This is a genomic window from Saccharibacillus sp. O23 (assembly GCF_002205895.1).
In the GTDB taxonomy this organism is placed as follows: Bacteria; Bacillota; Bacilli; order Paenibacillales; family Paenibacillaceae; genus Saccharibacillus.
This window is the reverse complement of sequence record NZ_NJDE01000011.1, coordinates 1-110,353: the sequence shown is the minus strand read 5'-3', so window position 1 is coordinate 110,353 and position 110,353 is coordinate 1. Positions and strand designations below refer to the sequence as shown.

The following is a 110,353-nucleotide window of genomic DNA, read 5'->3' as shown; positions in this document are numbered from 1 at the left end:
TGGATCAAACGACCGGGCGACTCCGTCGAGCTGTACGAACCGTACTGCGAAGTAATCACGGATAAAGTCAACGGCGAGATTCCTTCGACGGAAGAAGGCGTCATGGGCGGACTGCTGGCCTCCGAAGGCCAGGAAGTGGCCGTCGGCGAGATCATCTGCCGCATCGCGGTCGCGGGCGGCAGCTGCGAAGCTTCCGCCGCGTCCGGTCCGGCGGCTCAAGCCGCGCAGCCCGCGGCCCCGGCGCCGTCCGCGCCGCAGCCGGCCGCTTCGCAAGCGGCCGGCGCGCCGCGCCTTACGGGCGATGCGCGCGCCCGCTATTCGCCGGCGGTGCAAGCGCTGGCGGCGCAGCACGGCCTCGATCCGGCCGTCATTCCCGGCAGCGGCATGGGCGGCCGGGTGACGCGCAAAGACGTGCTCCGGCATCTGGAGCACGGAGGCGCGTCCCAAGCGGCCTCGGCCGCTCCGGCGGCGCAGCCTTCGCCGCAGGCGGGCGCGGCCTCGTTCGCCGCTCCGCAGCCGCCGCAGTTCGCGGCTCAGGCCCCGTCGGCCTACAACGAAGTCCGACATTCCGGCCTGCATCTCAGCGAGAATCCGCCGCTGCCGAAGATCGAGATCGAAGACGGCGGACGCGGCAGCAACGAGACGTTTATCGACGTCACGCCGATCCGCAACACGATCGCGACGCGCATGCGCCAGAGCGTGGCCGAGATTCCGCACGGCTGGATGATGATCGAAGTCGACATGACCAATCTGGTCAAACTGCGCAACAAATACAAAGACGAGTTCAAACGCAAAGAAGGCGTCAACCTGACCTATCCGGCGTTCGTCATAAAAGCGGTCGTCAACGCGATCAAAGATTACCCGATCATGAACTCGGTCTGGGCGGTCGACAAGATCATCGTCAAACGCGATATCAACATCTCCCTGGCGGTCGGTACCGAAGATTCCGTACTGACACCGGTGATCAAGAAAGCCGATCAGAAAAACATCGCGGGCCTCGCGATGGAGATCGACGATCTGGCCCGCCGCACGCGCGAACGCACGCTGAAGCTCGACGATATGCAGGGCGGCACGTTCACGGTCAACAACACCGGTTCGTTCGGCTCGATCTTGTCGCAGCCGATCATCAACTACCCGCAGGCGGCTCAGCTCACGTTCGAATCGATCGTCAAACGCCCGGTCGTCATCAACGACATGGTCGGCGTACGCTCGATGGCGAACTTCTGCTTGTCGCTGGACCACCGGATTCTCGACGGCCTGATATGCGGACGTTTCCTGCAGCGGGTCAAAGAAAATCTGGAAGGCTATTCGCTGGACACGAAGCTGTATTGAGGATTCGCACGAGAAAAGAACCGAAAAGCGCGAAGAGATTCGATATTTTCGAAACGGAGATCCCGGGCACCGATGCCGGGATCTTTTTGTCACGATTTTTAACGTGACGGAACACAGGTCCTTTAGAGGGCTTTTTACGGGCCCGCGGTTGTTCGGCTGCCTTTTTCCAAACAAAAAAGCCGACGGAAAAAGCCGGCTTTTTGCGCGTTCGAGAAAACGGGACTCTTTTACAAAAACACTTCGACCAGCCCGAGGAATACCGAGCCGACCATGGCGATCAGCATGACCCAGATAAAGATTTTGAACCATTTTTTGTTTTGCATGAAGCCGTCGAACCTCTTTTCGTCGATAGTGGAGAAGGCCGCGCGGGAGCGCCTTCTTTGGTTTTTGCCTCGATTCCTAGTAAGATAGGAGAGAGGAACGGATCATCCGTTCATGGAATCTATTTTAGCTTATCGGGAAAGCGGAGGGAAGTTTGCATGATGGATACGCAGAGACTGGTGCACGAATTCCTCGAATTGGTGCAAATCGACAGCGAAACGAAAAACGAACGGCTGATCGCCGACGTACTGACCAGCAAGTTCAAACTGCACGGGCTGGAAGTGACGGAAGACGATTCGGCGTCGCGTTCCGGACACGGAGCGGGCAATCTGATCGCGGTGCTGCCGGCGACGGAAGGCGTGGACGCGCCGAAGCTGTTCTTTACCTGCCATATGGATACGGTCGTGCCGGGCCGCGGCATCAAGCCGGTGATCGGCGAAGACGGATGGATCAGAAGTTCCGGCGATACCATTTTGGGCGCGGACGACAAAGCGGGCCTTGCCGCGTTGTTCGAACTCATCCGCGTGCTGCGCGAACAAGAGATTCCGCACGGTCAGATTCAGTTCGTGATCACGGCGGGCGAAGAATCGGGCCTGATGGGCGCGCGCGCGATGGACGCTTCGCTGCTGGACGCGGACTTCGGCTTTGCGGTGGACTCCAACGGCGAGATCGGCGAGATTGCCGTGTCGGCTCCCGCGCAGGCCAAGATCACGATGGAGATTCACGGAAAATCGGCGCATGCCGGCGTGAATCCGGAAGACGGCATCAGCGCGATTCAAGTCGCCGGCAAAGCGATCTCGCGCATGAAGCTTGGCCGCATCGACAAAGACACCACGGCCAACATCGGCAGCTTCTCCGGCGGCGGCGCGACGAACGTCGTGACGGATTTCGCCAAGCTGGAAGCGGAAGCGCGCAGCACGGTGCAGGAGAAAGTCGAAGCGCAGATCGCGTCCATGCGAGAAGCGCTGGAATCCGCATGCGGCGAATACGGCGCCAAAGCGGTCTTCGAGAGCCGCATGGTCTATCCTTCGTTCAGCCATACGGACGACTCCGAAGTGGTGCAGCTGGCGAAAAAAGCGGCGGCGCAGCTCGGTCTCAGCGGACGCACGTTCCAATCGGGCGGCGGCAGCGACGCGAACGTGTTCAACGGCCACGGCGTGCCGACGGTCAACCTGTCGGTCGGTTACGAGAATATCCACACGACCGACGAGAAGATCAAAGTCGAAGATTTGAGCAAACTGGCCGAATTCGTGATCGAGATCGTGCGCCAATCGGTGCGCGGCTGAGCGCAAGAAGCGGCGAAAGCCGGAGTTCCTATTTTATGAAGCGAAGGGCGGAGACGACACGATGGAACCGGGAAAAGAAAAACTGTGGGAAACGACGATAGGCAGCGAGCCTATTTTTGACGGGAAAATCATCAAGGTCCAGATCGATACCGTGAAAATGTCGGACGGCGCGACGGCCAAACGAGAGATCGTCAAACATCCGGGCGCGGTAGCGGTACTGGCGATCCGAGACGATAAGCTGCTGATGGTCGAACAATTCCGTCAGCCGCTCGGACGCACGCAGATCGAGATCCCGGCAGGCAAATTGGAACGGGGCGAAGATCCGCGCGAAGCGGCGGCTCGCGAATTGGAAGAAGAGACCGGATATCGGGCTCCCGAGCTGATCCACCTGTCTTCGTTCTATACTTCGCCGGGCTTCGCGGACGAGATCATCCATTTCTACGCGGCCGAAGAACTGACGCAAGGCACGCTGCAGCCGGACGAAGACGAGTTCTTGGAAGTGATCGAGATGACGCTCGAAGAAGCGTTCGAACATATCCGCGCGGGGCGGATCGGAGACGCCAAGACGCTGATGGCCGTCTACGCTTGGCAGATCCGGAAGCTGACGGGGAATTGGCCGATCTGAAGCTTTGCGAGCGCCGGAAAGGTTTGACTTTAAACCCTGGTAACTTCTATAATAGGGAACGTGAGTTTGAGTGGAGAACGGCCGGCATGAACGGGCATGCTCCGAGGGGGAGGAGAAGCATGGAAGCGCGGATCGACAGTATCAAGCAACAATTGCAGTCCAAAGGATATAAGTTGACGCCCCAGCGGGAAGCAACCGTTCGCGTTTTGCTGGAGAACGAAGAAGACCATCTGAGCGCGGAAGACGTGTTCATGCTGGTCAAGCAGAAAGCGCCGGAGATCGGCCTTGCGACCGTGTATCGCACGCTGGAACTGCTGAGCGAGATGCACGTGGTGGAGAAGATGAATTTCGGCGACGGCGTATCCCGTTACGATCTGAGGGGCGAGTCGAACAAGCATCATCATCACCATCTGATCTGCGTGCAGTGCGGCAGCATGGACGAGATTCGGGAAGATTGGCTGCTGCCGCTCGAAGAGCGGTTGGAACAAGAGTACCGGTTTACGGTTCTGGACCATCGGCTCGATTTTCAAGGCATCTGCCATCGCTGCCGCGATAAGCAGGACGGAAATGCCTGAGCGAGAAAGCGAAGCGAAATCGGTTTGAAGTCCGGGGCGTCATCGCCGCGGCAGGTCCCGGCGGATCGATCTCGATCCGTTCGGGGCTTTTTTTTGCGGCTTGAAGGAGATTCGGCGAGGCCGTGGAATCTTAATTCAACGGGATTCGGAGCTATGCCGAACGGGAGGCGAGCGGTTTCCCGAGGAAGTTTGGAGGGGGCCAACAGTGAATACGCATTTGGACGCGTTTATTACGTATATGTCGGAGGAGAAAGGGCGCTCCGCGAGCACGCTCGAGTCGTACCGGAGAGATCTGGCGCAGTTTCTCGAGTTCGCGGACGGGCGCGGCTTGACCGCCGTGGACGAGATTCGCAAATCGCATATCGCTGCTTATCTCAACGAGATGAAGCGTTCCGGCAAGGCGTCGTCCACCGTCGTGCGCGCTTCGGTCTCTATTCGTTCGTTTTGCCATTATTTGATTCGGCAGTCGATCATCGTGCAGGACCCGTCGATGGATCTGGAGACGCCGAAGCCGGAGAAGAAGCTTCCGGTCGTGCTGTCGGTCTCCGAAGTGGAACGGCTGCTCGGCGCGCCCGATCCGTCGAACGCGCAGGGCGCGCGGGACAAAGCGATGTTGGAAGCCTTATACGCGACCGGCATCCGGGTATCGGAGCTGATCGCGCTGAATCTGGGCGACATCGATTTGCAGTTGAAGTTTCTGCGCTGCGGCGCCGCCGGCAAAGAACGCATCGTCCCGATCGGACGCATGACGGCGGAAGCGGTAGCGGCCTATCTGGGACCGATGCGCGACCAGCTTCTCAAGCACGGACAAGAAGACGCTCTTTTCCTGAATCAGCTCGGCACGCGCCTGACGCGGCAAGGATTCTGGAAGATTATCAAGAAATACGCGTCGGCGGCCGGCATCGAGACGGACATCACGCCGCATACGCTGCGCCATTCGTTTGCCGCGCATCTGCTGGAGAACGGCGCGGATCTGCGCTCGGTGCAGGAGATGCTCGGCCATTCGGACATTTCGACGACGCAGGTCTATACCCATGTGATGAAACGCAATATGAAAGAAGTCTACGAGCTGCATCATCCCCGCGCTTAAGCGCCATCGTCATGCGGGGAGAAGCGGCCGTCCCAAATCAGTTTACGGAGCGTGAAACCAGTGACCAACACCAACACGAACGCAAGCAGCATTCAAGAAGCGGCGGATTATATCCGCTCCAAGACCGATATTCGGCCGGAGATCGGACTGATCCTAGGTTCGGGTCTCGGCATCCTCGCGAACCTGATCGAAGACGCGATCTCGATTCCTTACGAAGACATTCCGCATTTCCCGGTCTCGACCGTGGAAGGGCACGAAGGCGAACTGCTGATCGGCACCATTCAAGGCCGTCCGGTCGTCATGATGAAAGGCCGTTTCCACATGTACGAAGGCTACGCGCCTTCCGTGACGGCGTTCCCGGTTCGCGTGATGAAAAATCTCGGCATCGCCAGCCTGCTCGTCACCAACGCGGCCGGCGGCGTGAACACCTCGTTCTCGCCGGGCGATCTGATGCTGCTGTCGGATCATCTCAATCTGACCGGCAACAGCCCGCTGATCGGACCGAACGACAACGAACTCGGCGTTCGTTTCCCGGACTTGTCCGAAGCATACAGCCGCAGACTGCGTCAGGTTGCCAAAGACGCGGCCGCCGAGCATGATTTTACCTTCAAAGAAGGCGTATACGCCGGACTGCTCGGACCGTCTTACGAGACGCCGGCCGAGATCCGCATGCTGCGTACGCTGGGGGCGGACGCGGTCGGCATGTCTACGGTTTCCGAGACGATCGTGGCGCGCCACGCCGGCATCGAAGTGCTCGGAATCTCCTGCATCACCAACATGGCCGCGGGTATTCTGGATCAGCCGCTGTCGCACGCCGAAGTCATGGAGACGGCCGAATTGGTCAAAGAAAAGTTCTTGAGTCTCGTGCTCGGCATCATCCCGAACATGTAAATTCGCGCGGCAGGGAGCAAAAACACAAATCTCCTGCGCATTAATCCATTCAGAGGCAATCGAAGGGTCTGCTATACTGGGTACAAATCCCGGCGCAGGCCCTTTTGCTTCATCATTAAACGGCCCGAGGTCCGGAACACATCGGAGGAATACACATGTATCTGCACGGAACGAGCAAGATCAATGCCGCAGGGCATTTGGAAATCGGAGGCTGCGACGTCGTCGAACTGAAGCAGACGTACGGCACTCCGCTGTATATTATGGACGAGACGTTGATCCGCCGCCGCGCGCGCGAATACCGCGAAGCGTTCGAAGCATCCGGCCTGACGTTCCAAGTCGCTTACGCGAGCAAAGCGTTCAGCACGGTCGCCATGTGCCGCATCGCCGACGAAGAAGGCTTGTCGCTGGACGTCGTGTCCGACGGCGAACTCTATACGGCGCTCAAAGCGGGATTCCCGGCGCACCGCATCCATTTCCACGGCAACAACAAGACGCCTGACGAGATCGAGATGGCGCTCGACGCGAAGATCGGCTGCTTCGTGGCGGACAACTTCACGGAACTTCAGATGCTCCAAGCGATCGCCGCGGACCGCAATGAGAAAGTAAGCATCCTGCTCCGCGTGACGCCGGGCGTCGAAGCGCATACGCACGAATATATCTCCACCGGTCAGACCGATTCCAAATTCGGTTTCGATATCCAGAACGGCACGGCGATCGAAGCGGTCAAGACGGCTGCCGGCCTGCCGAACCTCGAACTGCTTGGCCTGCATTCTCATATCGGTTCGCAGATCTTCGAGACGGAAGGTTTCGAGATGGCGGTCGAACGCGTGGCGGGCTTCGCGCGCGACGTGAAGGAGCAGCTCGGCATCGAATTCAAAGTCGTGAATCTGGGCGGCGGCTTCGGAATCCGTTATACGGAAGGCGATACGCCGCTGCAAGTCTCCGAATACGTCAAAGCGATCACGGACGCGGTCAAAAAAGGCTTCGCCGGCATCAACGCGCAGCTTCCGCAGATCTGGGTCGAACCGGGCCGCAGCCTCGTCGGCGACGCGGGCACGACGCTGTATACGGTCGGCACGAGCAAAGACATTCCGGGCGTGCGCAAATACGTGGCGGTAGACGGCGGCATGACCGACAACCCGCGTCCGGCGCTCTACGAATCGAAATACGAAGCGCTGCTGGCGAACCGCGCGGGCGACGCGAACGAAGAGACCGTCTCGATCGCCGGCAAATGCTGCGAGAGCGGCGATATGCTGATCTGGGACGTCGAGCTGCCGAAGCCGAACACCGGCGATCTGCTGGCCGTAGCCTGCACGGGCGCTTACAACTACGCGATGGCGAGCAACTACAACCGTATCCGCCGTCCGGCCGTCGTCTTCGTCAGAGACGGACAAAGCGATCTGGTCGTCCGCCGCGAGAGTCTGGAAGACATCGTGGGCAACGATCTGATCCCGGCTCGGATGGAGAAGCAGGGCGTGGAAGCGAAGTAAGCTTTCTAACAAGTATAATATGTAAAAAAAACCGAGTCTCATTTATTATGAGATTCGGATTTTTTAATTGCGATTCGTTTGAAAATAAAGGTTTATAATCGTGCTTCTGGAATATTCTAATAAAGGAGTTTCTGCTACATGTCTCTCTTTTTATTTGACCAAATTCCGAGGTGAATGATGTGGAAAGAGCATTTTTGCTTAATAGGTTGGTTAATGTAGAAGAAGAAAAACAAAAGCTTTATGATTTAGGTTACGATTGGATTTCAGTGAAAAATATTTTAGAAACACAATTCAGAAATCATTCTAAGAAAAATGCCTTTTACTGTGAATGTTGCGGGTCTATTGTACATATGGTTTTGTCAGAAACGTTTCGTAGTTGTCATTTCAAACATAAGTCTAAAGAAGAATGCGTTGGCTCAATGAATTATAAACATTACGAAAAATATCGAAAACTTGAAAGTGACACGCATAGAGTAGGGGTAACGATCTTACAAGAATACATATCTACTCAACTAAACTTGTATAAATGTAAAGTCCAAAGAGGGTACTTGCTTAAAAAAGAGATGGATTTCGTCCCAGATCTTTCTATTGAATTTTCTGACGGTGAGGTTTGGGTGATCGATTATATAACAGGTTCTCGTAATGATAATAAATACAGCAAGTTTCTTCAAAATAAAATAACAAGCTATAAAGCGGAAGGTTTTCGATACTTTTTTATTGTGAATGAAGATTGGCAATCTGCGCTTGAATCGAACGAATTTATTTCTTTTTTTGATTCGGAACAGCTAGTAAGCAGAATTACTGCATACGATGAAATATGGATCGAGTTTATTAGGAGGCTTTGCAGCCAATACGGAGAAGAAGCAATCTTTCGAAACCAGCATGATTTCTCACCTGATTTAAGTGCTATAAGGACTATAGTTTACTTCGATCAGAAGAAAGTTATTGCGAAAGTTATGAGGTATGTCGCGCCATTACGATACTCTAAGTTTAATAATTGGGGACGTCTTATACATCCAGTACAAAAAGTTCCGTTAGAACGCATATTTACCTTGGACAACGAATTAAAAGATTTTTTATGGGTTTCTCATAATGAAGCTGAATTGCTTAATAAGTTTTACCATTCCGTTCAAAGAAATGCCTTGATGATATCTCAAAAAAAGATAAATGATTCTAAAAATGAATATACTTCAACTTTGATAAGAAAGTTTGAGCTTAAGAGTAATACGAACATTCTCGTGCAAGCCCCTATTGAAAATGAATCGATTGTTGGTGATTATTCCTTCAAACGTAGAATTGAAGCAACTTCTGATTTGCTAGAAAAGACTAGAATTTGTTTAGAAGTTGTAGAATTATGCGAGCAATCGGAGAAAATAAAAGAATACCCTAATATGCGTAAACGAACGGGCTCAGCTAAGATTATTTGCATGTCCGCTTTTGATCGGAACTCTATAGATTACGAAGAATGGCGTAGTTTAAAATCCGAAATAGATAATTTACTTAGTTTTATTGGAGCAAGCTAGAATTTGAATTTGATTAATTTAACGGCATCGCAAGTCTTTGCTTTGTTCTCCCTTTTCGGGTACACTGGTTAAGGTTGCCGAAGACCTCGCGCGGCGAGATTCGGCCAAATTCGATCCAACCTAAGGGAGATGACCATGATGAAAAAAGGATATATCGAGCTCGAAAACGGCGGTCACGTCGAAATTGAATTCCTGCCGGAAGAAGCACCGAACACGGTAGCGAACTTCGAGAAACTGGCGAACTCCGGTTTCTACGACGGTCTGTCTTTCCACCGCGTCATTCCGGGCTTCGTCGCGCAAGGCGGCTGCCCGAACGGGACAGGCACAGGCGGCCCGGGCTGGCAGATCGACTGCGAAACGTCCACGAACGTGACTCGTCACGCCAAAGGCGTTCTGTCGATGGCTCACGCCGGCAAGAACACGGGCGGCAGCCAGTTCTTCATCTGCTACGGCCCGCAGCCGCACCTCGACGGCGTTCACACCGTATTCGGCAAAGTGACGAGCGGCATGGAATTCATCGACGGCGTGAAGCAAGGCGACAAGATGAAAGAAGTCAAAGTCGTTACGGAATAATTTCCGTCGACCGCTTCGTCAAGAACCTTCTCCGGAATTGATCCGGGGGAGGTTCTTTTTTTGTAGGTTAACCGTTTTCGAACAATCGTGTATAGTAGTAGAAAGTAGTCGCTTACATGCCTCATCATTTCATGCAAAGGAGCACTCTTATGCAACGTTTTCTTCAAATCGGCTATGCCGTCTTTTTCGTGATCGGCCTGCTTATGCTGCTTGTCCTGCCTTGGCCCAACGGCACCGCGATGTACCCGTTCATGGTCATGATCATCTGCGCTTGGGGATTCTGGTATGCCGGGAAAAAACATAAACGCAGCACCCCGAGTCCTTCAGCGAACATGAAGAACCGGACGAACACAAGAAACCAAACCAATACGAGAACTCAGAAGAAAAGCAAAAAAAAGTGAAAAAGGCTTAAAGAATAGAGCAGGTACCGCGATCGGCAGCCGTTTCGGACAAGCGATTCGGCCGTTCATCGGTCCGTCATTGCATTTCCTTGTCTACCGTGCTACCATCATAACCAATACCGTACTCCGGGCATTACCGGGTACTCATACACTCTTTCGGGGCGGGGCGCAATTCCCCACCGGCGGTGACGGCGTCGATCTTCGCGGATCGCAGCGCCGAAGTCCGTGACCCGGATCGCTTCTTAAGCGAAGCTTTTCGGCTGACCCGGTGCAATTCCGGGACCGACAGTTATAGTCTGGATGGGAGAAAGAGAAAAGGAACCGTCGTATTTGCTTGGCTTGCGAACGATCGGCTTTGCTGCCGCGTCGTTGCAAGGATAGGCTCTGGCGAAGAGGCATAGCGTCGAAAAAAGCGGAATGATCCTGAAATTTTCGTTTTCGGTCATTCGTCCGTTTTTTCACAATCTATGCTTGGTCTTCGACTGCGGCCGATCGGCAGATGCAAACGGCAGGACGTGTCTATTCGGCATACCTGTTTATTTGCGTACCGATTTTTCGGCAAATACGCGAATTCGACTTTTCAATCCCAGGCCCCGCCTTCGAACATGACGTTCGAGAGCGGGGCCTTTTGCGCGCGGCGAAGCTGCCGCACGCGCCCAATAGAGCATACGGAGACGGTATGGCCGCGTATCGGCGGACAAGAACAAGAGAGGAGGAAACTTATGTTTACCGGTCTGATCGAAGAAGTAGGCAGCCTGCGGCGCGCCGAGCGGCGCGGAGAAGCGATGGTGCTGACGCTGGGCGCGAAAAAGGTGCTGGAGCATGTGGCGATCGGAGACAGCATCGCCGTGAACGGCGTGTGCCTGACCGTGACGAGTTACGAACGGGATCAATTTACGGTCGACGTCATGCCGCAGACTTACCGCAGCAGCAATCTGAGTACGCTCGGCAGCGGAAGTCCGGTCAATCTGGAACGGGCGCTCGCGGCGAACGGACGGTTCGGCGGACATATCGTGCAGGGGCATGTGGACGGCACGGCGCAGATCGTGTCGGTCGAACGCGACCAGAACGCCGTCGTATTCACGTTAAAGGCGGACGATCCGCACATGATGCGCTACGTCATCGGCAAAGGGTCGATCGCGATCGACGGGATCAGCTTGACGGTGACGCATGCGGAGAACGGCCATTTCGGCGTATCGATTATCCCGCATACGCTCGGCGAGACGGCCCTTCAGCATAAAAAGGCGGGCAGTTCCGTCAACGTCGAATGCGATATTTTGGGCAAATACGTCGAGCATCTGCTCGGTTTCGGGAAGAAGGACAACGCGCAGGCGAAGACGTTCTCCGCGATCGACGAGAGTTTCTTGTCGCGGCACGGATACGCTTAAGAGCACGGATGCGCCGAAGAGATAGAGGAGGAACAACGATGGACGAACGATTTGCTTTCGACAGCATCGACGACGCGATCGCCGATCTCAAAGCCGGCCGCATCATTCTGGTCGTCGATGACGAAGACCGCGAGAACGAAGGGGATTTCGTGGCGCTGGCCGACCGGATTACCCCGGAGAACCTGAACTTCATGATCACCGAAGGACGCGGGTTGGTCTGCCTGCCGATCACGCGCCAGCGGGCCGAACTGCTGGAACTGGAGCCGATGACGGCGCGCAACACGGATTTTCACGGAACGGCTTTTACCGTATCGGTCGATCATGTCCAGACGACGACGGGGATCTCCGCGCACGAGCGGGCGCTAACGGCGCAGGCGATCACGCGGCTCGAGACGACGGCCGACGATTTCCGAAGACCGGGCCATATGTTCCCGCTGATCGCCAAAGACGGCGGCGTTCTGCGGCGGGCCGGCCATACGGAGGCGGCGGTCGATCTGGCGCGCCTCAGCGGAGCGGAACCGGCCGGCGTGATCTGCGAAGTGATCAAAGAAGACGGCAGCATGGCCCGTCTGCCGGATCTGATCGAACTGGCGAAGAGACGGGACATGAAGCTGATCAGCATCAAAGACTTGATCCAATACCGCAGCGAACGCGAGCAGTTGGTAAGCCGCGAAGTCGAAGTGCGGCTGCCGACGGATTTCGGCGAATTCCGCGCCGTCGCGTACAGCAACAAGATCGACGACAAAGAGCATGTGGCGCTGGTCAAAGGCGAGATCGATCCGGATAAGCCGGTGCTGGTGCGGGTCCATTCCGAATGCCTCACCGGAGACGTGTTCCATTCCCATCGCTGCGATTGCGGGCCGCAGTTGGAAGCCGCTCTGCGGCAGATCGAAGCGGAAGGCGCCGGAGTGCTGCTCTACATGCGCCAAGAAGGACGCGGCATCGGCCTGATCAACAAACTGAAAGCTTACAAGCTTCAGGAAGAAGGCATGGATACCGTCGAAGCGAACATGGCGCTCGGTTTCGCCGCCGATCTGCGCGAGTACGGGATCGGGGCGCAGATTCTGAGCGATCTCGGCGTGCGGAAGATCCGGCTGCTGACCAATAATCCGCGCAAGATCAAAGGATTGCAAGGACACGGCCTGGAGATCGCGGATCGGGTGCCGATCCAGATGCCGGAGAACGCCGACAATTCGGGTTATCTGCATACCAAACAGTCGAAGCTCGGGCATCTGCTGAATTTCGGGGCAAGAGAAGGAACGATCGCGGAAGAATCGAAGGAAACGCTTCAACCGCTGGAACAGAACGAAGCGCCGGCCGCGCCGGAGAACGACGCGAAGCCGTAGGCAGCCGGAAGATCAAGAAATTTGTAAAACCGAGGCTACAAAACGGTCAATCTAGTATACAATAGACAAAGGATGGTTGATGACAAATGGCAAACGTATTCGAAGGACACTTGGTCTCGCAGGGATATAAATTCGGAATCGTCGTAGGACGGTTCAACGAATTCATCACGTCGAAGCTGCTGACGGGCGCGCTCGACGCGCTGAAGCGCCACGGCGCGGAAGACGGCGACGTGGACGTGGCATGGGTACCGGGCGCGTTCGAGATTCCGCTGATCGCGCAGAAGATGGCCGAGAGCGGGAAGTACGACGCGGTAATCACGCTCGGGACCGTTATCCGCGGTTCGACGACGCATTACGATTATGTCTGCAACGAAGTGGCGAAAGGCGTGTCCGCGATCAATTTGAAAACGGGCGTTCCGACGATCTTCGGCCTCGTCACCACCGAAAATATCGAACAGGCGATCGAGCGTGCGGGAACCAAAGCCGGCAACAAAGGCTGGGATTCGGCGCTTGCGGCGCTTGAAATGGCCAGCCTGACCCGTCAATTCGAAGGCTGACCGTTCGCAATACGGGCGGAGGGGAAAACGGCTTGACTGTACTATACAAACTGGAAACGTTCGAAGGGCCGCTCGACCTGCTGCTGCACCTGATCGACAAAGCGGAGATCGATATTCAGCAGATCCCCGTCAGCGAGATCACGGAACAGTATATGGCATACCTGCGAAGCATGCAGGAGCTCGAGTTGGAAGTCACGAGCGAATTTCTGGTCATGGCGGCGACGCTGCTCTCGATCAAGAGCAAACTGCTTCTGCCTAAACCTCCGGTCCTGGATATGGAAGAGTACGATTTCTACGAAGAGGAAGAACCCGATCCGCGGGAGGACCTGATTCGCAGACTGACCGAATATCGGAAGTATAAGAGCATCGCCGGCCTGCTGCACGAGAAAGAGTACGAGCGCGGCCGCATTTATATCCGGGAACCGGACGATCTGGCGACGTTTCTGCCGGAAGAAGATTCCAACCCGGTCGAAGGGCTGCATGTCGGCGATCTCGTCTCCGCGCTTCAGCGCGCGCTGCTTCGGGCCGACCGCAAACCGGTCGTCGCCCGGATCCGCCGGGACGAGATCTCGGTCAAAGACCGGATGCGGGATCTGGAAAGCGCGCTTCGCGGCGCGGGCCCGGGAGGGCGAATATTGTTCTCGAGCGTGTTGCACGAACGGATGTACAGACAGGAGATCGTCGTGACCTTCCTCGCCGTACTCGAACTGATGAAGATGAAGCAGGTGAGCTGCTATCAGGATCGGCTGTTCGACGATATCGTAATGGAGTGGAGAGGGGAAACGGCGTCAAATGGATTTGCAGACGTTGAAGTCGATTATTGAAGGTCTCCTGTTTCTGGCGGGAGACGAAGGATTGAATATCAGGCAGGTCGCCGAGATTACCGAATGCAAACCGGGCGAAGCGCAGAAAGCGGTCGAAAGCTTGCAGCGCGATCTGCGCAAGTCGGGAAGAGGGCTGCGGGTCACGAAGTTGGCCGGCGCTTATCATCTGACCACGCTGCCGGAACATTCCGAATATTTCGAGCGTTTGGCGTATTCGCCGGCGCGCGCGACGCTGTCGCAGGCCGCTCTGGAGACGCTCGCGATCGTGGCGTACCGCCAGCCGATCACGCGCATCGAGATCGAAGAAATTCGCGGCGTGAAGTCCGAACGGGCGATTCATACGCTGACGAACAAGAATTTGATCGTCGAGACCGGACGCGCCGACGCGATCGGACGTCCGATCTTGTACGGAACGACCAAAGCGTTTCTGGATTATTTCGGTCTCGGGGGTCTGGAAGAGCTTCCCGACGCTTCCGCGTTCGAAGCGATGGTGGCTTCCGAAGAAGAAGAACGTCTTCTTTTCGGCGGCGCCTCCGATCTGCCCGGCGAGTCCGGCGGAGAAGATCTGCCGGAAGAGGCATATCGCGAAGAAGAGACGCAGGAGAACTCCGGCGAATAAAAACGACGGGATTTGCGGATGAGGCCTTACCCCGGCAGGGGAACGGGCCTCATTTTGCATGTCCGGGCAGACGGGAACGACAGGTTCGCGGGCTTCCCGTTTTTCCGGCTCGAAAAGATGGCGAAACCGTGAAAACGGCGCTCGCCGATGCTTGTGATTTTACGCCTGTATAGGTATGATGGAATATGAGGTGACTGGATGACTATGGAACGATTACAGAAAATTTTAGCCCAAGCCGGCGTGGCTTCGAGACGGAAATGCGAGGAGCTTATTCAGGCGGGCAAGGTCGAGGTGAACGGCGAGGTCGTGACCGAGCTGGGAACCAAAGCCGATCCGGACACGGACGAGATCAGCGTCAGCGGGCGGCCGATCAAAGCGCAGCAGAAGCTGTACCTGATGCTCAACAAGCCGAAAGGCGTAATCACGAGCGCAACGGACCCGGAAGGCCGCAAGGTCGTAACCGATTACATTAAAGGAATCAAAGAGCGCGTTTATCCGGTAGGACGTCTGGATTACGATTCGGAAGGACTGCTGCTGCTCACGAACGACGGCGAACTGGCCCAGAAGCTGACCCATCCGAGCCATCACGTGCCCAAGACTTATCTGGCGACGGTGGAAGGAATCCCTCACGGGGACTCCCTCGACAAGCTGAGACGGGGGATTCAGCTGGAAGACGGCATGACGGCCCCGGCCGAGCTTGATTATTACGACGTCGATCAAGAGAAGAAGCAGGCGACGATCCGCATCACGATCTACGAAGGCAAGAATCGTCAGGTCCGGCGGATGTTCGACGCGATTTCGCATCCGGTCAAGCGTCTCAAACGGATCGCGATGGGAAATCTGTATTTGCAGAATCTGAAACGCGGCTTATATCGTCATCTGACCAAAAGCGAAGTGAACGAGCTGAAGCAGCTTTTAGAGAAAAAGAATTCTTAGAACTTGATCGGGAATCTCACGGGACCGGAGCAAGAGCGGTCCTTCATCCGCGGCATCCCGTAGACGAAAGGATTGTGGCATCGTGGCTGATCAAAAAGAGCGTATTCTCGTAGTGGACGACGAAGAAAGAATCCGGCGTCTGCTTCGCATGTATCTGGAAAAAGAAGGCTATGAAATCGAAGAAGCGGAGGACGGCGAGACCGCTCTGCAAAAAGCGACCGACGGCGATTACACGCTGGTCATTCTGGACGTCATGCTGCCCGGCATCGACGGCGTGGAAGTCTGCGCGCGCCTGCGTCAAGTCAAATCGACGCCGGTATTGATGCTCACGGCCAAAGGCGAAGAAGTGAACCGCGTGCAAGGGTTCGAAGTCGGTGCCGACGATTACGTCGTCAAACCGTTCAGCCCGCGCGAAGTCATCTATCGGGTAAAAGCGATCCTGCGCCGTTCTTCGGCGACCGCTTATCTGACCAAAGAAAGCGGAACGAGCAACAATATCGTATTCCCGCATCTGACGATCGAACACGACGCGCACCGCGTGCTGGCCGGTGGTCACGAAGTCAGCCTGACGCCGAAAGAATACGAGCTGCTTCATTATTTGGCCGTGTCTCCGGACAAAGTCTTCTCCCGGGAAGAACTGCTCAAAGACGTCTGGAATTACGAATTTTTCGGCGACCTGCGCACGGTGGACACTCACGTCAAGCGGTTGCGTGAAAAGTTGAACAAGGTTTCGCCCGACTCCGCTTCCATGATCACTACGGTATGGGGCGTCGGCTACAAACTGGAGGTTCCGAAGTAAGATGGGCGGGTGGGCTGAAAGGATCGGCACGCTGTGGCGGACGTTGGTCGGCAAGCTGTGGTTAACGATCATTGCGCTTGTCGCCTGCGTCCTGCTGACTCTGGGCTTTTTCCTGCTGCCTTACGTCGATATCGCGTTCGCGAATTCCGCGGCCGTCAAACGAATGCTCATTTACGTAGGAATCGTGGGCTTTTCGATGACGACCGTCTTTGCGTTGTTCCTGCTCAAAAAAATCACCCAGCCGATGCGGCAATTGATCGACGCGGCGGATTCCGTTCGTCAGGGCGATTACGGAACGCGGGTGCATGTGCAGGCGCATGACGAAATCGGCGAGCTGGCGAGCACCTTTAACCTGATGGCCGTAAGGCTCGAAGAAAATATCCGCGACCTGAACATCGAAAAAGAACAGTTGGCCGGCGTGCTGCGAAGCATGAGCGACGCCATGATCACGTTCGATCGCGAAGGCCGCGTGCAGCTCACCAATCCGGGAGGCGACCGCCTGCTTCAGGATTGGAAAAAAATCAGTTGGGAAGACGAATCGGTTCCGGATGCCGCTTCTTCGCAGGCCACGATTCCCGAACCGCTGTTTCCGCTGTTCGAGCAGGTCACGACGACGCTCGAAGACCGCAGCGCCAACGTGCTCGTTCGTCAGAGCGTATGGGCCGTCAATATGGCGCCGCTTTTTCAAGACAACGAAGTGCGGGGAGCGGTGGCCGTGCTTCGCGACGTGACCGAAGCCGTGAACATGGAGAAGATGCGCAAAGATTTCGTGGCGAACGTCTCGCACGAGATCCGTACGCCGCTGTCCATGATGCAAGGTTACAGCGAAGCGCTGCTCGACGGATTCGCCGATTCGCCGGAAGAACGGGAAGAGCTGCTGCACGTCATTCATGACGAGTCGCTGCGAATGGGCCGGTTGGTCAAAGACCTGCTCGATCTGGCGAGAATGGAAGCCGGTCATACGGATATTGTCCGCAACCGGGTCGATATCGGCGAATTGGTCGAACGGGTCTATCGCAAATTCGCCGTTCGGGCGAAAGACGGCGAATTGAACTTCCGGCTCGAACGCGCGGAAGGCGAATTGGTTCTGGATCAGGCGGACGAAGATCGCTTGGAACAGGTCGTGACCAATCTGCTCGACAACGCTTTTCGTCATACGCCTCCGGGGCGCGGCGTGACGATCGCGGTCAAACCGGCGCTGAGCGAAGGCGAGGCGCTGACGATCTTCGTGGCCGACGAAGGCCGAGGGATTCCTGCCGAAGACGTGCCTTATATCTTCGAACGGTTCTACAAAGCCGACAAAGCCAGAACGCGGGCCGCTTCGAGCGGTACCGGGTTGGGACTGGCCATCGTCAAAAATATCGTGGATGCTCACGGCGGACGCATTCAGGTCGAAAGCGTGGTCGACGAGGGCACGAAGTTCCGCGTACTGCTGCCCAAGCACGGCAAAAGCCTTTGACGATACACGTCGGACGGCGTAAGCGGCGGATCGGTCGGAAAGGTTGAAACGCGAACATGCCGGAGCATTTCCGGCATGTTTTTTTGTCGAGCGCTTTTCGTGATAAAATAGGGAAACGTTCTTTTTACGCAAAGCGCGAAACCGAATCGGATTCGGATATTCGGGGGTTGGACGACTATAGACAGGCGACGGAAAGGAAGGATTGGCATGAACGGCACGTTTATTTTGGCGCTGGATCAAGGAACCACCAGTTCCCGGGCGATTCTCTTCGACGGAGAGGCAAGACCGGTTGCCGTGGGACAGCGGACTTTTTCGCAGCATTTTCCTTCTCCGGGGCAGGTAGAACACGATCCGGAAGAGATCTGGAACAGCCAGTTGGAAGCGGCGCGGGAAGCGATCTCGATTTCGGGAGCGCAGCCCGAACGGATTGCGGCGATCGGGATCACGAATCAGCGCGAGACGACCTTGGTCTGGGAACGGGAGACCGGCAAGCCGATCGGACCGGCGATCGTCTGGCAGGATCGGCGTACGGCCCCGTTATGCGAAGAGTTGAAAAAACGAGGACTGGAAAGCTACATACACGAGACGACGGGACTCGTGGTCGACGCGTATTTCTCGGCCACCAAGATCGCTTGGATGCTGGAGCATATTCCCGGCGCGAGAGCGCGCGCCGAAGCGGGCGAATTGTTGGCCGGAACGGTGGATACGTGGCTGATCTGGAAACTGACGGGCGGACGGTCGCACGTAACGGACGTAACCAATGCTTCGCGGACCATGCTGTTCGATATCGGACGGCTGGCTTGGGACGAACGCCTGCTGCGCGAGTTGAATATTCCGGCTTCCATGCTGCCGGAAGTCTTGATGTCCGGCGCGGATTTCGGAACGACGCTGCCGGAATGGTTCGGCGGCGCGGAGATCCGAATCGCTTCGGTGCTCGGCGATCAGCAGGCCGCTTTGTTCGGGCATGCCTGCGTGGAAGCGGGCCATGCGAAAAATACGTACGGTACGGGCTGCTTCATTCTGCTGAATACCGGCAGCGAACGGGTGAACTCGACGCACGGCCTGCTGTCGACCATCGCTTGGGGCTGGCAGGACGAGCTGCATTACGCGCTCGAAGGCAGCGTGTTCGTGGCCGGCGCCGCCGTGGAATGGCTCAAAGACGGACTGAATCTGATCGCCGACCCGAGCGAATCGGAAGCTCTTGCCGCGAGCGTCGAAGATTCCGGCGGCGTCGTGATCGTTCCCGCTTTCACGGGGCTGGGCGCTCCGTACTGGGACATGTACGCCAGAGGCGCCGTATTCGGCTTGACGCGCGGCACGCAGCCGGGCCATATCGCCCGCGCGACGCTGGAATCGCTGGCGCTTCAGACCCGCGACGTCACGAACGCCATGGAGAAAGATTCGGGCATTCCGCTACGCGAGCTGCGGGTGGACGGCGGCGCGGTACGCAACGGGATCTTGATGCAGTTCCAGGCGGATATTCTCGGTCTGGATGTCGTGCGTACCGAACAGACCGAGACCACCGCGCTCGGTGCCGCCATGCTGGCCGGGCTGCAGTGCGGATTATGGGAGCGGGATCAGTTCCGCTCGTTCAATCGTCCGGACGCGTTCTTCCGGCCGGAGATGGAAGCTTCGCTGCGGGAGAAGACGTATCGCCGCTGGCAGAACGCCGTCGAGCGCACGCGCGGCTGGGAAGAGCCGGAGGAATGAGGAGGGGACTGCGGGTTTCGGTTTTGTTTCGTTAGGGTCCGACCGAAACCCGTACGGTTCGGCGCTTGAGCAGAACGAGATCTCTTTTCGCGAGAAAAAAGCTGTACGCGGCGTAAACCGCGTACAGCTTTTTTTGATCCGAACGACTTCGGGAAATCCGGTCGTTCCTCTCGATCGAACAGTTGAATATCCGATCGAAGATCGGGACATTCAACCTTACAGCGTGATTTCCTGCGCCGAGTTGATCGCCGGCAGGGCGACCAGCTCCGCGATCACGTTCTTCGGCACTTCTTTGTCGACGCTCAGCAGCATGACCGCTTCGCCGCCTACGACTTTACGGCCGACCTGCATCGTCGCGATATTGACGTCGTTGCGGCCGAGCAGGGTGCCCATGCTGCCGATGATGCCCGGTTGGTCATTGTGCGAGATGAGCAGCAGATGGTTGTCCGGAGCCGAGTCGATCGGGAAGTCGTTGACCTGCACGATCCGTTCGCCGTAACCGTACAGGAGCGTTCCCGCTACCGAACGTTCGGTGTTGTCTTGCTCGACCAGCGTGACCGTGATCAGGTTGGTAAAGCCTTTGGTTGCCGACGAGCTGCTGACCTGCACGTTCAAGTCGCGGACTTTGGCGAGATGCAGCGCGTTGACGATATTGACGTCGCCGTCCAGATGGCGGGTCAGAATGCCTTTGACGATATAACGGGTCAGCGGCTGCGTATCGACTTCCGACAGATCGCCGGCATAATCGATGCGGATCGCTTTGACCGCGGCGTTCGTCGTTTGCGAAGCGAAACGTCCGAGCTTCTCGCCGATCGAGAAGTAAGGCTGAAGCTTGTTCATGACGCTGCTGGCGACCGGCGGCATGTTGACGGCGTTCTTGAACGGCTCGTCGCGCAGAATGTGCAGCACTTGTTCCGATACGTCGATCGCTACGTTTTCTTGGGCTTCGACGGTCGAAGCGCCCAAGTGCGGAGTCACGATGATTTTCGGATTGTTCAGGAACGGGTGGTCGGGAGCCGGCGGTTCTTGTTCGAATACGTCGAACGCTGCGCCTGCCACGATGCCCTGTTCGATCGCTTCGACCAGCGCCGCTTCGTCTACCACGCCGCCGCGGGCACAGTTGATGATCCGCATGCCTTTTTTCATTACGGCGAATTGGGCGGTCGAGATCATATGTTTCGTTTCCGGCGTGAGCGGGGTATGAACGGTCATGAAATCGGCGTTCTTGACGATGTCGTCGACGCTCGACAGTTTAACGCCCAATTTCTCCGCGCGTTCTTCGGTCAAGAACGGATCGTAGCCCAGAATGTCCATGCCGAACGCTTTGGCGCGTTTCGCCACTTCGCTGCCGATGCGGCCCATGCCGAGCACGCCGAGCTTCTTGTTGCGCAGTTCCACGCCGAGGAATTTGCGGTCCCATTGTCCGCCGACGGTCTTGGCGTAAGCCTGAGGAATATGCCGGGCGAGCGCCATCATCATGGCGAAGGCGTGTTCGCAGGTCGTGATCGTGTTGCCGTCCGGCGCGTTGATGACGATGATGCCGCGGCCGGTTGCCGCGGGAAGATCGATATTGTCGACGCCGACGCCCGCGCGTCCGACGACTTTGAGGCGGGAACCCGCGTTCATGATCGCTTCGGTGACTTTCGTTTGGCTGCGCACGAGCAGCGCGTCGTATTCGCCGATGATTTCGATCAATTCGGCTTCGGAAAGTCCTGTCTTTTTGTCCACTTGCACATCTGCCGCTTCTACCAACTGTTGAATGCCCAGATCGCTGATCGGATCCGATACCAATACTTTAAACATCGTCTTGTTTCCTCCCTTATTCGTTACGCTGTAGGCTTCGACTTCCTATTGTTCCAAGAACGTCTTCCGCGGCTGCGGGACGTCCGAAAAACCGGTGCTGCGAATCGAGAAAATGACATAAATGCGTTATTGCAATAACGGAAAGACGCGTTGATCGAGCAGAGGACAGACCTGAGCCGAAACATCGGGTTCGCAAGATGCCCGCAAAAAAGACTCCCGTCCTCATACCGCTGGCGCGGTAAAGGGACGAGAGTCTCGCGGTGCCACCCTAATTCGCCGGGTCCTTGCGGACGTCGGCCTTAGCGGGTCGAAAGTTTCGACCCTTCACGGTAACGGCGTGACACCGGCTGCGCCTACGCCGCATGGCTGCGGGTCGGGCAGACGCTCGGGAGCGCTCGGGACGAAGACGCATTACCGGTTCGCACCGACCACCGGTTCTCTGCATATGCGCGTTTCGTTCGTTCTCCTTCAAAGCGTTTCGCTCAGGTTGAATTTTTTCATACTTTAACATAAGGTTACATCGGGTGTCAACGGGTAAAATAAATTCGGGATTTACGAACGATGGTCAAAAATATAAGCGTTTTGTTTTTGATAAAAGTGAAAATTCCGATCATTGTATTTAAAAAGGTGGATCGGCGTACGTATTTTCCGGACAAAAATCCCGGGCCGCCGGACACGGTCCGAAAGGGCCAAATCCGCTTTCGAAAAAGGTCCGAACTTGATTAAGCGTTCCGATTTCGTTATCATTTTAATAGGTTTTACGCTATCTAAATTGTAGCTACTGAGGAACGAAACCATGACGAACAAGAACGAGAACGAACGCCGGCGCGGTCCCGTCCAAATGACGGATCGTCTGCTGCTGGCGAATCTGTACCTCACCCAGGGGCTTACGTTGCTGGTCGGGACGGTCTGGATCTTGCTGCAGGGCCGTAATCCGCTGCGATTGCTGGAGTTTCCGTCAGGATGGAACTTTCTTTACTGGGGTGCCGGATTGGCCGTCGTCATGTTTTTCGTCGACTTTTTGATGACGGTCTGGGGCCGCGAAGAAGACATGGACGACGGCGGAATCAACGCGATGTTGTTTCGCGATCGTCCGCTATGGCATATTTTCGCGATTGCCGCGATCGTGTCCATATGCGAAGAACTTTTGTTTCGAGGAGCTTTGCAGTATCACCTCGGCCCGTATTGGACAAGCATTTTGTTTGCGGTTATCCATATCCGTTACCTTCGGCATTGGCTGCCGACGGCTTGGGTATTCGCGAGCAGTTACGGGCTTGGCTGGATCTATGTGCAGTCGGGCACGTTGTGGGCGCCGATCGTCTGCCATTTCCTGATCGATTTCATCTCGGGCATCATGATTAAACGGAGGGAACAGAAGGAACGATGAGCGAACGTTTAAGCCGCATGGATCGGCATCCAAGTACCAAAAAAAAGCGCCGCAAGCGTCAGACATTCAAGCAGGAATGGCAGGAGAACCAGCGGAGGCTGTCGGATACGACGGTTCTTCGGCTGTCGGTTCCGGAGAACCGCTCGGTTCTGTCCGAACCGGAGCTTTCGCCGCCGACCGTTTCCGAGAGCGTCTCTGCGGGTTATCGCACCGAACCCCGCAGGGAAGCCCCTCTCCGAACGGTCTCCGCGACGGAAGCCGAGCAAGAACAAGAGGAAGGCGAAGAGCTGCCGCCGCGCAGCGTTCTGTATCCTTCGGGACGGATTCGGCTGACCAAGTGGTTCTACGAAACGTTGATCCTGCTGTTCTTGATCCTGCTCGGGACGCTGCTGTGGTGGGGGACCCAGACGACAGGAGTGAAGTGGCCATGGCAATAAAATTCGGTTGGAAACAAGCGCTCGCCGCCGCGGCGGGCGTTGCCGCGGGCGTGGGCGTACATATGGTGAAAGAAGCGATGGCGTTCCGCGTCGAGCATGAAGACGTGCATATTCCGGGACTGCCGCCCGAGTTCGACGGTTACCGCGTCTATTTCATCGCGGATATCCATCGCAGGGCGCTTCCCGAAGCGGAAATCGCCGCGCTGCTGGGCAAAGTCGATATCGTCTGGATCGCGGGCGATCTGACCGATCGCGGCGTGCCGGAAGAACGGACCCGGGCGAATATGCGCATGCTGCGCAAGCTCGGACCGGCTTATGCCGTATACGGCAATCACGATTACGAAGCGTATATGCCGAATATGGAGAAGCTCGATCGCCTGCTCGAAGAATGCGCGGTCAAGCCGCTGGGCAGCAAGAACGTGCCGCTTCATCGCAACGGAAGCACCATCTGGCTGGCGGGCATCGACGATCTGGGACCGGCGGGAATGTGGCGCGGCGATCCGCGCATCCGCCGCGAAGACTGCGTGCTCGTGCTGATGCACGATCCCAAATGGGTGGTGGCGCTGCGGCGCATCTCCGCCAATTACGCGTTCGCGGGCCATACGCACGGGGGACAGATCAGCCTGCCGCTGGTCGGCCCGGCAGCCTCCAAGCCGTTCTACAAGACTTATCTGGACGGCACGCATTTCATCGATTCCGAAGACGGCGGGATGACGGGGCTGCGTATCACGCGCGGCATCGGCACGAGCCATTTCCCGCTGCGTCTCGGTTCGCCGGCGGAGACGCATCTGCTTACGCTGCGCAGCGCGCCGAAGATGGAAGGAACGCGCTGAAGAGTCGAACCGAAGCGCGGGCTGCCGCGAACGATAGGCGTTCGCGCGGCGGTCGACCCGGCACGCCAAAAGCCAAAAAAGAGCCGTCCCGGCCGGGACGGCTCTTTTTTGCGTATTAACAGGGCTGAAGTTCGAAGCGCCGCCTTGCGATCCGCGCGGATCGATCTAAGGCTGCTTGGTCGTATCGATGCTTCGCGGATCGACGAAGCCGTAGCCTTTGGCTTCGAGCTTGGTCAGCAGGTCGTCGAGCGCTTCGACGGTCCAAGGCAGTTCGTGCATGAGAATGTTGCTGCCCGAATGAAGTTGGTCGAACACGTTGTCCACGACCGCTTTCGGATCGTTTTTGTTCACCCAATCGAGCGAGCCGACCGACCACGTCATGTACAGCAGACCGTTTTCTTTGGCGATCTGATGCGCGTAGTCGTTGCCTGCCGCATTCGGCGGGCGGAAGAACTTCGGCGTCTCGCCGATCGTTTGCTCGACGATTTTCTGAACGTCTTCGATCTGCTGCTTGATTTTCTCGTTGCTTTGTTTGTTCAAATAAATGTGATCGTAACTGTGGTTGCCCACGATGCCGCCGCGTTCTTGAATCAGTTTCAGCAGCTCGGGATGTTCTTTGACCCGATAGCCGTTGACGAAGAAGATCGCTTTGGCGTTGTGTTTGTCGAGGGTATCGAACAGCCCGTTGATCATCTCGGCTTCTTTGGGGCCGTCGTCGAACGTGAGCAGGACGACTTTTTTCGGAGCCGTGCTGCCTTCGTTCGGCACGATGTCGTAATTGCCGTTCATATGATATTCGACCGGAACCTGAGCGGCGTTCGCCGCGGACTGATCTTTGCCGGAAGCGTCGGTTTCTTCCGTCGTTCCCGCTTGCGTCGAATCCGCGCTTTTGTCGGGAGCGGACGCATCGGTTTCGGTATCCGTCGTCGCTGCCGGATCGGCCGCGGTTTCTTCTCCCGCCGCAGGTTGTTCCTCGTTCGCCGAATCGTCGGCTTTCGCTTCGCCCGCTGCCGGAGCTTTGTCCGCAGTTTTCGTATCCGAAGCGGTTTGCCCGGTTTCCGGCGTTTTCGCCGTTTCGGCTTCGTTCCCGCAAGCGCCGAGCACGAGGCCCGCAGCCAGCCAGAACATGGCCGTCTTTTTCCACATCTTCCATCCATCTCGCTTTCTGTCTTATCGTTTGTCGTGCCGCTTGCTTGGCGAGGAATTTCTTTAAACCGCTTATGTAACGTTTCAAAGTTTAGCACAATTTACCTTGCATTTGCGGCACATAACGGGATTGTAACCTTTTCATATTATCCTGAAACCTTTCAGGTAAGCGAATCCGGACGTGCATTTGCGGAAAAGAAGTGATAACATAAATATGTGGTTATATAATATAAAACGCGCCACTTAGGATGACCTTTCCAAAAAACGACTCCAAAAGGAGGGTCCTGTCGTGAAAATTGAACGATTAAGTCAGGATAAGATTCGTATCTTCCTCACATCCGATGATCTCAATGAACGAGGCATCCAACGGGAGGATATGTGGCAGGAAATTCCGAGAGTCCACGATCTGTTTACCGAAATGATGGATCAGGCCTATACCGAACTCGGTTTCGACGCGACCGGCCCTCTTGCCGTCGAAGTATTTGCGCTTCCCGCTCAGGGGATGGTGGTCGTCGTGACCAAAGGCAAATACGATCCGCTCCATTCGGATACGGGAGACGAAGAAATGCCGGATGAAGTCTATGAAATGGAAGTGACTATGGAGGCAAGCGACACGATCGTTTACTCCTTCCACGATATCGAACCGTTGATCGAAGCCGCGCATGTCCTGCGCGATCGAGCCGCCGACCAAGGTTCGCTGTACCATTATAAAAATGCTTGGTTCCTGCATTTTTCCGCGGAGGATCTCGACGATTCGCTGCACGATTCCCTGATCGCGGTGCTTGCCGAGTTCGGCAGCTCGTCGCCGGTTACCTTAGCGGTGCTTCAAGAGTACGGCAAGGTCGTCATGGCGGAACGGGCCGTGGCTCAGATCTGCACGCATTTCGAACGCAGGGCGTGACGCCTGCCTGCGAGAAACAACGCCGTCCCGAGCGTTCGGGACGGCCGTTTCCGTTTATTCGGCGGCAGCAATCCATTCATTTCGCCGTAATCGGGCGGGAAAGGGGGACGCTTTGCTTGTTTTGACGGTTCTCGTCGCGGCCATTACGCCGGGCGTGGCATTGCTTTTCTATTTTTATCTCAAAGACAAATACGATGCCGAACCTTTACATATGGTGGTTCGGATGTTTCTGCTCGGCGTTCTGGTCGTGTTTCCGATCATGATCGTCCAGCAGGGGCTGATCAGAGGAATCGGAGACAATCCTTACGTGTTCGCGTTCGGCATTTCGTCGGGCGTCGAAGAAGCGTTCAAATGGTTCGTGTTGTATCATTTCATTTATCATCATACCGAATTCGACGAACCTTACGACGGCATCTTGTACGCGGTAGCCGTATCGCTCGGATTCGCGACGCTCGAAAATATCATTTACGCGTTCACGCTGAAAGCTTCTTTTGCTTCCATGCTGCTGCGCGGACTGCTGCCGGTCTCCGGCCATGCGATGTTCGGCGTGGTGATGGGCTACTACATGGGACGGGCCAAATTCGCTTCCCTGTCTTCGCAGAGGAAAAAATTTTTGGCGCTTTCGCTCGTCATGCCGCTGATTTGGCACGGAATCTACGATGTCATCCTCAACACGTCCGGCCATTACTGGCTGTGGTACATCGTTCCGTTCATGGTGCTGATGTGGTACGGAGGCATGGACAAGGTGGTCAAAGCGAACAATCGCTCTCCGTTTCGTTTTTTGAAAAAGGAAGAGCCGCCCGCGCGAGCCAGGAACGAATCGGCGTCGTCCGTCTTGTCGAACAAAAAAGAAGCTTGAACAAAACGCGCGACGGCCGCGGAAAAACGAAAACGGATCGAACAGGAAGCTGGGGACGACCTTCGTCCTAAGCTTCCTTGTTTGATTTTTGGGCGATTCGGCTCACAAGGCTATTTTCGCATGGTATACTGATGAGGCCGGACGGAAGCAAGAAGCGCAAGGCCGCACGGTAGTTCACGCACAACGAAGGCGGGCGATCAAAAAGATGTATCCAAAAACCAACGACATGCTGTTTATGCAGCCCGTATCGATGGAAGCCAATTCCGAAAACGAACATCGTTCCCGGATTTCGGAGATCGAAGAAAATGCGCTGCTTATCGAACTCCCGATCCGTGCCGGTCGAATGACGCGCATGCGTCTCGGCGAGGAACTTTCCGTCTATCACGTGACGGAAGACGGGGTCAAATATTATTTCACTTCCCACGTGCTCGGGTATCAAGACGACGCGATCCCGCTTATGCGAATCAGCAAGCCGCTTCCTGAAGAAATTTCGAAAGTGCAAAGACGGCATTATTTGCGCGTTCCGGCCCAGGTCGAAATCGCGGTCAAGTCGCCCGAATTCCATTTCACCGCGTTGACCTCGGATCTGAGCGGCGGAGGATTGTCTTTCGTGACGGGGGCGAACGAACGCATCGAAGAAAAAATGCAGGTGAACGGCTGGATTCTGCTGACTTACAAAAGCGGAAGCATCGACCACGTGCCTTTCGACGGCGAAGTTCTGCGGGTCAAAGAACCGGGCACCGGGCGCAACACGGTCAGCGTGCATTTTACCCGGATCGTCGATACGGAACGTCAGAAAGTCATTCGGTACTGCTTCGAACGACAATTGGATTTCCGCAATCGCTGAATTCGGCCGTTTTCGGATCCGCTGTCATTCGGCCGCAGGCCTGTTTTCGCGCTCATTCGCGTACGTTTTGCAAATTGGCTTTTCTTGTGCTATAATTTTATTGTCGCAGGCCCAGCCTGCTTTTTTATTGATTGAGAAGCTTACCCGCTGGGTAGGCCGTTTTGAGGAGGAATGCCCCCTTGTCCAGTTCTAACGGGGAACGGGAGTTCAGAATCAACATCGCGATCGACGGACCTGCCGGCGCGGGCAAAAGCACGGTTGCTCGCAAAGTCGCGTCCAAGCTTTCTTACGTCTATGTGGACACCGGGGCGATGTACCGGGCGGCGACATGGGACATGTTGCGGCAAGGGATCGAAGCCGAAGACGAGAGCGCGGTACTGAAGCGGCTGGAAAACATCGACATCGAACTGGTGCCGGGGGAAGAAGGCCAGCGAGTACGCTTGTCCGGAGAAGACGTGACGAACGAGATTCGTTCGCTCGCCGTCAGCCGGACGGTTTCCCGATATGCGCAAATCGAGGGGCTGCGTGCGAAGTTATCCGGCGCACAGCGGCAAATGGCTTTGCGTAAAGGCGTCGTCATGGACGGACGCGACATCGGAACCACCGTCTTGCCGGACGCGGAAGTCAAGATTTTCATGACGGCTACCGCGGAAGAACGGGCGCGGCGCAGATTTCGGGAATTGCCGGAATCCGGCGAAGCCATTACGCTCGAACAGCTTGAACGCGAGATCGAACAACGGGACGAACTCGACCGCAATCGCGAAGTGTCTCCGCTCGTATGCGCGGACGACGCGACGGTGCTCGATACCACGAGCATGACGATCGACGAGGTAGCGGAGGCGATCGTGCTCCGGGCCGAACGCGAACTTTCTCTTTTGAAGTGAACGCAGGCCGAAGCAGCAAGTGTTTTGAACCCTGCGTACAGCGGGTTTAAATATGAGGGTTTTGAATCGAGGAGGGTATTGACCATGTCGGAAGAGACAAGAAATGAAGAAGTGGTAAACCAAGAAGTGAACGAAGAAACAGCAACGCAAGATCAACTGGAGCAAGTTGTCAGCGTAAGCAAAGGCAGCACGGTTACCGGTACGATCGTAAAATTGGACGATGACCAAGCTTATGTCAGCATTGGTTACAAATACGACGGCGTAATCTCGACGCGAGAGCTCGAAGAAGGCGCTAAAGTCGGCGACGAAGTCGTAGCCAAAGTTGTCAGCCTGAACGACAACAAAGAGCAAATGGTTCTGTCCAAACGCGAAATGCTCGGAGCGAAAGCTTGGGAGCAGCTCGAAGAAAAATTGGCGAACAAAGAGATCTTCGAAGTTACGATCACGGACGTTGTCAAAGGCGGAATCGTGACGGACGTCGGCGTACGCGCCTTCATCCCGGCTTCGATGGTCGAGCGTCATTTCGTTGAAGATTTCAGCGATTACAAAGGCCGCACGATCCGCGTTCGCGTCAAAGAACTGGACCGCGAAAACAACAAAGTGATCCTGTCCGCCAAAGACGTTCTCGAAGAAGAGTTCGAAGCCAACAAGCAAAAAGTAATGGCTGAACTTCAAGAAGGTCAAGTGATCGAAGGTAAAGTACAACGTCTGACTCAATTCGGCGCATTCGTCGATGTCGGCGGCGTAGACGGCCTGGTTCACGTTTCCGAAATGGCTTGGCACCACGTCGACAAACCGTCCGACGCGGTATCCGAAGGCGAATCGGTTAAAGTGAAAGTCCTGAAAGTCGATCCGGAAAAAGGCAAAATCAGCCTGAGCATCAAAGCGGCGACTCCGGGTCCTTGGGAAACGGCTTCCGAGAAATTCAACCAAGGCGACATCATCAGCGGCGAAGTTAAACGTCTCGTGCCTTTCGGTGCGTTCGTTGAAATCGCTCCTGGCGTAGAAGGTCTGGTTCACATCTCGCAGATCTCGCACAAACACATCGGCACGCCTCAGGAAGTTCTGCAAGAAGGACAAACGGTCCAAGTGAAAGTACTGGACGTTAACCCTTCGGAAAAACGCATCAGCCTGAGCATCAAAGAAACCGAAGAAGCTCCTGCCGGCGAAGAGCGTTCGGAAAGACCGGCAAGATCCGACCGTCCGGAAAGATCCGATCGTCCTTCCAAAGGCAACCGCGACAAAGGACCTCGCGTCGAAAAAATCGACAACCCTAACGTTTCTTTGAGCAATCAAAGCATGAACGTTTCGCTGGGCGAGCGTTTCGATCTGGCGGCACTGAAAGAAAAACTGGGCCAATCCGAGGAATAAGGGAAGCCTTAGTATAGCTACAAGCAAACGGCGGACCCGCTGCGGGTTCGCCGTTTGTGCCATATGAATGAAACCGCTGTTCGTACAGGCGGCGGAATGCTCTTTCGATAGAGCGACAGGAAACGGGGGCCGATCCAAACGGAAAGGTTTGGCCGTTTCTTGTCATGTAATCGGGAATGATCGGCTCAAGCCGACAAGGAGGAATAATCAAATGGCAAGATCGGTAGTAGCGATCGTCGGCAGGCCGAACGTAGGCAAATCGACGATCTTCAATCGGATCATCGGCGACCGGATGTCGATCGTCGAAGACAAGCCGGGCGTCACTCGCGACCGGATTTACGGCGTGGGCGAATGGAACGGCAGATCGTTCAGCATCATCGATACCGGCGGGATCGAATTGAACGACGAACAAATTCTCAAATCGATCAAAGCTCAAGCGGAACTGGCGATCGAAGAAGCGGACGTTATCATCTTCATGTGCGACGCCAAAGCCGGACTGACGCAATCGGACTCGGAAGTGGCGGAAATGCTGTACCGGTCTCAAAAGCCGATCGTTCTGGCGGTCAACAAGGTCGATAACATGAGCCGGATGGACGACACGTACGAATTTTACAATCTGGGACTCGGCGATCCGATCGGCGTCTCCGGCGCTCACGGCAGCGGCGTAGGCGATCTGCTGGACGCGGTTGTAGAAAACCTGCCGCCCGAAAGCGCGGACGAGCAGTACGACGAAGACGTCATCCGCGTCGCGCTGATCGGCCGGCCGAACGTCGGCAAATCTTCGCTCGTTAACGCGCTGCTCGGCGAGCAGCGGGTCATCGTCAGCGACGTGGCGGGCACGACGCGCGACGCGATCGATACCGAGTTCGAACGCGACGGGCAGCGTTATGTCCTGATCGATACGGCGGGCATGCGCAAACGCGGCAAAGTCTACGAGAACTTGGAGAAATACAGCGTCATGCGCGCGATGCGCGCGATCGAACGCGCCGACGTGGTGGCCGTGGTCATCAACGGCGAAGAAGGCATCATCGAACAGGACAAGCATATCGCGGGTTACGCGCTCGAAGCCGGCAAAGCTTCCGTGTTCGTGGTCAATAAATGGGATGCCGTCGAGAAAGACGACAAGACCATGCATCAATTCGAACAGAAGATCCGCGAACATTTCTTGTTCATGACCTATGCGCCGGTCGTCTTCTTGTCGGCGCTTACGGGACAGCGCGTCCAAAAATTGCTGCCGGTCGTCAATCGCGCGGCAGAACAGCATTCCCGCCGGATTCCGACCGGTCTGCTGAACGACGTGATCTCCGATGCCGTGGCGATCAATTCGCCTCCGACGGACAAAGGACGCCGCATGCGGATCAACTATGCAACGCAGGTAGCCGTCAAGCCGCCGACCATCGTTATTTTCGTCAATGCGCCTGAACTGATGCACTTCTCTTACGAGCGTTATCTGGAGAATAAAATCCGGGCAGCTTTCGACTTCGAAGGAACGCCGATCCGTATCTTCACCAGACGCAAGACCGAAGAAAAAGAAGGTTAAACGAACCTTCCGGCAGTTCGGAAGAGAAGAAAAGTTCTGTTGCGCGAAGGGGAGCGAACCATGTTATTATCGGGAATTGCGATCGTAGTCGCCTATCTGCTCGGCTCGGTCAGCTTCAGCGTATTATTCGCAAGATTGTTTAAAGGCATCGATATTCGCAATCACGGCAGCGGCAACGCCGGAGCGACCAATACGCTGCGCGTGCTCGGCAAAGGGCCGGCGATTCTGGTGCTGGTGCTGGACATCTGCAAAGGCATATTGGCCGTATGGTTGGGCCGCTGGCTCGCGCCGGATTACGATTGGACGCCGGCGCTTGCCGGATTGGCCGCGGTAATCGGACACAACTGGCCGCTGTATTTCCATTTCAAAGGCGGCAAAGGCATCGCCACGACCATCGGGATGCTGGCGACGCTCTGTTTCTTCCCGGCTCTGTGGGCCGGCATCATCGGTATCTTGTCGATCGTGCTGACGCGTTACGTCTCGCTCGGCTCGCTGCTGTTCGTGACGTTGACGCCGGTGTTCCTGATCGTCTACGATCTGGCCGGTTGGCATGATTTCGGCGCTGCGGTACTGGTCGTCAGCATCGTGATCTGGGCATTGGCCGTATGGCGGCATCGCGGCAACTTGGTCAAACTGAAGAACGGAACGGAGAACAAGCTGGGCTCGAAGTCCGGCGGGAAGGAGCGCAGCCTTGGCTAAAAAAGTATGCGTATTGGTAGCCGGCAGTTGGGGAACGGCGTTGGCCATGGTATTGGCCGATAACGGTCACGACGTTCGACTGTGGGCGCGCAGCGAACAACAGGTGACGGAAATCAATGAACGGCGCGAAAATTCGCGCTTCCTGCCCGGCGTTCGCCTGCCGGAAGGACTGCATGCTACGACCGATATGGAAGAAGCCGTCAAAGACGCCGAAGCGGTGATTCTGGCGTCTCCTTCGAAAGCGATGCGCGAAGTCGCCCATGCGCTTCGGGCGTATTGGCATCCGGAGATGCTCTGCATCCATGCGACCAAAGGGATGGAGATCGATACGCTGAAGCGGATGTCGACGGTGATCGCCGAAGAATTGGGCTGCGACGAGACGAAGATCGGCGTCATCTGCGGGCCCAGCCATGCGGAGGAAGTCGCGCGGCGTCGCCCCACGACGATCGTGGTCGCTTCCGCCAACGAGGAAGAAGCGCAGCGCGCGCAGAATCTGCTGATGAACGCTTATTTCCGCGTCTACACGAACCGCGACGTGCTCGGCGCGGAATTGGCCGGCGCGTTCAAGAACATCATCGCGCTCGGCGCAGGGATGTCGGACGGTCTGGAGTACGGCGATAACGCGAAAGCGGCGCTGTTGACCCGCGGATTGGCCGAAATCACGCGCGTCGGAACCGAAATGGGCGCGAACCCGCTGACGTTCTCCGGCCTTGCCGGAGTCGGAGACCTGGTCGTGACGGCGACCAGCAAGCACAGCCGGAACTGGAGAGCGGGATACATGCTCGGCCAAGGCAAGCCTTTGCAAGAAGTGCTCGATTCGATGGGCATGGTCGTGGAAGGCATTCGCACGACGGATGCCGCGCATCGAATTTCGCAGAAACACAACGTGCAGATGCCGATCGCGGAGCAGTTGTACCACGTACTGTTCGAAGGACTCGATCCTAAGACGGCTGTCGAAGCGCTGATGGGACGCGGCCCGAAAACGGAAATGGAATTGATTTCGCAAGAAACGTGGGAACAATGGCATACCTGAGTTTCGAGCGGCGAAGCGGAGGAGGACGCGGTGATGCCGGCAGACAAGCATGAAGTGTCGTTCCTGCCGCACGGCAAGAAGATCGAAGTCCGATCGGGCACCACGCTGCTTGCGGCGGCCCGCGCGGCCGGCGTGTCCATTCCGGTCCGCTGCGAAGGCAAAATGGGCTGCTTGATGTGCAAAGTTACGGTGGACCCTTCGGAAAACGGCGTTCTGCCTCCTTCCGAAGGAGAACGCCGCAAGCTCGGCGGAAGTCTTGACGAAGGAGTCCGGCTTGCCTGTCAGGCCAAAGTCTGCGGAACCGTCGCGGCGGTCGTTCCGGAAGACCGTTTGAAACGCGCGATCCGACTGCAATTGGAGCGGCAGAACCAAGAAGACGAAGACTTTCGGCTTTCATGAAACGCTTGAAATTATAAGGCTGGTGTATTACTATAGGTGTGTTGCCTCAAGGCTTGTTTCAAGTGTTAAGCCTTTTCGGCGGGCCCTCGGAAGAGTGCCAGGTATGATTGTAACGGGAGGTGAAACGCATGAACAAATCTGACCTGATCAGCCAGGTAGCAGAGGCATCGGAGCTTGGAAAAAAGGAAGCAACCAAAGCGGTTGAAGCTGTTTTCGAAGCAATTTCCGCAGCTCTGCAAAACGGCGAGAAAGTACAACTCGTCGGATTCGGTAACTTCGAGATTCGCGAACGTTCCGCCCGCAAAGGACGCAACCCGCAAACCGGCGAAGAGATCGAAATCCCGGCAAGCAAGATTCCTGCTTTTAAACCAGGCAAAGCCCTGAAAGACGGAATTAAATAAAATCTACATAATCCTTCGGGATTGAAGATTTTCAAGAGCGCGAACATGCGCGCGAGAGCCGTGAATAATATATTCACGGCCTTTTTCTTGTCCGCGTAAGGCGACGGGAGCGGCGGTTGACAACCCATTCTCCATTTGCCATCATTAATAGACTGTATTTTCGATTGATCGGGATCGAACGGGAAGAGAAGTAATCTCGTTCGACCAGGATCGAACGAGGCACAAAGATAAGGGAGGAACGATAGTGGAAAATTCGGAAAAAGCCGATTATGTCGTGATCAAGGCGCACGAAAACGGCGTCCATGTCATCGGGCTGACGAGAGGCCAAGATACGCGTTTTCATCATACGGAGAAGCTGGATAAAGGAGAAGTATTGATCGCGCAGTTCACGGATCATACCTCCGCCATCAAGGTGCGCGGCAAAGCGACGGTCTTCACCAAACACGGCAATATCGAGACCGAAAGCTGAACGTTTGCGTTAGTTGTTTGAAGAAGCGTATGCTATAATAGAAAAGATTGTGACAAAAATAGCGTTCAAAGTTGGAAAAGTCGGAGGCCTATAGATGAAACCCTACTGCGTACCGGAGAAAACCGAAAAATATACCGGCTATGACATGATCCGGAAGCATACGGACATTCCGGCGCTTCCGGATGCTCGCCTGCGGCTGCTGCATGCTTTTCTGGAAGCTTCCGATTCGGCCGACGGCAGCGAAGTCTTCGGCACGGTGACCGCGCTGCTTCAGACCGGGCTCGATATTCATGACCGGGTCGAGCCGGGCGACGACAGCGAAGAAGAGCAGGCTATGCGTTCGCGTCAGCTCAAAGTGTTGGCCGGCGATTATTACAGCAGCCGTTTCTACGAGCTGCTGGCCGCCGCGGGAGAAATCGACATGATCGCGGAGCTAAGCCGGGCCATCGCGGACGTCAATCGCGGCAAGATGGAATTGTATCAGCGCATGCAGGGCGCGAACGCGCCTGAGCTGACGCGCTATCTGAGCGACTTGGCGGACATCAAGGTGCGGTTGTTCCGCAGTTTCGACCGTCGGATCGGAAGCGAACGGCTTCCGCATTGGCGGGAACTGCTCCGGCTGGTCGGACTGTGCGAAGCGGCGGCGGAAGAATTGGCTGCCGTAAGCGGGGGAGCCGACTACTCGGGCACGACCTTCCGCGACACGGAGCCGCTTAGCGAAGACGGCTCTTCGGGACGCGAACTGATCGGGCTGCTGCGCGATTGGGCGCAGCAGCTTCAAGCGGCAATCGAAGCGCTGCCCGCCGGGATCGACCGGAGCGGGCTTCGTCCGCTGGCCGCAGGCTTCGCCGCCGCGGCCGAAGCGAAAGGCGAGGTGATGGGATAATGGCGGATTCGTCGAAACCGAAAGAAGAATACGTTCATGACGTCTTTCAGCAGATTGCGCCGAAATATGATCGGATGAACAATATTATCAGCTTTAACCGGCACAAAGCGTGGCGCAAGTTCGCGATGCGCAAGATGGCCGTTTCGCCGGGAGACAGCGCGATCGACTTGTGCTGCGGCACCTGCGATTGGACCATCAGCCTGGCGGAAGCGAGCCGAGGCGGAGCCGTCACGGGACTCGATTTCAGCCAAGCGATGCTGGATGTCGGCCGGCAGAAATTGAAAGTCGCGCCTTACGGAGATCGGATCACGTTGGTTCAGGGCAACGCGATGGAACTGCCGTATGCCGATAACTCGTTCGATTACGCGACCATCGGTTTCGGGCTTCGCAACGTGCCGGATCTGGTTCAAGTGCTTAACGAAATGCGCCGCGTGGTCAAACCGGGCGGCATGGTGGTCTGCCTCGAAGTATCCAAACCGACGACCCAGCCGTTCAAAGGGTTGTATTATTTTTATTTCGACCGCATCCTGCCGCTGTTCGGCAAGCTTTTCGCGAAGAGCTACGAACAGTACAAATGGCTGCCGGAATCGCTCAAGCCGTTTCCGGGCCGCAAAGAATTGGCCGATATTTTCCGTCAGGTCGGCCTGCAGCAGGTCGAAGATTATCCGCTGACCGGCGGAGTCGCCGCGCTGCATATCGGAATTAAGGAGAAATAGCATGTTCGGGAAAATCCGCGTCTTTTTGGAAATGATCAAGATTGAACACACTTTATTCGCGCTTCCTTTCGCTTTTATGGGAATGCTGCTCGGCTCCGTGGTCATTAACGGACACCTGCCTTCCTGGGCGCAGGCCGGCTGGATCCTGCTCGCCATGATCGGGGCGCGAAGCGCGGCCATGGGCATGAACCGCCTGATCGACCGTTACATCGACGCGAAGAATCCCCGTACGGAAAAACGCGCTATACCGGCCGGCCTGCTCAAAACGAGCGAGGTGGTCGTGTTCGTCGTCGTCTTCTTCGGTTTGTTCTTGTGGGCGACGCTCGAACTGTCCCGTTTCGCGCTTCAGCTGTTCCCGATCGCGGCGATTCTGATCGTTGCTTATTCGTATACGAAGCGCTTCACTTGGCTGTGCCACGTCGTGCTGGGCGCCACGATCGCGCTCGCGCCGCTGGGCGGTTGGGCGGCCGTGACGGACAGTTTCAGCTGGTCGTCGCTCGTTTTCTATATCGCGATCGTGTTCTGGACTTCGGGCTTCGACGTGATCTATGCCTGCGACGACATCGATTTCGATCGCCGGGAAGGCATTTACTCTATTCCGAGCCGTTTCGGGCTTGAAAAAGCGCTGAAGATCGCCCAAGGTTTCCACGTCGTGACGGCGATCGGCCTGATCGCGCTGGCGTTCATTACGCCGCTCGGCTGGTGGTACGCGGCGGGCGTCGTGATTGCCTGCTCGATCTTGTTCTACCAGCACCGCATCGTCAAACCGAGCGACCTCAGCCGCGTGCAGACCGCGTTCTTCACGATGAACAGCTGGCTCAGCGGCATCGTCTTCGTATTCACTTTGATCGATTTGGCGGTGAAATATTGATGAGCGAACTTGCGGGAGCCGGCAGGCACTGGGTCGTAGGCATCACCGGCGCCAGCGGCAGCATTTACGGCGTCCGGCTGGCGGAAGAACTGCTGGATGCAGGGTTCACGGTGCATCTGGTCGTCTCCAACGCGGGTTGGCGGGTGCTCAAAGAAGAGCTGGATTTCGACGCTTCGAGCCGGGAAGCCATGCTGGACAACCGGTTCGGCGGCCGCGCGGGCCGTCTGGTATACCATCCGGTAGCGGATATCGGGGCTTCGATCGCCAGCGGTTCTTTCCGGGCCGAAGGCATGATCGTGATCCCCTGTTCGATGGGGACGTTGTCCGCGATCGCTCACGGTTCTTCGGACAACCTGATGACCCGGGCGGCCGACGTCATGCTCAAAGAAAGCCGTCCGTTAGTGCTGGTTCCGAGAGAAACCCCGCTGCATGCGATCCATTTGGAAAATATGCTGAAGCTGTCGCGGCTCGGGGTAAAAATGGTACCGGCGATGCCGGCTTTTTACCATCGACCTCGCACTTTAGAAGAAATCGTCGATTTTTTGGTCGGCAAAGTGTTGGACAGTGTTGGAATCGAACATCGTTTGTTTAAAAGATGGGGGGAGGAAACGTGAGTGGGAGCGAGCATCTGCGACTCGGACGCATCCTCTATACCAACGTTTGGCCGGTATACCATTATTTCGATCCGTCTTCGCTGAGCTTTCCGGCGACGACGCGCACCGAAGTTCCGGCCGTATTGAACCGCATGCTGCTGCAAGGGGAACTGGATATGAGTCCGGTCTCTTCTTTTGCGTATGGCATGGCTTCGTCCGACTTTTTGCTGCTGCCGGATCTGTCGGTCAGCGCCGACGGCGCGGTGAAGTCGATTCTGTGTTTCTCCCGCAAGCCGTTCGCGGAAGCGGTAAAAGGCAAGATCGCGCTGACCAACACGTCGGCTACCTCGGTCAATCTGATGAAGATCATCGCGGAGAAAGCTTACGGAGCGCGGCCGGAATATATCAGCTGCGAACCGGATCTGGAAGAGATGCTGAAGCATGCCGACGCGGCGTTGTTGATCGGCGATCACGCGATCCGCGCCGATTGGGCGAATACGGAATACGCGGTAACCGATCTGGGCGAAGAATGGAAAAAGTGGACGGGACACAGCATGACCTTTGCCGTGTGGACCGTCTCGAAAAAAGCGGCCGAGCGTCATCCGGCTTGGATCGGCGAATTGGCCGCCGCGCTTGCCGCGAGCAAACGCCGAAGCTTGGAAGATTTGACGCCGGTAGCGCAGGAAGCGACGGAAAAGCTCGGGGGCGAGCTCGCGTACTGGCAGGACTATTTCGCCAATCTGCGACATGACTTGACCCCGGAACGTTTGGAAGGACTGCGTCTTTATTTCCGCCATGCTTGGGAAATGGGCCTGCTGCCGAAGCAGGCGGAAATCGGAATTTGGACCAACAATACGGAGATACGGGTGAACGAATGAAACGAATGGAGATCTTCGGAACGTTAAAAAAAGATATGGACGCCGTCGAACGCTCGTTATATGCCTGCATCGAAAGCGAAAGCGCGTCGCTCGGCGAAGCCGCCATGCACCTGCTCAAAGCAGGGGGCAAACGTCTTCGTCCGGCTTTCGTGCTGCTGGGCGGGAAGTTCGGCACTTACGAACTGGAACGTTTGCAGAAAGTCGCCGTTCCGCTCGAATTGATCCATATGGCTTCGCTCGTTCATGACGACGTGATCGACAACGCGCAGACGCGCCGCGGACAATTGACGGTCAAAGCCAAATGGGACAACCGGATCGCGATGTACACCGGCGATTATATCTATGCCAAAGCGCTGGAGATGGTCGCGGGCTTGGAAGATCCGCGCATTCACCGGATCTTGGCCAAAGCGATGGTCGAGATGTCGATCGGCGAGATGGAGCAGATCCGCGACTTTTTCAACACGGGTCAGAGCATTCGCCGGTATTTGCTTCGGATTCGCCGCAAAACGGCGCTGCTGATCGCGGTGAGCTGCCAGTTGGGCGCGCTTGCGGCCGGAGCTTCCGTCGAAGTCGCCCGCGAACTGTACAATTACGGGTACAACGTCGGCATGGCTTTCCAGATCCGCGACGATCTGCTCGATCTGTGCGGAACGGAGAAACAAATCGGCAAGCCGCCGGGCAGCGATATCCGTCAAGGAAACATCACGATTCCGGTGCTGTATGCTTTGCAGGAAGAAAATTTGCGCGATTCGCTCTTGAGCGAAATCGGACGTATCCACGAAGCCAACGGCCGCACGGAAGTGCGGGCCGCCGTATCGATGATCACCGGCAGTCCGGGCGTCGCGCGCGCGGAAGAACTGGCCGACCGGTATACGCAGAAAGCGTTGGCCGCGTTGGACCGTCTTCCCGATATCCGGGCGCGCCGCCATCTGCGGGATATCGCGCTGTTCGTATCGCGCCGCACGTATTGAAAACGAGGAGGATTCCGAGGAATCCTCCTTTTTTTCTGCAAAAACATGCAGGATTATGACAGCTTCGCGTATAACCTATAAAAAGCAGTCGACTCAGCCGATAAAAATCATATGCCGAAAGTGGGAGATTGACGATGGAACGTACTTTTTTGATGGTTAAACCCGACGGAGTACAACGCGGATTGATCGGACGGATTATCAGCCGTTTTGAAGATAAAGGCTTCAAGCTGGTTGCGGGCAAATTCATGCAAATTTCCGAAGAGCAGGCGAAACGCCATTATGCCGAGCACGAAGGCAAACCGTTCTTCGGGGAACTGGTGGAGTTCATCACGTCCGGTCCGGTATTCGCGATGGTCTGGGAAGGCGACGACGTGATCGCGCTTTCGCGGACGGTCATGGGCAAGACCAAAGTCACCGAAGCGCTGCCCGGCACGATCCGGGGAGATTTTGCGGCTCACACGCCGTTCAACCTCATTCACGGATCGGACGGGCCGGAGAGCGCGGCACGGGAAATCGCCAATTTCTTCACGGAAGCGGAACAGCTTGATTACGATAAGGCGGTGGCGCGATGGATCTGACCAGAAGCGGTACGGGACGCGACGAAGTATCGGTCCCGGGAAGCGACCCGGACTACACGGGATTTATTAAAAGCGTAAATGCGAGCACGGGAATCGATTTGTCCCAATACAAGGAAGCCCAGATGAAACGTCGTTTGACGACGCTGCGCGGCAAACACGGTTACAGCACGTTCGCCCAGTTCTTCGAAGCGATGAAAAAGGATAAAAACCTGTTCTACGAATTCTTGGATCGGATGACCATCAACGTCTCCGAATTCTGGCGCAACCCGAACCGTTGGGAAGTCCTGCGCGATACGATCATTCCGGAACTGCGCGCGGGCGGCAAAAAAGGCTTGAAAGTATGGAGCGCGGCCTGTTCGACCGGCGAAGAACCGTATACGATCGCTATGGTTCTCGACGGTCACGGAATTCTGGGCGATTCGAAGTTGGTCGCGGCGGATCTCGACGAAGGCGCATTGGCCAAAGCCAAACAAGGCCAGTATCTGGAGCGTTCGCTCAAAGACGTGCCGCCGAAAGTGGCGGAGAAGTATTTCAAAGCGGACGGCCTCATGTACAAAGTAGACGACAAGCTCAAACGTGCCGTCAACTTCCAGAAGATGAACCTGCTGACCGACAAGTTCGACGACGGTTACGATCTGATCGTATGCCGCAACGTCATGATCTATTTTACGGAAGAAGCCAAATCGGCTCTCTACCATAAATTCGCGTCCAGCCTGCGCAAAGGCGGCGTCTTGTTCGTCGGCAGCACGGAGCAGATCTTCTCGCCGGGACAATACGGCTTGGAGCCGTGCGATACGTTCTTCTACAGAAAAGTCTAAAGGCTTCGACTCGGTCGAAGTCCGGTTTCGGAAGCCGTCGAGGCCCGCGTCATGCGGGTTTCGGCGGCTTTTTGCGCGGCGTCGCAGCCAGGAAGAAATCAGAAAACCGAGGCAACGCTGACGCAAAATGTAAAGGTGCTTGGACAAGAAGCAGGCAGATGGTATAATGGGCGAAGACATTTACGGATTTTAGCCGTTTACAGTTTAAAAGTTTAAAGGGGGAACGCATCATGAGTTTACGTTACTTGACCGCCGGGGAGACCCACGGCCCGCAGTTGACCGCGATCGTCGAAGGGATGCCGAGCAATCTGCGAATCGATTTCGAGGCGTTGAATTTCCAACTGCTGCGCAGACAAAAGGGATACGGTCGAGGCCGTCGCATGCAGATCGAGCGGGATACCGCCGATATCGTGGGCGGCGTTCGCCACGGGCAAACGACGGGCGCTCCGATCGCCCTGATCGTCGCCAACAACGACTGGAAACACTGGACCAAGATCATGAACGTCGAGCCGATCGAAGGCACCGACGAAGAGAAACGCCGCGTGCATCGCCCGCGTCCGGGTCATGCCGACCTGAACGGCGGACTCAAATACGATCTGAAAGACCTTCGCAACGTGCTGGAACGTTCCAGCGCCCGCGAAACGGCGGTTCGCGTCGCCGTCGGCGCTCTGGCGCGCCAACTGCTCGCCAACTTCGGCATCAAGATCGGCGGACAAGTGCTGCGCATCGGCGAGATCGAAGCGCCGGCGAACAATCTGCCGCTCGAAGAGCTGATCGAACGTACGGAAGCTTCTTCGGTGCGCGTCGTGGACGAAGAAACCGAGAAGAAGATGGAAGCTTATATCGATTTGATCAAAAAAGAAGGCGATTCGGTCGGCGGGGTCGTCGAATGCATCGTTGAAGGCGTGCCGATCGGACTCGGCAGCCACGTGCAGTACGACCGCAAGCTCGACGCGCGCATCGCGCAGGCCGTCGTCTCGATCAACGCGTTCAAAGGCGTGGAGATCGGCATCGGCTTCGAAGCCGGACAGCTTCGCGGTTCGCAGGTGCACGACGAGATTCTCTACAGCGAAGAAACGGGCTACACGCGCGCATCGAACCGCCTCGGCGGCTTCGAAGGCGGCATGACCAACGGCATGCCGATCGTCGTGCGCGGCGTGATGAAGCCGATCCCGACGCTGTACAAACCGCTGCGCAGCGTGGATATCGACACGAAGGAACCGTTCAACGCCCAAGTGGAACGTTCCGATGCCTGCGCCGTTCCGGCGGCCAGCGTCGTGCTGGAAAGCGTCGTGGCTTGGGAAGTCGCCAAAGCCTTCTTGGAAAAGTTCGGCGGAGACTCCATGGAGGAGATCAAAGCGAACTACGAAAACTACAAGCGCCAATTGGAGAATTACTAAGATGGGCGCGACGATACGAACGCTGACGGTCGAACTGGGCGAACGGTCGTATCCGATCGTGATCGGCGGAGGCCTGCTGGATCGGGCGGCCGAGTATTTGCGGGAAGCCGGAGTGCCGGACAAAAGCCCGCTGATGATCGTTACCGACGATAACGTGGCGCCGCTCTATCTCGGCAAGTTGGAATCGGCGCTGACCGCCGGAGGGTACCGCGTCGTCAGCGCGGTCGTTCCGGCCGGCGAACCGTCCAAATCGCTGACGGTCTACAACGATCTGATCACGCAGGCGATCGAAGCCGGATTGGACCGGTCCTCCTCGATTCTGGCGCTCGGCGGCGGCGTGGTCGGCGATCTGGCCGGTTATGTCGCCGGCACGTACATGCGCGGAATCCGTTTCGTGCAGGTGCCGACGACCATTCTCGCGCATGACAGCAGCGTAGGCGGCAAGGTGGCGGTCAACCACCCGCTCGCCAAAAACATGATCGGCGTATTCCATCAGCCGGAACTCGTGCTCTACGACGTGGACACGCTGTCCACGCTTCCGCCGCGCGAAGTGCGCGCGGGGCTCGCGGAGATGGTCAAGCACGGTTTGATCTGGGACCGCGGGTTCGCCGAATGGTGCGAAGATCATGCGGAGAATCTGCTTGCGCTCGAACATGAAGCTTTGATCTACGGTTTGGAGCGGGGGTGCGCGATCAAAGCGCAGATCGTCTCGCGCGACGAACGGGAGAACGATCTGCGGGCGATCTTGAATCTCGGGCATACCCTCGGTCATGCGATCGAAGCGGTGGCGGGGTACGGACGCTTCCTGCACGGAGAAGCGATCGCCGTCGGAATGGCCGCCGCGGCGCTGCTGGGCGAAGAACGAGGCGGCGAGACCGGACTGTACGGCCAGACGATGCTGATGCTGCGGGCGCTGGAACTGCCCGTGACGCTTCCGGAGGATATCGATACGGAAGCGTTGATGGCCGCCATGCAGCGCGACAAGAAGTTCCGGGAAGGCAAGATGGTCTATATCGTGCCGACGGAGCTGGGCCGCGTGGAGATCGCAAACGACGTGGAAGCGGACGACGTTCGCGATATCATCGAACGGCTGAAAGAAAAGGGGGAATCATCTTGATCTACAACCGAGGCATTCGCGGAGCGACGACCGTCGAACAGAACGATCGGGAAGAGATTTATGCCGCGACCGAAGAATTGGTCGCGGAGATGATCGAACGCAACGGCATCGATCCGGAAACGGTCAGCAACGTCTGGATCACGGTCACGCACGATCTGAACGCCGCTTTTCCGGCAGTCGCCGTAAGGAAGCGCCAAGGCTGGGATTTCGTGCCGCTGATGTGCGCGCTGGAAGTGCCGGTCGAAGGCAGCCTGCCGCGCTGCATCCGGTTGATGATTCAAGTCAATACGGAGAAAAGCCAACGCGAGATCGAGCACGTCTATCAGCGCGGCGCGACCGTGCTTCGTCCGGATCTGGCCCGCCGGCCGAGCTCGATTTAAGCCATTCGATTGGAACGGGCGCTTGCTATCCGCCCGGCGATCGGGTATAGTAGGGAACAAAGTTAAGGATTCGCGCTTCCGCGCCGGGAACAGGAGTGTTGCCGGGCGGCTGCGGAGAATCGTGGGGTCCGTAGGGACCGATGCGGCGCAGGCCGCAAGACAGAGCAGAGTCAGGCTGAGCAGAGTTAACGTATAAGCGGTAAATTCACGGAAGACCGTCCGCGGATTTATTCGGGTTATACATCGACGAATGCGATCCTTCGGAATCCGGATTCGGTCATTGCGCGATCAAGCGACGACCGTTTCGGCCAAAGACCTCTGCTGCGAAGCGGAGGTTTTTTTTATACCTTTCGCCGCGGCGGAATTCCGGCAGGCAGCCTCGGGCGCTCGAACATCATTCGACCTCGAAGGAGAGATTATCCATGCAAGCATTCGAACAAACTTTTGAACATCAAGGCTCCGCGGGGCGCCCTCAAGCCGCGCTTCATGTCAAAGAAGCCCTGGCGCTGGCTTCCGAAGGCGTATCGCTAACGCGCGAACAAGCGAGAAGCGCGATGGAAAGCATCATGAGCGGCGAAGCGACGGCCGCGCAGATCGGCGGTTTCCTGCTGGCGCTGCGCATGAAAGGCGAAACGGTCGAAGAGATTACCGGATTCGCCGAAGCGATGCGCAGCTTCTCCGGCCGCGTCGGCACTTCCCGCGAACGTCTGCTGGACACCTGCGGCACGGGCGGCTCGGGCATCCATAAATTCAATATCTCGACGGCGTCCGCTCTGATCGCGTCTTCCGCTTCGGTCCGCGTCGCCAAACACGGCAACCGCTCGGCCAGCGGCCGCGCGGGAAGCGCCGACGTGCTGGAAGCGCTCGGCGTCAATATCGGCTTGACGGGCAATCAAGCGGCGGAATGCTTGGACCGGATCGGCATCTGCTTCCTGTTCGCGCAGACGTATCACCCGTCGATGAAGCACGCGGCGGGGCCGCGCCGCGAATTGGGCGTCCGCACGGTGTTCAACCTGCTGGGCCCGCTGACCAACCCGGCCGGCGCCGACCGTCAGGTTCTCGGTCTCTACGACGCCGGCCGCACCGAGCAGATCGCCTCGGTGCTCGGCAATCTGGGCGCGAAGCGCGCGATGGTCGTCGCGGGACTCGACGGCCTCGACGAGATCAGCGTCTCCGGACCGACGCGGATCTCGGAACTGCGAGGCGGCATCGTGCGGACGTACGACATCGCGCCGGAAGAACTCGGGCTTCAGCGGCATCCGATCGAAGCCATTCTCGGCGGAGACGCGGCCGACAACGCGCGCATCGTGCAGAGCGTGCTGTCGGGCGAGCGCGGCGCTCGCCGCGACATCGTGCTGGCGAACGCGGGCGCCTGCATCTACACGGCGGGAACGGCCGCCGACTTGGCCGAAGGCGTGCGGATCGCGGCGGATATCGTCGACTCGGGCTTGGCCCTGAATAAACTCGAACAATTGGTGCGGGTAACGGAGGAGTGCGGATATGTATCTTGATCGAATCGTAGAGACGAAGAAAAAAGAAGTTCAAACGCTTAAAGAAACGCTGAATCTTGCGGAAGCCGAATCCCGCATCGCGGCCATGCCGCCTACGCTCGGTTTCGAAGCGGCGCTGCGCCGTCCGAAACGGCCCGGTATGGCGTTGATCGCCGAAGTCAAAAAGGCTTCGCCGTCCAAAGGGCTCATTCGGGAAGATTTCCATCCCGTGCAGTTGGCCCGCGCTTACGAAGAGGCGGGCGCGGACTGCTTGTCCGTGCTGACCGACCGGGATTATTTCCAAGGCAGCCCGGATTATCTGACGGATATCCGCGCGGCGGTCGGACTTCCGCTGCTGCGCAAAGATTTCGTCATCGACGAAACGCAGATCTACGAAGCGCGCTTGATCGGCGCGGACGCGGTTCTGCTGATCGCGGCCATCCTGCCGGCGCAGCGGCTGCGGGAGCTGAAGCAGGTCGCGGAATCGCTCGGGCTGGATACGTTGATCGAAGTGCATAACGCCGAAGAACTGGACAACGTGCTGCAGGTGACGGACCGGGGATTGATCGGCGTCAACAATCGGAACCTGCATACGTTCGAGACGGATCTGGCGACGACGGTCGAATTGGCGAAGCGCGTGCCGGCGCAGGCGCTGCTGATCAGCGAAAGCGCCATCCGCACGGCGGAAGACATCGCGTACGTGGCTTCGGGAGGCGCGCGCGGCGTGCTGATCGGCGAGACGTTCATGCGCCGGCCGGTCATCGGCGAAGCGGTAGCGGAAGTCATGGGGCCGCTGCCGGCGGAAGCCGGAGCTTCCCGCGCGGAGGAATCGCGATGACGCAGGCCAAGATCTGCGGCATCACGACGCCCGAAGCGCTGCGCCGGGCGGCGGAACTTCGGGTCGATTATATCGGCCTGGTGTTCGCGCCCAGCAAACGCCGCGTAGAACCGGAGGAGGCGGGAGCTTTGATCGCCGAGCTTCGCGGCTTACGGGCTGCGGCTTCGGAACCCGAAACGGCCGACGGCGGCTCCGCGCCGCAAAGGTCGTCGGCAAAGCCGCAGGTCGTCGGCGTGTTCGTCGATCCGACGATGGACGAACTGGACCGCGCCCTTGCGGCCGCCCCGCTGGACGTCGTGCAGCTGCACGGCCAAGAAAGCCCGGAATTCTGCCGGGCGGTCCGCGAACGTTTCGGGGTGCGGGTGTTCAAAGCGTCTTCGATCCGCGAAGACGGTTCCGGCCTTGACGCCGACAGCGGCGGCGATCTTCAAGCGAATCATGCGGAGCGCGCGGAGGCGATCGCGGAGGCTTACGCCGGAGCGGCCGACGCGCTGCTGATCGACACGCATGATCCGCTTTACGGCGGCGGTTCCGGCCGCACGTTCAACTGGGAGATCATCCCGCTCTACCGGGATGCGGCCCGCGCCCGCGGCTTGAAGCTGTTCGTGGCGGGCGGACTTACTCCGGACAATGCCGGGGAATTGATTCGACAATACGCGCCGGACGGCGTCGACGTCTCGAGCGGCGTCGAAACGGACGGACTCAAAGACCTTCATAAAATGACTTTATTCGCGGAAAGGGTGGCTTTATCATGATTCAACAAGTACCGGACGCAAAAGGACGCTACGGCGATTTCGGAGGACGCTTCGTTCCCGAGACGCTGATGAACGCTTTGATCGAACTCGAACAATCGTATCTGCATTATTCGGCGGACGAAGCTTTTAACGCGGAACTGAACGATCTGCTCAAGCAGTATTCCGGCCGCGAGACGCCGTTGTATTACGCCAAACGTCTGACCGAACATTTCGGCGGAGCGAAGATCTACCTGAAGCGCGAAGACTTGAACCATACCGGCGCGCACAAGATCAACAACGCGCTGGGTCAAGGCCTGCTGGCCGTTCGCATGGGCAAAAAGAAAGTCATCGCGGAAACCGGAGCCGGCCAGCACGGCGTGGCGACGGCGACCGTGGCGGCGCTGCTCGGTCTGGAATGCAAAGTATTCATGGGCGAAGAAGACATGCACCGCCAGCAGTTGAACGTATTTCGGATGAAAATGCTCGGCGCGGAAGTCGTGCCGGTCATTTCCGGAACCAAGACACTGAAGGACGCGGGCAATGAAGCGCTGCGCTACTGGGTCAGCAACGTGCAGGACACGTTCTACATCCTCGGTTCGGCGGTCGGTCCGCATCCGTATCCGCTGATGGTCCGCAACTTCCAGCGCGTGATCGGCGACGAGACGCGGCGCCAGATTCTGGAGAGCGAAGGGCGCCTGCCGGACACGATCGTGGCGGCGGTCGGCGGGGGCAGCAACGCGATCGGCATGTTTTACCCGTTCGTGCAGGATCAAGACGTGAAGTTCGTCGGCGTCGAAGCGGCAGGCAAAGGCATCGATACGCCGCTGCACGCGGCCACGATGACGCTCGGCACCAAAGGCGTATTCCAAGGATCGATGAGCTATCTGCTGCAGGACGAATACGGTCAGGTTCAGCCGGCCCATTCGATCTCGGCGGGACTCGATTATCCGGGCGTAGGTCCGGAGCATTCGTATCTCAAAGACATCAAAAGAGCGGAATACCGGCCGATCACGGACGAAGAAGCGCTGGATGCGCTGAAGCTGCTCTGCCGCACCGAAGGGATCATTCCGGCGTTGGAATCGGCGCACGCGCTGGCCGAAGCGGGCAAGATCGCGCCGACGCTCGGCGCGGACAAGCTGCTTGTCGTCTGCTTGTCCGGACGCGGCGACAAAGACGTGGAATCGATCATGGCTTACGAAAACGAAGGAGGGAACGCGCAATGAGCACACGGCAGAACCTGATCGGGCGCATCGCCTTGAATCCGACGGCGGAAGGCGGTTTGTCGGCCGGCGCTTCCCAGACCAACGCGATCGAAGAGACGTTCCGCCGGATCGGCGAACAAGGCGGCACCGCGCTTATCCCGTTCCTGACGGTAGGCGATCCCGATATCGAAACGACGCTCGAGATCATCGAGCAGCTCGAAGCGGCCGGCGCGGACGTATTGGAACTGGGCGTGCCGTATTCCGATCCGCTCGCCGACGGACCGGTGATCCAACGGGCTTCCGCGCGCGCGCTTCAGCAGCTTATCAGCGTGCGCACTTGTCTCGGCGTTGCGAAGCAGGCGAGAGAACGCGGCGTGAAGATGCCGTTCGTGCTGTTCACCTACTACAATCCGGTACTGCAAACGGGGCTGGACACGTTCTTCGCCGAAGCGGCACAGCACGGGATCAGCGGCTTGATCATTCCCGATCTTCCGCACGAAGAAGCGGCGGACGTGCTCGAACGCGCCGATCGCGAGAACCTCGCGCTGATTCCGCTCGTCGCGCCGACGTCCAGCGAGCGGATCGAGAAAATTTTGAACAACGGACGCGGCTTCGTGTACTGCGTCTCGTCGCTCGGCGTGACCGGCGAACGCGCTTCGTTCCATGAAGGCGTCGATGCTTTTATCCGCGACGTGCGCTCCCGTACGGATCTGCCGGTAGCGGTCGGATTCGGCATCTCCAGCCGCGAGCAGGTGGAGCGTTTCGCCGAGATTTGCGACGGTGTCGTCGTAGGCAGCGCGATCGTCCGCAAGATCGAATCGCTGATCCCCGATTTGATGAACGCCGACAAACGCGAAGATGCGCTCTTGCAAATTCGCGAATTTGTGGCAGAATTAAAGGTATAACGATTTTGCCCGGTGAACGAACGGGCAAAGACGAATCGCCTGTCCGGCGGTCCGTCTTTGCCCGCCCGGTTCGTCTCCCGCGCGAGTCTATACTTTTAGCGTCGTTGCGTCCCGACACTGTCGTACTGCAACACGCCAAATCAGGAAAGTAGGGGAATATTCATGCAGCCTAAAGCGCATATCGTCGACCTTCCGGTCTACCAACCCGGTAAACCGATCGAAGAAGTCCAAAAAGAATACGGTCTCAGCGAAGTGGTGAAGTTGGCTTCGAACGAAAATCCGTACGGCTTTTCCCCTCGCGTCAAAGCGGCGATCGAAGAGGAACTGACCAAATTCAACTTGTATCCGGACGGCGGAGCGGTCGAATTGACGGCTGCGGTAGCGGAGTATCTGTCCGTAAATCCCGATCAGGTCATCTTCGGCTGCGGATCGGACGAAGTCATCGCCTTGATCGCGCGCGCGTTCCTGTCGGAAGGCGATGAGAACATCATGGCGGACGCCACGTTCTCCGTCTATAAGAGCAATGCCGATATCGAAAAAGCGACGAGCATCGAAGTGCCGCTTCAAGCCGGCAAACACGATCTCGAAGCGATGCTGGCGGCGGTAACGGACCGGACGAAGATCGTCTGGATCTGCAACCCGAACAACCCGACCGGCACGATCGTCAGCGAAACCGAATTGAGAAGTTTCCTCGACCGCGTTCCGTCTTCGGTAATGGTCGTGCTCGACGAAGCTTATTTCGAATACGTGACCGACGAAGAATATCCGGACGGCACGAAGCTGCTGTCGCAGTATCCGAACGTCGTCGTTCTGCGCACGTTCTCCAAGATCTACGGCCTTGCCGCGCTGCGTATCGGTTACGGCGTCGGGCAAGCTTCGGTGATCCGTTCGATCAACCAAGTGCGCGAACCGTTCAATACGACCCGGATCGCGCAGGCCGCGGCCAAAGCGGCATTGGCGGATCAGGAGTTCGTGCAATCGTGCCGGACGAAGAACGCCGAAGGCCTTCTGTTCTTGCAAAAAGAATTCGACCGGTTGGGCTTGTCCCATCTGCCGGCGAACGGCAACTTCATCATGGTCGACACGAAGCAGCCTGCCATGGAACTGTTCCAGCGTATGCTGCAAAAAGGGGTCATCGCGCGTGCGGGATTCAAGCTGTATCCGACGTATCTGCGTGTGACGGTCGGTTCTCCGAGAGAGAACGAGATCTTCATCCGGACGTTCGAAGAAGCATTGAACGAACAGGGAGCGACCGTCTAAAGACGGAAGCTTTCCCTGCAACCCTTAACGAAGCGAGGCTGACCTCTTATGAAAATTGCCGTGATCGGCGTCGGGCTGATCGGCGGCTCGCTCGCCTTGTGCTTTCGCGGAAAGCCGGGCGTCGAGCTGGTCGGTTTCTCCCACCGGCAGGACCTCGCCGATCTGTGCGTGGAACGCGGAGTCGTCGACTCCGCGACCTTGTCGCTGGAAGAAGCGGCAGACGATGCCGACTTTATTTTTCTTTCCACGCCCGTCGGGCTGCTGGAAGACTATTTGGAACGAGTCCATGCTTTGCCGCTGAAAAAAGGCTGTATCGTCACCGACGTGGGCAGCACCAAAGCTTCGATCGCCGCGCGGGCGAGAGAGTTGGACTGGGGCGACGCCTGCTTTATCGGCGGCCATCCGATGGCCGGTTCGGAACGTTCGGGCGTGCAGGCGGCGACGTCGCTGCTGTTCGAGAACGCGTATTACGTACTGACGCCGGAGCCGGACACCGATCCGCAGGCGACCGAAGCGTTAAGCCGGCTGCTGTCGTTCACCCGGGCCAAAGTCATCTGCATGGAACCGGGCCAGCATGACGAGATCGTCGGCGCGATCAGCCATCTGCCGCATATCATCGCGGTGGCGCTCGTCAACCAGATCAGCGGTTACCACGAAAGCAATCCGCTGTATCGGACGCTCGCCGCAGGCGGTTTCCGCGATATCACCCGGATCGCGTCCAGCGACCCCGTCGTCTGGCGAGACATTCTGCTGAACAACCGCTTCAACCTTTTAAAGCTTCTACGCGACTGGAATGCGCAGGTAGAAGGCTTTATCGACCAGTTGGAGCGCGAAGACGGAGAAGGGATCTCGGCGCGTTTCCAAGAAGCCGGCGATTTCCGCAACGAACTGCCGGAGCGCCGCAAAGGCGTGATCGCCAAGACCTATGACCTGTATCTCGACGTGCCCGACCATCCGGGCATCATCGGCCGCATCACGACCGAGCTCGGCTCGCGCGGCATCAACCTCAGCAATCTCCAGATCATCGAGAGCCGGGAAGACGTGCCGGGTCTTATGCGTTTGTCGTTCCGCGACGAAGTGCAGATGGAGCGGGCGAGGGAAGCGCTGGGAAGTCTGGAATTCGACGTCTACGTATGAAGAAACGTCCGTAAGCTTTTTCGAGTTAAGCGCAAAAAGACCGCCGTCCGGAACGGCGGTCTTTTTGCGTCATTCTAACTTTTCGACAAAAAAGGAAAAGAAAGCGTTGACAATTTGGAAGCGTATACATATAATAAAACTACAGTATGGTTTCTCTCCACTCCTATTCTATAAGCGCACTTGGATAGTGCGCGGGCCGCTCACAGTGAGCGGCCTTTTTTTGTGCGGCGATTCGCGCGAACGCGAAACGGCTGCACGGACGCTGTTCAAATTCGAAGCCCTTCTGTCGCCGCTGCCCGGAATTTGCTGTCTTGCCGTTCTGAACGCGATCGTTAAGGGTAAAATCATAACGAGGACGCTGCCGGCCGCGCAACGCGGAAGCAGGACGTCCGTTCAGTCGAAAGGTCAGGGAGGAATAAGCATGGTTAAGCCGGAGCTGCAACCGCTGCGCGTGCCCGGCGGTTGGAGAGTAGACGTGAACGCGCTGCAAGAATTGGACCCTTCGCCGGAAACGATCGATTGGTTTTACGGTTCGATTCTGTTCAGCGCGATTCATCGTCGTTTGGGACTCGAGCTGCATGTCCATTGGGAAGCCGAAGGAGATCCGGCCGGAAGTTACGTGCTTCAACGTTATCGTCTGCAATTCGAGAAAAACGGGGATCGCGCGATCGCCGGTTACTTGATCGACGAGCAGCGGATCGCCGAACGCCGGCGTCTGGTCGAGCGGATGGAAGCATATATGAAGTCGTCGGAATGGTCTTGACGTTTTCGATCGAACGCAGCTGCGGAAGTTTCGGCTTGAAGCCGAAGCTTCCGTTTTTGGTTTTGTCCGAAGAACGGTATACTGTAAAGATACGCATTAGAAAAGGGGGGAAAATCATGATCTACATAACGGGAGACGTGCACGGCGCGCCGCGAATCGGCCGGCGGCTCAACATGCGGAATTTTCCCCGGCAAAAAGGCTTGACGAAAAACGATTACGTCATCGTGGTCGGCGACTTCGGGTTGATCTGGAATCTCGACGCCGAAGATCGTTTCTGGTTGAAATGGCTGGACCGCACGAAATCGTTCACGACGCTTTTTATCGACGGCAACCACGAGAATTTCGATCTGCTGGAACGCTTTCCGGAAGAGGAGTGGAACGGCGGCAAAGCGCGGCGCATCAACGACAGCGTGCTGCATTTGACGCGTGGACAAGTCTTCGAACTTGAAGGATTGACGTTGTTCGCGTTCGGAGGAGCGGCTTCGCACGACCGGGAGTTCCGCAAAGAAGGCGTATCTTGGTGGGCGAGGGAGATGCCGTCGGAAACCGAGTATGCGGAAGGTCTGCGAAACTTGGAGCGCCACGATTGGAAAGTCGATATCGTGCTCACGCATACGTGTTCGCGTTCGGCGCTGGAATCGATCGGGCAGCGGATCGGCACCGAAGTCGAACCGGACGGGATGCACGATTATTTTCAACGGATCGAAGATCGGCTGTCGTTCGGGAGCTGGTGGTTCGGTCATTACCACGCGGATTTGGAGCTGCCGGGCGGACGAAGATTGATCTACGAAAATATCGTCGAATTCGGCGGGAAGGCGTCGGGCGGCGCGGAATCGGCGATTTCGACTTGAACTGGACGCAGGCGCATAGGATACTGTAAGGGAAGCAATCATGGAGAACGAGAAGATTCTGTAAAGGGGCCGAAACATGACGAATTGGTCGGAAATCGCCAGAACCAAAAATGTACATGCCGTCCGCACCGCGGCAGGCGAGCTGGACGTGAACGAGCGGGACGAGCGGGGGCGCACGCCGCTGATGTTGTTTATGACGTACAAGCTGCCGACGGAAGCCGTGGAGATCCTGTTGGAAAGAGGAGCGGAGCTTGAAGTGACGGATAAGCTCGGGGAAACGGCGCTGCTCAAAGCGATCAAGTTCCATCAAGAAGGCGCGGTAAAGCTGCTGCTGAAATACGGAGCGCAGATCGACTCGCCGCGCGGAATCCGCGATACGCCGTGGAATGCCGCGGCGTCGAGAGGCGATCGCGCCTTGGCGGATCTGCTGCTCGATACCCGAGGAGCGGTACGGCTGACGCTGACATCGGAAGAACAGGCGCAACTGGACGCGCTGCTGGATTACGAAGATCAAGAAGCGCAGATCGAAGCGGTTCGCGCGCTGGATTCCGTGGTGCTGCTGCACGCGTTCGTGAGCGGCTATAACTGGGACGACGGAGCGGAGCCGATGTTCGCCGTGCTGGAGAATCCCGCTTGCGCCGAGATTACGCTGCTCGAGATGTACGATCTGGCCGACGGGGATTATTGGCTGCAGCTGCGCGAAGACGAAGTCGAAGGCAACGAAGAACGGAGCCGTTTCCGCAAGTTGGCGGAGAAACTGCGCGCCAAACTGCAAGCTGCGATGCCGGAAGAGTTCCGATGAGCGGCGACGGCGAACTTTCGGTCGAACAAAGTTGGCATCGGGCCGTGGAACGCGGACGCGTCCGCGGCTACGAAGAAACGAAGCCTTGCGCGGATTGTTCGGGCGGAGAAGAGTGGAGGCAGTATGCGATCCGCAAAAAAGACGGACGTTACCAGACCTATTTCTTCGCCGTGGACGCGGGGCGAATGGAGATCATGGAAGATTGCGCGCAGGAAGAACGGTCGGAGTTCGCGAATCGGGAAGACGCGCTGGCGCATCTTCGCTTGAAAGGAGCGGATCCGTCGCGGTTCGCCCCGTTCAAAGGCCAAAAACCGTTCTGAACGCAACGGTACAGCAAGGAGGAACAACGAATGCGGATCTTGAAGATCGAGCCGGAACCGGCGGATCGCGTTCCGTACCGCTCGGCGCTGACGGGAGGCGGAAGCGCGATCGCCGATCTGCCCGTTTACGCGGGCTTGATCGAAGGGCTGCCGCCCGGACTCGACGCGCTTGTCGTCGCGTCCGATCTTCAAGGCGTCTGCGAAGCGCCCGGTTCCGGGCCGAGGCTGCTCGGCGAGGAGCTGGCGGAGCGGTTGGCGCTGCTGTTGGAATACGAATTTCCGCGGCTGGAACCGCGGCGGACGCTGGCGCTGCTGTGCGGCGATCTGTATGCCGATCCCGAAGTCCGGGGTTCGAGCGGCGATCCGCTGCCGGTCTGGCGGGCATTCGCGCGAGCGTTCGGCGCGGCCTGCGGCGTAGCCGGCAATCACGATCTTCTGCCGCCCGGCGGCGAAGCGGAATTGGACGCATGCGGCAATGCCGAATTCTTCGGCTCGCCCGGCGTACGGGATGTATCGGGCATCGCGCTGGCCGGACTCGGCGGCATCGTCGGCCGCGAAGGGCGTCCCAACCGGATGCCGGAAGAACGATTTCTGCGCGAAGTCGATCGGCTGCTGGCGCGACGCCCGGACGTACTGCTGCTGCATCAAGGACCGAGCGGACAAGGCGGCGACCGGCGCGGCCACGAAGAGCTTCGGCGGCGTCTCGAAGCCGGGCCGCCGCTGTTGGTCTGCTGCGGTCATATCCATTGGAAGCGGCCGCTGGCGGAACTCGGGCAGGCGCAGGTCTTGAACGCCGACGGCCGGGCTTTCGTATTTACGCGGGCTTGAAGCCGATCCGGCGAGCGGCACGGCGATTTCAGCCAACCGAAGGAGGCGCGGAAAGTGAGCCAAAGATTCGTCGACGAGCCGGGCGAACCGTATTCATTTTATTACGTGCTTCGCTCCGGCGGGCAGGTATATGTCGCTTGTCCCGCGTGCGGAGAAGCGGCGGAGATCTTGATGAAGGCAGAAGCGGAAGACTGCGGGAAAGGACTTCTTCGCTGCCTGTCCTGCGCGTATCGGGCGATCGAACCGGACAAAGGGCTGCGGTACGCGGCAAGCGGCGTCTGCGACGCCTGCGGCCTGTGGTTCAACGAAGCGGTTGCGGATGCCGGACGGATTACCCACAAAAACGCGCATGTCGCCTGTCCGAACTGCGGCGCGGATCAACAGGTCCCGCTGCGCAAGCTGCCCGGCGGCCGGGTATTCGGATCGGTAAGCGCCGAAGGAACGGATCCGATGTTCGGCTTGCCGCTTTATTTCCGGGACCGTTATAAAGGCACGCCGATCTGGGCGCTGAACCGCCGGCATTTGAATTATCTGATCGACTATATATCGGCCGACCTGCGCGTCAAACCGAACGGGCCTACGCTGCGGGCCGCTTCTTATCGGCTGCCCAAAGAACTGAAGCTGGCGAAGAACCGTTCGGGCGTGCTGAAAGTGCTGATGCGTTTAAAGCAAAGGAGCAATCGGACATGAATAGAGAAGAAGCCGTAGAGCTGTTGAAAAAGCACGCTTACGTGCATGAGGATTTGGAAGACGAGAGGCTGACGAGAGGATTTCTCGGCATGCTCAGACCTTTCGACGGCACGCTGATCGAAGCCAATTTTCACGAGCTGATGGAAATCTTGGACGTGCTGGCCGACGAATTCGAGCAAGATACGCTGGATCGTTCCGTCATCTCCTGCTTGTGGAGCATCTGCCAATACGCGAGAGCCTGGGCGCTCGAACCGGACGGCATGCTGCGGCGCAACGAATTGATCGACGACGGACAGCTTCGGCAGATGGCGGAGTGGGTCGATATCGTTTCTTACGCGGTGGCGACGCTGCTGGAAGGCGCAGGCCGGGAAGAGGCGTTCTGGGACTACCATGAACACGTCAAAGAGCAGGAACGCATCCGCGGCGCGAAGTAATTCGGACACGGGATTCGCCGGGACGAAACAAGAAACTTGAAACGGGGAGGCGACGACCGAATGTTGATCACGAAAGCCAAAGAAATCGGCGGAAGAGTATTTTCGCTCAAATGCGAGGAAGCGCTGGACAAGCAGGGGGAATTTCTGCTGAATCTGTTTCGCGATACGGAAGAACGGGCCGGGCGTCTCGAAGACGGCATGAAGATTCAAGTCGGATGGAGCATCCTGTTCGTGCACGAGCCGGAAAACGGCCGGGTCGAAATTCTCGCGCCCGATTACGCAAGCAATCCGTTCGCGCGCACGACCGACGATCTGTCGGCGACCCTGTCGGTGCAACTGGCTCAGAACCATATTCTCAAGCTGACCGGCGCGGACGGAGAAACGTCGTTGTTCCAAGACACGCTGATCGCTTCGGAGCGTGCGTTCGAGTCGGAGCGCATCTATCTGGAAAGAACCGAAGGGCGAGGAGACGGCATATCCGGTTGGTATTTGGGGCCGGCCGAAGGACAGGTCGAACAAGAAGAACTTCGCAAATATTACGTGTTTCAGCTGCTGACGCTGCGTCCCGGCGTGCTCAAAGTATTGGCCCTGCCGAAAGGGTATGTGGCGGTGCTTCAAGGCGACGAGATCGAAGCGGTGCTCGATGCGGAAGATCGTCGGGTCTGGCCTGTGAATTCGTAGCGAAAAACGGGTAAAAACAAAAAAAGAGAGAAAATTCGCCGCATGCTGCAACTTAATCGAGCTCCCGTACGTCTATGAGTCGAGTGTAAGGGTTTTTTGCAAAATATCGACGATATGATAAAATGGGCTGTAGATTTTTTGCGGCAAGCGAGGGAGGGGCGCGTTTTCGATGGAAGATTCCCAGTTGATTCGGGAAATTAAAGCGGGGAATGTCGAACTTTACTCGGTTCTCATGCGGCGCTATCAGCGCAAAATTCTGGCGTTTACTTACTATATGTTAAAAGGCGCGGGCCTCGGTCATCTTGCCGAAGATGTCAGTTCCGAAACTTTCTATAAAGCATTCAAAAGCTTGCAGTCTTTCCGCGAGGTGGAAGCTTCCTTCTCGACTTGGCTGTATACGATCGCGCGCAACACGGCGCTGAGCGAACTTCGCCGCCACCGCGCGGCCAGCGTACCGCTCGAAGACGGCGAATTCGTCGCCGACGCTTCGACCGACGCGGTACCGGAGCAGGCGCTGCTTCGCAACGAACAGGTCGGGATGGTGCGTTCCGCGATCGACAATCTGCCCGAGAAGCAGCGCGCCGCGCTGATTTTGCGGGAATACGATCAGATGGACTATCAAGAGATCGCCCGGATTCTGGGACAGAGTATCAGCTCGGTCAAGTCTTTGCTGTTCCGGGCGCGCCTCAGTATCAAAAATCAGCTTGAACCCTACTATTACGGACCGGTCTACGAAGAAGAGTTTTACAAGGGGATGAGACCGAATGAAGGGTAGAGAAGAAGACGGACATCGGGCCGGCATGCGCTGGAATCCCCATTCCCGGCGATCGGACCTTCCCAAGAACGAGACGGACGGACCGGGAGAACGGCCCGAAACGTCTTTCGATTCGGAAGAGTTTCCCGATTTGGACGAGCTGCTTCAAGAAGCGTCCTTCGAACTGCCGAGCATGGATGCCGAGCGGATGAACCGGGGCGTCATGGACCGGATCTACGAAGAGTCTCCGTGGCTGCTGCCGGGCGAAACCAAAACCTACGCTTCGCAGCACCGGTTTCGCAGCCGGGCGGCGATCTGGATCGGCGCGCTGCTCGCCGTCTTTCTCGTCAGCTTCGTCTACTTGGCCGGTTGGGGAGTTCCGGAACGGCCGCAGAGCGCGAGTCAGAACGTACCGGCCGGAGTAATCGTGCAGCCGCTGACGGTGGATGCGGGCGTGTCGGATTCCGGCGATTCGGACAAGGACGAAGGGCAATATTCGGATCGGGGAATCGTCGAGCCGCTGTTCGCGCAGATCGGCCCGACTCATCCGCAGTATTGGATGTTCTTGTCGCTGACGGGGATGGGACTTGCGCTGCTGGCGCTTACCCGGCTGGCCACGATGCGCAAATAAGTTCCGCCTAGGCGGAAATCATAGAAACGAAGGGGCGGAAGACGTCGATGTTAATCGGACTGATCAGACACGGGCTTACGGATTGGAACGCGGCCGGCCGGATTCAGGGGCGCAGCGACATTCCGCTCAATGAGGAAGGACGCCGTCAAGCGGCGCGTTTGGCGCAGCGTCTGGCCGAAGAAGAGTATCGTTGGGATTTCGTGGTTTCGAGCGGATTGAAACGGGCGCGGGAAACGGCGGAAATCATCGCGAACAAGCTCGGACTTCCGCTGCTCGACGCGGACGAGCGTCTGACCGAACGCGGATTCGGACAGATCGAAGGCATGACTTTGACGGAGCGCGAAGAACGTTACGGCGCCGGCTGGAACGACTTGGAATTAGGCCAAGAGAAAGTCGAAGCGCTGCAAGAACGCGCGCTTGCGTTCATGGCCGATCTCGAAGTCAAATATCCGGATCGCAATATTCTGGTCGTTACCCACGGAGGGCTTCTGTCGCGCTTGTACGCGGCTCTCTACACGGACCGCCAAGCGGAACGGATCGGCAATCTGTCGTTGTCCGTATTGGAGAAGCGCGACGATCTGTGGGAACCGTTGGTGTATAACTGTACGCGGCATCTGCTTGCCGAACCCGAAACCTCGGGCGAACATCGCAGCTGAAAAAGTCGTCGGCCGCTTCGGCCGAACCGCTCGAATCAAGCCTCTCGCCGCAGCGAAGGCTTTTTTTATTGAGTCCGATTCGTTCGGAGGCGATTAATCTCTTCAAAATTTCCGTGCTTTTTTTCCGTTTTCTGGTGCAAAGTTTTCGATAATGGTTAAAAGCAAAGAAAGGAGGCGGCTTGTTTTTGCTTTCTCCTTCCGATACCGTCGAAAATGATGACGCTCACAATTTCTCTAGACGCAAACAGGCATATAGGATGAGGTCACGCAGGTTCGCGGGGGATTCCCGAACCGGCCGAAAGTTGTCGAAGCATGATTAGCTTCCGCTGATGACACCATAACTCGGGAGGTGCGTCCTTTGGACAAGATGAAAGCTGCTTACGAAGTGATGTTGGGTCTGGCTGCCGAGATGATCTGGGACGAGGCGCTTCGCAGACGCCGCTGCGAAACGCTGCAGCAAGAGATCGACGCGGCTCTCGCTAACGGGGACGAATTGGCTTTTCTGGCTCTGACCAGCGAACTGAAAAGTTTGGAACGAGATAAGGAAACGACCGAATCCTCGAGCTTGCCAACTTGACGAAACGACAGTTAAAATAGAAACGGGTCCATAAAAAGCCTGACCGCCGACGCGGTCAGGCTTTTTATGGAGGTACGGCTTGCCGATAAGCGGCAAGCGCGCTTAGATACATATCGTCCATTCGGGAGGAAAATAACCACATGTCGTTCTCAATGTTATGGGGCCGAGCCCTGCTGACCGATCGCCGGATTCTCTGGCTGCTTTTTGTCAGCAATCTGATCGGTACCGTCTACGGTTATTACTGGTACGGAGGCCAGTTGGCCGACGTCTGGGCGAATCGTCCGGCTTGGCAGATCGTATTCGTGCCGGACAGCCCGACGGGAAGCCTCTTTTTCACCCTTGCGCTGCTCGGTTTGCTGTTCCCTCCGTCTTCGCGCTTCATGGGCGGCCTTGTTCGCTTGATCGAAGCGTTAGCGGTCGTGACTTCGGTCAAATACGGCGTATGGGCGATCTCGATCATCGTCTGGGACGCGGCGCTCGGCAATCCGATTCAGCCGTTAAGCTGGATGCTGATCGCTTCGCACGGGATCATGGCGATCGAAGCGCTGCTGTATGTCCGCTTTTTCAGTCTGGGCACTTTGTGGCTGATTCCGGCCGCGATCTGGACGTTCGCGAACGATACGGCCGATTATACGCTGGGCATCTTCCCTTATCTGTCGCCCGAACATCTGGATCGGCTCGACCAAGTCCGCAACTTCACTTTCGCTTTGACCGCCGTCAGCGTGCTGCTCGGTTGGCTGGCGATCCGAGCGGCCGGCCGCGGCGCCCGCTCGGCGGACTTTCCTTCTTATTCTCGGAAACCTTAACCTGGCGGGTGAAGGAAGCTTCGACGTCACATTAACCCGTCTTATTCTCGGAAACCTTCACCTGGCGGGTGAAGGAAGCTTCAACGTCACATTAACCCGTCTTATTCTCGGAAACCTTCACCCTGAACGTCATGCACGTCGTTCACGATGATGAACGCCCGCGGATCGACGGACTTCACGATCAGTTGGAGCTGTCGGATCTCTTGGCGGGAGATGACGCAGTACGCGATATGTTTGGCATGTTTGGAATAAGCGCCGAAAGCCGGAATCAGCGTGACGCCTCGATCCATCTCGGCCATGATCCGGTCGGCGATCGGCTCGGCTTCGTTGCTGATGATCATGAACGCTCTCGCGGCATAAGCGCCTTCCTGCACGAAGTCGATGACTTTGGACGCGATGAAGACGGCGACGAGCGTGTACAAGACTTTTTCTTCCGCGATAAAAAAGAGCGACAAGCCGATGATCATGACGTCGATCGCGAGGATGACCCGTCCCATGCTCCAGCCTTTTTTGCGGTTGAGAATGCGGGCGATGATGTCCGAACCTCCCGTCGTGCCGCCGAAGCGGAACACGATGCCGAGTCCCAGACCGAGGACGATGCCCGCGTACAAAGCGGCAAGAATCGGATCGTGCGCGTGCTGCACGAGGATTCCGCGGTCGAACAAGACCTGAAACAACCATAGAAACAAAGAAAGCGAAGCGATGCCGACGGCCGTGTACACGATCTGGCCCAGACCGAGGATTCGCCAGCCGAGGATCACGAGCGGCACGTTCAAGACGAGCGTCGACAAAGCGGTAGGAATGCCGAGTCCGTAGTTGAGCAGCACCGTGATGCCCGTGACGCCGCCTTCGGTGAATTTGTTGGGAATAATGAAGTAAAGCAGGCCGAACGCGTAAAGCGCCGTTCCGAGCAGAATAGCCGCTACCGTGCGGATTTTGGCGGCAGTCGAGTCCATGTTCATGAGAAGTTCCTCCGTATCGTCGAATCGAGTACGCTGACCGAATTCAATATGAGAGTTGCGTGCCGGCGGAGCATGCTTCGCATCATGATCGACCCAAGCACCGGCAGGGCGCGAGCGGACCGCGGAATCCACCGTCGCGCCTTTCGCCTTTTCAGTATACTATACCGGCTCGATTATGGTCCGCGCGCGGATCGGTTCAGGCGATAAGCGCTCCCGCGCGTCGCGAAAATGGTTTGTGTTCAAAATGCCTTTGCGATAACATAAGGAAGAGTGCAACAGAGCTTGGATCGCGAAAGGGGGCGAATGCCGTCATGGAAAAGAGTCTGGCGGAAATGCAGCGCGAAGTGGACCGTTATATCTCGCAGTTCAAAGAAGGATATTTCAGTCCGCTGTCGATGCTCGCCCGAATGACCGAAGAGGTCGGCGAGCTGGCGCGCGAAGTCAATCACAGCTTCGGCGAGAAGCCGAAAAAAAGCGGAGAAGAAGACAATTCCATCGAATTGGAGCTGGGGGACATTCTGTTCATCACGTTGTGCTTCGCCAATTCGCTGAATATCGACTTGACCGAAGCGCATGACAAAGTCATGCATAAATTCAATACTCGCGACAAGGATCGTTGGACGAGAATCGACGCCGACCCGCAGCAGGAGGAGGAACAACAATGAGCGAAAAAATCAAAGTGGCCGTCGCCGGCGCTAGCGGACGGATGGGACGGGAAGTCGTGAAGATGGTGCTGGCGGACGAACATCTCGAGTTGGTCGCGGCTGTCGACCGCTCCGGCGCGGGCAGCGACGCGGGCGAACTCGTCGGCGTCAAACCTTGCGGAATCATCGCGGTCGGCGATCTGGACGCGGCGCTGGGCGCTGCCAAGCCGGACGTGCTCGTCGACTTCACGGTACCTTCCGTCGTCTACGGCAACACGCTGACGGCGATCAAGCACGGGGTGCGTCCGGTCGTCGGCGCTACGGGCTTTACGCCGGAACAGATTCAAGAGCTGGACGGTCTGTGCCGCGAAGCGAACATCGGCGGACTGATCGCTCCGAACTTCTCGATCGGCGCGATTCTCATGATGCAGTTCGCGGCCAAAGCCGCCGAATACCTGCCGCATGTCGAGATCATCGAATATCACGGCGACCAGAAGCTGGACGCGCCGTCGGGGACTTCGATCAAAACGGCCGAATTGATCGCGGAGACGCGCAAGAAATTCAAGCAGGGCAATCCGAACGAAGAAGAAATCCTGCCGGGCGCGCGGGGCGGCGAATACGACGGGTTCCGTATTCACAGCGTGCGTTTGCCGGGCGTATTCGCGCAGCAGGAAGTCGTATTCGGCGGGTACGGGCAGAGTCTCAAGATTCGCCACGATTCCTACGAACGCGCGGGCTATATGCCGGGAGTCAAGATCGGAGTCGAGAAAGTCATGACTTATACGGGCATGGTGTACGGTTTCGAACACGTGATGTAATGGATTATCGGAGTTAAGGAACGATTTTATCGATGACGGAAAGAGGGATCTTGATGAAGATCGCATTTATCGCGCACGACCGCAAAAAAGACGAGATGGTCAATTTCGTGACGGCTTACGAACAGGCTTTCGAAGGCTGCGAGCTGTATTCGACAGGAACGACGGGACAGCGGATCATGGACGTGACCGATCTGCAGATCCACCGCTTCAGATCCGGCCCGCTCGGCGGCGATCAGCAGATCGGCGCGCTGGTAGCCGAGAACGAACTGGACCTGATCATTTTCCTGCGCGACCCGCTGATGGCCCAGCCGCACGAACCGGATATCACGGCGCTGCTTCGCATCTGCGACGTGCAAGGCATTCCGGTAGCGACGAACGTGGCGACGGCGGAAATTCTCGTGAAGGCGCTCATGCGCGGCGACTTCGCTTGGCGGGAGCTGGTACATAAGTACAAGCCGGGACTCGAGACCAATGAGTGAGCCGCTCGATATTCTGATCTTCGGGGCGCATGCCGACGATGCCGAGATCGGCATGGCGGGCACGATCGTCAAACATACGCGCGCGGGCTACCGCGTCGGCATCTGCGATCTGACTTTTGCGGAAATGTCGTCGAACGGCACGGTAGAGCTGCGCAAACAAGAAGCCGAGTCGGCCGCCGCCGTACTCGGCCTCGCCGTGCGGAGCAATCTCGGACTGGCGGATCGCGGACTTTTCCGCACGGAAGAACATATCCGCCGGATCACGGCCGAGATTCGCAAGCATGCGCCGCGGATCGTGTTCGCTCCTTATTGGGAAGACCGGCATCCCGACCATATCGCGTGCAGCGGGCTGGTGGAAGAAGCCGTGTTCAACGCGAAGCTGCGCCGCTACATGCCTGAGCTTCCTCCGGTCCAAGCGGAACAGCTTTATTTTTATTTCATCAACGATCCCGGACCTACCGATCTGATGGTGGACGTTACGGACGTCTATGCGGTCAAGGAAGAAGCGCTGCGCTGCTACGAATCGCAGTTCGCCGCTCCGGGCCGAGGCAACGATAACGTCGCGACTCCGCTTACCGCGCAGTACGTGGAACGGGTGCGGGCGCGCGATTCCCTGCTTGCGCAGAAACAGGGATTGGGGTACGCGGAAGGCTTTGCGTCCAAGCTTCCGCACAAGGTTAATCTGTTCTGAATCCAAAAATTAAGGCTCGAGCGTTTACGGACAGCGGCGAGAAGGGAGTTCCGGCTTCAATGAAAGACACACTCAAAATCGGCATCACCTGCTACCCCTCGCTTGGCGGTTCGGGAGTGGTGGCAACGGAACTGGGCAAGCTGCTGGCGGAGAAAGGACACGAAGTCCATTTCATCACGCACAGCATTCCTTTCCGTCTGGGAGCCTTCCATAAAAATATTCATTACCACGAAGTTCAAGTCAGCGATTATTACGTGTTCCGTTATCCGCCTTACGATCTGTCGCTCGCGTCCAAGATGGCCGAAGTGGTCAAAAGGGAACAGCTCGATATTCTGCATGTCCATTACGCGGTGCCGCATGCGGTATGCGCGTATCTGGCGAAGCAGATGGTCGGGGACGATCTGAAGATCGTGACCACGCTGCACGGGACCGACATCACGGTGCTCGGGCAGGACGTCACGCTCAAAGACCTGATTGCGCTGGCGATCAACAAAAGCGACGCGGTGACGGCCGTTTCGGCGGACCTGATCCGTCAGACGCGCGAAGCGCTGGACATCACGCGGGAGATCGACTTGACGTACAACTTTATCGATAAAAGGGTCTATTATCCGCGCGAAGTCTCGAAGCTGCGCGGCGAATTCGCGGCGCCGGACGAGAAGATCCTGATGCATATCTCGAACTTCCGCCCCGTCAAGCGGGTGCCGGACGTGATCGACGTGTTCGATCGGGTGAACAAAGCGATGCCGTCGAAGCTGCTGCTGGTCGGCGAAGGACCGGACATGCCGAAGGTGCAGAGCAAGATTCGGGAACTGGGCATCGAAGACCGCGTTCATTTTCTCGGCAAGCAGGACGAGATCGCGCAGGTCATCTCTCTCGCCGACGTCTTGCTGCTGCCTTCGGAAAAAGAAAGCTTCGGTCTGGTGGCGCTGGAAGCGATGGCCTGCGGCGTGCCGACGGTCGGCTCGGAAGCGGGCGGCATTCCGGAACTGGTGCTTCACGGGCTGACCGGTTATCTGGCTCCGATCGGCGACGCCGCGGCGATGGCCGAATACGCGCTGACGCTGCTTAGCGATCCGGTCAAACGGGACGCGATGCGGGCGGCCTGCTTGGAACGCGCGCATACGCAGTTCTGCGATCAGAAGATCATGCGCGAGTACGAGGAGATCTATTACCGCGTGTTGGGACGCAAGCTGCCGGACATGGCCGTTCAAGGCTGCTGACGGCCGGCAAGCGGGCGTTCGGCCGGGAAAAGAACGGAAACGGAGTTGAACGATGTGACGGAATGGAAACATGCGGAAGCGATGCAGGTCCGGTTGAGCGCCGACATTCTGCGTACGCTGGAAAAAGCGGGGCATGTCGCCTGCTGGGTAGGCGGCTGCGTCCGCGACGAGCTGATCGGACGTCCCGTCAACGATATGGATATCGCGACATCGGCGCGGCCGGAAGAAGTGGCCGCGCTGTTCGCGCGCACCGTGCCGACCGGCATCGAACACGGCACGGTCACGGTCGTGATGGAGAAGATGCCGTTCGAAGTCACCACGTTTCGGACGGAATCGGCTTACAAAGATTTCCGGCGTCCGGAAGAAGTGACGTTCGTGCGATCGCTGGACGAAGACCTGCGGCGGCGCGACTTTACGATGAACGCGATCGCGCGGAAACCGGACGGGACCTATATCGACCCGTACGGCGGCCGGGAAGATCTCTCGCGCGGCGTGATCCGCTGCGTGGGCGACGCCCGCGAGCGGTTCCGGGAAGACGCGCTGCGGATGGTGCGCGGCGTGCGTTTCGCTTCGGTGTTCGGTTTCGAAATGGAACCGGACACTTGGGAAGCGCTGCTTGAATTGCGCGGGAACATGCGCCATATCGCCGCGGAGCGGATTCGGGCCGAGCTGGAGAAGATGCTCGGCGGCGACCGGCCGGCCGAAGGCGTCCGGCTGCTGGCGCGCAGCGGGCTGCTCGAGGAGGCGAAGATCCGACTCGAGCCGCAGGCGCTGGAAGCCGCGCGTCCGGAGCGCTTGGACGGGCTGCCGGCGAAGCCGGGCGAGCTGCGCTGGACGGCGCTGCTTCAAGGGCTCGGCGTGTCCGGCGAAGAAGCGGAAGACCTGCTGAAGAGCTGGACGTTCTCCGGCGGATTCGCCAAATCAGCCTCGGCGCTGCTGCGCATCGACGCGCGGATGGGCGCGGCTTACGCGGCGGAAGAAGCGAGTCGGGCGGCGGACGCCGGCGAAGCGGCGGGAAGCGGGGCCGGTGCGCCGGAAAGCGGCGTCCGGGGCGCGGCGGCCGCGGGCGGAGAGCGACCGGACGAAGCGGCCTCGCAGAGCGGAGCCGGGCAGGCGTCCGCTTCGCGGGGCGAAGAAGAGCTGCGGCTCGCCTTCGCCCGCTGCGTGCTGGATTTCGGCCGGAGCGCGGCCGAAAATTGGCTGGCGTACCGCTCCGGGTTGTACGGAGCGGACGGGGAAGAAGCCGCGCGGCTGGAACGCGCGGCGCGCTGGCTGGCGGCGATCCCGGCGGAATCGCCGCGCGAGCTCGCGCTCGGCGGCGGCGAGATCGCCGAGCATCTGGACCGTGCGCCCGGCCCTTGGCTCGGGCTGCTGATCCGGCGGCTGCTGGAAGCCGCCGCCACGGGCCGCGTCGCCAACGAACGGGCGGCGCTGCTGGAAGAGATCGCCCGGCTCGATAGCCGGCCGGACGCGAAGGAGGCGAAGCCGTCGTGACGCGAGATCCGCTGCTCGACATGTTCGAAGCCGCCGGAGGCGAATATCTCTCCGGCGAAGAGATCAGCCGCCGGCTCGGCGTCAGCCGCACGGCCGTCTGGAAAAAAATCCGCCGGCTCAAAGACGCCGGCTACGAATTCGACGCTTCGCCCAAGCTCGGCTACCGTTTGTCGGGCTCCGTTTCCGCTCTGGACGCCGAACGTATCGGAAGTCTGCTGGCCACGGACCGGTTCGGCCGCGGCTTGACCCTTCTGACGAAGACCGACTCCACGCAGACGGAGGCGGAGAAATTGGCCCGCGAAGGCGCGCCCGAAGGAACGCTGGTCGTCGCCGAAGAACAAACTTCGGGCCGCGGCCGGCAGGGCCGCGTCTGGCATTCTCCGCCGGGCCGCGGCGTCTGGATGAGCGCCGTGCTGCGCCCGGAAGGGCCGCTTACGGCCGTGCCGCAGCTCACGCTGCTGACGGCCGTAGCCGTCTGCCGCGCGATCCGCTCGGTCAGCGGCGTGGGAGCCGGAATCAAATGGCCGAACGATCTGCTCGCGGACGGCCGCAAGCTGTGCGGCATCCTGTTGGAAGCCGTCGTCGAAGACGGCCGGGTGCTGCACTGCATCATGGGCATCGGGATCGACGCCAATCTGTCGGAAGACGATTACCCGGAAGAACTGCGCGAACGCGTGACGTCGCTGCGCCGCGAATCCGGCGTGCCGGTCGATCGCTCGGCGCTGATCGCCGCCGTCATGAACGAATTCGAAGCGCTGTACGGGCTGTATGCCGAACGCGGATTCGAACCGATCCGGCTGCTCTGGGAATCGCTCAGCGTTACGCTGGGCCGGGAGATCGCCGTCCGCGATGCGCGCGGCGAACGCCGCGGCATCGCCCACGGATTGGGCGAGCACGGCGAACTGCTGATGCGGACGGAAGACGGGCAGATATCGCCTGTTTATTCGGGAGACATCGAGCTGTATCCGGGGCCCGCGGCAGCGGAAGAACGATAAATCCGCGTCGAACGTTCGACGGATAAGATCGGGCTCGGAAGATGCCTGCTTATTCTCGGATACCTGATCGTTTTGCCGTTAATCGCTTGCGACGGTCTGGGTTAAAGCCGACTTTCTCCATTCGAGAGAGGTCGGCTTTTCGCGCTGCGATCCGGCTGCTCGCTTGTTTCGAGACGATGCGTTCGATTCTGCTGACAAGCCTTTCGAAAAATTGAAAATGGCCTTTGCGCTTTTCTGAAACAATCCGGATGATTTCTCGCGCCGGATTTGGTATACTGTCGATGCGGAGGCGGTATCGGAAAAAGATCCGAACGGCACTTCGACCTTTTTGAAGCAGAGAACCAAGCAGAAGGCAAGCGTTGAAGACGACCGAATGTCCGCGCCGGAATTCGACCTGCATGCAGGCGGAAGATCGGGCAGAGCGTTTGGCGAAGCCGGCCGCAAGGCGGCGGAGATCTTGACGTTTCGACCGGAAGCCGCAAGAACCGAGATTAACCGGATGCTCGCAGTCCGGGCAGCACGGCTGCACCCTGCAATTCTGCTCTGAGCCTTACAAGGACCGAGACAGAAGGGAGAAGCGAATCGTCGTCCCCGTTTCTTCTTTACCTTTCGGCCCTTTTGGTGACAGCAAAAGGCTATTTGTGCTGGACGAAATCGCGTATCCGGCATGAAGGCCCACCCTATCCACAAAAGGAGCCTGATGACATGGCAGCGAAAAGACCGTTGAACGTAGTGAAAATCAGCAAAATGAAACAGCAGAAAGATCGCCTGACGATGATTACGGCGTACGATTACCCGTCCGCGAAACTGGCGGAGGAAGCCGGAATCGATATCATTCTGGTCGGGGATTCGCTCGGCAACGTCGTGTTGGGATACAATTCGACGATTCCCGTGACGCTCGACGATATGGTCTACCACACCCGGGCAACGGCGCGCGGAGCGGAAAATACGTTCATCGTCGCCGATATGCCGTTTATGACGTATCACGGAAGTCTGGACGAGACACTCAAAGGGGTGCGCCGCCTGATGCAAGAAGGCCATGCGCACGCCGTTAAAATGGAAGGCGGCATCGAGATCGCGCCGGCGGTCAAAGCGATCGTGCAGTCCGGCGTGCCGGTACTGGGCCATATCGGTTTGACGCCGCAGTCGGTCAACACGATCGGCGGCTACCGCGTGCAGGGCAAAGACGCCGCGGACGCGAAGCGTCTGATGGACGAAGCCAAAGCGCTGGAAGCCGCCGGCGCGTTCGCCGTCGTGCTGGAGCTGGTCGCGGAAGAAACGGCGGCCGCCATTACGCGCGAACTGTCGATCCCGACGATCGGCATCGGCGCGGGCCGCGAATGCGACGGCCAAGTGCTGGTGTTCCACGACGTGGTCAAATACGCCTCTCCTTATATGGAAAAACGCTTCGTGAAGACGTTCGCCGATGTAGGCGCGCAGATTCGCGAAGGGATCGAAGCTTATGTGAACGAAGTGAAAAACGGAGCGTTCCCGGCCGAAAATCATGTCTTCAAAGCCGACGAAGGCGTGAGCGAATCGCTCGATTCGCTCTACGGCGGAAGCAAAGCCGGACAAGAAAATCTCCAAAAGCAAGAAACGGCCTCCGATAAAGAAAAGGTGGGCGCGCAAGGATGAGAATCGCGACAACGATCCAAGAAGTTCGCGCCTTTATCGCGGAACTGCGTTCCGAACGTCAAAGTTCGGAAGCCGGCAATCTGGTCGGGTTCGTTCCGACGATGGGCTATCTGCACGAAGGCCATGCCAGCCTGCTGCGCCGCGCGCGCCGGGAATGCGGCATCGTCGCGCTGAGCATCTTCGTCAACCCGATCCAGTTCGGGCCGAACGAAGACCTCGACCGTTATCCGCGCAGCGAAGCGGCGGATCTCGAACTGGCCGAGCGCGAAGGCGTCGACGTGGTGTTCCTGCCTTCCGTGGAAGAAATGTATCCGCGGGAGCGCAAGACGACCGTTACGGTGACGGGACTGACCGACGTGCTGTGCGGAGCTTCGCGGCCGGGGCATTTCGACGGCGTGGCGACGGTCGTCTCCAAACTGTTCAACATCGTGAAGCCGGACCGCGCTTTCTTCGGCGCCAAAGACGCTCAGCAGGTCGCCGTACTGCAAAAGATGGTGTCCGATCTGAATATGGACATCGAGATCGTGCCCTGCCCGATCGTTCGCGAAGAAGACGGTCTGGCGCTCAGTTCGCGCAACGTCTATCTGAGCGCGGAGCAGCGGAGCGAAGCGTTGGTGCTGTCGCGTTCGCTGCGCGAAGCTTCCGCACGCATCGAATCCTCTTCGCCCGCGACGCCGGAGCAGATCGTCGAAGACGTCAAGCGCGCGATCGAAGCTTCGCCGCTGGCGGAGATCGATTACGTGCAGATGCTGAGTTTCCCCGACCTGTCGCCGCTGGATCAGAAGCGCGATCTGTCGGAACTCCGTAAGTCCGGCGGTTCCGTGATTCTGGCTCTGGCCGTCAAGTTCGGTTCGACCCGCCTGATCGACAACGCCATTATTTCGTTTAAATGAAGCCCGAGGAGGCCTTTTCGCATGTATAGAACGATGATGAAATCCAAGATTCACCGCGCGACCGTCACGGAAGCGAACTTGAACTACGTAGGCAGCATTACCATCGACGAAGACCTGATGGACGCGGCCGATCTGCTGGAAAACGAGAAAGTCCAGATCGTCGACAACAACAACGGCGAGCGTCTGGAAACGTACGTCATTCCGGGCGAGCGGGGCAGCGGCGTGATCTGTTTGAACGGAGCGGCGGCGCGGCGCGTGCAGCCGGGAGACACCGTGATCATCATCTCCTATGCTTCGATGTCGACCGAAGAAGCGCGCGTGCATAAACCGACCGTCGTGTTCGTGGACGCGGGCAACCGCGCCGTCGAGACGTCGGCCAAAGAAGTTCACGCGACGATCCGTTAAAAAAACGCTTCGACGCAAGCAACAGCGATGTGCCTTCCGCCGTGGGATGCGGCCGGAAGGCCTCGCTTTTTTTACGCTTGATCGGGTGGTGAAGAGTTTCCCAAACTGCTCTTTGTCTGTTATGCTGGTAAGGAAAACCGATTGAAAGGATTTATCGACACCATGAAATTTGCCGTGCTGGATTTTGAAACGACGGGCACTCAGGCATCGGATGCCATCATTCAGATCGGACTGAGCGTCATCGACCACGATCTGCGGATTACGGAAACTTATCAGTCTCTGGTGAATCCGGGCGTCCCGCTCCCTCCGTTCATTGCCGAACTGACGGGAATCCGCGAAGAACAGCTCGGCGAAGCTCCGGGACTGGACGAAGCGATCATCGGAATGATTCCGCTTTTGGACGACGCCGTCCTGATCGGACATAACGTGGCGTTCGATTTCGGATTTTTGCAGCGCGCGCTCGATCAGACCGGATATCTGCCGTTTACCGGCCGTATTCTGGACACGATCGATCTGCTTCGCATTTTGTATCCTTCGATCGCCAGTTATCAGCTCGGCGCGGTAGCGTCTCAATTCGGCGTTCCCCACGAGCGTCCGCATCAAGCCGACAGCGACGCGCTGGCGACGGCGCATGTTTTTTTGGAGTGCTTGGAAGAAGCCCGTTCGCTGCCGCTGATTACGCTTCAGCGGATATCGGAACTGCTTGCGGGCGACAGCGATTTGGGTTGGTTTTTCCAGACGTTGGTCGAAGAGAAAGAACTCGAAGCGCTGCCGGACGGCGGAGAATTCAAGTTCTACCGCCAATTCGCGCTCAAAGTCGGCGAATGGGGCGAAGTGCCGCCGGCTCGGGAGATCCGAGACGGTAACCCGCTGGAAAACGTATCGTTCGAGGAGTTTCTGGAACAGGTACAGGACAATCTGCGCGCCGAGCTTCCGGGTTACGAAGAACGCGAATCGCAGAATCTGATGTTCGGCAAAGTGCAGGAGGCGTTCGCAAGCGACAAGCATCTGCTGATCGAGGCGGGAACGGGAACGGGCAAATCGCTCGGTTATCTGATTCCGTCCATTTACGAGAGCGTAAAAAACGACCGGAAGGTCATGGTCAGCACCCATACGATCAATCTTCAAGAGCAGCTTCGCGAACGCGACGTTCCGCTGCTCAGCAAAGTCGTGCCGTTCGAATTCCGCGCTTCGGTGTTCAAAGGCCGCCAGCATTATCTGTGCATGCGCAAGCTGGAGCAGAAGATCGATCGCCGCGAATTCGTTCATCCGGCGGATGACGCCATGACGGCCGCGCAGTTGACGGTCTGGCTCACGCGCACGGAGAAAGGCGACGACGAAGAACTGAATCTCGGCATCGGCCGCGGACAGGACTTCTGGGATACGGTCGCGAGCGAGACGGATTCCTGCCTCGGCCGCGCCTGCCCGTGGTTCCGCAGCTGCTATTATTACCGGGCGAAACACGAAGCCTCGATGGCCGACGTCGTCGTCACGAACCATTCGAAGCTGTTCTCGGACGTCAAAGCCGACGATCAGCTTCTGCCCGCTTACGAGCGGCTCGTGATCGACGAAGCGCATCATCTCGAAGACGTGGCCGGCAAACATCTGGGGCTGCATCTGAAATATTTCTCGTTCGTGCATGCCATGACCCGCTTGTACAAAGATTCGAAAAACGGTCAGCTTCCGGCGCTGCGTCAACTGCTGGGCCGGCTCGACCATCAGAAAGCGAGCGATTGGGCGCGGACGGCGGACGAGATGATTCCCGAGCTGATCGACGCCAAAGAAAGCTGGGACAAACTGACGGAGCTGCTGTATACGCTGCTGCCCGACCGTGCGGACCCGTCCGCGCCGGAAGCGGGACAGCATACGCTGCGCTTGACGGCGGGCGAATATCCCAAAGGTTGGGACGTGCTGTCCAATCTCGAAGATCAGATCTACGTCGGTCTCGGCGAAGTCATCCGGCAGGGGGAACGCATGGCGTCTTCCGTCAAAGAAGACAGCGGCGATTATACGGCCGAAGGGTTGGCGACCGACATCTCGGGCTTGTTGAAAGACTTGTCCGAGGCGAGAGAGTCGCTGCGCTTCTTCATGCGGCTGGACGACGGAGGCACGGTCTATTGGCTGGAAGGCAGTTCGCAGTTCAAGAGCAAGTCGCTGCAAATGTACGCGGTGCCGATCGATGTCAGCTCCCAACTGCAGCAGTACTTTTTCGATAAGAAAAAAAGCATCGTCTTGACTTCGGCCACGCTGGCCGTGGATAAGAAGTTCGATTATATGATCGACCAACTCGGCCTGCGGGAAGCCGCGGGACACAAACGGCTGTTAACGGAAGTGCTGCCTTCTCCGTTCAATTATCGGGAGCAGGCGCTGCTGATCGTGCCGAGGGATTTCCCGAGCGTAAGAGGGCAAACGGCGGATGCCGGATTCCTCGTCGCGTTGACCGATTCGTTGGCGCGTACCGCGGAGGCGACGAACGGACGCATGCTCGTGTTGTTCACTTCGTACCGCATGCTGCGTCAGGTCTACGACCCGCTCAAAGAGATGTTGGCGGCGTCCGGCATCTCGCTGATCGGGCAGGGCGTGGACAGCGGCAGCCGAAGCCGTTTGACCCGGCGTTTTCAGGACAGCCCGCGATCGGTATTGCTCGGAACGAGCAGCTTCTGGGAAGGCGTGGATATTCCGGGGGACGCGCTGACGTGCCTCGCGATCGTGCGTCTGCCGTTCCAGCCGCCGAGCCATCCGCTGCTGGAAGCCAAAAGCGAGCTCTTGAAGCGCCAGAATCTCAACCCGTTCATGAAACTGTCCGTGCCGCAGGCGGTCATCCGCTTCAAGCAGGGATTCGGCAGACTGATACGGACCCGCCGCGACCGCGGCATCGTCATCGTGTACGACACGCGCGTGATCGAATCGTATTACGGCAAACAATTTTTATATTCGCTTCCCGGTCCGAAAATGGAGCATATGGCTCTCGACCAGATCGTGCCGAGAGTCGCCGAATGGCTGGAGCCGGAAGCGAAGGCGGATTAATTTTTTTCCCTGGGAGGGACCTTGAATGAAAGCGGAAAAAATCTCGGAAGCCGTCGTTCGCAGACTTCCCGTTTACCTGCGTCACTTGACCGAATTGCATAAACGCGAAGTGATGACCGTGTCGTCGCAGGAACTCGGACAGAAGCTGGACCTGAATCCGGCGCAAATTCGGAAAGATCTTGCGTACTTCGGCGATTTCGGTCGCAAAGGCATCGGCTACGACGTGTCTTACCTGATCGAGAAAATTCGCCATATCCTCAAACTGGACCGCCAGATCAACGTCGCCCTGATCGGCGCCGGCAATCTGGGACACGCGCTGTCCAATTATAATATGTATCTGAAAGAAAGCATGAAGATCGTCGCCGTGTTCGATTCGTACGAACCGAAGATCGGCACGCATATCAACATGCTGACCGTGCAGCCGATCGAAGAGCTCAAAGAGACCGTCGCCGAGAAAAACATTCGCGTCGGCATCATCACGGTTCCGGATTCCGAAGCGCAGCGGGTCGCCGATCAACTGGTCGAATCGGGCGTCGAAGCGATCTTGAATTTCGCGCCGACGGTGCTCAAAGTGCCGTCCGAAGTGCGCATTCATGCCGCCGACTTCACGACCGATCTGTTGAGTCTGGCTTATTACCTCGATAGCGGAAAGGAAACGGAAGTCCATGACAACGACAAACAACCCGAAAAAGTGGATCGTTAGAAACGGCGTTTTCGTTACCGGGCATGCCGTCGTCGAAGGCTGCATGGTAATCGAAGACGGTCTGATCGCTTATATCGGAGCCGAAGAACCGGAAGGCGCGGACGAACTGCCTTCCGTCGACGGCAAAGGTCTGTTGTTCATGCCGGGTCTCGTCAACAGCCACGGCCATACAGGCATGTCGCTGCTGCGCGGGTACGGCGACGATATGGTCCTGCAAGCTTGGCTGCAAAAAAAGATGTGGCCGATGGAAGCCAAGTTCACGTCGGACGACGTGTATTGGGGCAGCTCGCTGGCGATCATGGAGATGCTCAAAAGCGGCACGACGACGTTCCTCGATATGTACAACCATATGGACCGCGTCGCGCAGGTCGCGGAAAAGTCCGGCATTCGCGCGGTTCTGACGCGCGGGGTTATCGGTCTGTGCTCGCCGGAAGAGCAGCAGAGCAAACTGGCGGATTCGATCGCGTTCGCGAAAAACTGGCACGGAGGAGCGGACGGCCGCATCACGGCGATGATGTCGCCGCACGCGCCGTATACTTGCCCGCCTGCTTTTATCGAGCGTTTCGTGCAAGCGGCGCATGATCTGGATCTGCCTTTGCATACGCATATGTCGGAAACGGCGGCGGAAGTGCAGCAGAACGTGAACGATTACGGACTGCGTCCGGTCGCGCATCTGGAGAAGCTCGGTTTCTTCTCCCGTTCTTCGCTGGTGGCGCACGCCGTGCATCTGACGGACGAAGAGATCGAAGTCCTCGCGGCCAACAAAGTCGCCGTATCCCATAATCCGGGCAGCAATCTCAAATTGGCGAGCGGCGTAGCCAAAGTGCCGCAGATGCTCGAAGCGGGCGTCGTCGTCTCGCTCGGCACCGACAGCGCGGCCAGCAATAACAACCTCGACCTGTTCGAAGAAATGCGTTTGGCCGCGCTGATTCACAAAGGCGTCTCCGGCGATCCGACGGCGGTACCGGCGCTCGAAGCGCTGCGCATGGCTACGCTGTACGGCGCGCAGTCGCTCTATATCGACAACCTCGGCACGCTGGAAGCCGGCATGAAAGCGGACTTCGCGGCGCTTGACGTCGATCAGGCCCATTTCCTGCCGCGCACGGATTATCTCTCGCACGTCGTCTATTCCGCGGCCGGACAGGATGTTCGCCACGTTTGGGTCGACGGCCGCCAGGTCGTGAAGAATCGGGAATGCCTGCTGCTCGACGAAGAGAAAATCCGTTTCGAGGCTCAAGCCTCTTTCGAAGGGCTGCTGGCCCGTTAATCCGGATACCAGGAGGAAGCAAAAGTGAGCAAGCGCACCAAAGTTATTCTGCTGTCCGTGCTCATCGTGTTGATTCTGCTGTCGGGCGCTTATCTGTATTACATGGTCTCGATGCAGGGACGGACGAGCGAACGCGACGCGGCAATCGCCAGAGCGCGGGAACAAGCGAATCTGACCGAAGTCTCCCGAACGGACAAATGGGTTTGGGGAGACAACTCGATCTTCTGGGTGGTTCAAGGCACAACGGCCGCCGGTCAAGAAGAATATGTATGGTTGAAATACAAAGACGACGGAACGCCTGTCGAAGGCCAAAATTCCGTGCTGGTCCTGCCGCTTGCCGGTACGGTCAGCCGGGACGATATGATCGCCCGTTTCGAAGCCGAGCTTCCCGACGCCAAGTTGATTCGCATCCTGCCGGGGATCTACGGCAATCAATACGTCTGGCAGATCTTCTACAAGCAGGGCGATATGAGATACTATCGGTTCTACGGATTGAAAGACGGCGCCGCGACGGGCAAAACGATGGAGCTTCCGGACTGGCAGTAGCCGGACGTTCGGTGATCGGTCGAGCCGCGTCGGCCTAGGAAAATAGGATGTGCCGATTCAAGGTTCAAAAGCTGCAAAAAGCCTCTTCGCGATCAGCGAAGAGGCTTTTTTGGATTTTATTCGGTCAATCCGCTCGCAAGCTTGCTTTTGAACGTTTGATAGGAAGAGGGCGGATTCGTTCAAGGAGGCTTTTCCCGGTCCGAACCGTGCCGAGCAAGCAGGGACGCGGCACGACGCGAATTAGAAAATGGGAAAACGGTGTGATATACTTATCTTCACGGAAGAGGTAAATTTGGATAAAAGAAAGATTTCGGCAGGTTCGTCGGCCGAAAGACGCAACTTTCGGCAAACGCCAAAAGCACATAGCCGAGCATCGCAAGAAAACGCGGTTGCCGTCCATGTGTTCGATAATTGATGGATGTCATGCTCTTGCCCCGTGTTCCGACAACAGCAAGAAGAGGAGAAATGCCCATTGAAAATCCGTATCTTACCCGTTGCCCTTACTGCCGCACTGTCTTTGATCGTTCTGCTCGGCGGATGGTTTCTGTATCGCCAGAACGCGCTCGAGCGTCCCGTCGAGAAAATGTTGAGTCAATACCCGGGCGTTACCAGCGCCCAAGTCACTATTACCCAAAACAAAGCCTTACTGAAACTCGATCTTCAATCGAATGTCGATCTTCGCGCGATGATCGCGCAGCTGCGCAAAGAAGAAGGTTCGCTGCTCGGCGATCGTTCGATCGCTCTCGATATCGCGGATCATTCGACGCCCGAAATCGACGATTTATGGAAACAAGCTTCCTTTTCCGTTGCCGAAGCGATGGCCAACAAACGTTATACGATGATTCCGGATACGCTGTCCAAAATCCAGAACGGACACGGCGGATATACGATCTCGAGCGGCATGGACGAACAATACGTCTACGTCTCCTTGAGTTCCTCGTCCGACAAAAATGCCAATAAATACATCATTCTGCCGCTGACCGCGGCGACCGGAACGGGAGGAACCCATAATGCCTAGATGGACAACTGAGATACTCGTCGGTTTTGCGGTCGCGCTGATTCTTTTTCTGGGCGTGATCGGGGTCAATATTATTCCTGTCGCGTTGTTGGCTCTGATCGGCGTCGGCGTGTTCGCCGTTCTGCAAATGCGCGGAGGATTGGCCGTAGGAGCCGCTCAGAACCGCAATCGCAAAAAGCTGAAGCCCGAGAAGTTCACTTTCGAACAGATCGGCGGACAGGATAACTCCAAGCAGGAACTGCGCGAAGCGCTCGATTTCCTGATCAAACACGAAGAAATCAAGAAACTGGGCATTCGCCCGTTGAAAGGCATCCTGCTGACGGGGCCTCCGGGAACCGGCAAAACGCTGATGGCGAAAGCCGCCGCGCATTATACCGATTCGGTATTCGTGGCTGCCGCGGGCAGCGACTTCGTCGAGATGTACGTCGGCGTCGGCGCCGGACGGATTCGCGATTTGTTCAAGGATGCGAGAGCGCGCGCGGCGCAGGAGAAAAAGCAAAGCGCGATCATCTTCATCGACGAGATCGACGTGATCGGCGGCAAACGCGAAGGCGGCCAACAGCGCGAATACGATCAGACGCTGAACCAACTGCTGACCGAGATGGACGGCATCTATAATAACGACGAGCCGCGCATTCTCGTGATCGCGGCGACCAACCGCAAAGAAATGCTGGACGGCGCGCTGCTGCGTCCGGGCCGCTTCGACCGTCATATTCAAGTCGATCTGCCGGACAAAAAAGGCCGCAAGCATATCCTCGAACTGCATGCCAAAAGCCGCCCGGTGTCTGCCGAAGCGGACCTCGACCGCATTGCCGAAGAAGCGTACAACTTTTCCGGCGCGCAGCTCGAAAGCGTCATGAACGAAGCCGCGATCTACGCGATGCGCGATCAGAAAGCCGAGATCGACCAACAGCATCTATCGCGCGCGATCGACAAAGTGATGCTCGGCGAGCGCACGGACCGCGAATCCAGCGCCGAAGAGAAGCGCCGCGTCGCGATTCACGAATTGGGCCATGCCATCATGGCCGAAGTGCTGCGTCCGGGCAGCGTGAGCCAAGTCGCGCTGAGTCCTCGCGGACAAGCGCTCGGCTACGTGCGCCACAATCCGCAGAAGGAACAGTATTTGTACACCAAAGAATTCCTCGAAGAACAAATTATGATCGCGTTGGCCGGATCGGCAGCGGAAGAACTGTATTACGGAGGCCGCAGCACGGGTTCCCGCGGCGACTTCGAGCAGGCGCTCGATCTGGTCGAGAACATGATCGTGTCCGGTCTGACCGATCTCGGAATCGTCAGCCTGAAGATGCTGACCCAAGAAGAATTGATGAAGCATAACGATAAGATCCTGCGGGCTCTGACCGAAGATACGCGCAAGCGGTTGGAGCGCTATCGCACGGTATTCGAAGGTTCGCTCGATATCCTCATGCACGAAGAAGTGCTCTCGGGCGAACAATTCCGGGCGCAGTTCCGCAAGCTGTCGCAGCTTCCGGCTTGATTCGCGGCAGGAAATCGTCAGATTAAACAAAAAGTCTCCGAAAACTTCGCCCGAAAGCGAAGATTTCGGAGGCTTTTTTCGGCCTGTCCGAGCGATCGCCGAGTTTGTTCGGAAACCCGGCCGATCAAGTCGAAACGACGAGATCCGCCGGACCGATCATCAAGCGTCGGAACTTTCTTTTTTCAATATCTCCAGCGCGGACGCGGCGCGCGGCCAACCGGCGTAGAAAGCCAAATGCGAGCAGAGCGCGGCGATCTCTTCGTCGTCGATGCCGTGCTCCCGGGCCAACTCGATATGGTAAGGAAGCTGTTCGAGAGCGCCGTTCGTTACGAGCGAAGACAGCGTAATCAAGCTGCGTTCCCGCGGCGGCAGCGCCGGATCGCTCCATGCTTCGCCGAACAATACGCGCCGCGTATGGTCGGCGAAAACCGGCGCGATCTCGGCATAAGCTCGGCCGGCAGCGTCTTTGACGGAGCCGAGCGCAGGAAGGACCGAGGCTCCGGACGTTTCGTTCGGCCGATCGGCAAGCGTTCGGAGCGGATCTTCCTGCCGGACTCCCGAAGCTGCCGGTTCTTCGATCCACCCGGGCGGCGAATCGATCATTTGCGCTTGTCCGAGCCCAAACGACCAATTCGCGGGGGCGGTTTCGACCAGAATAATCATCACGTCTTCTAGCCGCACCTCGCAGCGTTCGGCGATCCGCTTCGCGGCGTCTTCGTAGAAGCGGCGTTTGCGTTCAAGGCTGCGTCCCGGCCCCAGAACGATCTCGATCATCAGCAGTTCGTCGCTTCGGTCAACGTTCAGGTAATCGGAACTGTAGAAGAAGCCGTCAGGTTCGATCGCGTGGAAAACATGAAAAAAATCATCGGGGGGCACGCGGAAATGTTCGATCAGACTTTCCATAAGGCTGTTCGCGCAGACGTTCAGCCGTTCGGGTTCGTGACGGTCTTTGCGGTAACTGGTACGGATAAAAGGCATATAAGACACTCCTTCGCGTTCGGATGTTTTTATCGTAAACTGAAAAAGAAAATTCGGATAATCGAAAATTTCCGATAAATAATTCGGAAACGCGAATGGAGAGAATTGGATGGATCTCAAAGAACTGCTGGCGTTCCGTGCCGTGATCGAACAAGGAACGTTCGCCAAAGCCGCGGAAAAACTGCATTACGCCCAGTCGACGGTAACCGCTCAGATTCAACGTTTGGAAAAAGAATTGGGGTTTCGCTTGTTCGAACGGGGATGGGAAGCCAAGCTTACCGAAGCCGGAAGGCTGTACGCGGCGGAAGCGGACGGCTTGATCTCGCATTGGAAGCATGTACGCGATAAAGGGCTTGCGCTCGGCCGCGAAGAAAGCGGGGTGTTGTCGTTTGGCGTGATCGAACCGATCGCGGAGAACGGTCTGGCCCGTCTGCTCGCGGAATTTCGCCGGCAAAAGCCGGGCATCGAATGCCGCGTGGTCGTCGACTCTACCGAAGGTTTGGCGCGCGCTCTGGGCGCCGGAGAGATCGCGCTGGCGATCTGCGGGCAGCCGCCCGGATTAAAAAGGTTCTTTTTCGAAACGCTTTATATGGAAGAAATCGTATTCGCCGCGGCGCGGACGCATCCGGCCGCCCGCGAACGTTTGACTTTGGAACAGTTGTATCGCTATCCGCTCGTGGCCGGCGGCGAAAACTGCTTATACCATCTGCGGTTGGAGCAGGAATTCGCCGCGTATCCCGTCAAACCGTTCGCTTATACGGTCAGCCGCCTCGCGTCGGTGCCCGCCGCGGCTCGCGAATTGGGCGGAATCGCCGCCGTGCTGGCTTCGACGCCTCTGCCGGAAGACATGAAGCGTGTTGCTTACGAACCGCAAGATCCGTATATCGAAGTCGGACTGCTGCAAAATGCCGAAAGCCGATACCGCAGCCCGGGAACGGAAGTCTTGATCGCACTGATCCGCAGCGCTCACAAAATATCCGCAAGTCGGCGGCCAAATCTTTCTTCGGAGAGGGTATGATAGAAGTATATGTCCTCCTCCGGCAGACCGAATATTTTTAAAACGCAAATTCTTTTTTACATTTCGGATATGCTAAGATATGATTAGATGTTGGGAATGCAAGACGCTCATGTCGGCTGTAGGAGTGGACAATCTTGCAGGAGAGACCAGAAAGGATGAAACTAGAGATGAATTTCAAAAAAATAGGCGTCGTCGGCGGCGGGGTCATGGGACAGGGGATCGCGGAGATGCTCGCGGCCCGCGGCCTTGACGTGCTGCTCGTAGAGAAGAACAACGAGAAGCTGGACCACGCGTACAGCATGATCGAAACAAGCCTGGACAAAAAGCTGGAGAAATGGGGCATTACCCCCGCAGAGAAAAAGCTGACGCTGTCCAGAATCTCGAAAGTGACTCACTTTGCCGAACTGGGTTCTTGCGACTTGGTCATCGAAACGATCTCCGAAGATCTGGAAGCGAAAAAAGCGGTCTTCGCGCAGCTCGACCAAGTATGCCCGAGCCACATCACGCTCGCCAGCAATACTTCCGCGCTCAGCTTGACCGAAATCGGCAGCTCCACGATGCATCCGGAGCGCGTCATCGGCATGCACTTCATCTATCCGGTCGCTTCGATCAATCTGGTCGAATTGATCCGCGGACTCAAAACGTCGGACGCGGTCGTGGAAGCGGCCAAGTACTTCGTGGAAGAGACGCTCGACAAAAAAGGCATCATGGTCTACGAGTCTCCGGGCTTCGTCAGCACCCGTCTGATCTGCACGTTGATCAACGAAGCGCTGCACGTGCTTGAAGAAGGCGTGGCTTCGGCCCAAGACATCGACGACGCGATGAGAATCGGATACCAATTCAACCGCGGACCGCTCGAAATGTGCGACCGTTTCGGTCTGGATTCCGTTCTGGCGGCGCTCGAAGGCATGTTCCGCGAATACGGCGACATCAAGTACCGTCCGGCATTCATCCTGAAAAAGATGGTGCGCGCGGGACAACTCGGCACGAAAACGGGCGAAGGTTTCTTCAAGTACGACAAGGACGGTGACAAGCTGTGAAAGTACTCGTAATCAACTCGGGAAGCTCTTCCCTCAAATACCAACTGTACGATATGACCGACGAATCGGTATTGGCCAAAGGTCTGGTCGAACGGATCGGCATGGATTCGTCCATCCTGACCCACAAGCCGACCGGCAAAGAAGAAGTGACGGAAGTCAGCGAAATTCTCGAACACAATACGGCGATCCGCAAAGTCATCGAGAAGCTGACCGACAAAACGCACGGCGTGCTGGCTAGCGTCGACGAGATCAACGCGGTCGGACACCGCGTCGTGCACGGCGGCGAGTTCTTCAGCGAATCGGCTCTGGTCGACGCGCAGGCGAAGAAAAACATCCGCGCGCTGATCGATCTGGCTCCGCTGCACAACCCGGCGGCGATCATGGGGATCGAAGCGTCCGAGATCAACATGCCGGGCGTTCCGCAGGTCGTCGTATTCGATACGGCGTTCCACCAGACGATGCCGGAAAAATCGTACCTGTACGCGATTCCGCGCGTGCTGTACAACAAATACAAAGTGCGTCGTTACGGATTCCACGGCACGTCGCATTACTACGTCAGCCTCGCGGCGGCCGAATTCCTCGGCAAACCGATCGAAGACCTGAAGATCATCACGGCGCATATCGGCAACGGCGGCAGCTTGACGGCGATTCAAGGCGGCGTGTCGGTCGATACTTCGATGGGCATGACTCCGCTCGAAGGCCTGATGATGGGTACGCGTTCCGGCGACCTCGATCCGGCGATCGTGCCTTACGTGATGAACAAAGAAGAGCTGAGCGTCAGCGAAATGAACTCCATGCTGAACAAACATAGCGGCCTGCTCGCGATCTCCGGTTTCAGCAGCGATATGCGCGATATTACGGACGGCTGGGAAAAAGGCGAACCGAACTCGACGATGGCGTTCGAAATGTACGAATACCGTCTGCGCAAATACATCGGTTCGTACGCGGCCGCCATGAACGGCGTCGACGTGCTGATCTTCACGGCGGGCGTCGGCGAGAACTCCGCGATCGTGCGCAAAGCCGTCTGCGAGAACCTGTCGTATCTGGGCATCGAGATCGACGAAGAATTGAACAAAATTCGTTCCGGCGATCCGCGCCGCATCTCCACGCCGAATTCCAAAGTGGAAGTGCTGGTCGTACCGACGAACGAAGAGCTGGTCATTGCCCGCGATACGTACCGCATCGTGGAAGGGACTCAAGCTTAACCTACAGGGAGAGGATTGACTGTCATGTCTATCAAAACAGATATTCGCGGCGTCGGCGCGCATGTCGGCGAGACCGTTCGTATCGGCTGCTGGGTGAACAACAAACGTTCGAGCGGCAAAATCCAATTTTTGCAGCTGCGCGACGGCACGGGATACATTCAAGGCGTCGTCGTAAAAAATGAAGTTTCCGAAGAGATCTGGAACGCGGCCAAAAGCCTGACGCAAGAAAGCTCGCTTTACGTTACGGGAATCGTTCGCGAAGAGCCTCGCAGCAAATCGGGCTTCGAGATGACGGTTACGGACGTCGAAGTTCTGCATATTACCGAAGATTATCCGATCACGCCCAAAGAGCACGGCGTAGACTTCCTGATGGATCATCGCCATCTGTGGCTGCGTTCGACGAAGCAGCGCGCGGTCATGATCGTGCGCGCGCAGATCGTTCGCGCCGTTCGCGAGTTCTTCGATACGAGAGGCTTCACGCTGATGGATCCTCCGATCCTGACGCCGTCTTCGGCCGAAGGAACGACCGAACTGTTCCATATCAAATATTTCGACGAAGACGCTTATCTGACGCAGAGCGGACAGCTGTACATGGAAGCCGCCGCGATGGCGCTCGGCAAAGTGTATTCGTTCGGTCCGACGTTCCGCGCCGAAAAATCCAAGACTCGCCGTCACTTGATCGAGTTCTGGATGATCGAACCGGAAATGGCGTTCGTGGAATTGGAAGAAAGCTTGGAAATTCAAGAGCAATTCGTCAGCCACGTCGTGCAATCGGTTCTGACGAACTGCAAAGCCGAACTGGAAACGTTGGAACGCGACGTGACCAAGCTGGAACAGGTCGTCGGATCGTTCCCGCGTATCACGTACGACGACGCGATCAAGTTCTTGAACGAGAACGGCTTCGACGTGCCGTGGGGCGAAGATTTCGGTGCTCCGCACGAAACGGCGATCGCCAACCATTACGACAAACCGGTCTTCATCACGCACTACCCGGCGGAGATCAAGGCTTTCTATATGAAACCCGACCCGAATCGTCCGGAAGTCGTGCTGTGCGCCGACATGATCGCGCCGGAAGGCTACGGCGAGATCATCGGCGGTTCGCAGCGGATCGACGATCCGAAACTGATGGAAGAACGGTTCGAACAGCATAACCTGACGTCCGATTCGTACAAATGGTACATGGATCTGCGCAAATACGGTTCCGTTCCGCATTCCGGTTTCGGTCTGGGTCTGGAACGCACCGTAGCTTGGATCTGCGGCCTCGACCACGTCCGCGAGACGATTCCGTTCCCGCGCATGCTGTATCGTCTGTATCCGTAAGGCGCTTTACGCATGCTGCGAAAAGTGGATACCGCAGGCGGAAGGAGGAACAAGCGGGTGAACGACGAAGCTTGGAAGACTTGGGCAATGGGAGTCTCCTATGCCATGGAATCGCCGCAGGTTCATATTCCTCACGCGCTGCTGCGTTTTTATCGCAAAATGGGACTCAGTCTGGAGGAGACGATGCTGCTGATTCAGCTCATCGGTTTCCGCCAGGCGGAGCTGAACGACTTCCCGACGCTCGAAGAACTGCAAGAGCGGACCGGGCTGGAACCGGCGGAACTCGCCGGCAAACTGCAGCGGCTGATCAAAGACGGATTCCTCGCCATCCATGAAGACGAGGATACGCCGTCCGGCATCCGTTACGAACGGTATCATCTGGCCGGATTGTACGAACGCCTCGCCGGCTGCTTGGCCGAAGAGCGGCGCAACCAACGCCGCGCCGAACGCCCGGCCGTTCCCGAAGAAGAAGCCGAGACCGTAGATAACCTGTTCCGTATTTTCGAACAAGAATTCGCCCGTCCGCTTTCTCCGATGGAATGCGAGACGATCTCCGTCTGGATCGATCAGGACCGTTATCCCGAAGAACTGATCCTGCTTGCTTTGAAGGAAGCCGTATTCGCCGGCAAACTTCATTTCCGGTATATCGACCGGATCCTGCTCGAATGGAGCCGTAACCGCGTCCGTACCCCGGAAGACGTGCGAGCTTATTCTCAGAAATTTAGAGGTCAAAGGTGATTTTTCGTATTCGAGCCAACAAGCGAGAATAGAAAAAACACCGGGCAAAAAGGTGATTTTTCGTGTTCAAGCCGATAAGCGAGAACAAGAAAAAACACCGGGCAAAAAGGTGATTTTTCGCGTTCGAGCCAACAAGCGAGAACAAGAAAAATACCGAACGAAAAAGCGGTTCTCGCTGGTTGGCGAGAATCCTGCTTTTTCTTTATCTCATAAGAAAGAAGAGCGCCCTCCGCATATGGAGGGCGCTCTTCTTTTATAATTTCGATCCGAAGCGATAAGCGGAGGGAGAAATTCAGCGATAGACGCCTTTGAACCCGGAAAAATTCAAATCAAAACTTCAATCCATTTTCCGGGTGAGACAGCGAATTGAGCGAATTTCTCCCGGAGCCCCTAAGCTTCTTTAACGAATAGGAATTTTTTAAAAAAGATGCGTCCCTCACCCACCTCAAAAGCTATTCTTTCACCGCCCCCACCACGATCCCCGTCACGAAATACTTCTGAAGGAACGGATAGACCATCAAGATCGGCAGCGCGCTGATAAAGATCTGCGACGCGCGGATCGTCCGCTGCGAAAGACTCGCGACCGCGGCCGGATCGAGCTTCGACATATCCGCCTGCACGATGATCGTCTGCATGAAGCTCGCCAGCGGAAGCTTTTCCGAATCGCGGATGTAGATGATCCCGTCGAAATACGAATTCCAATGGCCGACCATCATGAACAGCGAGACGGTAGCGAGAACCGGCATGGACAATGGCAGGTAAACGCTGAAGAACGTGCGCAGATGTCCGGCTCCGTCGATAAACGAGGCTTCTTCCAGATCTTTCGGAATGCCGCGGAAGAAGTTGAGCAGCAGAATGATATTGAACACCGCGACCAATCCCGGCAGAATGAGCGCCCACAGCGAGTTCATCAGACCCAATTTCAGAATCAGGATGTAACCCGGAATCAAGCCTCCGCTGAACAGCATGGTCACGACGAAATACCAGAGGTAGATATTCCGAGCGCCGAACACCCGCGTTTCTTTGGACAGCGAATAAGCGGCCATCGTGTTCACGATCAGCGCAAGCCCCGTACCGATCACCGTTCGCTGAACCGATACCCAGAGCGAAGAAAGGAAGTTGGCGTTGTCGAACGTTTTGGCATAAGCTTCGAAAGTAAAGCCGATCGGCCAGAAGGTGACCAGTCCCGCGTTGGCGGGAGCGGTCGAACTGAGCGAGACCATCAGCAAATGCAGGAGCGGAAGCAGGCAGACGATCGAGACGACGGTCAAGAATACATTGTTGAAAACGGAGAAAACGCGATAGGATAACGTTTTGTGGTACATCAGACTGCCTCCTTTCTAGAAGATGCGGTATCCGGCGAACCGGTAAGCCAAGCGGTACGAGACGGCGATCAAGATCAAGCTGATAAACGATTTGAACAAATTGACGGCCGTAGCGAAACTGAATTGCCCACTGAGCAGGCCTTCCCGGTAGACGAACGTGTCAATAATATCGCCCTGCTGGTAGATCAGCGGGCTGTACAAGTTGAAGATCTGGTCGAAGTTGGCGTTCAGCACGTTGCCGAGCGCAAGCGTGGCGATGACGATCGTGATCGGCAGCAGCGAAGGAATCGTCAGATGGATCGTCTGCTTCCAGCGCGTCGCGCCGTCGACTTCCGCCGCTTCGTAGAGTGCCGGATTAATGCCGGACAACGCCGCGAGGAAGATGATCGTATTGAAGCCGAATTCTTTCCACACGTCGCTGAAGATGATCGTGAAACGGAACCAGCCGCCGTCGCCGAGGAAGAAGATCGGTTTGATGCCGAACAAGAAGACAAGGAACTGATTGATCAATCCGGTCTGCGCCAGCATGTCGATCAGGATGCCGGACAGCGTCACCCAAGACAAGAAGTGCGGCAGATAGACCAGCGTCTGGATCGAACGCTTCAGCGCCATGAGCCTTACTTCGTTCAGCAGCAGCGCGAAGACGAACGGCACGATCAAGTTCATGACGATCTTCGTGCAGGCGAAGAATAAGGTGTTGCCCGTAATCTTGAGGAAATAATCGTTCTGCCACATGTATTCGAAATGTTTCAGTCCGACCCACGGCGATTCGGCGAACCCGAGCGCCGGCTTGTAATCTTGGAACGCCATGATAATTCCGCTCATCGGAATGTACGAGAAAATAAAGACCAGTACCGCTGCCGGAAGCACCATGAGATGCAGGATCAGAGGTTGTTTGCCGCCTCTTTTTCTGCGGCCGCGTTCCGCCGTTTTCTCTGCTCTCCGTTCGCTTATATTCGCTTCCATAACGCTCCCCCGTTCCGAATGTGTGTGGTGTCTCTCTAACTTCTCTGTTATATATAAATAGTATCAAGGCCCGTTCGGGGCCGATATATAACAATCTTAGGATCGATAGGTTTTTCTTAGGGCTTGTAAGCGCTCTAGGCCGCGATCCGGAGGAGGACGCGCATGCGGATGCAGCCGACAGTCGAAACGGCCGGAATACAGGGGAAGACCCGGGGCCGGTTCAGTTTGTTTACGAAGATGAACAGTTTGATCGCGATCTTGTTTCTGCCGATCGTGCTGGCGTATACGTATTCCAACGACGTGACTTTTCATGTGGTCAGCCGCGAACTTCAGACGTCGAGCGCGCGCCAATTGGCGTTCTTGTCCGGGCAGATCGATTCGCGAATCAGTCAGATGATGGATTTCAGCTTGGCGTTCTCCCGCGATCCGAACGTGCAGGACTTTAACGGACTCAATCTGTGGGGAGACCGGTACGACCGCATGCAGATCCGCTACGCGGTACGGGAGAAAATGATCCTGCAATCCGGCGTGACCGACATTTGGCCCGCGCGTTACGCGCTTCATTCTCAGCAGAACCGCGAAGTGATCGCCAATTATCCGCGCGCCAGCGAATACGACGAAGCTTATCTGAAACGGAACATGACCGGCAAATGGAATTACGGCGACGGGAGCGTCGGAGACGAGGAGAACGGCGAACCTTCGTCGTTCTATTGGTTCTACACCGATTCGCTGGGTCGTCCCGGGATGCTCACGGGCAGCAGCGCGGTGATCGAAGCGAGCTTCAGTTCGGACAATATCCGCAATATGCTGGATACTTACAAGGCGGGCGGTCAAGGCGATCCGTTCTATTACCATAAGGGCGACAAACCGATCCTGAACCGAAGCGCGGACCCGGCTTTGACGGAGGCGTTAGTGCGCGATTTGGACGAACATCCGCTCGAACGCACGGGTCAGCGGGTCGTCGAGCTTCAAGGGCAAGATTATCTGGTCAGCTCGGTCGGTTCTTCTTATCTCGACGGCCAACTGATCGACGTGGTGCCGCTCGGCAAAGTATTAGGACCGATCGCGTTCAGCCGCAATTTGTTTTATCTGTCGATCGCGCTGCTCTTCGTGCTCGGCGTCTCGGCTTCGCTGCTGCTGTACCGCAACGTGCAGCGCCCGATCCGCAAACTGATGAACGGGCTGCTGCGCATGCAGAGCGGCGATTATTCCGTACGTCTGCACAGCCGAAGCCGCAACGAATTTTCGTTCGTGTTCGAACGTTTCAACGAGATGTCGCAGCGGATTCAGGAATTGATCGAAAATGTGTTCAACGAGAAGATCCGGGCCCGGGAAGCGACGCTCAAGCAGCTTCAAGCGCAGATCAATCCGCATTTCCTGTATAACTGCCTCGGCTACATCATCAATATGGCCCAGATGAAAGAAGAAGAAGCCGTTGTCTCGATGGCCTTCAATCTGAGCGCGTATTACCGGTATACGACGCGCATGGAGAAAGAAATCGCTCCGCTGCGCGAAGAAGTCAAATTGCTCGTCAATTATCTGGATATCCAGAAGCTGCGCAACGGCCGGATTCATTACCGGATCGATATTCCGGAAGAGATGCTGACGCGCGAGATTCCGCGGTTGATGCTTCAGCCGATCGTCGAGAACGCGGTGATTCACGGCGTCGCCAAATCGTATGCGGCGGGCGAGATCGCGATCGTCGGAGAAACGAAAGAAGGCTCATGCCTCATCGTGATCGACGACGACGGACCGGGCCTTGCGCCGGAGCAGTACGAGGCGCTCAATCTGAAAATGACCGAGGAACTGCAAGAAGAAATGGGCTGCGGGCTGTGGAATACGCATCAGCGCATCGCCCACCAATTCGGCAGCCGTTCGGGACTGCGGTTCGGTCCGTCTCCGTCCGGAGGATTCCGCACGGAGATCTTCTGGGAGATCGAAGCCGAGCCGGAAAGCGATTCGCGACCCGTCATATCGACGATGAAGCCGGCGACGAATTGACGAAGCGACAATCAAGAAGGAGAGAATGACCATGCAGCTTCTGATCGTGGACGACGAGATCCACTGGGTTGACAATCTGTCGATGAACAAACCGTGGCATACGCTCGGGATCGAACAAGTACACAAAGCCTATTCCGCGCGCGAAGCGCTGGAACTGATCGACAACCATCCGATCGATATCGTGATCTCCGATATTCTGATGCCCGAGATGAGCGGAATCGAATTGATCGAGAAGATTCGCGCCAAAGACCGCAAGATCAAATGCGTGATGCTGTCCGGGCATTCGGACTTCGAATATGCCAAGCAGGCGATTCGCCACAGCGCGGTCGATTATCTGCTCAAGCCGCCGACCGACGAAGAGCTTCTGGGCGCGGTCGGTTCGGCGATCGAACAGTTGAACGCGGAGTGGGCGATGGTCGGTTCGTTGGAACGGACCAATTACACGCTGCGGGAAAATCTGCCGCTGTTAAGAGGCCGCCTGCTGCTCGACGCGCTGGACGGGCAGCGGATGTCCGCCGAAGAATGGACGCGCCGCCTCGATAATTACGGCCTGCCTTTCGAAGTGGGAACCTGCGCGTTGATGCTCGTCCGGATGGAAGAAGAATTCGGGCGTTACCGCAATAACGGACAGCCGTTGATCGAATACGCGATCATCAACATGGCCGAAGAAGTCATGGGCGAATTCATGGAAGTCTGGGGCGTTAAGGAAGAACACGGCTATCTGGCTTTTCTGCTGCAATTCAAGATTCATGCGCCGTCGAACCGCGAGATTCTGCTGGAGAAACTGGCGATTCAGCTTCAAGCCAAGGTCAAGCAGTTCCTCAAAGGCTCGCTGTCGATCGTGATGACCGAACCGTTCCGGTTTCCGGAAGAACTGCCCGACGTATTCCGCAGAGGCATCGCGTATTTCCGGCAGATCGTAGGCGACGAGCGGGAGTTCGTGATGCGTCTGAGCGATTCGGCGGAACCGGCCCGGCAAGGAGCGCTGCGTTCGCTGTATCTCTCGCCCGCGCTGGGCACGCTGCTCGAAGCCGGACGTTGGGAAGAAGCGGAGGAGAAGCTGAACGCCGTCTGCGACGAATTGGACGAACATTGGTCGGGATCTTGGGAACACTGCATGGAAGCCGGGTTCGCGATCGCCGCGGCGTATACCAATCTGGCGCATCGGGGCGGGCATACGTTGGCAAGCCTGCTCGGCGACGGCATCGAACCGCTTCAGCGCGGCGAAGCTTTTGCTTCGATCGCGAAGCTTCGGCATTGGTCGATCGAAGCGCTGCGTCGGCTGCGGGAAGGCACGTCGAACGAGGTGCGCGATACGCGTTCGTCGTACGTGCGCAAAGTGCAGGCTTTCGCCGACAAAAATCTGCATCTGGACGTCTCGCTGCGCGCGTTGGCCGATCACGTCAATCTGCATCCGACCCATCTGTCCAAGATCTACAAGATCGAGACGGGCGAAGGCATCAGCGATTACGTATCCAATCTGCGGATGGAGAGAGCCTGCCAGAAGCTCAAATCGACGGACAAAAAAGTGTACGAAGTCGGCTTGGAGATCGGCTATATGGACCCGGCGTATTTTATCAAAGTGTTCAAAAGGCACTTCGGCATGACGCCGCAGGAATATCGGGACGGGAACAAATAACCTGACAAAGTCCTATCTCGCCTAACAAACTCATATAGATGCCCTCCGAAGAATGTTGGTACAGTAACGGTGTAAGAAAGAGGTCACACAGTCAACGGAGGGGGTCAAGCCATGAAAAAGTTCCGTAACGCTTGGAAGATTCTTGCGGCAGCCAGTTTGATTACCGTTACCGCCTGCGGAGGAGGTTCGGGAGACAAAGGGGACGGCGCGAAAAGCGCGGAGGTCGGATCGTCCGCGGCCGAAGCGGCGTTCGCCGCCGGCAAATACGATCCGCCGATCGAATTCAGCACCGTGCTGATGCCGAAGAAATACGTTCAGGGCGATACCAAAGAAAACAACGTCCATGACCGCTGGATGCTGGAAACGCTGGGCATGAAACATAAGGATACATGGTACCCGGCGAACGACGATCAGTACAAACAGAAACTTCAATTGGCCGTCGCTTCGGGGGAAAAGCTGCCCGATTTCGTTCCGGTGCCGACCAACCCCGTATTGACGAACCAATTGATCGAATCCGGACAGTTTATGCCGATCGACGAGCTGTTCGACAAATACGCCAATCAGATTCTCAAAGATCACGCGGCCGAACATCCGGAACTCTGGTACCCGTTCACGAAAGACGGCAAAAAGTACAATATGCCGATCCTCGAATATACGGATAACGACGATACGCTGCTGTGGCTGCGCGAAGATTGGATGGAGAAACTGAATCTCGAAGCGCCGAAAACGATCGCCGATCTGGAAAATATCATGGACAAGTTCAAAAACCAGAACCCGGACGGCTTGTCGCCGGATAAAGTGTTCCCGCTGGCGATCTCGCTCAAAAACAACACCAATACGTGGATGGGTTCGCTCGATTGGCTGTTCGGCGCGTACGGCACGATCGAAGAGCAGTGGAACAAAGACGCGGACGGCAATCTGGAGTACGGTTCGATCAATCCGGGCGCGAAGCAGGCGCTCGCCAAGCTTCAAGAATGGATGGACAAAGGCTACATTCACGCCGACTCCGCGCTGTGGGACGAGTCCAAATCGGCGGAGAGCTGGACCAAAGGGACCGCGGGCATCCTGCCGGGCGCGAACTGGGTACCGGATTGGCCGGCTCCCGACCTGCTCAAAGCCGTACCGGGCTCGAAGTACAAAGCGTATCCGGTACCGGCCGGACCGGACGGCAAGATCGGAACCAAATGGCAAAATTCCGGTGTCAACGCCAGCATCATGATCAACAAAGACGCCGCGCATCCGGAAGCCATTTTCCTGTACTATAACTATCTGCTGGACAATCTGGCGAATCCCAAAGCGGGCAGCCCGTACGAATACGGCTTCGCCAAAGGGTACGACTGGGATATCGTCGACGGCAAACCGACCAGCGACAAAGACAAGATTCCGAATTTCTCCAACGAATTCCCGTTCCTGACCGGTCCGGCGCGTATTCCGGATCTGTACATGAAGACGCTGGTCAAACTGGCGGACGGAGAAAAGCCGAGCACGCCTTACGAAAATCAGATGGCCGAGTTCCGCAAGCCGGAAAACTGGTACGCGGCTAAAGTCGTCATGTCTCAGCACGATATTCGTAAACAGAACTACTTTACGGGCGCCGCGACGCCGGCAATGGTCTCGAAATGGAACCTGCTCCGTCAATCGGAAATGGAGACGTTCAACAAGATCATCTACGGCCAGCTGCCGATCGACGCGTTCGACGAATTCGTCGCCAGTTGGAAAGCCAACGGCGGGGATCAAGTGACGAAAGAAGTCAACGATTGGTACAAATCGGTATCCGGCAAATAAGATCGTCAAGGTTGTCCGATGCCTCGCAAGACCGAAGATCGCAGATGCGGTTTTCGGTCTTTTTTGCGTCTTTCGCGATTTGCGGCGGTCGGTTTGTGTACAATGAAGGCGGCGGAATCCGCGTTTGATTATTTTTTTCGGCAAAGCTGCAGGGGTCAATCGAAAAGAGGCGTCTATACGGACGGGAAAGGGGGGGAGCAAGATTGACGAACAGGAATTGATCAGACGCATTTTGCGCGGCGAACGCGACGCTTTTCGCGAACTCGTCGATGCGTACAGGCAGCATGTATTCCGGATTGCCTTCTCGGTACTGCGCAGCGAGAAGGATGCCGAAGACGCCGCGCAGGAAGTGTTTATCCAGCTTCATAAATCGCTCCCCGATTACCGTTCCCAAGGTTTCAAGACGTGGATCTCGCGGATCGCGCTCAACAAAGCGATCGATTTCAAACGCAAGCAGAACCGGCGTCGCGAAGATCTGTACGATTCGGAGCCCGCGCTGCTCAAAGTCGCTTCGGGCGACGAAGCGCCGCTGGCCCGAATGCTGCGCGAAGAACAGTCGGACGAGATCAAAAGGCGGATGGCGGAGATGCCGCAGGGGCATCGCGACGTGATCGAAGCTTTTTATTTTCAAGGCAAAAACTACGAAGAAATCTCGGCGGAAATGCACGTTACGGTCAAGACCGTCGAATCGAAATTGTACCGGGCCCGAATGTGGATTCGGCAGCACTGGCGCGAGGAGGAGTGGCGATGAGCGACATCGAACGGATCGGACCGAAAGAATGGACGGATTACGTCCGGGGCACGCTTCCCGAGCCGGCGAGGCAAAGATTGGAGCGTCTGCTGGGCGAAGGCGACGAGCTGGCGTTCGATTATTACATGGCCGCGCTCGGCAACGTGGGCGGGGATCTGCCGGCGTTAACCGATGCGGACGGCTTCAGCGAGCGGGTGATGGCCGCGCTTCCGGACGAACCTTCGGCCAAGAGCGGACGGTTAGGCCGCAAATGGACCGAACCGATCGTTTTGTATGCGGTAGCCGCCGCCGCCGCGCTGCTGCTGACCTTCTCGGGCACGTTCGACCGGCTCGGCGAACAAGCGCAGCGCGCCGCGGACGAAGCGGGCAAAGTTTCGTACAGCCAGAAGCTGGCGGAAGGTGCGTCGTCCTGGTTCGGCGGGGTTAAGGCGAAAGGAGAAAACGAACATGAATCGACAACGAAGTAAATTTGCGGCGCTGCTGCTGAACGTGGTGCCCGGCCTGGGCCATTTGTATTGGGGAAGAAGAGTGCGCAGTTTCCTTTATTTTCTGTCGGCGAGCGGAATTTTCGGAATCGGTCTTCTGGTGGCGATCGATTCCTACGATAACGAGTCGATCCTGATCTGCTCGGGCTTGGCGTTCTTCATCTGGTGCGTCAGCATGTTCGATCTGGTCGGCGCGGTCATGCGCGGCCCGACCAAACAAGAAGAGCAGCAGATGCGGGAAGCGTATTACGCGCAGAGCCGCCGTATGCGCGAAACTCAAGCACAAGGTTATTACGATTACGCGGGCGGTCCTTCGCCGCGCAGCGCCGAAAGCATGGGAATCGGAGAAGACCTGCCGCCGCATATGGAATTCGGCGCCGACGATCTGTCGGGCTACCCGCCGTATCCGCCGCCGATCGGTCAAGGACATATGCTGCGCGAACCGGAATATTTCTCGGACTCGCAGCGCTTTTTCACCATCCTGCTCAGTTTCGTACCGGGCCTCGGCCATCTGTATATGGGATTGATGCTTCGGGGCATCTCGTTCTTGGCCGCGTTCTTCGGCTTGGCTACGGTGCTGTTGTTCATCACCGGATTCACGGGAGAAGAAACGTTCCTGCTATTCCTCGGCGTGCTTCCGGTCATCTGGATCTACGGGATGTTCGACGCGGTGCTGCTGGCGGAACGCAAACGCCGCGGCGAGCCTCTGCGCGATTTCTCGCTGATCGAGAAATGGGACATCGGACGCGAAGGCAGCGGGAAAAGCCGGACGATGGGGCTGCTGCTGGCGATCGTACCGGGCGCTTCCCATATGTATCTGGGCTTGATGAAGCGCGGATCGCAATTCATGATTTTCTTTTTCGGCAGTATTTACGTGCTTGACGTGCTCGGTATGTCACTGTTCTTGTTCTTGGTTCCTCTGATCTGGTTCTATTCGTTCTTCGATGCGCTTCAACAGGTCGGGCGCTACGGAAGCGAAGCTTTGCAGGATAGGCCGCTGATCGCAAACTTCGAAGCGAATCGGACGTGGGTAGGAGTCGTACTCGTTTTGTTGGGCCTGTATTACGTGTTCAATACGATAGTCATGCCCGGAACGAGAATAGGATCTTGGAGCATATGGGTAGAGATCAAACCGTATACGCGCAACGCGATTGTCGCGCTGCTGCTGATCGGCGGAGGCTTCAAGCTGCTGAAAGATTCGAAAGCATCAAAAATCGAATAGGTCGTCCGAGAAAGGCTGCGGGTAGCGAATACATGAAAACGGGATAAGGAAGCCGCCGCAGCCGTTGCACAAAAAAACCGTCTTTGCTGAAGCTGTTCGCTTCAGGCAAAGACGGTTTTTGCGTTTGCGACTCGGGTCGTCGGAATCGCGCTCCGCGAGACCGGTTCGAAATACGATCAAGCTTGGCCGGATTTCGGCAGCTTGTCTTCGAGTTCGCGTCCCATTTCGGCGGAACGTTCGGAGCAGCGCTGCGCGGCGCGGACGACCGCGCCGTAGAAATCGCTCTCGTCCAGCTTCTCGATCGCGGCTTGCGTCGCTCCGTTCGGCGAAGTGACTTTGCGCCGCAGTTCGGCCGGTTCTTCGCCGGTCTCTCGCACCATCTGAGCGGCGCCGAGCACGGTCTGAATCGTCATCTCGCGAGCCTGCTCGTCGGTCAAACCGCCGATCTTCGCCGCTTCCATCAGCGCTTCCATCATGTAATAGACATACGCGGGCCCGCTGCCGGAGATGCCCGTCAGGTTATCGATCTTGTGTTCGTCCGTTTCGACGACGAGGCCGACCGCCTCGAACAAGACGCGAGCGGTGCGGCGCTGTTCGTCGGACAATCCTTCCGAATAGCTGATGCCGGTCACGCCCAGACCGATCGAACTCGACGTGTTGGGCATCGTGCGCACGACGGGTTGTTCGGCACGGCCGAGCAGGCTGCGCAGCGTGGCGATCGACAAGCCGGCGATCATGGACACGACCATCGTATCGGGGCCGATCAGCGCGCCCAATTGATTCAGCGCTTCGGCGGCGTCTTTGGGTTTCATCGCCAGAATGACGATCGGCGAAGTGCGAAGCGCTTCTTCTTTCTCGTCGGCTTCATTGGTGCCGACCGTGCCGTAACGTTCGGTCAAGGCTTCGAGCCTCGCCTTGTCGCTGCGGTTCAGGAAGGTAATGCGGTTCGGCGCGATCACGGCGCGGGCGATCAAGCCCCGGGCGACGGCTTCGGCCATCGAACCGGCGCCGAAGAAGCAGATTCGATCTTCGATCAACATACGGGTTTGGGTCATTCGGATGATCATCCTCTCGAAGAAAATAAGGCCGAGGCGGCAAGCCGTTTCCCGGCCGGGTCGATGCGGTTCGTTTGCGAAGCGATCAGCCTCGGATCTGGCCGCTGCCGTAAACGCGGTACTTGGTCGAAGTCAGCGCAGGCAGTCCCATCGGACCGCGCGCATGAAGTTTCTGCGTGCTGATGCCGATCTCCGCGCCGAAGCCGAATTCGAAGCCGTCCGTGAAACGCGTCGAAGCGTTATGATAGACGGCGGCCGCGTCGACTTCGTTCAGGAAGCGGACGGCGTTGATCTCGTCTTCGGTGACGATGCACTCCGAATGTTTGGTACCGAACTTCGCGATATGCGCGGCCGCTTCGTCCAAGCCGTCCACGATCTTGATATTGAGAATATAGTCGTTATATTCGGTGCCGTAATCTTCTTCGGTCGCGAGTTTCGCTTCCGCGACGAGCGCGCGGGCGCGTTCGTCGCCGCGAAGCTCGACGCCGCTTGCCAGCAGGGCGTCCGCCAGCGCACGCAGTCCGCGCTTCGCGAAGGCCTCGTGCAGAATAAGCGTCTCCATCGAGTTGCAGACGGAAGGCCGCTGAACTTTCGCGTTCAGCGCGATCGCTTCCGCCATCGCCGCGTCGGCGGAAGCGTCGACGTACGTATGGCACACGCCCGCGCCGGTCTCGATCACCGGCACGGTCGCGTTGCGAACGACGTTGTCGATCAGCGAGCGGCCGCCGCGCGGAATGATCACGTCGAGCAGGCCGTTCAGCTTCAGCATCTCGTCGACGGAAGAACGGGAAGCGTCTTCGATCACCTGCAAAGCGTCGGGCGGAAGCGCCGTTCCGGCCAACGCGCCGCGCAGCACTTCGGCGATGCGCTTGTTGGTGGACAGCGCCGCCGATCCGCCGCGCAGCACGACGGCGTTGCCGGTCTTGAGGCAGAGCGCCGCCGCATCGACGGTCACGTTCGGACGGGCTTCGTAGACGATCCCGATAACGCCGAGCGGAACGCTGACTTTCTCGATGCGAAGTCCGTTAGGGCGTTCGATCGTCTCGACGACTTCGCCTGTCGGGTCCGGCAGATCCGCCACCAGACGCAGCGCGTCCGCGATCGAAGCGATCCGCTCGGGATTCAGCATCAGACGGTCGAGCAGCGATTCGCTCGTGCCGTTGGCGCGTCCGCGTTCCAGATCTTCCCGGTTCGCTTCGATCAGCGAAGCGGATTCCGCGTTCAGCGCGTCCGCCATCGCCAACAGCGCGGCATTTTTCTCTTCGGTCGTGCTCGAAGCCATACCGCGGGCGGCCTGTCCGGCCAGCACGGCTTTGGCGCGCACTTCGCTCGGCGCCGCGTCGGCCGTTTCGATTCGATCATTCAACCGTGTTTCGCTCATTGTATAGTCCTCCTTCGGAAATCTGTTTATCAGGCGATCGGGCATCGGAAAGCGAAAGCGGTCTTCTTATCGCAGCGAGATCCATTCGTCGCGATGGATCGCTTCCAGACGATGCAGGCCGTTCAGCTTCTCGAGCACCTGCGGTCCCGGAAGACCGCACACCTTCTGCAAATCTTCCATATCGTAATTCACGACGCCCCGGCCGACGATATCGCCGCCGGGACCGCGGACTTCCACCACGTCGCCGGCATGGAACTGGCCTTCCACGCCGGTGATGCCGACCGGCAGCAGGCTGCGCCCGTTTTCGGCGAGCGCGCGCTGCGCGCCTGCATCCACGATAAGCGCGCCGAACGGCCGCGACAGGTAGCCGAGCCACTGCTTCTTGACCGGCATGGACGAGAGACGGGTCGTGAAACGCGTTCCCCGTCCGCCGCCTTCCGCGGCCGCGACGAGATCGCCGATCTTGCTGGCCCGTCCGATGAAGACGGGAACCCCGCCGCGCGTGGCGATGCGGGCAGCGTCGAGCTTCGAGCGCATGCCGCCCGTGCCGACGCCGCTGCCGGCGCCTCCGGCCATCCGATAGATCTTCTCGTCGATCTCGTCGATCTTCTCGTAACGGACGGCGTTCGGATCATGCCGGGGATCGGCGCTGTACAATCCGTCCATATCCGTCAGAATGATCAGGCGGTCGGCTTTGACCAGATTGGCGACCAGCGCCGACAGCGTGTCGTTGTCGCCGAATTTCAATTCGTCGACCGATACCGTATCGTTTTCGTTGAAGATCGGAAGGATGCTGCGTTCGAGCAGCTCTTCGAGCGTCATGACCGCGTTGCCGATCCGCTGGCGGCTGTGGAAGTCCGTGCGCGTCAGCAGGATCTGCCCGGCTACCCGTCCGTGTTCGGCCAGCGCTTCTTGATAAGCCCGCATGAGCAGCGCCTGCCCGACGGCGGCGGAAGCCTGTTTCTCGTGCAGCTTCTTCGGCCGCTCGGCATAACCGATCGCGCTGAAGCCGGCGGCGACGGCTCCCGAGGTCACCAACAACGGATGATACCCCCGTTTGTACAATTCCGCGAGTTCGCCGGCGAAGTAAGCGACCGCTTCTCGGTTCAGCCCGCCCCGGCTTCCGGTCAGCGAACTGCTGCCGATTTTGACTACGATCCGTTTTTGCATGAAATTCTCCTTCTTTCTGTCCGCGCAGATCAAAAAGCTTCCGTCCAGGCACAGCATGGGCTGTGCGAAGGACGAAAGCTCGATTTGCGCTTCCGCGGTACCACCTTGATTGACGGCATAGGCCGTCCGACTCGGACCCCGCTAACGGAGGGGAACCGTCCGGGTTTGCGGCCCGGAGCGCTCGGAGGTAGGATTCGGAGAAGGTCGGCCGTGAACTTTTTCAGCCCGCAGTTTGCGTATGAGACACCGAAGGTGCTGCGCAAACTGCCGCAGTTTGCGTATGAGACACCGAAGGTGCTGCGCAAACGGCAATGAAGTTCACTCTCTGGAAGGCGCTCTGTCTCTTACTGGCCCCGTCATTGCGGCGTAACGTTTGGTTTTTCCTAGAATAGCACGGAGCACCGGGTTTGTAAAAGGGCGATTTTGCTCGGCCGGTTTACGGGCGCGCCAATCCTTGCATCGTGCCGCGCAGCGTCTCGATAAACGCTTCCGCCGCCCGGGACAAAGCGCGTCCTTTGCGGTAAGCGATAATGAGCGTGCGGTACGGAACCGGTTCGGCGAGCGGCAGGTAGACCGGCAGCAGCTCGCTGCGTTTGGAACGGGCGACGAAACGGGGGACGAGCGTGACGCCCATTCCGGCCGCCACGAGCGATTGAAGCGTCTCCATGTTGCTGCTTTCGAACACGACTTGCGGTTCGAATCCCGCTTGGCGGCAGAGATCCAGCACGATCTTCCGAAATCCTTGTCCTTGTTTGAGAATAATGAACGGTTCGTTCTCCAGTTCTTTCATATCGATGCCTTCCGGCGGGGAAGAGGCGAACCGAAGCGCGAGGCGATGGCCCGGCGGCACGGCGAGATCGATCGGTTCGTCGGCGATCGGCTCGTAATCGAGCGTGGGTTCGCTCAGCGGGAGCGACAGCAGGCTGATATCCGTTTTGCCGCTGGCGGTCAGACGTTCCAGATTATGCGACGTGTCTTCGACCAGCGTCACGTCGATGCCGGAATAACCCGCGCGGAAAGCGGGCAGCACGTGCGGCAGCAGATGGGAACCGGTGATCGGCATGCTGCCGACGGTGATGCGGCCTTTGCGAAGCTGCGAGATGTCTTCCATCTCTACGCGCAGAATCTCCATCTCGTCGACGATGCGCTGGGCGCGCTTCATGAATTCGCGGCCCGCGTGGGTCAATTCCACGGTGCTCGTGTTGCGCTGGAACAGCAGCACGCCGAGTTCTTTCTCGAGCTTAGAGAGCTGCTGGCTCAGCGAAGGTTGAGCGATATGCAGCTTCTCGGCGGCCCGGGAAAAATTGCGTTCGGCCGCGATCATCAGCGCGTATTGAAGCTGTCTCAGTTCCATAAGAGGCGTTCTCCTTCGTCAGCTTGGTCGTATGCTTGTACGGCTCTCATTGTAGCGGGTCTTTCGCGGATCTGTCTATAGGTAAAACCTATCGAGATTATAGTTATCATATCTTGGAACAATGAGACATCGTCATGTTATATTTAACCCAATAACAAAACCGGCGCGAACGACATGCGGAGTACGGCCGGTTCGAATCCAGCAGCGGGGTGAACAAGATGAGCAAAAAGACCATGTACGAGAAGATTTGGGACAATCACGTCATTCATCAAGAAGAAGGCAAGCCGGCCATCATCTATATCGATTTGCATCTGGTGCACGAAGTCACGTCTCCTCAAGCGTTCGAAGGACTGCGCCTCAGCGGACGCCAAGTGCGCCGCCCGGACCGCACGTTCGCCACGATGGACCATAACGTGCCGACGACGGACCGCTTCAATATCAAAGACCCGATTTCGAAACAGCAGATCGATACGCTGTCGCAGAACTGCAAAGACTTCGGCGTCAAGCTGTTCGACCTCGATACGATCGATCAAGGCGTGGTTCACGTCATGGGACCGGAGCTGGGCCTGACCCATCCGGGCAAAACGATCGTCTGCGGCGACAGCCATACGTCCACGCACGGCGCGTTCGGCGCGCTGTCGTTCGGCATCGGCACGAGCGAAGTGGAACACGTGTTGGCGACCCAGTGTCTCCAGCAGGCCAAATCCAAAACGATGGAAGTGCGTTTCGTCGGCACTCGTAAACCGGGCGTGACCGCGAAAGACATGATTCTCGGCGTTATCGCCAAATACGGCACGGACTTCGCGACCGGATACGTATTGGAATATACGGGCGAAGCGATTCGCAGCCTGACGATGGAAGAACGCATGACCGTCTGCAACATGTCGATCGAAGGCGGAGCGAGAGCGGGCCTGATCGCGCCGGACGAAACGACGTTCGAACATATCCGGGGCCGTCAGTACGCGCCGCAAGGCGAAGCGTTCGAAGCGGCGGTAGCCGATTGGAAACAGCTCGTTACGGACGAAGGCGCGGAGTACGACCGCGTCGTCGAATTCGACGTCGATACGCTGATCCCTCAAGTGACTTGGGGCACCAGCCCGGGCATGGGTACGGATATCGACTCGGTCGTGCCGAATCCGGCCGATTTCGAGACGGAGAACGAACGCCGCGCCGCCGAAAAAGCGCTGGAATACATGGATCTGGTACCGGGCACCAAAATGTCCGATATTCCGGTCGACTACGTGTTCATCGGTTCCTGCACGAACGGCCGGATCGAAGATCTGCGCGCCGCCGCAGCGATCGCCAAAGGCTACAAAGTGGCGGAAACCGTGACCGCGATCGTGGTTCCGGGTTCGGGACGCGTCAAGCTGCAAGCCGAGCAGGAAGGGCTGGACGTCGTTTTCCGCGAAGCGGGCTTCGAATGGCGCGAAGCGGGATGCAGCATGTGCCTCGCGATGAATCCGGACGTGCTGCAGCCGGGACAACGCTGCGCCTCCACGTCCAACCGGAACTTCGAAGGCCGTCAAGGCCGCGGAGGACGGACGCATCTGGTATCGCCGGCGATGGCCGCGGCAGCCGCGATCGAAGGGCATTTCACGGACGTGCGCGACTGGACATTCAAGACGGAAGCCGTAATCTGACCAATCTCCGGAAAGAAGGGACTCACATATGGAAGCATTCAAACAATTAAACGGGCTCGTCGCCCCGGTGGATCGGGTCAATGTCGATACGGACGCCATCATTCCCAAACAATTCTTGAAACGCATCGAGCGGACCGGTTTCGGCCAGTTCCTGTTCTTCGAGTGGCGCTTCGACGAAGCGGGCGAAGTCAATCCTTCGTTCGAGATGAACAAGCCGCGCTACCAAGGCGCCGAAGTGCTGATTTCCCGCGCGAATTTCGGCTGCGGTTCGTCCCGCGAACACGCGCCGTGGGCGATCATGGACTACGGATTCCGCTGCGTCATCGCGCCGTCGTTCGCCGATATTTTCTACAACAACTGCTTCAAGAACGGCATCCTGCCGATCAAGCTGTCGGAAGAGCAAGTTCAAGATCTGTTCGACCGCACCGCGCAGCATGAAGGGTACCGCCTGAACGTCAATCTCGAAGAGAAGACGCTCACGGACGATTACGGTCTCAAGATCGACTTCGATCTGGACGAGCACCGCCGCCAGTTCCTGCTGCAAGGCCTCGACGATATCGGCTTGACGCTTCAGCACGAAGACGAGATCTCCGCGTACGAAGCCAAGCGCGCCGAGCGGGCCTACGTGTAACGTTCCGCCGCCGGCTTTCCTTTTTACGATTCCATGCAGCGCCGCTTGTCCGTCGATCGGATAAGCGGCGTTTTTGCGATAATCGGGAAGACCATTCAAAAAAAGTCCGGTTTCGATTATGCTAAAGAGAGGCTGCGAAGGAGGGGATCATCAGCGAAAATGGCGGCATTGGAAAACTTGAAAGTCTTGAAGAAAGATATGGAAAGAAGAAAAACGGACATCGACTCTTTTTTGTTTACATACGAAAAGTTCGAGTATATCGTGCTGGTCCGGCTGTACGAACGCGACGAACCCAAGCCGGACTTCGCTCTGCTGAAGTTGGAGTTCGTCAAGACTTGGGCAGGCCGCGAACGGCTGCGCGTACCGGCGAACGCTTCTTCTTTGATCGTCGAAGCGGGCATGTTCCGGCACTACTTCGGAATTCCGTACGGAGCGAAGTTGGGCGAAGCGTTTCGGCAGTTTTACGGGATGTTGGGCGAATTCGTGCCGACGCGTGTCGTACCGGACAAATCGGACGCGGAACGAAAAGAGATTCGGAAACAGAAGGAAGACGCAAAAAAATCCGGAGTTTTTTCGCCCCAGACCTAAGTTTTGACTGCCGAATCTGCCGATAGTAAAAGAAGAGAAGCCGCGAAGTTGGAAGTCTTGAGACAAGAAATGGTAACAAATTTGCAATAACTGCCGCAACTTTCGAAAAAAGTTCGCGTCTAAGCTAACGTGAGCAGCCGTTGGGATGACAATAGTTCGGAAACGCTTCGGCGGACGTTTGGGAGCAAGCGTCGACGGAGCGAAGTCCGACGAAAAAAGCGAAGATTTAGAGGTGGATAATGAGAAAGTATGTATTAACGACAGTGATGGCGGTCCTGATGCTGATGTTCTTGCTCCCGCATACGGGACAAGCGGCTTCCTCGGGAACCAAGGTAATGTTGGACAACCAGGAGCTTGCTAATGCGGATGTGCTGACCGTTAATCAGACGACGATGGTACCGATTCGGGTGGTGTCCGAAGGGTTGGGTTACAAGGTCGACTGGAGCCAGTCGGCTCAACAGGTATCGATCGTAAACGGCCCGGATACCGTCGTACTCACCATTAACCAAGGAACGGCCGCGATAAACGGGGCGCTCGTTCCGCTGAATCAACCGGCCATGGCGCAAAAAGGAACCACGTACGTTCCGCTGCGGTTCGTCAGCTCGCAGCTCGGTTTGCAGGTCAAATGGAACAACGGCGACAAAACGGTCTCGCTGTTCACGTCGGGCAACCCGGCCGGCGGCCAGATCGGCACGACCGTTCCCGGAACGTCGGGCAACGCGGGCGGTACGGTAACGCCGACTCCGACGCCCGGCGCGAACGCGGCGGTGCTGCAGGCGATCAGCTTCAGCGACAACCGGCTGATGGTCACGACGGATAAGACGGTCTCGGTCAAAGATTCCGTATTGGCCGGCCCGGATCGCATTCTGCTCGAGTTGTCGAATACCGGTTTCGGACCGGCGATCGGCAGCGGAATGGCCGTCGGCGACGTCGGAACGATCTCGGCCGCCAACGCCGACAACGTCTCGCAGATTCGGTATTTCGTTCCGAAAAGCAATCCGAATACCGTTCAGGTCGTGATCGATCTGAAAAGCGCGAACACGTACAAGCTGTCGACCGAAGGCACTTCGATATTCGTAGCGCTGGACAAAGCGAGCGCGCCGAATACGAACGTGGGCGGCAACGGCAAAAAAGTGATCGTGATCGACGCCGGACACGGCGACCATGATCCGGGCGCGGTAGGCAACAGCATCCGCGAGAAAGACATCAACTTGGGGATCGCGCTCAAAGTCGAAGCCATGTTGAAAAAAAATCCGAAAGTGGACGTCGTGATGACGCGCAGCGACGATACGTTCTTGGAATTGAAAGAACGCGTGCGCGTGGCTCAGAACGTCAATGCGGACGTATTCGTCTCGATTCATAACAACAGCGGCTCCGCGGCCGCTACGGGAACCGAGTCGTATTATCAGCGGGCCAACAGCAAATCGCTGGCGACCGTGCTGCATAAGTATCTGCTGGCCGCTACCGGCCTCGCGGACCGCAAAGTCCAATACGGCAACTTCCACGTCATTCGCGAGACGACGATGCCGGCCGCGCTGCTCGAAGTCGGCTTTGTCAGCAACTCGGGAGACGCCGCGAAATTGAAAGACGACGCGTTCCAACAGCGCGTGGCCGAAGCGATCGCGAAAGGCTTGTTCGAATATTTGGGCGTGTAAATCAAGGTAAGCCAAGCTGAACCCAAATCAAAAAAGTTACGATTCTTTCATACATTCGCCGCCGGCAGGAGTAGACAACGCCAGCGGCGAATTGTTATGTTTGATGCTGAATCACGGGCACAAGAGTGAAAGGGGAAAAGATCATGCAGCAGTTCAAATCCAACCGTCGTCCGAACGGCAAATCGGGCAAAGTCAGCAAAGTGGTTCCGGCCGTACTGGCCGTGGTCATGGGGGCAAGCGGAGGCGGATTCGCTTTGGCTGCGGAAACAGGCGCGACGTCCGCGGCTCCGACGGTGAAAACGGCGGCCGCCCCGGCCGGTTTCAGCGACGTAAAATCCGGCTATTGGGCCGAAAAACATATTTATAAGCTGGCGGCGCAGGGCATCGTCTTGGGACAGAACGGACAGTTCAAACCGGGCGATAACATCACCCGTCAGGAAGCCGTTACGATGGCGATCCGTTTCGTCGGCGCGGACAAAGAATTAGGCTCGATCGATTCGGCCGTGCTTCCGACAGGATTGACCGCCGGCAACTATTTCAAGCCTTATATCGATCTGGCGCTGGACAAAGGACTGTTGAAGTCCGGCGAAGAATCGGATAAAGACGGCAAAGCGTGGGGCACGCAGCCGGCAAGCCGCGAATGGGTGACCAAGATCCTCGTGCGCGCGATCGGCAAAGAAGCGGATGCGCTGGCGTCGTCGGCTTCGACTTCGTTCGCGGACAACTCGGATATCGCTTCCGGCAATCTCGGGTATGTCAGCACGGCCGTCAAGCTCGGGATCGCCCAAGGGGTGGAGAACAACAAATTCAACCCGGCCGGTTCCGTGACGCGCGCGCAGATGGCGACGTTCTTCAGCCGCGCCGAAAGCTATATCACGCCTACATATGCGGGAACGACTACCGGAATCGTGACGGGCTTGACCGCCAACTCGTTGACGCTGTTCGCGAACGGAACGAGCACGACGTATGCGCTCGGAGCCGGAACGGTGTATTACACCGCCGATTCCGATACGAAGTCCCAGGCTTCGGCGCTGAAACTCTATACGAAAGTCATGGCGTCCGGAGCCGGCCAGCAGGCCGCTTACGTGGAGACGGTAGACGCCAAAGCCCAAGTGGAGACGATCACGGGCGAATTCGACCGGATTACCGGTTCCGATACGTTGTGGCTCAAGACGGAGAACGATTATCCGAAATATCAATACGACGCGGCGACGGTGTTCCTCGATCAGAACGGCAGCAAGATCGATCCGAAAACGATCAGTTCGGGCAGCCGGGTATCGCTGCTGCGCGAAACGTACTCCGGCAGCGGCGCAATCCTGACCGTGCAGATCACGTCGGGCAACGTCAGCAAGACCGATACGGGCACGATCTCGGCGGTCGATACGGCAAACGGCACAGTCACGTTCGTTTCGTCGACGGGCCTGAGCGAGCAGTATAGACTGGATTCCGGTTCGATTATCCGCTATCAGAACGAGATCTTAGGTTCGGCCGACCTCAAGCCGGGCAGCAAAGTGCGTTATACGATCGAAAATAACGCCGTTCGCAGCATCGAAGTAACCGAAAGCGTGGAACGCACGATCACGGCGTCGCTGTACCAGACGGCCGCCGACGGTTCGACGCTGACTTACAAAACGGCATCGGGAGCGCTCGAAGTCAAACTGATCGCAAACGGCGCGATCGTGATGATCGACGGCAAAACGGCGTCGTTCAAAGACCTGATCGCCGACAAGACGCAGGGCGACCAAGTGGAATTGACGCTGAACGGTAACGGCGAAGTGACCCGCATTACCGTGAAACAACGGGAAGCGACCCAATTGGCGAACGCGACGATCAGTTCTTACGATCCGACGATCAAGCTGTTGGCGGGAACGGATTCTTCGGGCAAGCCTTTTGCTTTCATTTTGGATGCCAATACGAAATTGACGTACAATTCGGCCGCTCCGAGTCTCAAAGAACTCGAAACGCTGTTGGTAAAAAGCCAAGGCCGCGGCGTCAACCTGACGGCCGTAGGCAGCCGCCTGCTGTCGCTCGATTTGGTCTACAAATACGAAGGCACGGTCGAGCAGGTGAACGGTGCTTCGATGCTGCTGAGCCTGAAGCTCGATAACGGAACGAGCGTCAAACTGCCTTACGGCACGACCGGAACGGTCGTCCAAGTCTACGGCGTGACCAACGCGACGCTGAACAACGTCAAAGTCGGCGATCGCGTCGTCGCTTCGCTGTATGCCGATCGCGTAGCGCTGCAATCCGTGGCCGTGCAGACGACCCAGCAGTTCCGCGTGACGGGAACGACGCCTTCCGCGAACCGCTTGAGTCTCGATCAGAACGGAACGGCAAGCGCGCCTTACGTGGACAACGCGAATATCGTCAACGCGCAAGGCCAGCAGATCGGGTTCTCCGGCCTGACGGTCGGCAGCATGGTCGACGTGACGTTCAACGGCTCCGACGTGGCGAAAGTACGGTTGTCCGACAGCGTGATGGGCACGATCCAGAGCGTCGATCCGGTCTCCCGCTCGGTGACCGTCTTGACGTCCGCAGGCGTTACGCGCACCTACTCCGGAGCGACTCAGCCGCTGACGATCAATCAGAACGGCACGATCGTCTCGGGTCTGTCGACGCTGTCCGCCGGACAGCACGTGCAGGCGGTCGTTCAGCCGAACGGAAGCACGACGTTCACGGTATTCCAAGCGCTCAACAAAACGTTCTGGAAATACGACGCGTTCACGCAGACCGTATACGTCAAGATCACGCCGGGATCGTCGGAAGCGAACACGTTCAAATTGTCGCCGGACGCTTGGGTTCATCAAGGAACGGCGAATATCAGCGTGCAATCGCTCGCCGGAGATGATAAGATCGTATTGTATCTGAATAATAACGTCGTGTACGAGCTTGCGAAGCAATAGATTTCAGCCCGGCGGACGCCGGGGACAGCCGGTTCGGTGCGAACGTCAACGTTCGTACCGGCCGGTTTGTCTTTGACGCCGAACTTTGCTTCCGTGCCGAAAAAGCGCGGCGAGGAAAAAGGGTTGAGCCATGACGAACGCGAAGGTCAGACATATTCTCGATACGATTGCCGGCATGTATCCCGACGCCCGCTGCGAGCTGGATTACAGCAACGCGTTCGAGCTGACGATCGCGGTGCTGCTGTCGGCGCAGTGCACGGACGTAACGGTCAATAAAGTCACGAAGGATCTGTTCCAGAAATACCGCTCGCCTGCCGACTATCTGGCCGTTTCGCGCGAAGAGTTGGAACAGGATATCCGCCGGATCGGATTGTATCGCAATAAAGCGAAGCATATTCAGAATCTCTGCCTGCTGTTGATCGACCAATACGGGGGCGAGATTCCGAGCGCGCACGACGAGCTGGTCAAGCTGCCCGGCGTGGGACGCAAGACGGCCAATGTCGTGGTGTCCAATGCGTTCGACGTTCCGGCGATCGCGGTCGATACCCATGTCGAACGCGTATCGAAGCGGCTGGGGCTCGCGGCGGAAGAAGATTCGGTACTGGAAGTCGAAAAGAAGTTGATGAAAAAAGTGCCGAAAGACGAATGGACGCTTACGCATCATCGCCTGATTTTCTTCGGTCGTTACCACTGCAAAGCGCAGTCGCCGAATTGTCAGGTCTGTCCGCTGCTGGACGTCTGCAAGGAAGGCAAAAAACGCATGAAAACGTCGACCGTTCGCCGCGCTCGGAAATCGGGTTGAGGCTTGCGCTCGTACGAAACGTCATGAAAATTACACGAAAAAGAGGATGGACAGAATGGAAAACATGAAATGCGTGACCGTCTACACCAACGAATTTGAAAAGTTTTCGGACATTTTCGAGCAGGTACTCGAAAGCGACATCCCGGAAAACGAAGATACCGAAGTCGAAGGCGTGACCGTCGGGTTGGTCACCGATATTCCGGAAGAATATATCGAACAGATGCGCGTTAAGCCGGAAGTGGTCGTCATGCGCGACAAGAAACGCAACATCACGATTTTGCAGCACGGCAAAATTTTCGAAATTTTCATCCCGTCCGTTTAAGTTTCGTTAACCGGAACATCAAACGGCGCTGAACCTGGAGGAGCATATGGCGGACACGACAATGAAATCCGGGGATCTGCACAAGACATTAGAGCGGCTGCGTGCCGCTCTAATTTCATATGAAGATCCCGAAACGGCGGCCAAGATCGGCCAACTGCAACGCAAGTGGGACAAGCGCGAGCTGACGCTCGCTTTTCTGGGCCATTTCTCGGCCGGCAAATCCAGCCTGATCAATGCGCTGTGCGGAGAGCCTCTGCTTCCGTCCGGCCCGCTTCCGACGACGGCGAACGCCGCGATCATTCGCAGCGGGGAGCGCCGGGCCGAGATCACGCTGCATCCGGCAAGCGGAGCGGATCGCATCGCGGAGTCCGAATCGGCCGACGACGTGCAGGAGCGCAAACTGACCCTGCCGCCTGAGCAAATGGAAGAAGCGCTCGCCCGCTATTGCAAAGACGGCGAGGCTTACGCGACGGTCGAGATCTGGGGCGATATTCCGCTGCTGCAAGGCGGAGGCGCGTTCCTCGATACGCCGGGCGTCGATTCGACCGACGCGGCGCATGCTTCGGCGACCGATGCGGCGCTGCACTTGGCGGACGTGGTCTTCTACGTGATGGACTACAATCATGTACAGTCGGAGACCAATCTGGCGTTCGCCAAAAGCTTGTCGGACCTCGGCAAGCCGCTGTATCTGATCGTCAATCAGGTGGATAAGCACCGCGAAACGGAGCTGCCGTTCTCCGGTTACCGGGAGACGGTAGAGCGCACTTTCTCCGATTGGCAGATCGAATCCGCGGGCATCTTGTATCTGTCGGTCAAACATCCGGCTCATCCGCTCAGCGGATGGCATACGCTCGTGTCGTTGATCGAACGCCTGCTTGCCGAGCGCGAAGGCGTATTGGAACGCGGCGTAAGGCTTGCCGCGCAGGATCTGATCGATCGCCATCTGAGCCGCGAACGCGAAGTTCGTCCTTCCGAAGCGGCATTCATGGACGAGCGGGAAGAAGAAACGGAAGGCACGGCCGAATCAAGCTTGCAAGCGCTTCAGCAGGAGCGCGGCGAATTGGCGGGCGAGAATTCGATCGTGCGCGACCGGCTGATGAACGATATCGGCCGCATTCTGGACAACGCGCCGATCATGCCCGCGTCGCTGCGCGATCTGGTCGCGGCGTATCTGGAAGCTTCGGCGTCCGGTTTCCGGGCAGGCGGGCTGTTCGGCTCGAAGAAGAAGACCGAACAGGAGCGGGAGCGGCGGCTCGAAGCCGCGGCCGCCGACTTCGCCGAGCGGGTGGAAGCCGGATTGGACGTGCACGTGCGCGAACGGCTGCGCGCGTTCGGGCGGGAACTCGGCATCTGGGACGCCGAATGGGAAGCGAAGCTCGAATCGGCCCTGCCGCGCGTCGAGCGCGGCTGGATGTCCGGGCGGCTGAATCCCGACGCCCGGCTGTCGCCGGAATACGTCATGAATTTCACCGGCGACCTGCGCTCCGACGCGCTCGGCCGCTTCCGCAGGGCGGCTCTCGAATTCGCCGACCGGCTGCTCGAGAGCCGGGGACCTCGGAACGCGGAACGGCTGGCCGAACTGGACGGCCGGCTGGCCGCGGCTTCCGCGCTCGCGGACAAAGCGCGCCGCCGCCGCGAAGTGCGCGAAGCGCTGGATCTGCGCGAAGCGAAGCTCGCGGAACTGCTCGGCGAAGCCGGAGACCTGCCGGCGGCCGAGCTGCCGGCCGTCGAGGCGCAGCCGAGCGCGCCGGACGTTCTCGGCGCGG

110 protein-coding genes and 1 riboswitch are annotated in these 110,353 nt (G+C 57.6%); of the genes, 99 read left to right on the top strand and 11 right to left on the bottom strand.

Going from position 1 to position 110,353, the window contains the following annotated elements:
• Window positions 1-1,332: dihydrolipoamide acetyltransferase family protein (locus CDO73_RS16325; protein WP_088489591.1), on the top strand; the 1,332-nt coding region annotated here is incomplete at its 5' end.
• 227 nt (window positions 1,333-1,559) lie between these two features.
• Here CDO73_RS16325 and prli42 read toward each other — a convergent pair.
• Window positions 1,560-1,655 carry a stressosome-associated protein Prli42 gene (prli42, locus tag CDO73_RS16320; RefSeq protein WP_088489590.1) on the bottom strand — a complete coding sequence of 32 codons (96 nt, stop codon included), beginning with the start codon at window positions 1,653-1,655 and terminating at the stop codon, window positions 1,560-1,562.
• A 156-nt stretch (window positions 1,656-1,811) separates the two neighbouring features.
• On the opposite strand from prli42, the gene CDO73_RS16315 reads away from it, so the two are divergent.
• From CDO73_RS16315 to glpK, 18 genes are all read left to right on the top strand, one after another.
• Window positions 1,812-2,939, top strand: coding sequence for a M20/M25/M40 family metallo-hydrolase (locus CDO73_RS16315; RefSeq protein ID WP_088489589.1), 1,128 nt, complete (start codon window positions 1,812-1,814; stop codon window positions 2,937-2,939).
• A gap of 61 nt (window positions 2,940-3,000) precedes the next feature.
• On the top strand, window positions 3,001-3,564 hold the full coding sequence (locus CDO73_RS16310) for an NUDIX domain-containing protein (RefSeq protein WP_088489588.1): 564 nt from the start codon (window positions 3,001-3,003) through the stop codon (window positions 3,562-3,564).
• Window positions 3,565-3,683: 119 nt separating this feature from the next.
• Window positions 3,684-4,139 (top strand): ferric iron uptake transcriptional regulator, encoded by a 456-nt coding sequence (fur, locus tag CDO73_RS16305; protein WP_088489587.1) that lies wholly within the window; start codon window positions 3,684-3,686, stop codon window positions 4,137-4,139.
• Between the two features lie 205 nt (window positions 4,140-4,344).
• Entirely contained in the window at window positions 4,345-5,229 is an 885-nt protein-coding gene (xerD, locus tag CDO73_RS16300; RefSeq protein WP_088489586.1) for a site-specific tyrosine recombinase XerD, read from the top strand.
• 60 nt (window positions 5,230-5,289) lie between these two features.
• Window positions 5,290-6,120, top strand: a complete 831-nt coding sequence (locus CDO73_RS16295) for a purine-nucleoside phosphorylase (protein WP_088489585.1) — start codon at window positions 5,290-5,292, stop codon at window positions 6,118-6,120.
• Between the two features lie 155 nt (window positions 6,121-6,275).
• Window positions 6,276-7,610 (top strand): diaminopimelate decarboxylase, encoded by a 1,335-nt coding sequence (gene lysA / locus CDO73_RS16290; RefSeq protein ID WP_088489584.1) that lies wholly within the window; start codon window positions 6,276-6,278, stop codon window positions 7,608-7,610.
• 179 nt (window positions 7,611-7,789) lie between these two features.
• Window positions 7,790-9,133: a competence protein CoiA family protein gene (locus CDO73_RS16285; RefSeq protein ID WP_143536140.1), complete on the top strand. Its 1,344-nt coding sequence runs from the start codon at window positions 7,790-7,792 to the stop codon at window positions 9,131-9,133.
• 138 nt (window positions 9,134-9,271) lie between these two features.
• Complete coding sequence (locus CDO73_RS16280) at window positions 9,272-9,706, top strand: peptidylprolyl isomerase (RefSeq protein ID WP_087797023.1); 435 nt, start codon at window positions 9,272-9,274, stop codon at window positions 9,704-9,706.
• Between the two features lie 149 nt (window positions 9,707-9,855).
• On the top strand, window positions 9,856-10,107 hold the full coding sequence (locus tag CDO73_RS16275; protein ID WP_088489582.1) for a hypothetical protein: 252 nt from the start codon (window positions 9,856-9,858) through the stop codon (window positions 10,105-10,107).
• 148 nt (window positions 10,108-10,255) lie between these two features.
• Window positions 10,256-10,423, top strand: a riboswitch (FMN riboswitch).
• A gap of 406 nt (window positions 10,424-10,829) precedes the next feature.
• Window positions 10,830-11,495, top strand: a complete 666-nt coding sequence (ribE, locus tag CDO73_RS16270; RefSeq protein WP_088489581.1) for a riboflavin synthase — start codon at window positions 10,830-10,832, stop codon at window positions 11,493-11,495.
• A gap of 38 nt (window positions 11,496-11,533) precedes the next feature.
• Window positions 11,534-12,841 (top strand): bifunctional 3,4-dihydroxy-2-butanone-4-phosphate synthase/GTP cyclohydrolase II, encoded by a 1,308-nt coding sequence (locus CDO73_RS16265; RefSeq protein ID WP_088489580.1) that lies wholly within the window; start codon window positions 11,534-11,536, stop codon window positions 12,839-12,841.
• 86 nt (window positions 12,842-12,927) lie between these two features.
• On the top strand, window positions 12,928-13,398 hold the full coding sequence (ribH, locus tag CDO73_RS16260) for a 6,7-dimethyl-8-ribityllumazine synthase (protein WP_088489579.1): 471 nt from the start codon (window positions 12,928-12,930) through the stop codon (window positions 13,396-13,398).
• Between the two features lie 32 nt (window positions 13,399-13,430).
• Entirely contained in the window at window positions 13,431-14,222 is a 792-nt protein-coding gene (locus tag CDO73_RS16255; protein ID WP_088489578.1) for a segregation and condensation protein A, read from the top strand.
• Window positions 14,191-14,841 (top strand): SMC-Scp complex subunit ScpB, encoded by a 651-nt coding sequence (gene scpB / locus CDO73_RS16250; RefSeq protein ID WP_256972721.1) that lies wholly within the window; start codon window positions 14,191-14,193, stop codon window positions 14,839-14,841. Before CDO73_RS16255 ends, scpB begins: the two co-directional genes overlap by 32 nt.
• 204 nt (window positions 14,842-15,045) lie before the next feature.
• The gene (locus tag CDO73_RS16245; protein WP_088489577.1) at window positions 15,046-15,777 is read left to right on the top strand and encodes a pseudouridine synthase; all 732 of its coding nucleotides are present in this window, start codon (window positions 15,046-15,048) and stop codon (window positions 15,775-15,777) included.
• Between the two features lie 82 nt (window positions 15,778-15,859).
• Window positions 15,860-16,576 carry a response regulator transcription factor gene (locus CDO73_RS16240; RefSeq protein WP_088489576.1) on the top strand — a complete coding sequence of 239 codons (717 nt, stop codon included), beginning with the start codon at window positions 15,860-15,862 and terminating at the stop codon, window positions 16,574-16,576.
• A 1-nt stretch (window position 16,577) separates the two neighbouring features.
• Window positions 16,578-18,035 carry a HAMP domain-containing sensor histidine kinase gene (locus CDO73_RS16235; protein WP_088489575.1) on the top strand — a complete coding sequence of 486 codons (1,458 nt, stop codon included), beginning with the start codon at window positions 16,578-16,580 and terminating at the stop codon, window positions 18,033-18,035.
• A gap of 207 nt (window positions 18,036-18,242) precedes the next feature.
• On the top strand, window positions 18,243-19,745 hold the full coding sequence (glpK, locus tag CDO73_RS16230; RefSeq protein WP_088489574.1) for a glycerol kinase GlpK: 1,503 nt from the start codon (window positions 18,243-18,245) through the stop codon (window positions 19,743-19,745).
• Window positions 19,746-19,961: 216 nt separating this feature from the next.
• On the opposite strand, the gene serA is transcribed toward glpK, so the two are convergent.
• On the bottom strand, window positions 19,962-21,548 hold the full coding sequence (gene serA, locus CDO73_RS16220) for a phosphoglycerate dehydrogenase (RefSeq protein ID WP_088489572.1): 1,587 nt from the start codon (window positions 21,546-21,548) through the stop codon (window positions 19,962-19,964).
• Window positions 21,549-22,344: 796 nt separating this feature from the next.
• Between serA and CDO73_RS16215 the strand changes: the two genes are divergently transcribed.
• The 3 genes from CDO73_RS16215 to CDO73_RS16210 are packed head-to-tail and all read left to right on the top strand — an operon-like array spanning window position 22,345 to window position 24,205.
• Window positions 22,345-22,935 carry a type II CAAX endopeptidase family protein gene (locus CDO73_RS16215; RefSeq protein ID WP_088489571.1) on the top strand — a complete coding sequence of 197 codons (591 nt, stop codon included), beginning with the start codon at window positions 22,345-22,347 and terminating at the stop codon, window positions 22,933-22,935.
• Window positions 22,932-23,372 (top strand): hypothetical protein, encoded by a 441-nt coding sequence (locus CDO73_RS26800; protein WP_179218723.1) that lies wholly within the window; start codon window positions 22,932-22,934, stop codon window positions 23,370-23,372. The genes CDO73_RS16215 and CDO73_RS26800 overlap by 4 nt, the downstream gene beginning before the upstream one ends.
• On the top strand, window positions 23,363-24,205 hold the full coding sequence (locus tag CDO73_RS16210) for a metallophosphoesterase (RefSeq protein ID WP_179218722.1): 843 nt from the start codon (window positions 23,363-23,365) through the stop codon (window positions 24,203-24,205). The genes CDO73_RS26800 and CDO73_RS16210 overlap by 10 nt, the downstream gene beginning before the upstream one ends.
• Before the next feature lie 165 nt (window positions 24,206-24,370).
• On the opposite strand, the gene CDO73_RS16205 is transcribed toward CDO73_RS16210, so the two are convergent.
• On the bottom strand, window positions 24,371-25,351 hold the full coding sequence (locus CDO73_RS16205; protein ID WP_088489569.1) for a polysaccharide deacetylase family protein: 981 nt from the start codon (window positions 25,349-25,351) through the stop codon (window positions 24,371-24,373).
• A 289-nt stretch (window positions 25,352-25,640) separates the two neighbouring features.
• On the opposite strand from CDO73_RS16205, the gene CDO73_RS16200 reads away from it, so the two are divergent.
• The 42 genes from CDO73_RS16200 (at window position 25,641) to CDO73_RS15995 (ending at window position 60,321) form a co-directional block, all read left to right on the top strand.
• Window positions 25,641-26,252, top strand: a complete 612-nt coding sequence (locus CDO73_RS16200; RefSeq protein WP_088489568.1) for a genetic competence negative regulator — start codon at window positions 25,641-25,643, stop codon at window positions 26,250-26,252.
• 112 nt (window positions 26,253-26,364) lie between these two features.
• Complete coding sequence (gene prsW, locus CDO73_RS16195) at window positions 26,365-27,111, top strand: glutamic-type intramembrane protease PrsW (protein WP_088489567.1); 747 nt, start codon at window positions 26,365-26,367, stop codon at window positions 27,109-27,111.
• 205 nt (window positions 27,112-27,316) lie between these two features.
• On the top strand, window positions 27,317-27,958 hold the full coding sequence (locus CDO73_RS16190) for a flagellar brake protein (protein ID WP_088489566.1): 642 nt from the start codon (window positions 27,317-27,319) through the stop codon (window positions 27,956-27,958).
• A gap of 179 nt (window positions 27,959-28,137) precedes the next feature.
• Window positions 28,138-28,842: a (d)CMP kinase gene (gene cmk / locus CDO73_RS16185; protein ID WP_088489565.1), complete on the top strand. Its 705-nt coding sequence runs from the start codon at window positions 28,138-28,140 to the stop codon at window positions 28,840-28,842.
• Between the two features lie 84 nt (window positions 28,843-28,926).
• A complete protein-coding gene (rpsA, locus tag CDO73_RS16180; RefSeq protein WP_088489564.1) occupies window positions 28,927-30,213 on the top strand; it encodes a 30S ribosomal protein S1 in 1,287 nt (428 codons plus the stop codon).
• Between the two features lie 211 nt (window positions 30,214-30,424).
• Window positions 30,425-31,753 carry a ribosome biogenesis GTPase Der gene (der, locus tag CDO73_RS16175; protein ID WP_088489563.1) on the top strand — a complete coding sequence of 443 codons (1,329 nt, stop codon included), beginning with the start codon at window positions 30,425-30,427 and terminating at the stop codon, window positions 31,751-31,753.
• Window positions 31,754-31,813: 60 nt separating this feature from the next.
• Window positions 31,814-32,452 carry a glycerol-3-phosphate 1-O-acyltransferase PlsY gene (plsY, locus tag CDO73_RS16170; RefSeq protein WP_088489562.1) on the top strand — a complete coding sequence of 213 codons (639 nt, stop codon included), beginning with the start codon at window positions 31,814-31,816 and terminating at the stop codon, window positions 32,450-32,452.
• Window positions 32,445-33,485, top strand: a complete 1,041-nt coding sequence (locus CDO73_RS16165) for an NAD(P)H-dependent glycerol-3-phosphate dehydrogenase (protein ID WP_088489561.1) — start codon at window positions 32,445-32,447, stop codon at window positions 33,483-33,485. Before plsY ends, CDO73_RS16165 begins: the two co-directional genes overlap by 8 nt.
• A 33-nt stretch (window positions 33,486-33,518) precedes the next feature.
• A complete protein-coding gene (locus tag CDO73_RS16160; RefSeq protein ID WP_088489560.1) occupies window positions 33,519-33,884 on the top strand; it encodes a 2Fe-2S iron-sulfur cluster-binding protein in 366 nt (121 codons plus the stop codon).
• Window positions 33,885-34,012: 128 nt separating this feature from the next.
• Window positions 34,013-34,285: an HU family DNA-binding protein gene (locus CDO73_RS16155; protein WP_087797046.1), complete on the top strand. Its 273-nt coding sequence runs from the start codon at window positions 34,013-34,015 to the stop codon at window positions 34,283-34,285.
• Between the two features lie 244 nt (window positions 34,286-34,529).
• The gene (gene mtrB / locus CDO73_RS16150) at window positions 34,530-34,754 is read left to right on the top strand and encodes a trp RNA-binding attenuation protein MtrB (RefSeq protein WP_088489559.1); all 225 of its coding nucleotides are present in this window, start codon (window positions 34,530-34,532) and stop codon (window positions 34,752-34,754) included.
• 94 nt (window positions 34,755-34,848) lie between these two features.
• Complete coding sequence (locus tag CDO73_RS16145) at window positions 34,849-35,640, top strand: heptaprenyl diphosphate synthase component 1 (RefSeq protein WP_088489558.1); 792 nt, start codon at window positions 34,849-34,851, stop codon at window positions 35,638-35,640.
• The gene (locus CDO73_RS16140) at window positions 35,640-36,356 is read left to right on the top strand and encodes a demethylmenaquinone methyltransferase (protein WP_088489557.1); all 717 of its coding nucleotides are present in this window, start codon (window positions 35,640-35,642) and stop codon (window positions 36,354-36,356) included. The genes CDO73_RS16145 and CDO73_RS16140 overlap by 1 nt, the downstream gene beginning before the upstream one ends.
• Before the next feature lies 1 nt (window position 36,357).
• The gene (locus CDO73_RS16135; RefSeq protein WP_088489556.1) at window positions 36,358-37,227 is read left to right on the top strand and encodes a UbiA-like polyprenyltransferase; all 870 of its coding nucleotides are present in this window, start codon (window positions 36,358-36,360) and stop codon (window positions 37,225-37,227) included.
• A complete protein-coding gene (locus tag CDO73_RS16130; protein ID WP_088489555.1) occupies window positions 37,227-37,841 on the top strand; it encodes a UbiX family flavin prenyltransferase in 615 nt (204 codons plus the stop codon). Before CDO73_RS16135 ends, CDO73_RS16130 begins: the two co-directional genes overlap by 1 nt.
• Window positions 37,838-38,698: a menaquinone biosynthetic enzyme MqnA/MqnD family protein gene (locus CDO73_RS16125; protein ID WP_256972720.1), complete on the top strand. Its 861-nt coding sequence runs from the start codon at window positions 37,838-37,840 to the stop codon at window positions 38,696-38,698. The genes CDO73_RS16130 and CDO73_RS16125 overlap by 4 nt, the downstream gene beginning before the upstream one ends.
• Complete coding sequence (locus CDO73_RS16120) at window positions 38,695-39,669, top strand: polyprenyl synthetase family protein (protein ID WP_088489553.1); 975 nt, start codon at window positions 38,695-38,697, stop codon at window positions 39,667-39,669. Before CDO73_RS16125 ends, CDO73_RS16120 begins: the two co-directional genes overlap by 4 nt.
• A gap of 134 nt (window positions 39,670-39,803) precedes the next feature.
• Window positions 39,804-40,247 (top strand): nucleoside-diphosphate kinase, encoded by a 444-nt coding sequence (gene ndk / locus CDO73_RS16115; protein ID WP_088489552.1) that lies wholly within the window; start codon window positions 39,804-39,806, stop codon window positions 40,245-40,247.
• A complete protein-coding gene (locus CDO73_RS16110) occupies window positions 40,238-41,065 on the top strand; it encodes a CheR family methyltransferase (RefSeq protein ID WP_088489551.1) in 828 nt (275 codons plus the stop codon). Before ndk ends, CDO73_RS16110 begins: the two co-directional genes overlap by 10 nt.
• Window positions 41,066-41,295: 230 nt before the next feature.
• On the top strand, window positions 41,296-42,465 hold the full coding sequence (gene aroC / locus CDO73_RS16105) for a chorismate synthase (RefSeq protein ID WP_088489550.1): 1,170 nt from the start codon (window positions 41,296-41,298) through the stop codon (window positions 42,463-42,465).
• Window positions 42,466-42,478: 13 nt separating this feature from the next.
• The gene (gene aroB / locus CDO73_RS16100) at window positions 42,479-43,582 is read left to right on the top strand and encodes a 3-dehydroquinate synthase (RefSeq protein ID WP_088489601.1); all 1,104 of its coding nucleotides are present in this window, start codon (window positions 42,479-42,481) and stop codon (window positions 43,580-43,582) included.
• Entirely contained in the window at window positions 43,582-43,962 is a 381-nt protein-coding gene (gene aroH, locus CDO73_RS16095; RefSeq protein WP_088489600.1) for a chorismate mutase, read from the top strand. Before aroB ends, aroH begins: the two co-directional genes overlap by 1 nt.
• A 422-nt stretch (window positions 43,963-44,384) precedes the next feature.
• Window positions 44,385-45,473, top strand: coding sequence for an anthranilate phosphoribosyltransferase (trpD, locus tag CDO73_RS16090; RefSeq protein ID WP_088489549.1), 1,089 nt, complete (start codon window positions 44,385-44,387; stop codon window positions 45,471-45,473).
• The gene (trpC, locus tag CDO73_RS16085; RefSeq protein ID WP_088489548.1) at window positions 45,463-46,290 is read left to right on the top strand and encodes an indole-3-glycerol phosphate synthase TrpC; all 828 of its coding nucleotides are present in this window, start codon (window positions 45,463-45,465) and stop codon (window positions 46,288-46,290) included. The genes trpD and trpC overlap by 11 nt, the downstream gene beginning before the upstream one ends.
• A complete protein-coding gene (locus tag CDO73_RS16080; protein ID WP_088489547.1) occupies window positions 46,287-47,045 on the top strand; it encodes a phosphoribosylanthranilate isomerase in 759 nt (252 codons plus the stop codon). Before trpC ends, CDO73_RS16080 begins: the two co-directional genes overlap by 4 nt.
• Window positions 47,045-48,247: a tryptophan synthase subunit beta gene (gene trpB, locus CDO73_RS16075; RefSeq protein WP_088489599.1), complete on the top strand. Its 1,203-nt coding sequence runs from the start codon at window positions 47,045-47,047 to the stop codon at window positions 48,245-48,247. Before CDO73_RS16080 ends, trpB begins: the two co-directional genes overlap by 1 nt.
• The gene (trpA, locus tag CDO73_RS16070) at window positions 48,244-49,131 is read left to right on the top strand and encodes a tryptophan synthase subunit alpha (RefSeq protein ID WP_088489546.1); all 888 of its coding nucleotides are present in this window, start codon (window positions 48,244-48,246) and stop codon (window positions 49,129-49,131) included. Before trpB ends, trpA begins: the two co-directional genes overlap by 4 nt.
• Before the next feature lie 162 nt (window positions 49,132-49,293).
• Window positions 49,294-50,391: a histidinol-phosphate transaminase gene (hisC, locus tag CDO73_RS16065; protein ID WP_088489545.1), complete on the top strand. Its 1,098-nt coding sequence runs from the start codon at window positions 49,294-49,296 to the stop codon at window positions 50,389-50,391.
• 48 nt (window positions 50,392-50,439) lie between these two features.
• On the top strand, window positions 50,440-51,528 hold the full coding sequence (locus CDO73_RS16060; RefSeq protein WP_088489544.1) for a prephenate dehydrogenase: 1,089 nt from the start codon (window positions 50,440-50,442) through the stop codon (window positions 51,526-51,528).
• Window positions 51,529-51,949: 421 nt separating this feature from the next.
• A complete protein-coding gene (locus CDO73_RS26505; RefSeq protein ID WP_143536139.1) occupies window positions 51,950-52,291 on the top strand; it encodes a hypothetical protein in 342 nt (113 codons plus the stop codon).
• Between the two features lie 116 nt (window positions 52,292-52,407).
• Window positions 52,408-53,142: a metallophosphoesterase family protein gene (locus CDO73_RS16050; protein ID WP_088489598.1), complete on the top strand. Its 735-nt coding sequence runs from the start codon at window positions 52,408-52,410 to the stop codon at window positions 53,140-53,142.
• A 76-nt stretch (window positions 53,143-53,218) separates the two neighbouring features.
• Complete coding sequence (locus tag CDO73_RS16045) at window positions 53,219-53,944, top strand: DUF4274 domain-containing protein (RefSeq protein ID WP_088489542.1); 726 nt, start codon at window positions 53,219-53,221, stop codon at window positions 53,942-53,944.
• Entirely contained in the window at window positions 53,941-54,264 is a 324-nt protein-coding gene (locus tag CDO73_RS16040; RefSeq protein WP_088489541.1) for a hypothetical protein, read from the top strand. Before CDO73_RS16045 ends, CDO73_RS16040 begins: the two co-directional genes overlap by 4 nt.
• Window positions 54,265-54,294: 30 nt before the next feature.
• Entirely contained in the window at window positions 54,295-55,092 is a 798-nt protein-coding gene (locus tag CDO73_RS16035) for a metallophosphoesterase family protein (protein WP_088489540.1), read from the top strand.
• A 54-nt stretch (window positions 55,093-55,146) separates the two neighbouring features.
• Entirely contained in the window at window positions 55,147-55,782 is a 636-nt protein-coding gene (locus CDO73_RS16030) for a hypothetical protein (RefSeq protein WP_088489539.1), read from the top strand.
• Window positions 55,779-56,216 (top strand): hypothetical protein, encoded by a 438-nt coding sequence (locus tag CDO73_RS16025; RefSeq protein WP_088489538.1) that lies wholly within the window; start codon window positions 55,779-55,781, stop codon window positions 56,214-56,216. Before CDO73_RS16030 ends, CDO73_RS16025 begins: the two co-directional genes overlap by 4 nt.
• Before the next feature lie 60 nt (window positions 56,217-56,276).
• Window positions 56,277-56,897, top strand: coding sequence for an immunity protein Imm33 domain-containing protein (locus CDO73_RS16020; protein ID WP_088489537.1), 621 nt, complete (start codon window positions 56,277-56,279; stop codon window positions 56,895-56,897).
• A gap of 169 nt (window positions 56,898-57,066) precedes the next feature.
• The gene (locus tag CDO73_RS16015) at window positions 57,067-57,672 is read left to right on the top strand and encodes an RNA polymerase sigma factor (RefSeq protein WP_088489536.1); all 606 of its coding nucleotides are present in this window, start codon (window positions 57,067-57,069) and stop codon (window positions 57,670-57,672) included.
• Entirely contained in the window at window positions 57,662-58,282 is a 621-nt protein-coding gene (locus tag CDO73_RS16010) for a hypothetical protein (protein WP_088489535.1), read from the top strand. The genes CDO73_RS16015 and CDO73_RS16010 overlap by 11 nt, the downstream gene beginning before the upstream one ends.
• Window positions 58,283-58,329: 47 nt before the next feature.
• The gene (locus CDO73_RS16005; protein WP_088489534.1) at window positions 58,330-58,938 is read left to right on the top strand and encodes a histidine phosphatase family protein; all 609 of its coding nucleotides are present in this window, start codon (window positions 58,330-58,332) and stop codon (window positions 58,936-58,938) included.
• Window positions 58,939-59,296: 358 nt separating this feature from the next.
• The gene (locus CDO73_RS16000; RefSeq protein WP_088489533.1) at window positions 59,297-59,515 is read left to right on the top strand and encodes an IDEAL domain-containing protein; all 219 of its coding nucleotides are present in this window, start codon (window positions 59,297-59,299) and stop codon (window positions 59,513-59,515) included.
• Between the two features lie 140 nt (window positions 59,516-59,655).
• Complete coding sequence (locus tag CDO73_RS15995) at window positions 59,656-60,321, top strand: DUF1405 domain-containing protein (RefSeq protein ID WP_088489532.1); 666 nt, start codon at window positions 59,656-59,658, stop codon at window positions 60,319-60,321.
• Between the two features lie 101 nt (window positions 60,322-60,422).
• Here CDO73_RS15995 and CDO73_RS15990 read toward each other — a convergent pair whose 3' ends face one another.
• A complete protein-coding gene (locus CDO73_RS15990) occupies window positions 60,423-61,283 on the bottom strand; it encodes a YitT family protein (RefSeq protein ID WP_088489531.1) in 861 nt (286 codons plus the stop codon).
• Between the two features lie 311 nt (window positions 61,284-61,594).
• On the opposite strand from CDO73_RS15990, the gene CDO73_RS15985 reads away from it, so the two are divergent.
• The 16 genes from CDO73_RS15985 (at window position 61,595) to CDO73_RS15910 (ending at window position 78,613) form a co-directional block, all read left to right on the top strand.
• Complete coding sequence (locus tag CDO73_RS15985; protein WP_088489530.1) at window positions 61,595-61,948, top strand: nucleotide pyrophosphohydrolase; 354 nt, start codon at window positions 61,595-61,597, stop codon at window positions 61,946-61,948.
• On the top strand, window positions 61,945-62,745 hold the full coding sequence (dapB, locus tag CDO73_RS15980; protein ID WP_088489529.1) for a 4-hydroxy-tetrahydrodipicolinate reductase: 801 nt from the start codon (window positions 61,945-61,947) through the stop codon (window positions 62,743-62,745). Before CDO73_RS15985 ends, dapB begins: the two co-directional genes overlap by 4 nt.
• 50 nt (window positions 62,746-62,795) lie before the next feature.
• Window positions 62,796-63,224: a methylglyoxal synthase gene (gene mgsA, locus CDO73_RS15975; protein ID WP_088489597.1), complete on the top strand. Its 429-nt coding sequence runs from the start codon at window positions 62,796-62,798 to the stop codon at window positions 63,222-63,224.
• Window positions 63,217-63,915, top strand: a complete 699-nt coding sequence (bshB1, locus tag CDO73_RS15970; protein ID WP_088489528.1) for a bacillithiol biosynthesis deacetylase BshB1 — start codon at window positions 63,217-63,219, stop codon at window positions 63,913-63,915. The genes mgsA and bshB1 overlap by 8 nt, the downstream gene beginning before the upstream one ends.
• A gap of 59 nt (window positions 63,916-63,974) precedes the next feature.
• Window positions 63,975-65,135, top strand: a complete 1,161-nt coding sequence (bshA, locus tag CDO73_RS15965; RefSeq protein WP_088489527.1) for an N-acetyl-alpha-D-glucosaminyl L-malate synthase BshA — start codon at window positions 63,975-63,977, stop codon at window positions 65,133-65,135.
• Between the two features lie 54 nt (window positions 65,136-65,189).
• Window positions 65,190-66,629 (top strand): CCA tRNA nucleotidyltransferase, encoded by a 1,440-nt coding sequence (locus CDO73_RS15960; RefSeq protein ID WP_256972719.1) that lies wholly within the window; start codon window positions 65,190-65,192, stop codon window positions 66,627-66,629.
• Between the two features lie 20 nt (window positions 66,630-66,649).
• Window positions 66,650-67,624, top strand: a complete 975-nt coding sequence (locus tag CDO73_RS15955; RefSeq protein WP_088489595.1) for a biotin--[acetyl-CoA-carboxylase] ligase — start codon at window positions 66,650-66,652, stop codon at window positions 67,622-67,624.
• 705 nt (window positions 67,625-68,329) lie between these two features.
• Window positions 68,330-69,259 (top strand): 3-methyl-2-oxobutanoate hydroxymethyltransferase, encoded by a 930-nt coding sequence (panB, locus tag CDO73_RS15950; protein ID WP_088489526.1) that lies wholly within the window; start codon window positions 68,330-68,332, stop codon window positions 69,257-69,259.
• Window positions 69,256-70,152 carry a pantoate--beta-alanine ligase gene (gene panC, locus CDO73_RS15945; RefSeq protein ID WP_088489525.1) on the top strand — a complete coding sequence of 299 codons (897 nt, stop codon included), beginning with the start codon at window positions 69,256-69,258 and terminating at the stop codon, window positions 70,150-70,152. Before panB ends, panC begins: the two co-directional genes overlap by 4 nt.
• Before the next feature lie 21 nt (window positions 70,153-70,173).
• Entirely contained in the window at window positions 70,174-70,557 is a 384-nt protein-coding gene (panD, locus tag CDO73_RS15940) for an aspartate 1-decarboxylase (protein ID WP_088489524.1), read from the top strand.
• A 162-nt stretch (window positions 70,558-70,719) separates the two neighbouring features.
• Complete coding sequence (gene dinG, locus CDO73_RS15935) at window positions 70,720-73,584, top strand: ATP-dependent DNA helicase DinG (protein ID WP_088489594.1); 2,865 nt, start codon at window positions 70,720-70,722, stop codon at window positions 73,582-73,584.
• Window positions 73,585-73,609: 25 nt separating this feature from the next.
• Window positions 73,610-74,287: a redox-sensing transcriptional repressor Rex gene (locus tag CDO73_RS15930; RefSeq protein ID WP_088489523.1), complete on the top strand. Its 678-nt coding sequence runs from the start codon at window positions 73,610-73,612 to the stop codon at window positions 74,285-74,287.
• Window positions 74,250-75,554 carry an amidohydrolase gene (locus CDO73_RS15925; RefSeq protein WP_088489522.1) on the top strand — a complete coding sequence of 435 codons (1,305 nt, stop codon included), beginning with the start codon at window positions 74,250-74,252 and terminating at the stop codon, window positions 75,552-75,554. Before CDO73_RS15930 ends, CDO73_RS15925 begins: the two co-directional genes overlap by 38 nt.
• Before the next feature lie 24 nt (window positions 75,555-75,578).
• The gene (locus tag CDO73_RS15920; RefSeq protein WP_088489521.1) at window positions 75,579-76,100 is read left to right on the top strand and encodes a cell wall elongation regulator TseB-like domain-containing protein; all 522 of its coding nucleotides are present in this window, start codon (window positions 75,579-75,581) and stop codon (window positions 76,098-76,100) included.
• A gap of 472 nt (window positions 76,101-76,572) precedes the next feature.
• Window positions 76,573-77,118, top strand: coding sequence for a heavy-metal-associated domain-containing protein (locus tag CDO73_RS15915; RefSeq protein ID WP_088489520.1), 546 nt, complete (start codon window positions 76,573-76,575; stop codon window positions 77,116-77,118).
• Window positions 77,111-78,613, top strand: a complete 1,503-nt coding sequence (locus CDO73_RS15910) for an AAA family ATPase (RefSeq protein ID WP_088489519.1) — start codon at window positions 77,111-77,113, stop codon at window positions 78,611-78,613. The genes CDO73_RS15915 and CDO73_RS15910 overlap by 8 nt, the downstream gene beginning before the upstream one ends.
• 159 nt (window positions 78,614-78,772) lie before the next feature.
• Here the strand turns inward: CDO73_RS15910 and CDO73_RS15905 are convergent, their stop codons facing one another.
• The gene (locus tag CDO73_RS15905; protein WP_088489518.1) at window positions 78,773-79,591 is read right to left on the bottom strand and encodes a tautomerase family protein; all 819 of its coding nucleotides are present in this window, start codon (window positions 79,589-79,591) and stop codon (window positions 78,773-78,775) included.
• Window positions 79,592-79,700: 109 nt separating this feature from the next.
• Here CDO73_RS15905 and CDO73_RS15900 point away from each other — a divergent pair, with 109 nt between their 5' ends.
• The 5 genes from CDO73_RS15900 to CDO73_RS15880 all read left to right on the top strand — a co-directional run bounded on the left by CDO73_RS15900 (window position 79,701) and on the right by CDO73_RS15880 (window position 84,912).
• Entirely contained in the window at window positions 79,701-80,609 is a 909-nt protein-coding gene (locus CDO73_RS15900; RefSeq protein WP_088489517.1) for a LysR family transcriptional regulator, read from the top strand.
• Window positions 80,610-80,776: 167 nt separating this feature from the next.
• Window positions 80,777-81,649 (top strand): 3-hydroxyacyl-CoA dehydrogenase family protein, encoded by an 873-nt coding sequence (locus CDO73_RS15895; protein WP_088489516.1) that lies wholly within the window; start codon window positions 80,777-80,779, stop codon window positions 81,647-81,649.
• Complete coding sequence (locus tag CDO73_RS15890) at window positions 81,646-82,854, top strand: acetate/propionate family kinase (protein ID WP_088489515.1); 1,209 nt, start codon at window positions 81,646-81,648, stop codon at window positions 82,852-82,854. The genes CDO73_RS15895 and CDO73_RS15890 overlap by 4 nt, the downstream gene beginning before the upstream one ends.
• Before the next feature lie 24 nt (window positions 82,855-82,878).
• The gene (gene asnS / locus CDO73_RS15885; protein WP_088489514.1) at window positions 82,879-84,174 is read left to right on the top strand and encodes an asparagine--tRNA ligase; all 1,296 of its coding nucleotides are present in this window, start codon (window positions 82,879-82,881) and stop codon (window positions 84,172-84,174) included.
• 57 nt (window positions 84,175-84,231) lie between these two features.
• Window positions 84,232-84,912, top strand: coding sequence for a DnaD domain-containing protein (locus CDO73_RS15880; protein WP_088489513.1), 681 nt, complete (start codon window positions 84,232-84,234; stop codon window positions 84,910-84,912).
• A gap of 452 nt (window positions 84,913-85,364) precedes the next feature.
• Here CDO73_RS15880 and CDO73_RS15875 read toward each other — a convergent pair whose 3' ends face one another.
• Both CDO73_RS15875 and CDO73_RS15870 read right to left on the bottom strand, forming a co-directional pair.
• Window positions 85,365-86,237: a carbohydrate ABC transporter permease gene (locus CDO73_RS15875; RefSeq protein WP_088489512.1), complete on the bottom strand. Its 873-nt coding sequence runs from the start codon at window positions 86,235-86,237 to the stop codon at window positions 85,365-85,367.
• A 15-nt stretch (window positions 86,238-86,252) separates the two neighbouring features.
• Window positions 86,253-87,110 carry an ABC transporter permease gene (locus tag CDO73_RS15870; RefSeq protein WP_256972722.1) on the bottom strand — a complete coding sequence of 286 codons (858 nt, stop codon included), beginning with the start codon at window positions 87,108-87,110 and terminating at the stop codon, window positions 86,253-86,255.
• 261 nt (window positions 87,111-87,371) lie between these two features.
• On the opposite strand from CDO73_RS15870, the gene CDO73_RS15865 reads away from it, so the two are divergent.
• From CDO73_RS15865 to CDO73_RS15840, 6 genes are all read left to right on the top strand, one after another.
• Window positions 87,372-89,204: a sensor histidine kinase gene (locus CDO73_RS15865; RefSeq protein WP_256972718.1), complete on the top strand. Its 1,833-nt coding sequence runs from the start codon at window positions 87,372-87,374 to the stop codon at window positions 89,202-89,204.
• Window positions 89,205-89,235: 31 nt separating this feature from the next.
• Window positions 89,236-90,843: a response regulator gene (locus CDO73_RS15860; RefSeq protein WP_088489510.1), complete on the top strand. Its 1,608-nt coding sequence runs from the start codon at window positions 89,236-89,238 to the stop codon at window positions 90,841-90,843.
• A 111-nt stretch (window positions 90,844-90,954) separates the two neighbouring features.
• Window positions 90,955-92,628: a type 2 periplasmic-binding domain-containing protein gene (locus CDO73_RS15855; RefSeq protein WP_088489509.1), complete on the top strand. Its 1,674-nt coding sequence runs from the start codon at window positions 90,955-90,957 to the stop codon at window positions 92,626-92,628.
• Between the two features lie 217 nt (window positions 92,629-92,845).
• Entirely contained in the window at window positions 92,846-93,379 is a 534-nt protein-coding gene (locus CDO73_RS15850; RefSeq protein ID WP_088489508.1) for an RNA polymerase sigma factor, read from the top strand.
• Window positions 93,376-93,846 (top strand): hypothetical protein, encoded by a 471-nt coding sequence (locus CDO73_RS15845; RefSeq protein ID WP_088489507.1) that lies wholly within the window; start codon window positions 93,376-93,378, stop codon window positions 93,844-93,846. Before CDO73_RS15850 ends, CDO73_RS15845 begins: the two co-directional genes overlap by 4 nt.
• The gene (locus tag CDO73_RS15840) at window positions 93,827-95,086 is read left to right on the top strand and encodes a DUF6677 family protein (protein WP_088489506.1); all 1,260 of its coding nucleotides are present in this window, start codon (window positions 93,827-93,829) and stop codon (window positions 95,084-95,086) included. Before CDO73_RS15845 ends, CDO73_RS15840 begins: the two co-directional genes overlap by 20 nt.
• A gap of 176 nt (window positions 95,087-95,262) precedes the next feature.
• On the opposite strand, the gene proC is transcribed toward CDO73_RS15840, so the two are convergent.
• The 4 genes from proC to CDO73_RS15820 all read right to left on the bottom strand — a co-directional run bounded on the left by proC (window position 95,263) and on the right by CDO73_RS15820 (window position 100,046).
• Window positions 95,263-96,141 (bottom strand): pyrroline-5-carboxylate reductase, encoded by an 879-nt coding sequence (gene proC / locus CDO73_RS15835; RefSeq protein ID WP_088489505.1) that lies wholly within the window; start codon window positions 96,139-96,141, stop codon window positions 95,263-95,265.
• An 85-nt stretch (window positions 96,142-96,226) separates the two neighbouring features.
• Complete coding sequence (locus CDO73_RS15830) at window positions 96,227-97,522, bottom strand: glutamate-5-semialdehyde dehydrogenase (protein WP_088489504.1); 1,296 nt, start codon at window positions 97,520-97,522, stop codon at window positions 96,227-96,229.
• 66 nt (window positions 97,523-97,588) lie between these two features.
• Entirely contained in the window at window positions 97,589-98,692 is a 1,104-nt protein-coding gene (proB, locus tag CDO73_RS15825; protein ID WP_256972717.1) for a glutamate 5-kinase, read from the bottom strand.
• 436 nt (window positions 98,693-99,128) lie between these two features.
• Window positions 99,129-100,046 carry a LysR family transcriptional regulator gene (locus tag CDO73_RS15820; RefSeq protein ID WP_088489502.1) on the bottom strand — a complete coding sequence of 306 codons (918 nt, stop codon included), beginning with the start codon at window positions 100,044-100,046 and terminating at the stop codon, window positions 99,129-99,131.
• Between the two features lie 218 nt (window positions 100,047-100,264).
• On the opposite strand from CDO73_RS15820, the gene leuC reads away from it, so the two are divergent.
• From leuC to CDO73_RS15780, 8 genes are all read left to right on the top strand, one after another.
• Window positions 100,265-101,686 carry a 3-isopropylmalate dehydratase large subunit gene (gene leuC / locus CDO73_RS15815; RefSeq protein WP_088489501.1) on the top strand — a complete coding sequence of 474 codons (1,422 nt, stop codon included), beginning with the start codon at window positions 100,265-100,267 and terminating at the stop codon, window positions 101,684-101,686.
• A 28-nt stretch (window positions 101,687-101,714) separates the two neighbouring features.
• On the top strand, window positions 101,715-102,317 hold the full coding sequence (gene leuD, locus CDO73_RS15810; RefSeq protein WP_088489500.1) for a 3-isopropylmalate dehydratase small subunit: 603 nt from the start codon (window positions 101,715-101,717) through the stop codon (window positions 102,315-102,317).
• 159 nt (window positions 102,318-102,476) lie between these two features.
• On the top strand, window positions 102,477-102,905 hold the full coding sequence (locus CDO73_RS15805; protein ID WP_088489499.1) for a DUF6037 family protein: 429 nt from the start codon (window positions 102,477-102,479) through the stop codon (window positions 102,903-102,905).
• Window positions 102,906-103,144: 239 nt separating this feature from the next.
• Window positions 103,145-104,560, top strand: coding sequence for an N-acetylmuramoyl-L-alanine amidase (locus CDO73_RS15800; protein ID WP_088489498.1), 1,416 nt, complete (start codon window positions 103,145-103,147; stop codon window positions 104,558-104,560).
• A gap of 143 nt (window positions 104,561-104,703) precedes the next feature.
• On the top strand, window positions 104,704-107,463 hold the full coding sequence (locus CDO73_RS15795; RefSeq protein ID WP_088489497.1) for an S-layer homology domain-containing protein: 2,760 nt from the start codon (window positions 104,704-104,706) through the stop codon (window positions 107,461-107,463).
• A gap of 130 nt (window positions 107,464-107,593) precedes the next feature.
• Window positions 107,594-108,265: an endonuclease III gene (nth, locus tag CDO73_RS15790; protein WP_088489496.1), complete on the top strand. Its 672-nt coding sequence runs from the start codon at window positions 107,594-107,596 to the stop codon at window positions 108,263-108,265.
• 64 nt (window positions 108,266-108,329) lie between these two features.
• Window positions 108,330-108,587 (top strand): NAD/NADP transhydrogenase alpha subunit, encoded by a 258-nt coding sequence (locus CDO73_RS15785; RefSeq protein WP_088489592.1) that lies wholly within the window; start codon window positions 108,330-108,332, stop codon window positions 108,585-108,587.
• A gap of 46 nt (window positions 108,588-108,633) precedes the next feature.
• Window positions 108,634-110,353, top strand: a 1,720-nt coding sequence (locus CDO73_RS15780; RefSeq protein ID WP_179218721.1) for a dynamin family protein, incomplete at its 3' end; no start/stop codon positions are given.

What these genes read in the sequence shown, in the direction of transcription:
- prli42 (WP_088489590.1), bottom strand. Translation starts at nt 1,655, where the DNA reads ATGCAAAACAAAAAATGGTTCAAAATCTTTATCTGGGTCATGCTGATC.
- CDO73_RS16315 (WP_088489589.1), top strand. Translation starts at nt 1,812, where the DNA reads ATGATGGATACGCAGAGACTGGTGCACGAATTCCTCGAATTGGTGCAA.
- CDO73_RS16310 (WP_088489588.1), top strand. Translation starts at nt 3,001, where the DNA reads ATGGAACCGGGAAAAGAAAAACTGTGGGAAACGACGATAGGCAGCGAG.
- fur (WP_088489587.1), top strand. Translation starts at nt 3,684, where the DNA reads ATGGAAGCGCGGATCGACAGTATCAAGCAACAATTGCAGTCCAAAGGA.
- lysA (WP_088489584.1), top strand. Translation starts at nt 6,276, where the DNA reads ATGTATCTGCACGGAACGAGCAAGATCAATGCCGCAGGGCATTTGGAA.
- CDO73_RS16280 (WP_087797023.1), top strand. Translation starts at nt 9,272, where the DNA reads ATGAAAAAAGGATATATCGAGCTCGAAAACGGCGGTCACGTCGAAATT.
- CDO73_RS16275 (WP_088489582.1), top strand. Translation starts at nt 9,856, where the DNA reads ATGCAACGTTTTCTTCAAATCGGCTATGCCGTCTTTTTCGTGATCGGC.
- ribE (WP_088489581.1), top strand. Translation starts at nt 10,830, where the DNA reads ATGTTTACCGGTCTGATCGAAGAAGTAGGCAGCCTGCGGCGCGCCGAG.
- CDO73_RS16265 (WP_088489580.1), top strand. Translation starts at nt 11,534, where the DNA reads ATGGACGAACGATTTGCTTTCGACAGCATCGACGACGCGATCGCCGAT.
- ribH (WP_088489579.1), top strand. Translation starts at nt 12,928, where the DNA reads ATGGCAAACGTATTCGAAGGACACTTGGTCTCGCAGGGATATAAATTC.
- scpB (WP_256972721.1), top strand. Translation starts at nt 14,191, where the DNA reads ATGGATTTGCAGACGTTGAAGTCGATTATTGAAGGTCTCCTGTTTCTG.
- CDO73_RS16245 (WP_088489577.1), top strand. Translation starts at nt 15,046, where the DNA reads ATGGAACGATTACAGAAAATTTTAGCCCAAGCCGGCGTGGCTTCGAGA.
- CDO73_RS16235 (WP_088489575.1), top strand. Translation starts at nt 16,578, where the DNA reads ATGGGCGGGTGGGCTGAAAGGATCGGCACGCTGTGGCGGACGTTGGTC.
- glpK (WP_088489574.1), top strand. Translation starts at nt 18,243, where the DNA reads ATGAACGGCACGTTTATTTTGGCGCTGGATCAAGGAACCACCAGTTCC.
- serA (WP_088489572.1), bottom strand. Translation starts at nt 21,548, where the DNA reads ATGTTTAAAGTATTGGTATCGGATCCGATCAGCGATCTGGGCATTCAA.
- CDO73_RS16215 (WP_088489571.1), top strand. Translation starts at nt 22,345, where the DNA reads ATGACGAACAAGAACGAGAACGAACGCCGGCGCGGTCCCGTCCAAATG.
- CDO73_RS26800 (WP_179218723.1), top strand. Translation starts at nt 22,932, where the DNA reads ATGAGCGAACGTTTAAGCCGCATGGATCGGCATCCAAGTACCAAAAAA.
- CDO73_RS16210 (WP_179218722.1), top strand. Translation starts at nt 23,363, where the DNA reads ATGGCAATAAAATTCGGTTGGAAACAAGCGCTCGCCGCCGCGGCGGGC.
- CDO73_RS16205 (WP_088489569.1), bottom strand. Translation starts at nt 25,351, where the DNA reads ATGTGGAAAAAGACGGCCATGTTCTGGCTGGCTGCGGGCCTCGTGCTC.
- CDO73_RS16190 (WP_088489566.1), top strand. Translation starts at nt 27,317, where the DNA reads ATGTATCCAAAAACCAACGACATGCTGTTTATGCAGCCCGTATCGATG.
- rpsA (WP_088489564.1), top strand. Translation starts at nt 28,927, where the DNA reads ATGTCGGAAGAGACAAGAAATGAAGAAGTGGTAAACCAAGAAGTGAAC.
- der (WP_088489563.1), top strand. Translation starts at nt 30,425, where the DNA reads ATGGCAAGATCGGTAGTAGCGATCGTCGGCAGGCCGAACGTAGGCAAA.
- plsY (WP_088489562.1), top strand. Translation starts at nt 31,814, where the DNA reads ATGTTATTATCGGGAATTGCGATCGTAGTCGCCTATCTGCTCGGCTCG.
- CDO73_RS16160 (WP_088489560.1), top strand. Translation starts at nt 33,519, where the DNA reads ATGCCGGCAGACAAGCATGAAGTGTCGTTCCTGCCGCACGGCAAGAAG.
- CDO73_RS16155 (WP_087797046.1), top strand. Translation starts at nt 34,013, where the DNA reads ATGAACAAATCTGACCTGATCAGCCAGGTAGCAGAGGCATCGGAGCTT.
- CDO73_RS16145 (WP_088489558.1), top strand. Translation starts at nt 34,849, where the DNA reads ATGAAACCCTACTGCGTACCGGAGAAAACCGAAAAATATACCGGCTAT.
- CDO73_RS16140 (WP_088489557.1), top strand. Translation starts at nt 35,640, where the DNA reads ATGGCGGATTCGTCGAAACCGAAAGAAGAATACGTTCATGACGTCTTT.
- CDO73_RS16135 (WP_088489556.1), top strand. Translation starts at nt 36,358, where the DNA reads ATGTTCGGGAAAATCCGCGTCTTTTTGGAAATGATCAAGATTGAACAC.
- CDO73_RS16130 (WP_088489555.1), top strand. Translation starts at nt 37,227, where the DNA reads ATGAGCGAACTTGCGGGAGCCGGCAGGCACTGGGTCGTAGGCATCACC.
- CDO73_RS16120 (WP_088489553.1), top strand. Translation starts at nt 38,695, where the DNA reads ATGAAACGAATGGAGATCTTCGGAACGTTAAAAAAAGATATGGACGCC.
- ndk (WP_088489552.1), top strand. Translation starts at nt 39,804, where the DNA reads ATGGAACGTACTTTTTTGATGGTTAAACCCGACGGAGTACAACGCGGA.
- CDO73_RS16110 (WP_088489551.1), top strand. Translation starts at nt 40,238, where the DNA reads ATGGATCTGACCAGAAGCGGTACGGGACGCGACGAAGTATCGGTCCCG.
- aroC (WP_088489550.1), top strand. Translation starts at nt 41,296, where the DNA reads ATGAGTTTACGTTACTTGACCGCCGGGGAGACCCACGGCCCGCAGTTG.
- trpD (WP_088489549.1), top strand. Translation starts at nt 44,385, where the DNA reads ATGCAAGCATTCGAACAAACTTTTGAACATCAAGGCTCCGCGGGGCGC.
- trpC (WP_088489548.1), top strand. Translation starts at nt 45,463, where the DNA reads ATGTATCTTGATCGAATCGTAGAGACGAAGAAAAAAGAAGTTCAAACG.
- CDO73_RS16080 (WP_088489547.1), top strand. Translation starts at nt 46,287, where the DNA reads ATGACGCAGGCCAAGATCTGCGGCATCACGACGCCCGAAGCGCTGCGC.
- trpA (WP_088489546.1), top strand. Translation starts at nt 48,244, where the DNA reads ATGAGCACACGGCAGAACCTGATCGGGCGCATCGCCTTGAATCCGACG.
- hisC (WP_088489545.1), top strand. Translation starts at nt 49,294, where the DNA reads ATGCAGCCTAAAGCGCATATCGTCGACCTTCCGGTCTACCAACCCGGT.
- CDO73_RS16060 (WP_088489544.1), top strand. Translation starts at nt 50,440, where the DNA reads ATGAAAATTGCCGTGATCGGCGTCGGGCTGATCGGCGGCTCGCTCGCC.
- CDO73_RS26505 (WP_143536139.1), top strand. Translation starts at nt 51,950, where the DNA reads ATGGTTAAGCCGGAGCTGCAACCGCTGCGCGTGCCCGGCGGTTGGAGA.
- CDO73_RS16050 (WP_088489598.1), top strand. Translation starts at nt 52,408, where the DNA reads ATGATCTACATAACGGGAGACGTGCACGGCGCGCCGCGAATCGGCCGG.
- CDO73_RS16045 (WP_088489542.1), top strand. Translation starts at nt 53,219, where the DNA reads ATGACGAATTGGTCGGAAATCGCCAGAACCAAAAATGTACATGCCGTC.
- CDO73_RS16040 (WP_088489541.1), top strand. Translation starts at nt 53,941, where the DNA reads ATGAGCGGCGACGGCGAACTTTCGGTCGAACAAAGTTGGCATCGGGCC.
- CDO73_RS16035 (WP_088489540.1), top strand. Translation starts at nt 54,295, where the DNA reads ATGCGGATCTTGAAGATCGAGCCGGAACCGGCGGATCGCGTTCCGTAC.
- CDO73_RS16025 (WP_088489538.1), top strand. Translation starts at nt 55,779, where the DNA reads ATGAATAGAGAAGAAGCCGTAGAGCTGTTGAAAAAGCACGCTTACGTG.
- CDO73_RS16020 (WP_088489537.1), top strand. Translation starts at nt 56,277, where the DNA reads ATGTTGATCACGAAAGCCAAAGAAATCGGCGGAAGAGTATTTTCGCTC.
- CDO73_RS16015 (WP_088489536.1), top strand. Translation starts at nt 57,067, where the DNA reads ATGGAAGATTCCCAGTTGATTCGGGAAATTAAAGCGGGGAATGTCGAA.
- CDO73_RS16010 (WP_088489535.1), top strand. Translation starts at nt 57,662, where the DNA reads ATGAAGGGTAGAGAAGAAGACGGACATCGGGCCGGCATGCGCTGGAAT.
- CDO73_RS16005 (WP_088489534.1), top strand. Translation starts at nt 58,330, where the DNA reads ATGTTAATCGGACTGATCAGACACGGGCTTACGGATTGGAACGCGGCC.
- CDO73_RS15995 (WP_088489532.1), top strand. Translation starts at nt 59,656, where the DNA reads ATGTCGTTCTCAATGTTATGGGGCCGAGCCCTGCTGACCGATCGCCGG.
- CDO73_RS15990 (WP_088489531.1), bottom strand. Translation starts at nt 61,283, where the DNA reads ATGAACATGGACTCGACTGCCGCCAAAATCCGCACGGTAGCGGCTATT.
- CDO73_RS15985 (WP_088489530.1), top strand. Translation starts at nt 61,595, where the DNA reads ATGGAAAAGAGTCTGGCGGAAATGCAGCGCGAAGTGGACCGTTATATC.
- dapB (WP_088489529.1), top strand. Translation starts at nt 61,945, where the DNA reads ATGAGCGAAAAAATCAAAGTGGCCGTCGCCGGCGCTAGCGGACGGATG.
- bshB1 (WP_088489528.1), top strand. Translation starts at nt 63,217, where the DNA reads ATGAGTGAGCCGCTCGATATTCTGATCTTCGGGGCGCATGCCGACGAT.
- bshA (WP_088489527.1), top strand. Translation starts at nt 63,975, where the DNA reads ATGAAAGACACACTCAAAATCGGCATCACCTGCTACCCCTCGCTTGGC.
- CDO73_RS15955 (WP_088489595.1), top strand. Translation starts at nt 66,650, where the DNA reads ATGTTCGAAGCCGCCGGAGGCGAATATCTCTCCGGCGAAGAGATCAGC.
- panB (WP_088489526.1), top strand. Translation starts at nt 68,330, where the DNA reads ATGGCAGCGAAAAGACCGTTGAACGTAGTGAAAATCAGCAAAATGAAA.
- panC (WP_088489525.1), top strand. Translation starts at nt 69,256, where the DNA reads ATGAGAATCGCGACAACGATCCAAGAAGTTCGCGCCTTTATCGCGGAA.
- panD (WP_088489524.1), top strand. Translation starts at nt 70,174, where the DNA reads ATGTATAGAACGATGATGAAATCCAAGATTCACCGCGCGACCGTCACG.
- dinG (WP_088489594.1), top strand. Translation starts at nt 70,720, where the DNA reads ATGAAATTTGCCGTGCTGGATTTTGAAACGACGGGCACTCAGGCATCG.
- CDO73_RS15930 (WP_088489523.1), top strand. Translation starts at nt 73,610, where the DNA reads ATGAAAGCGGAAAAAATCTCGGAAGCCGTCGTTCGCAGACTTCCCGTT.
- CDO73_RS15925 (WP_088489522.1), top strand. Translation starts at nt 74,250, where the DNA reads ATGACAACGACAAACAACCCGAAAAAGTGGATCGTTAGAAACGGCGTT.
- CDO73_RS15910 (WP_088489519.1), top strand. Translation starts at nt 77,111, where the DNA reads ATGCCTAGATGGACAACTGAGATACTCGTCGGTTTTGCGGTCGCGCTG.
- CDO73_RS15905 (WP_088489518.1), bottom strand. Translation starts at nt 79,591, where the DNA reads ATGCCTTTTATCCGTACCAGTTACCGCAAAGACCGTCACGAACCCGAA.
- CDO73_RS15900 (WP_088489517.1), top strand. Translation starts at nt 79,701, where the DNA reads ATGGATCTCAAAGAACTGCTGGCGTTCCGTGCCGTGATCGAACAAGGA.
- CDO73_RS15895 (WP_088489516.1), top strand. Translation starts at nt 80,777, where the DNA reads ATGAATTTCAAAAAAATAGGCGTCGTCGGCGGCGGGGTCATGGGACAG.
- asnS (WP_088489514.1), top strand. Translation starts at nt 82,879, where the DNA reads ATGTCTATCAAAACAGATATTCGCGGCGTCGGCGCGCATGTCGGCGAG.
- CDO73_RS15875 (WP_088489512.1), bottom strand. Translation starts at nt 86,237, where the DNA reads ATGTACCACAAAACGTTATCCTATCGCGTTTTCTCCGTTTTCAACAAT.
- CDO73_RS15870 (WP_256972722.1), bottom strand. Translation starts at nt 87,110, where the DNA reads ATGGTGCTTCCGGCAGCGGTACTGGTCTTTATTTTCTCGTACATTCCG.
- CDO73_RS15865 (WP_256972718.1), top strand. Translation starts at nt 87,372, where the DNA reads ATGCAGCCGACAGTCGAAACGGCCGGAATACAGGGGAAGACCCGGGGC.
- CDO73_RS15860 (WP_088489510.1), top strand. Translation starts at nt 89,236, where the DNA reads ATGCAGCTTCTGATCGTGGACGACGAGATCCACTGGGTTGACAATCTG.
- CDO73_RS15855 (WP_088489509.1), top strand. Translation starts at nt 90,955, where the DNA reads ATGAAAAAGTTCCGTAACGCTTGGAAGATTCTTGCGGCAGCCAGTTTG.
- CDO73_RS15845 (WP_088489507.1), top strand. Translation starts at nt 93,376, where the DNA reads ATGAGCGACATCGAACGGATCGGACCGAAAGAATGGACGGATTACGTC.
- CDO73_RS15840 (WP_088489506.1), top strand. Translation starts at nt 93,827, where the DNA reads ATGAATCGACAACGAAGTAAATTTGCGGCGCTGCTGCTGAACGTGGTG.
- proC (WP_088489505.1), bottom strand. Translation starts at nt 96,141, where the DNA reads ATGACCCAAACCCGTATGTTGATCGAAGATCGAATCTGCTTCTTCGGC.
- CDO73_RS15830 (WP_088489504.1), bottom strand. Translation starts at nt 97,522, where the DNA reads ATGAGCGAAACACGGTTGAATGATCGAATCGAAACGGCCGACGCGGCG.
- proB (WP_256972717.1), bottom strand. Translation starts at nt 98,692, where the DNA reads ATGCAAAAACGGATCGTAGTCAAAATCGGCAGCAGTTCGCTGACCGGA.
- CDO73_RS15820 (WP_088489502.1), bottom strand. Translation starts at nt 100,046, where the DNA reads ATGGAACTGAGACAGCTTCAATACGCGCTGATGATCGCGGCCGAACGC.
- leuC (WP_088489501.1), top strand. Translation starts at nt 100,265, where the DNA reads ATGAGCAAAAAGACCATGTACGAGAAGATTTGGGACAATCACGTCATT.
- leuD (WP_088489500.1), top strand. Translation starts at nt 101,715, where the DNA reads ATGGAAGCATTCAAACAATTAAACGGGCTCGTCGCCCCGGTGGATCGG.
- CDO73_RS15805 (WP_088489499.1), top strand. Translation starts at nt 102,477, where the DNA reads ATGGCGGCATTGGAAAACTTGAAAGTCTTGAAGAAAGATATGGAAAGA.
- CDO73_RS15800 (WP_088489498.1), top strand. Translation starts at nt 103,145, where the DNA reads ATGAGAAAGTATGTATTAACGACAGTGATGGCGGTCCTGATGCTGATG.
- CDO73_RS15795 (WP_088489497.1), top strand. Translation starts at nt 104,704, where the DNA reads ATGCAGCAGTTCAAATCCAACCGTCGTCCGAACGGCAAATCGGGCAAA.
- nth (WP_088489496.1), top strand. Translation starts at nt 107,594, where the DNA reads ATGACGAACGCGAAGGTCAGACATATTCTCGATACGATTGCCGGCATG.
- CDO73_RS15785 (WP_088489592.1), top strand. Translation starts at nt 108,330, where the DNA reads ATGAAATGCGTGACCGTCTACACCAACGAATTTGAAAAGTTTTCGGAC.